The sequence below is a fragment of the Streptomyces sp. SPB162 genome (assembly GCF_029504575.1).
In the GTDB taxonomy this organism is placed as follows: domain Bacteria; phylum Actinomycetota; class Actinomycetes; order Streptomycetales; family Streptomycetaceae; genus Actinacidiphila.
On sequence record NZ_JAQFII010000001.1, the window covers coordinates 515,330 to 628,155 of the forward strand.

Below are 112,826 nucleotides of genomic sequence, written 5' to 3' on the forward strand. Positions count from 1 at the left end.
CAGTGCGCGGACACCCGCGGCTGGTACACCACGGTCGCCGCGCCGGTCATGACGCGACTGCGTCAGCCCGAGCGCCAGGTGCTCGACACCCTCATCGCCGGAGGCGTGGCCCGCAGCCGCAGCGACGCGCTGGCCTGGTGCGTACGGCTGGTCCAGCGCAACGCCGACGCCTGGCTCGGCGACCTGCGCGACTCCCTGGAGCACGTCGAGCAGGTGCGCGCCCAGGGGCCGGACACCGACTGACGGCCCACCGCGGACCGACACCCCTTCGTGCCGGCGCCGTCCCGCCCCGCGCGGGACCGCGCCGGCACGCGCACGTCTCCCAGGCGCCGTTGACACGACCCGCCCGGCTCCCTAGGTTCGGGGCCAACGAGTTAGTAAAGTTTCTTAACTAGAAGTTCGGCACCCCTGCCCTGGCGCGAACCCCCACGAGCCACTGGGAGATCCAGCGTGTTCCTCCGTCCGGCACCACACCGTCGACGGCAGGCCACCGCGGCGGCATTCGCCGTCCTCGGTCTCGCCCTCGCCCTCGTCCTCCCCGCCAACGCCGCTCCCCCGTCCCCCGGCGCCGTCCGCACAGCAGCACCGGTCACCGCGACCGCCTCGGGTCCGGGCACGGCGACCGCCCTCACCGGCTACGCCATCCAGTCGTCCGCCAAGGTCACCGACTCCCCCACGGCGATCTCCACCCCCGGCTACCCGGCCGCCGGTTGGTACCCGGCCGGTCCGCGCTCCACCGTCCTGGCGGCGTTGCTCGCCACCGGCCGCTACGCGGACCCGTTCTACTCGCAGAACCTCAAGAAGATCCCCACCGCGGACTTCGCCGTCCCGTGGTGGTATCGCTCCGACTTCACCGTCGACGACACGGCAGCGCGCACCCACCTGGACTTCAGCGGCGTCGTCTCGGCCGCCGACGTGTACGTCAACGGTGTCCGGGTTGCCACCAAGGACGCGGTGGCGGGCGCCTACACCCGGCATGAGCTGGATGTCACCGCCCAGGTGAAGACGGGTACCAACACCGTCGCCTTCCTCGTCCAGCCCAACGATCCGAAGAAGAACCTGACCATGGGGTGGATCGACTGGCTCCAGCCCCCGCCCGACGAGAACATGGGCCTGGTCCGGGACGTCCTGGTGCGCCGCGGCGGACCGGTGGCGCTGCGCGACGCGCATGTGGTCACCGCGCTCGCGCTGCCCTCCCTCGGCTCGGCCGACCTGACCGTGAAAGCGCAGGTCCGCAACGACTCGGCCGGCCCGGTCACCACGACCGTCTCCGGCACGATCGGCGAACTCGCCTTCAGCCAGGACGTCGACCTGGCGGCACACCAGACGAAGGCGGTCACCTTCGCACCGTCCGGCTACCCCCAACTGCGGCTGAGTCGTCCCGCGGTGTGGTGGCCGGCCGGCATGGGCGCACAGTCGATGTACGACCTGCGGCTGACCGCCACCGTCGCGGGCACCGCTTCGGACAGCGTGCGGGAGAGTTTCGGGATCCGGGACGTCAAGGCGCCGGTGAACGGCGACGGGGCGCGCCAGTACTCCGTCAACGGCCGCAAGCTGCTCATCAAGGGCGGCGGCTGGTCACCCGACGTGTTCCTGCGCTGGGACCGGACGTACACCGAGGACCGGCTGCGGTACGCACTGGACCTGGGTCTCAACACCATCCGGCTCGAAGGCCACATCGAACCGGACGAGTTCTTCGACCTGGCCGACCGGTACGGCATCCTGACGATGCCCGGCTGGGAGTGCTGCGACAAGTGGGAGGGCAACGTCAACGGCGGCGAGCCCGGCGACAAGTGGACCGCGGCCGACTACCCCGTCGCCAAGGCGTCCATGGCCGGCGAGGCGGCCCGGCTGCGCGACCACCCCAGCGTCGTCTCGTTTCTCATCGGCAGTGACTTCGCCCCCGACGCCACCATCGAGAAGGGGTACGTCGACGCTCTGAAGGCCGCCGACTGGCCGACCCCCGTGGTCGCCGCAGCCTCCGCCAACTCCGCACCGCTGTCGGGACCTTCCGGCATGAAGATGAGCGGACCCTATGACTGGGTACCGCCCAACTACTGGTACGCCAAACGCGAGGGCGGCGCCACCGGCTTCAACTCCGAGACCAGCGCGGGCCCCGACATCCCCACCCTGGACACGCTGCGCCGCACGCTGTCCCCCGCCGAACTCGAGACCCTCTGGAAGGACCCCACCGCCAAGCAGTACCACCGCTCGCCCTCGTCGACCTTCAGCGACCTCAAGCTCTTCGGCAACGCGCTGGCCGGCCGCTACGGCAAGCCGACCGGCCTGGACGACTACGTCCGCAAGGCCCAACTGGCCCAGTACGAGGCGGTCCGCGCCCAGTTCGAGTCCTACGGCCGCAACGCCTCCGACAGCTCGCAACCCGCCACCGGCGTCGTCTACTGGATGTTCAACAGCGGCTGGACCTCACTGCACTGGCAGCTCGTCGACCGCTACCTCGACCAGGGCGGCGCGTACTTCGGCGCCAAGAAGGCCAACGAGCCGCTGCACATCCAGTACTCCTACGACAACCGCTCCGTGGTCCTGGTCAACAACCGGCACGCGCCCGCGTCGGGACTGACCGCCCGGGTGAGCCTGTACAACACCGACGGGACCCTGAAGTACGACAGGACCGGCACCGGACTGACGGTCGGCGGCGACGGTGCCAAGACCACCGCACTGACCGTGCCGTCCACGGTGAGCGGGCTGTCCACCACCTACCTGGCCAAACTCGTGCTGACGGATTCCTCGGGCGCCGAGGTCAGCCGCAACGTGTATTGGCTCTCCACCAAGCAGGACGTCCTGGACTGGGGCAACACCGACTGGTACTACACGCCCACCACCGCCTACGCCGACCTCAAGGGGCTCGGCTCCCTGGCCCCGGCCACCGTCTCGGCGACGGCCAGGACCACGGCGGGGAGCGACGGCACGTCCACGACCTCGGTCACCCTGGGCAACACGGGCACGGGCCGGACACCCGCGCTGCTGACCGACGCCCATCTGGTGGACGGCGCCGGCGCCCCGGTACTGCCGGTGACCTGGTCCGACAACCAGGTGAGCCTGTGGCCGGGCGAGTCGGTGACGCTCACCGCCTCGTACCGCACGGCGGACCTGCACGGATCCGCGCCCCGCGTGCGGGTCTCGGGCTGGAACACCGCCACCGCCACCGTCCCCGCCGGCCGGTAGGAGGCGGTACGCGCGGAAGCCGCGCCCGGCCGCCGAGTACAGCGGCCGGGCGCGGCGTCGTGAGCGGGGTCGCTACGGGTGGCTGACGAGGTTGGCGACGTTACTGCCCGAGTTGAACGGGCCTCCGGTGGAATTGATGACGTGGTTGATGGTTCCGGTGCCGCCCAGCGAGACGGTCACCATGTCGTGGAACTTCACGCCCGGGGTGTTCGGGACCTCGAAGGTCGTGCGGTCACGGAGTTCTCCTGTCGTGGTGGAATGCGGCGGCCGTCAACTGGGGAGACCCCACTGCTGATTGGCCGAACCCGCGCAGTCCCACAGCTGGAGGCGGGTGCCGTTGGCGGAGCTCTGCCCGGTGGCGTCGAGGCAGCGGCCGGAGGCCGGGTTCACCAGCGTGTTGCCGGAGCGGGTCCATTTCTGGGCGCCGCCGCCGGAGCAGTCCCACAGCTGGATCTTCGTGCCGTTGGCCGTGCCCTGTCCGGTGGCGTCCATGCACTTGCCCAGGGCCTTGAGCGAGCCGTCGGCGCTGATGGTCCAGTTCTGGGCGCCGGTGCCGTTGCAGTCGTAGAGCTGTACGGCGGTGCCGTTGGCGGAGCTCGCCGCCGCCACGTCGACGCACTTGCCGGCGATACCGGTGATCCGTCCGACGGGCTCGGTCCCGCCGCCGTTGTTGCCGGTGAGCGCGTTGAAGGTGCGGGCGAACTGGTACGGGCTCTGCGGGGTGCCGCTGCAACTGTCGGACAACGTGCCGTTACTGGCGCACGCCGTGTCGCGGCCCAGTGCCCAGAAGGACAGTTCCTGGATGCCGTGGCTCGCGGCGAAGGTCTCCAGCGAGGTGGCGTTGGCGGTGGTGAAGACCTCGTTGGTCGAGTCGTTCACCCCGATCATGGGGGTGTTGCCCTCCATGGCCCACAGCTGGTCGGAGCTCTTGGCCGTCCAGATCTGACCGAGTTGGCCGTGCAGCGCGGTGGCGGCGTTGATGGCGGCCTGGCCCATGTCCATCGAGGGCCCGTAGTCCATCGTCATGATGTTGACGACGCTGACGTTGAGGCCGCGGCTCTTCGCGTTGTTCAGCAGGCTGAGCGAGTCGGACTCCAACCCGGTGGGGTTGACCGGGAGGATGTAGTCGACCGCGAGGGTGCGGCCGGCCGCCGCGTACTGCTGCTGCAGCGCGGCGAGCGCCTGGTTGCGGCGGTCGTTGGCGGCGGTGTCGCCCAGCGCACCGCCCTCGATGTCCAGGTCGATGCGGGTCAGGTTGAGGGTGTCGATCACCCTCTTGTACTGGGCCTGGAGGGTGGAGACCGACGTACACGCCTGACCGAGTTCGGTGCCGGAGGCGCCGCCGAAGGACGCGATGACATCGCCGCCGGAGGCGCGCAGGCTGTTGATCGCGTTGGTCCATCCGGCGTCGCCGATGTCGGTGGTGCCGTTGAACGTCGCGTTGCAGCCGTTGCCGGCGATGACGAAGGCGAGCGTGAAGTACTTCAGGCCGGTGGCGGCCTGCGCACTGGCCATCGCCGAGGGCGAGTTCCAGGTCTCGACGTAGGGGGCCGCGTAGTGCGCGGGGAATCCGGGTCCGGGGTTGGCGGCCGCGTTCGCGGCCGGGCTGCCGCCGAGCAGCAGACCGGCGGAGGTGATCGGGATCGCCGCGGCGACCAGACTCTTCTTCAGGCGTGACCAGGGCATGGCTGTCCTTCGGAACGTGCGCGGGAAAGCGCGTGGGGGGTGCCCGCCGCCGCAGGGGTGGCGGAGTCCTGACCGGGTGGTGCGCCGTGGTGGGACGAGCCGCCGGTGATCTGGTGGGGGGTCGGCGACGGCCGCCGAAGAAGGCCGCGTTGGAAGGTCCGAGAAGCGCGGCTTCTTTTATCACCACTTAGTTCAAGGGGTGATTGAACTCGCGTGATCATGGTCGCGTCAAGGGTCTGGACCAATCAAAGGGAACTCGTCCCACCGGCTTCTTTTCCGCTACCGCCGCGCCCGCACGGGGGGTGGTGGCCGTACCCGGACCGTTCGGCGAAGATGACTCCTGGACGCCCGCCCCCTGCAGACAGGCCCTGTCATGAGCCCTTCCCCCCAGTCATCCGAGACCACGGAGTACGACGTCATCGTGATCGGCGCGGGACCGGTGGGCGAGAATCTCGCGGACCGCACCCGCGCCGCCGGCCTCACCACCGTCGTCGTGGAGAGCGAGCTCATCGGCGGTGAATGCTCCTACTGGGCCTGCATGCCCAGCAAGGCGCTGCTGCGCCCGGTGGCCGCGCTGGCGGGCGCCCGCGGCGTCGCCGGCTCCCGCGAAGCGGTGGGCGGCGGGCTCGACGCCCCCGCGGTACTGGCCAGGCGCGACGACTTCGCCTCGCACTGGAAGGACGAAGGACAGGCCTCTTGGCTGGAATCCGTCGACGTCGACCTGGTGCGCGGCGAGGGGCGGCTCGACGGGCCGCGCAAGGTCGTGGTCCGCACACCCGGTGGAACGGAGCGGGCCCTGACCGCCCGTCACGCGGTCGCGGTCTGCACCGGCAGCCGCGCCGTCCTGCCGCAGCTGCCCGGCCTCGACGAGGCGCGCCCGTGGACGAGCCGGGAGGCCACGTCCTCGCCGGCCGTGCCCGGCCGGTTGGTCGTGGTGGGCGGCGGCGTGGTCGGCGTCGAGATGGCGACGGCCTGGCAGGCACTGGGATCCGAGGTCACCCTCCTGGTGCGCGGCGAGCGACTGCTGCCGAAGATGGAGCCGTTCGCCGGCGAGTCCGTCGCGGCGTCGCTGGCCGACGCGGGAGCCGTCGTCCGCACCGGTGTCGACGTGGCGGCCGTGCGCCGGGTGTCGCCGTCCGCACCGGTGACGGTGGTCCTCAAGGGCGGGGAGGAGATCGAGGCGGACGAGGTCCTGTTCGCCACCGGCCGTGCCCCGCGGACGGACGGCCTCGGTCTGGAGACCGTCGGGCTCACCGACGGATCGTGGCTGGAAGTCGACGACTCCTGCCGGGTCACCGCCGTCGACGGCGACTGGCTGTACGCGGTCGGCGACGTCAACCACCGCGCGCTGCTGACCCATCAGGGCAAGTACCAGGCCCGGATCGCGGGCGCCGCCATCGGCGACCTCGCGGCCGGCCGGCCGCTGGACAGCTCGCCGTGGGGCCCGCACACGGCGACCGCCGACGTGGCGGCCGTCCCGCAGGTGGTGTTCACCGAACCGGAGATCGCCTCCGTCGGCCTGACCGCCCGTGAGGCCGAACAGGCCGGGCGCCGGGTCCGCGTCATCGACCACGACCTCGGCCAGGTCGCCGGCGCCTCGCTCTACCAGGACGACTACCGCGGTCAGGCCCGCATCGTCATCGATCTGGACCGCGGCCACCTCATCGGCGCCACCTTCGCCGGCCCCGGCGTCAGCGAACTCCTGCAGTCGGCCACCATGGCCATCGCGGGCGAGATCCCCGTCAGCCGCCTCTGGCACGCCGTTCCCGCCTACCCGACGATCAGCGAGGTCTGGCTGCGACTGCTGGAGACCTACCGGGGCTGAAGGGGGTTGCGAAGGTAGCGCCGTTCGCCCGTGAGGGCGGGGTCCGCGGCGTCCGGTACGGGCGACCGCACGGCGGAGGGTCGTACTCGTACCCGACGTACCTGGACGAGCCCGGCAACGCGGCAGGCGTGCGGGTCAGGCGTCGGGGGCCAGGCGGGACCTTCGCCACACCCTTGAGGTCGCGTCTTCAAGGTGGGCCGCGGGCCGCCGCCGGGCGCTGTCGGCCGCGACATTCCGGGAATCCGGGTTTACCAGGTTTCCAGCAGGTCAGGCGGACAGTAGAGCCAGAGGCCAGGTCGACGACGCGCCCAGTAGAGAGGCGACCCATGTCCCTTCCCGAGAACAACGCCCGTATCGGTGAATCAGACGCTTCCGTGGGAGAACTCGTCAAACGGGCGTCGGAACAGCTGTCCGAGCTGGTCCGGGGGGAAATGCGGCTCGCACGGGCCGAGCTGACGGAGAAGGGCAAGCGGGCCGGGCTCGGCGGCGGGCTGCTGGGCGGTGCCGCCCTGATCGCGGTGATCGGGCTGCAGGCACTGGTGGCCACCGCGATCGCGCTCCTGGCTCTGGCCGTGTCGGTATGGGCGGCGGCCGCGATCGTCACGGGCGCCCTGTTCGTGATCGCGGCCGTGCTGGCGTTCCTGGGGAAGAAGCAGGTGGCGCGCGCCGTTCCGCCGGCCCCCGAGGCGGCCATCGACAGCGTGAAGGCAGATGTGGAAGAGATCAAGGGAAGGGCACACCGATGACGAGTATCCCCGAGGCCAACGAGCCCGGTGCCGCCGCGAGCAAGGACGAGCTCCGGGAGCAGATCGAGCAGACGCGGGAGGAACTCGGCGACACCGTCGAGGCCCTGGCCGCCAAGGCCGACATCAAGGGGCGGGCCCAGGACAAGGCCGCCCGGGTGAAGGAGCAGGTCGGCCGGAAGTCCGCCGAGGTGACGGCGGACGCACGGGTGAAGGCGGCCCAGGTGAAGACGGAGGCACGGGAGAAGGCCGCTCACGTGAAGACCGATGCACGGGAGAAGGCGGCCGAGGCACGGGAGAAAGCCGCTCACGTGAAGACCGAGGCGCTGGACAAGGCCGCTCAGGTGACCGCGGAGGCACGGGACAAGGCGGCTCAGGCCGCCCATGTCGTGCAGGACAGGACGCCCGAGCCGGTCAGGGCGGTCGCCGTGCGGGCCGCCGACACCGGACGACGCAACCCCGTCCCGGTGGCCGTCGCCGCGGCGGCGCTGGCCGTGCTCGCGGTGGTACTGCTCAGGCGCGGCGGCAAGCGCCGCTGAGGCAGGTACGGCCAAAACGCCGGTGGGACCCCGCGGTTCGCGGGGTCCCACCGGCGTTTCCGCTGACGCGTCAGGTCGACACAGCGGGTTAGGCGGTGTTGCGAAGGTTCCGTCTGGCCCGCGACGCCTGGCACGCGCGCGCTCCCCCAGCTACCGCTGGGAGGGGCCCCCAGTTGTCGGGCCCGCCCCGGTACGTCCAGTCCAGTACAGGGGCGACCCTCCGCCTTGCGATCGCACGCACCAGACGCCCCGGGCCCCGCCCTCCGGGCGGACGCCGGGATGTGTCAGACACGGCCTAGTGTCCTGCGCCGGAGATCCGTCGGCAGAAACGGGCGAGGGAGTCGAGGATCTCTTCCGCTGTCTTGGTCCAGATGAACGGCTGGGGGTCCTCGTTCCAGTTCTTCACCCAGGCGCGGATGTCGGCTTCGAGGTTCTGGACATTCTTGTGTGCGCCCCGGCGGATCATCTGGTCGGCCAGGAAGCCGAACCATCGCTCGACCTGGTTGATCCACGAGGACCCGGTCGGGGTGAAGTGCATCTGGAACCGCGGGTGTTTGCTGAGCCACGTCCTGATCGCCGGAGTTTTGTGCGTGCCGTAGTTGTCCACGATCAGGTGCACCTGCAAGTGCGCGGGCACCTCCTTGTCAATGCGGATCAGGAACTTCTTGAACTCCGCCGCCCGATGTCTGCGGTGCAGGGCGCTGATGACCTGCCCGGTGCTGACATCGAACGCGGCGAACAAGGTGGTCAAGCCGTTGCGGACGTAGTCGTGAGTACGGCGTTCGGGCATGCCGGGCATTATCGGCAACACCGGTTGGGACCGGTCCAGTGCCTGAATCTGGGACTTCTCGTCCACCGAGAGAACCACCGCGCCCTCGGGTGGGTTGAAGTACAGTCCGACGACGTCGTAGACCTTCTCCACGAACAACGGGTCCGTCGACAACTTGAACGTGTCCGTCAGGTGCGGCTTGAGTTGGAATCTCCGCCAGATCCTGCCGACGGTGGACTTCGACAGACCGCTGTGGTCCGCCATCGACTTCCGCGACCAGTGAGTGGCGTTCTTCGGGATCTCCTCCAACGTCGCGACCACGACCGCCTCAACCTGATCGACATCGATGGTGGGTGGCCGGCCCGGCCGGGGCTCGTCGACCAGGCCGTCCAGCCGGTCGATGAGGAACCGTCGCCGCCACTTGCGAACTGTGTCCGCGCTCACCCGCAGATCCCGCGCGACCGTAACGATCGGCGGCACCTCCGGCCCCGCGCACGCCAGCACGATCCGCGCGCGCAAGGCCAGGGCCTGGGCCGATGTCGCCCGACGCGTCCACCGCTCCAACACCGCCCGCTCATCCACACACAGCAGCAACGGCTCCAGTTTCGGCCCCCGACGAGGCACCGACGCACCAGCAGTAGAAGTCACACAGCATCTAACGATCAACTACTGGCGCAGGACACTAGTCGCCTGGCCAGGTACCGGTCACCCGGCGCCAGCCCACGGCTCCTCCACGCTGTACCGCCGCGCGGACGACCGAGAAGATCAGGCCCTCGATGGCCGCGGCCGCGAGCACCTCACCCCATGTGTGGTCGGCCTCGAGCGGTTCCGGGGCGTCGCCGGGCCCGACCCGGTCCCACACCTTCCGGAAGATCAGACCGGCCACCGCTCCGCCCGCCATCCCGACGACCAGACCGATCGGTTTGTACACCACTTTCGCTGTCTTCGGCACAGCGATGCCTCCTTCTCCTTCACCCACGGTCCACCGCTGGTGTCACTTCATCGCATCGGAGCATCCGGACGCCACACCCATCCCGGATCCACCCGTCGCGGCTGTGGTCCGACTGCCCCCTCCCCCTGCGGCTACGCCTTCACCGCGCGACCCGATCAAACGGGTGACGAGATGTTTTCCCTACCGGATCGCGGGTTAGCCGGGAACCATGAAGCCCGTTCACACCGTCCGCCCGGACGGTGACCGGGCTGGGGCCCGCACGACGTCGCGCCGAAGCGATCGTCACCGCGTCGCCGACCCGCGTAACGGACAACGGAGGCTGTGGACATGGACCGACCCCGGATCGTCGTAGTGGGAGGCGGGTTCGCGGGGCTGGAGTGCGCGCGCCGCCTGGAGCGCCTGCTGGGTCCCGACGAGGCGCAGATCTCGATCGTCACTCCCTTCGGCTACTCGCTCTACCTGCCCCTGCTGCCGCAGGTCGCCTCCGGTGTCCTGACGCCGCAGTCGGTGGCGGTCTCGCTGCGCCGGGTACTGCGGCGCACGTCCGTCATCCCCGGCGGGGCGATCGGCATCGACCCGCAGGCGAAGGTCTGCGTGGTGCGCAAGACGACCGACGAGACCGTCAACGTCCCGTACGACTACCTGGTCCTGGCACCCGGCAGCGTCACCCGCAGCTTCGACATCCCGGGGCTGGAGGAGAACGCCCGGGGGATGAAGACCCTGGCCGAGGCCGCATACCTGCGCGACCACGTCATCGCGCAGCTCGACCTCGCCGCGAACAGCACGGATCGCACGGAGCAGGCGTCGCGGCTGCAGTTCGTGGTGGTGGGCGGCGGCTACGCCGGTACGGAGACGGCCGCCTGCCTGCAGCGGCTCACCACCGGCGCCGTCAAGCGCTATCCACGTCTGGACCCCTCGCTGATCAAGTGGCACCTGGTCGACGTCGCCCCCAAGCTCATGCCGGAACTGGGCGACGAGTTGGGCGGCAAGGCCATGACCATGCTGCGCAATCGCGGCGTTGAGGTCTCGCTGGGCGTCTCGGTCGCCAAGGCCGCGCCGGAGAGTGTCACTCTCACCGACGGCCGGGAACTGCCCTGCCGCACGCTGGTCTGGACAGCGGGCGTCGCCGCCAGTCCCCTGATGGGGACGCTGGGCACGGAGACCGTCAAGGGACGCCTCGTGGTGGACCCGTCGATGGAGGTCCGCGGCCTGGACGGCGTCTTCGCCCTGGGCGACGCCGCCGCCGTTCCGGACCTCGCCCGCGGCGACGGCCAGATCTGCGCGCCCACGGCGCAACACGCCCAACGACAGGGCAAGGCCGTCGCGGACAACGTCGTCGCGGTGCTGCGCGGCCAGGAGACGAAGCCCTACATCCACAAGGACCTCGGCCTGGTCGTCGACCTCGGCGGGACCGACGCGGTCTCCCGGCCGCTGGGCATCAACCTCGCCGGACTCCCGGCGCAGGCCGTGGCACGCGGCTACCACCTGATGGCGCTGCGGACCAATGTCGCCAAGGTGCGCGTGGTGACCAACTGGATGCTCAACGCCACCGCGGGCGACGATTTCGTTCGTATCGGCTTCCTGGCCCGCCGCCCCGCCCGGCTGCGGGACTTCGAGTACACCGACGCCTATCTGACACCGGAGCAGATCCGCGAGCACACCGCCCCCCTGGCCACGCGTTCCTGATCGCCGAGGAGGCGTTTCCATGTCGTTGTCAGACACCCCGGACCGTTCGCCCGACACCGGCAGACCCGACGGGGACGGGTCGGAGACCGGGACGATCACCACCGCGGTGCCGGCCCGCCTGGACCGGCTCCCCTGGTCGCGCTGGCACTGGACCATCGTGATCGGCCTGGGAACGGTGTGGATCCTCGACGGACTCGAGGTCACGGTCGTCGGCAACATCGCCGGCCGGCTGTCCGAAGAGGGCAGTGGACTGTCCATCACGTCCGCGCAGGTGACCGGTCTCGCCGCCGCCCTGTACGTCGCCGGGGCCTGCGTCGGCGCGCTCTTCTTCGGCTGGCTCACCGACCGGCACGGCCGCAAGAAGCTGTTCCTGATCACACTGGCCGTCTACCTCGCGGCCACGGCGATGACCGCGCTGTCCTTCTCGTCCTGGTGGTTCTTCACGTTCCGCTTCCTGACCGGGCTGGGCATCGGCGGCGAGTACGCCGCGATCAACTCGGCCATCGACGAGCTGATCCCGTCCAAGTACCGCGGCCGGGTCGACCTGATCATCAACGGCAGTTTCTGGCTGGGCGCCATCGCCGGCTCCCTGCTCTCGGTCGTGATGCTCAACACCAACATCTTCGCCGCGAACGTGGGCTGGCGGCTCACCTTCGCCCTGGGGGTGGTGTTGGGTCTGATCATCCTGGTGGTGCGGCGCCATGTGCCGGAGTCCCCGCGGTGGCTGTTCATCCACGGCAAGGGCAAGGAGGCGGACCGGCTGGTGTCGTCCGCGGAGGAGCAGATCAAGGAGGAGATCGGTAAGGACCTGCCGGAGCCCGCCGGTGAGATCACCATCCACCAGCGCACCTCGATCGGCTTCGGCCTGATCGCGAAGACGGTGTTCCGCGACTACCCCAAGCGCGCCACGCTGGGTCTGGCGCTCTTTGTGGGCCAAGCGTTCCTGTACAACGCGATCACCTTCGGTTTCGGCGCGATCCTCACCACGTTCTACGACGTGCCCACCGGCCACACCGGTTACTACTTCGCGGTGATCGCCGCGGGCAACCTGATGGGTCCGCTGCTGCTGGGACGCCTCTTCGACACCTGGGGCCGGCGCCCCATGATCGCGGGCACCTACATCGGCAGTGGGCTGCTGCTGTTCGGTACCGCGTGGCTCTTCGGGAACGGCCATCTGTCGGCCACCACCCTGACGGCGTGCTGGTGCGTCGTGCTGTTCTTCGCCTCCACCGGGGCCAGCAGCGCCTACCTGACCGTCTCGGAGATCTTCCCCATGGAGACCCGGGCGATGGCCATCGCGTTCTTCTACGCGCTCGGGACGGCGGCGGGCGGCATCACCGGCCCGCTGGTGTTCGCCAAGCTCACCGAGTCCGGGGTGGTCGACGACACCGTCCTGGCGTTCTGCATCGGTGCGGCGCTGATGACGGTGGCCGGTGTCGTCGCGGCCTTCCTGGCGGTGCCGGCGGAGGGACGTTCCCTGGAGGACATCGCCACCCCGCTGTCCGCCGCGAAGCCGTCCGCGCCCCGGACGCCCACGCCCCCCACCGCCCCGGCCACCTGACGGCCCCCGGCGGTCAGGCGGGCGTGCCGAACCAGTCCAGACAGACGACCAGCGCGTCGTCGTCGCCCTGGGACGAGCCGCGGTGCTCGGCCAGCGCCGCCAGCACCGCCCGTGGCACATCGGCCGCGGGCAGGAGGCGGGTGGCCAGCACCGCACGGGCCAGCCCCCGCTCGCCGTACATCTCGCCCCCCGCGTTGGGAACCTCGTGCACTCCGTCACTGATGAACAACAGCCGGTCCCCCGGCAGCACCTGGAGCGCCTCGGGAACGTAGTCCGTGCCGTCGAACATGCCCAGCGGGAGCTGGGCGTCGAACGGCAGCGGCCGCACCGCTCCGTCCCGCAGCAGGAACGCCGTCGGCGATCCCGCCTCGATGATCTCCACCCGGCCGGTGGCCAGCTCGAACCGCAGCAGCAGGCACGCCAGGTGCTGACTGCCGCGGTGGTGGCCGTATACCGCCTGATCGGCGAGCGCGGCCTGGTCGGCCAGGCACAGACCGGCCCGGCGGGCGTTGCGCAGCGCGCCCACGCCCAGGCTGGTGAGCAGCGCCGCGTCGATGCCGTCGCCCATGCCGTTGGTGATCGACAAGGTGAGCGCCTCGGGCGAGGCGGACCAGTCGAAGTTGTCCCCGAAGGTGTCGTACGCGGGCTCCAGCTGCGCACCGAGCGCGAACTCGGGCCGGACGCAGGAGCGGGCGGGCAGCAGCTGCCACTGCATCTCGGCGGCGAGGGTGAGCCGCTCCAGCCGGCGCGCCTGGACGTACAGGTCGGTGTCGCGCTCGGCGACCACCACCTCGTGGGCGAGCAGCCCGGCGATCTCCAGCAGTTCCGCGGTGGCGTCCTTGCCCGGCGGCCGCGCGAAGGTGACGCTCAGCACGCCGAGCCGGTCGCCGCGGGCGGTGACCGGGAGGTGCAGGACGCTGCCGCCGTCCCGTCCCTCGGCGTACGGCTCCTGCGAGCCGAAGGCGCGGCCGGCACCCGATCCGTTCACCGGCAGGGCCGGGGCGGCGTGCGGCGGGACCGTCATCGGCTGGAGGTGTCCCAGGCCGTAGTCGGCCATCAGCAGTACGGCGTCGAGGGCGTCATGGCAGCGGGCCAGGATCGGGCGCAGGACGTCGAGCAGGTCGGGGGGTGTCGCGGCGCGCAGGGCGCGCTCGCAGTCCTGGAGAGCGTTCATGGATGGCCGGCCACGCCTTCGATCGGAGGGGCGGTGCTCACCGGCGGGAGCCGGAAAGCTGACAGTCGGGGTCGGAGAGTGCGAAGGTGAAGGCTATGCACTCCTCCCGACCCGCAACCCACCTCGATGAGGCGGCAGGCGCCGCATCGGAGATCACCGAACTGCTCGAGGTCTTGTGGAACCGCGGACGGAACGATTCCGCGGCTCCGGTCTCCGCCTCGCAGCTGCGGGTGCTGTTCATCCTCGCGGACCACGAGGGCATCAACCTCCGCAGCCTGTCCGAAGCGCTGGGCTCGGCCCCGCCGTCCGTCAGCAGGCTCTGTGACCGACTGCAGGCCGTCGGATTCCTGGAGCGCGACCCCAATCCGGAGAGTCGGCGCGAGGTCCGGCTGCGGTTGAGCGGGCGCGGGACGAAGTTCCTCGAGGAGTTGCGGGCCCGGCGCCGCGAGGAGCTGTCGCAGGTGCTGGTCACGATGCAGCCGGCCGCCCGGAGGGATCTGCTCAGCGGGCTGCGCGCCTTCCGGAACGCCGCCGCTTCCGAGGCGCCCCCACTCCCGGCGCGCACCGCTGCCGCGCACATCGCGTAGGCGCCGTCGGCGCGCGGAACGTTCACCTCGGCCGGAATCCGATGACGCAGGTGTCGTCGTCCGTGTCGGAGTTGCTGTGGGTGAGCAGCCGGTCGAGGTCCTCCTCCAGGTCGCCGGTGGGCGGCCCGGCGTCGCGCAGCAGCTGCTCCAGGGACTGGTTGACGGTCCGGTCCCGGCGCTCCAGCAGCCCGTCGGTGTAGAGCAGCAGGGTGTCGCCGGGCTCCAGGACGACCGTCTCCTCCGCGTACCGCGCCTGGGCGACGGCGCCGAGCAGGATGCCGGAGGGCAGCGGCAGCACCGTGGACCGCGCGCCGCGGACCAGTACCGGCGGCGGGTGCCCGGCACGGGCCCAGCGGACCACCCGGGTCGCCGGGTCGTACAGTCCGCAGATCACGGTGGCGGTGACGTGTTCGGTGAGCCGGTGGGCGACGGTGTTGAGCCAGCCCAGCAGCCGGCCGGGGCCGGCGCCGGTCACGGCCAGGCCGCGCAGGGCGTTGCGCAGCACGACCATGCCGGTGGCGGCGTCGATCCCGTGGCCCGCGATGTCACCGACCACCAGCAGCACCTGCTGGTCCGGCAGCACGACGGCGTCGTACCAGTCGCCGCCGACCAGGTGCCCCTTCTCCGCCGGCCGGTAGCGGACCGCGACCTGCAACCCCGACACGTCGATGGGGGCGGGGGCCGGCGGCATGATGGCGCGCTGCAGTTGCAGGGCGAGCAGGTCGCGTTCGTCGGCGCGCTGCTCGGAATCGGCGAGCCGGTCACGGGTGGCCGCCAGCGCCACCTCCGTCCAGTGCTGCGAGGACACGTCCTGGTAGGCACCCTGCACGGTCATCGGGCCGCCCTCCCAGCCGGGCGCCGGTTCGGCGACCGCCCGGATGTAGCGGACGACTCCGTCGGGCCGCAGCAGGCGGAAGGCGGTCGAGGCGGGGCGGCGCCGGTGCAGCACCTCCCGCAGGAACCTGCCGATGACGTCGGCGTCGTCGGGGTGCGCGTGGTGCCGCAGTCGCTCCAGCGGGATCGGCGCGGAGTCCGGCGGCAGCCCGTACAGGTCGAACAGCTGGCTGTTCCAGATGACCTCGCCGATGGCCGGGGTCTCCTCGAAGCCGCCGATCCGGCCCAGCCGCTGGGTGTGCTCGACCAGGGCCGCCAGCCGTGTCGCGTCGTTGTGGGTGCGCCAGCTCACCAGCAGGGCGTCGCCGTACCGCCCGATGCCCAGCGCGGCGGTCACCAGCGGCACCGTGCTCTCGGCGGCGGCCGGCAGGACCATCCGCTCGGTACGGAACGGCTCGCCGGTGGTGTGGACCCGCAGCGCCCGCTCGTACAGGCCGCCCTCCGCGGCCGCGAGCGGGTAGGCCTCCAGCAGCGACCGCCCGGTGATGTCGGCGCGCGGGCGGCCGGCGAAGTCCGTGCAGTGCTGGTTGATGTACGTGATCCGGAAGTCGCCGACGCGGCCCTGGTCGTCCAGCAGCGGCCGCAGGACCAGCGCGCAGTCCAGGAGGCCTTCCGCGAGGGCGTCGAGCGGGGCGGCGCCGTCCGCCCGGACCGGTTCGGCGGAGGCGGCGGAGCCGATCCCCTCCAGCGTGTGCGCGCACAGTTCGGCGAGACCGGTCAGCTGGCGGTGGACGGCGCGCGACAGCGGCGCGCCCGGTTCCGGCCAGCACACCTCCAGGACGCCGACCGCACGGCTGGTCCGTCGCGCGGGGATGAGCGCCCGGGCGCCGTCGCCGACGCCCGACAGGCCGATGGACACGGCCGACGAGGGCAGCGCGCCGTGCCACAGCGTCCGCCCCGAGATCAGCGTCTGCTGGGCCAGCGTCCCGACCCGGGGCGGCACGTAGCGCCAGCGGACGGCCTCGGCCGCGGGGAACCCCGCGCTGCCGGCGAGGGTGAGCGACCCGTCCTGGTCGGCCTGCCACACCGCGACGGCGGTGGCGCCCAGCGGCTCCAGGGCGTGCACCAGCAGTGACTGCGCGACCGCCTGTGCGTCGGTGCCGCTGAGCGCTCCGGCCTCCGCCATCCGCAGCCGGACGGACGTGGGGGGCTCGGTACGGCCGGCGCCTTCCTGCGGAGCCGGCACGGCTCGCGCCAAGGTGTCGTGCGCGGCTTCGTTGATGATGTCGGCAGCCAGCTCGGCGGCCGGCACCCCGGCGCGGGCGGCGAGTTCCTCCAGGTGCCGGGCGGCCCCGGCGGGTCCGTCCACACCGCGTTCGACCAGGATGCCCTTCGCCACGTCGAGCAGTCCCCGGGTGGCTGCCGCGTTCTCGTGCGCGTCGAGCTCGCGGCGCAGCCGTTCCACGACCGCCGCCAGCCGCTCCACACCGCGCCGACCCGTGCCGGTCTCCGCGAGCGGTCCGCGCAGCGGGGTCCGGTCCGCGTCCGGGGTGGTGGGGCCGGAATCGTTCACAGGCGGGGATCCTTCAGGTGGGGAGTACGGGCTCGGCCGGGCGGCTGCCGCCGGCCGGGTGACGCGTGGACGTCCGGGGGTGGCAGACGCGGGCGGACTACCGGAGCCGGCGCCGTATGCAGGACACCGGCGCGGCGGAGGCCGAACCCGCCGCGGGGACCTGCGGCCGGTCCGCGCGGCCGCGCGGGCCGCCGGGGCGGCCACGCCGCGGTCGCACCCGCGCTCCCGCATCCACGATGTCGCCCATGCCCGTCCTCATCCCGCCATCACGCCGTCACCGCATGTCGAGCGGGTCCCGAGGCACTTGTAACTTCATTGCCGCATGACAAATGTCGCCGTGCACTGCGCAGGCTAGCCCAGCATCCCGTCTTCCCGCGCCACACGCCAGGACTTCGCCGGCGGACACCGGCCGGAGGTAGGGGTCAGCGGGGTGCGATCCTCCGCCGCAACGCGGGCAGACTCCTCATCAAGCACAATGGGGGTCTGAGGGCGGAAACCGCGGTGTGGTCGCGGACAGGGCCGCTGTCGATGGAGGCGTAGTGAAGATGAGCCGGATACCGCAGGAGAGGACGCGCCGCGGCGGCTTCGCCCATCCCGCGCTCCTCTACCGCGATAGCGACGCCTACCTCGCCGGGACCGTGCCGTTCATCACCGAAGGCCTCGACCGGGGCGAGCCGGTCGCCGTCGCCGTTCCCGGTCCGAACCTGGCCCTGCTGGAGAAGGCGCTCGCCGACCGCGCCGGCGAGGTACGGCTGCTCGACATGACGCTGGCCGGCCGCAATCCGGGCCGGATCATCCCCGGCGTGCTGCGCGCCTTCGCCGACGCGCACCCCGGCCGTCGGGTGCGCATCATCGGCGAGCCGATCTGGCACGGGCGCTCGGCCACCGAGTACCCGGCCTGCGTCCAGCACGAGGCACTGATCAACCTCGCCTTCGCCGGCCGCGACGTGACGATCCTGTGCCCCTACGACGCCGAGCGGCTCGCCCCGGACGTCCTGGCCGACGCCGCCGCCACCCATCCCGTCCTGATCGACGAGGCCGGCAGCCTCCCCAGCCCGGAGTACGACCCCGCGCACACGGTCGCGAAGTGGAACCTGCCGCTGCCCGAGGCCCCGGAGGGCGCGCTGACGCTCGCCTTCGACGACGCGACCCTGACCGCGCCCCGGCTCGCCGCGTCCCGGTACGCCGTCGGCGCCGGCCTGGAGCGGGGGCGGATCCCGGACGTGGAGCTGGCCGTCAACGAACTGGCCACCAACACCATCCTGCACGGCGGCGGCTCCGGCACCCTGCGGCTGTGGACCGAGGACGGTCACTTCGTGTGCGAGCTGCGCGACAGCGGACACCTCACGGACCCGCTCGTCGGCCGCGTCCCCGTCGTGCGCGCCACCCCCGGTGGCCGCGGCATGCTGCTCGTCAACCACCTCGCCGACCTGGTGCGGATGCACACGACGACGGCCGGCACGACGCTGCGCGTGTACTTCGCCCTCGCCGCGTAGCGACCGTCCGCCCGTCCCGTGACGGACAACGCCGGTGGGGCCGCTCGCGAGCGGCCCCACCGGCGTTGTCCACGCGTGCCTCCGCGCCGCTACGCGTGCGCGGCGCCCGGGATCACTCCTGGACCAGCAGCTGCGCGCGCAGCCGCGTCAGGGTTCGGTTGAGCAGTCTCGACACGTGCATCTGGGAGATGCCCAGCTCCGCGCCGATCTCCGCCTGGGTCATCTCGGCGCCGAACCGCATGTTCAGGATGCGGCGGTCGCGGGGAGCGAGCTGGGCCATCAGCGGCTTGAGGGTCTGCAGGTTCTCCACGGACTCCAGCGCGGGGTCGAGGTCCCCGAGCCGGTCGGCCAGCACGCCTTCGCCGCCGCCCTCGTCCTCACCCGCGGGGATGTCGATGGACCCGGCGACGTAGCCGTTGCTGGCCAGCTGGCCCTCGATGACCTCGGCGGGAGTGAGGTCGAGCAGCGCGGCCAGCTCGTCGGTGGTGGGCGCGCGGTCCAGCCGGGTAGCCAGCTCCTCGGTGGCCTTGGCGAGCTCCAGGCGCAGTTCCTGCAGCCGCCGCGGCACGTGCACGGCCCAGCTGGTGTCGCGGAAGAAGCGCTTGATCTCGCCGGTGATGTACGGAATGGCGAACGTGGTGAACTCGACCTCGCGCGAGAGGTCGAACCGGTCGATCGCCTTGATCAGACCGATCGTCCCGACCTGCACGATGTCCTCGCGCGGCTCGGACCGGTTGCGGAACCGTCCGGCGGCGAAGTTCACCAGCGAGATGTTCAGCTCGATGAGGGTGTTGCGGGCGTACTGGTACTCGCGGGTGCCCTCCTCAAGCGTCCGCAGCCGGTCGAAGAACAGCTTCGACAGCTCCCGGGCGTCCTTGGGCGCGAGCTTGCCCGGGCACTCGACGCGCGGCAGCTCCGCGGCGTCCGCGTCCGTCTCCGGGAACCGCACCGCGGTCGGGGAAGTCCTCGTCGCTACCGAGCCCGCCATGTCGCCCTCCTCAGGATGTCCACCTCGTCGAGGCGACGTATACCCGTGCCTCCGGGGCACACACGTGGCAGTTTTCCACGAATTCTCAGGCGTTCAGGACACCGGTGCCGAGCAGCGAGAACAGCAGGATCGCGACGATGATGCGGTAGACCACGAAGACGTTGAACGAGTGCTTGGCGACGAATTTCAGCAGCCAGGCGATCGAGGCGTAGGCGACCACGAACGACACCAGTGTGCCGACGGCGAGGGAGATCACGTCGACGCCGCCGCCGGTGGCGTCCTTGAGCTCGTAGAGTCCGGCCCCGGTCAGTGCGGGGATGGACAGGAAGAAGGAGAGCCGCGTCGCGGCCAGCCGGTCCAGGTCACGGATCAGGCCGGTGGAGATCGTGGCGCCGGAACGGGAGAAGCCGGGGAAGAGCAGCGCGAGGATCTGGGAGGAGCCGACGATCATGGCGTCCTTGAGGGTGATCTCGTCCTCACCGCGCTTGAACCTGGCCATCTGCTCGGCCACCCACATCACGACGCTGCCGCCGATGAGCGAGCCGGCCACCACCCACAGCGAGGCGAGCGGGCCGTCGATGAGCGGCTTGGCGAGGAGGCCGACGACGACGATCGGGATGGTGGCGTAGATGACCCACCAGGCGAACTTGTAGTCGTGGCTGTCGCGTTCGGCCTTGTTGGCGATACCGCGTCCCCAGGCGCTCGCGAACCGCACGATGTCGCGGAAGAAGTAGACCAGGACGGCGGCGATGGCCCCGACCTGGATCACCGCGGTGAAGCCGACCACCGCTTTGTCGTCCACCGGGATGCCCATCAGTCCCTCGGTGATCTTGAGGTGGCCGGTGGAGGACACCGGGAGGAATTCGGTGAGCCCTTCCACCACTCCGAGAATGGCGGCTTGGCCGACGCCGATGGCGCTCATTGGTCCCGTCCCTGGAAATCGCGTCGAATGACCGGCTTGGCGGCGCCGTCGTCAAAGGGGTCCCTCGCGGGCGCACCCGACGTCTACAGAATTGTAGACGTCGGGTGCGACTGTAGAGGACGGCCTGCCGACCGCGCAGGCCGGGACCAGGGTAGCGAGGGCGCTCTGTGATCGAAAAGTCGTCCTCACCCGCCCACCGGTGGGCCCGCGTTCGCGTCCGCGCCCGTGAGACCCGCATGCCCCCTACCCCGCGGCCCGATACGGGAGCAGCATCGACAGTGTGGTGGTGTCAGTGGACCTGGCAGCCTGTGACGAGTGCGGCCGTACCGATCGGACGGTCCGCGACCTCGGCCTGCGCGCACCCCTGGCCCTGTGCGACGCCTGCTTCCGCACGTTGCTGGAAGTGCGGGTGAACCGCCAGCCGCTGCCGCTCTCCCGGGTCCTGGACGATGTGCGACGGTCCACCTCTGGGCACGGGTGATCGGGGCCTTCGGACGGGGCCACGGGGCGGAGGCCCGCCGTACGGTCCACCTCTGGGCACGGGTGATCGGGGCCGTCGGCCGGAGCCACGGGGCGGAGGCCCGCCGTCGGGCCGTCACAATGAGGGCGTGACACGGAACAGCGCACGCTCATCGGTGACGGCCCGGCCCACCGCGCCCTGCCCCTGCGGGCTGGACGCGTCCTACCGCGACTGCTGCGGCAGGCTCCACAGCGGCGAGGCCGCCGCGCCCACCGCGGAACGGCTGATGCGCTCGCGCTTCAGCGCGTTCGCCGTCCGCGACGCCGCGTACCTGCTCAGGACGTGGCACTCCACCACCCGGCCGCCCGGCATCGAGTTCGAGCCGGAGCAGCGGTGGACCGGGCTGGAGATCGTCGGGACGACGGGCGGCAGCGCCTTCCACACCGAGGGCACGGTGGAGTTCCGGGCCCACTACTCCCTGCACGGCCGCACGGACTCGCAGCACGAGCTGAGCCGCTTCGTCCGCGAGGACGCGCTCTGGGTCTACCTGGGCGAGGCGGGGGCGTAGCTTCAGGACGGTATGAGGTCGCCGAGCAGCTCGGCGAACTCCTCCGGGGTGATCACCCGGATCCCGAGCTCCTCCGCCTTCGCCCTCTTGGAACCCGCCTTCTCCCCCGCGACCAGCAGGCTGGTCCTCTTCGACACACTCGACGACGCCCTGCCGCCCGCACTCTCGATCAGCTCGTTCATCGCCGTTCGGGACAGCTCCGCCAGCGCGCCGGTCATGCTGCCGGTGACCACGACCGCCAGGTCCGCCAGCGGTCCGGCCGGACCATCCGCCGGTGACTCCGCCGCACCGTCGTCGTCGCCCGGCATCCGCGCGGGCACCCCCGGCTCGGTCATGTTCACCCCGGCGGCCGTCAACTTGTCGATGAGGGGAGCCAGTTCCGCGATCTGGGCGACCACGACCCGCGCCTTCTCGGCGCCGATACCGGCGACGCCCTCCAGGGCGGCGGCGTCCGCCGCGCGGATGGCCTCCATCGTGCCGAAGTGCCGGGCGATCCGCCGGGAGATGCTGCGGCCGGTGCCCAGGACGCCCAGCGCGCAGAACACCCGGTTCAACGGCCGGTCCTTGGCGGCGGCGATCGTCGCCAGCAGTTTGTCCGCGCTCACCTCTCCCATGCGGTCCAGCGCCAGCAACTGCCCGCGGTCGAGGGTGAAGACATCGGCGAAGTCGGCGACCTGGCCGGACGCCACCAATTGGGTGACGAGTTGCTGCCCCATCCCGTCGATGTCCAGGCAGTCACGCGCCACCGCGTAGCGGATCGAGGCGAGCTGCCCGCACTCCCGGCCGCGCACACAGCGCCAGCGCTCCTGGCCCATGTCGATGTCGGACGCGCAGCGGGGGCACTCGATGGGGAAGTCGATCGCGGTCTCCTGCCCGGTGCGGAGCTGGACCACCGGCGCCTCGATGCGCGGGATGATGTCGCCGGCCTTGTAGACGGTGACCCGGTCACCGATGCGCAGGTCCCGGCGGGTGATGTCGGCCGGGTTGTGCAGCGTCGCGTAGGTGACGGTGCTGCCGTCGATCTCGACGGGTTCGAGCACGGCGCGGGGCGCTATCACGCCGGTCCTGCCGACGTTCCACTCCACGGCGAGCAGCCGGGTGACGCGCTCCACGGCGGGCAGCTTGTAGGCGATCGCCCACCGCGGGGCCCGGGAGCTGAATCCGGCCTTCTCCTGGTCGGCCGGATCGTCCGCCTTGATCACCACTCCGTCGATGCCGAACGGCAGCGCGGCCCGCAGCGCCGCGATCTCCTCGACGCGGTTGTGGACCTCGTCGATCGAGGTGAAGGTGCGCAGCCCCACCGGTGTGGCCGAAGTGGTCCGCACGCCCGCCGCGGCGACGACCTCCATGACGCGGCTGTGGGGCAGCGCCGCGAGTTCGGCCGAGCCGCCTTCCAACGGAAGCCCCGAGTAGGCCCAGAACGTCATCTCGATGACGTACGGCCGCTCCTTCGCCCGCAGGGTGCCGGCCGCCCCGTTGCGGGGGTTGGCGAACGGGGTGGCGCCGAACTCGGCGCGGGTGCGGTTGGCCTGCTCGAACTGCTCGGTGGTGAGCAGCACTTCGCCGCGGACCTCGAACGTCACCGGAGTGTCGAGCGCCTTCGGCAGTCCGACGATCGTCCCGATGGCGTGGGACACGTCCTCCCCGTGACTGCCGTCGCCGCGGGTGACCAACTGCTCCAGCCGGCCATCCCGGTAGCGCGCGGCCACGGCGACCCCGTCCAGCTTCGGTTCGACGGCGTAGCCGCTCGTCACCGGTCCGCCCAGTCGTTTGGCCAGCGAATCCGCCCAGGCCGACAGCTCGACACCGTCGAAGACGTTGTCCAGCGACATCATCCGCGCCGAATGCTCCACCTCACCGGCCGGCACCGCGCCGCCCGCGACCTTCCCGGTCGGCGACGCCGGTGCGACCTCGGCCGGGTGCTCGGCCTCGTAGGCCGCGATGCCCCGTGTCAACCGGTCGTACGTGGCGTCGTCGAGGCGGGAGTCCCCGCCGCTGTAGTAGGCGGCGGACGCTTCGGTGGCCGCGGTGACGGCCCGCGCGTACGACTCGGCGTCGGCCGGCTCGGCCGTGATGATCTCGGTCATGAGTACATCGTGCCGCCCGCCACTGACAACGCGCCGTGCGGGCGTGGCAGAGTGGTCGACATGAGCTCCACGCACCCCGCGGAAGGCGCGGCACCGGCGGTTCGGGACGGCTCCGCCCCACCCGCCGGCGCCGTGACCGGTCCTGAGGGCGGCGAGTCCGCCTGCTGGCTCGACCGCGTCTGCCCGCAGTGCGACGCGGTGGCCGACGGCCCCCCGCCGGCCCGCTGCCCACGGTGCGGCGCCGAGCTGCGCGGCTGAGCCCTACAGCGCGTCGCCCACCGGGCAGACGGTGATGACGGCCGCCCTGCCCTCGGACCGCAGGGTCACGGCGTCGGTGCCGGTGCCGGACACGAGCACCGCGTCGAAGCGGGCGAGCCGGCCCTTCTCGCAGCCCGGGTCGAGGACGAACCCGACGTCGTCGGCCAGGGCGACGAGGAGTACGGACCGGTTCCCGGGGACCGCTGCCGTGTGCGTCCCGTTCACGATCCCGACCATGGCCGCCGCCCGTCCGCGCCGGGTCATCACATTGAGATTGACGAGGGGACCGCCGGTCAGCCGGCAGTCGGTGGCGGCGTCACCGGGGAACGCGAACGGGCGCAGCGGGAGGATCGGCGGGCGGACCTCACCGTCGATCGTCAGCACCATGCCCGCGCCGTCGACCACGGTGATGATCCTTTCGACCCCCGGGAGGGCGGAGTACGGCCCGTCCCCCACGACATCGGCGAGGCTCACCCGCCAGCCGAAGTCGGCCAGACCCGCACCCGGCGGATCCGCGGTGATCTCACGCGTCACGCCGCCGCCGTTGCTCCACGGCGTCGGAATCCGGTCGCCGGCCCGCAGCATGCGCGTTTCCATGGCGTCGATGGTCGCGGCGCGCGCCCGCGGCGTCAAATGGTCCGCCCCCGTGCGCGGACCATCCCCGCATCCCACAGAGCGACGCGGCACCGCCCCCACGCCACCCCGCCCCGCCTCGGTTTCGGGGCGGGGTGGGACGTCGTGACGGCATCACGGCGTCTGACGGCGCCCGGGAGGCGGATGGCGCGAACGCCCCGCTGAAGCGCCGCTTCTCGAGTCCGTGCACCACCGGGCCGGGCGTACACGGACGGTGCCTTCACCGCGCTCCTTTCGCCTGCTGTAGGGGAGTATCAGGACTGCTTCGAGCTTCCCGCTTCCCGGCCCGCGCGTCACCGTGCGAACAGCGGGCGCCGGAGCGCGGCGTTCGCACGGGGCGTGAACCCGACGTCCACCGAACGGTGCCTGCAGCACAATGGGCCGACGCACCCCCGACGAAGGGATTCCCGTGGCCCGTCCTTCGGCTGCCGACACCGCCGGCGCGCTCGCCCCCGCGCTGGATTCGATGACCCTGCTCGCGGCCGCCGTGATCGTCCACGATCCCGGGAACCAGCGGGTCGTGCTGCTGCGGCGCGGGCCCGGGGCGAAGTACTGCCAGGGAAAGTGGGACCTTCCCATCGGCAAGAGCGAGCCGGGAGAACCCGTCACGGAGACGGCCGCGCGCGAACTGCGGGAGGAGACGGGCCTCGTGGTCGACCCGTCGGCGCTCCGTGTCGCCCATGTCATCCACGGCGCCTGGGGCGTCGAATCACCCAACGGCTTCCTCACCGTCGTCTTCACCGCTCACCAGTGGTCGGGAGAGCCCGTCAACAGCGAGCCGGAGAAGCACTCCGCGGTCCGCTGGTTCGACACCGGCGCGCTCCCCGAGATGGTGCCCAGTACGGGCCACGCGCTGCGCTGCGCCCTCGACGACGGCCCACGGATCTCGCTGCACGGCTGGCAGCACGCCGCTCCCGCCCAGTAGTCGATTCGCTCCCGCGCACACCCCGTCCGACCTGGTCCGGCACGGACGCCCACGTGAACACGGCACCCACGTACGGCAGCCCGCAGGTGGCCGGTTCAAGATCCGCGGGAGTGAATTCGTTGCACCACGCGCAACGCGCGTTGCGACAGTCGACGGACTCTGCTCCCCTGGAGCACCGCACAGCAGCGGACAGGATCGGCAACGCAGTATCGGGAGGTGTGTCGCGTGGAGGACAACGCAGGCATGGGCAGGCGGGGCCTGCTCAGCGCCGCGGCGGCGGCGGCAGCCGCCACGGTGGGCCTGGGGTGCGCCCCCGGGGCCACCGCGCGGGCGGAACTGCCCGCGGGGACCACGCGCAAGCCGTCCGCCACCGGGCCCAAACCGCTCTACCTCGGCACGTACACCTCCGTGAGCGGCGGCGGCAAGGGCGTCGCGCTGGCGACGTACGAGCCCACGACCGGCGCGATCACGTCCACCGGGGTGGTGACGGGCGTCGCGGATCCGTCCTTCGTGGCCCTCGGCCCGTCCGCCGCCGGCACGCTGTACACCGTCAACGAGCGCTCGCCGGGCTCCGTGACGGCCATCGCCCTGCACGGCGGCAGCGGTGGCGCGCCGAAGGTCCTGGGGTCGCGGCCCACCGGCGGTGACGGACCCTGCCATCTGTCCGTGCACCCGAGCGGCCGCTACCTCCTGAGCGCGAATTACGACTCGGGCAGCGTCGCCGTGCACCCGATCGGCCAGGACGGGAAGCTCGGCGCGCGCACCGCTCTCGTACGGCACAGCAGCCCGCCGCCGGGACCCGGCCAGGACGGGGCGCACGCCCACGAGATCCTCACGAGCCCGGACGGCCGGTTCGTCCTCGCCGTCGATCTCGGCAACGACACCGTGTACACGTACAAGCTCGACGAGACGGTGGGCACCCTGCGGCAGGTCTCCTTCGCCGCCCTGCGGCCGGGCGCGGGCCCGCGATCGCTGACGTTCCACCCCGGCGGGAAGTTCGCCTACGTGGCCAACGAGTTGGACAACACCGTCGTGGTCTGCGGCTACAACGCCACGACGGGGAAGCTGACCCCCGGCGCACCCCAGTCCACCGGGACCGGGAGCGTCAAGAGCTATCCGGCGCAGCTGCTGGTCTCCGCCGACGGAGCCTTCGCGTACCTCGCCAACCGCGGTCACAACAGCATCACCCGCTACGCCGTCGAGTCCGCCGGCGCGACGCTGCGCCTGTTGGACACGGTGCCGGTGGGCGGCGACTTCCCCCGGCACATCGCCTTCGATCCGACGGGCCGGCTGCTCTTCGCCGCCAACCAGAAGTCGAACACGGTCAGCGTCCTGAACGTCGACACCAAGACCGGGAAACTGACGCCGGCCGGCCGGCCGTTCGCCGCCCCCGGCGCGGTGTGCGTACTGCCCTCGCCGTAACCGAATCCGATCCGGCCGGTGGGGCCTCGACCCGGAAGCGCCTCGCGCTTCCGGGTCGTACTTCTTGACATGTCCTGTCAGTACCGCTGTGATGTGGTTGCTTTCGTTCGACCCCGTTGAATTGTGCGCCATTTACCCCCATGGAGCCGCACATGCAGCCCGAACGTCACACCATCAGACAGCGTTTGGCGGCCCTGTCCGCTTCCCTGGCACTCGTCATCGGAGGCGGGGCGCTGGCCGCCACGGCCGCGGTGACCGTGCAGGTCGCCACGGCGGCGCCCGCCGCGGCCGTCGACAACGGCCTTGCCCTGACCCCGCAGATGGGGTTCAACAACTGGAACTCCACGCACTGCCGGGCGGAGTTCAACGAGGCGATGGTCAAGGGGATCGCCGACATCTTCGTCTCGCAGGGCCTCAAGAGCGCCGGCTACACCTACGTCAACATCGACGACTGCTGGGCACTGCCCAACCGTGACGCCGCGGGCAACCTCGTGCCGGATCCGGCGCGCTTCCCCAACGGAATCAAGGCCGTCGCGGACTACGTGCACTCCAAAGGCCTCAAGTTCGGCCTCTACTCCAGCGCCGGCACCAAGACCTGCGACACCCTCGGCTTCCCCGGCGGCCTCGGCCATGAGCAGCAGGACGCCAACCTGTGGGCGTCCTGGGGTGTCGACTACCTCAAGTACGACAACTGCAACAACACCGGTGCGGACGCCCAGACCCGGTACAAGGCCATGGGCAACGCCCTCAAGGCCACCGGCCGCCCGATCCTCTACAGCATCTGCGAATGGGGCTCCAACCAGCCCTGGAACTGGGCCGGAGGAGTCGGCAACTCCTGGCGCACCACCGGCGACATCAGCGACAACTGGTCCAGCATGATCGGCATAGCCCACCAGAACCAGTCGCTCGCCCCATACGCCAAGCCCGGCGCCTGGAACGACCCGGACATGCTCGAGGTCGGCAACGGCGGGATGACGGACACCGAGTACCGCACCCACTTCAGCCTCTGGTCGCAGATGGCCGCGCCCCTGCTGATCGGCAGCGATCTACGCAGCGCGAGCGCCGCGACGCTCGCCGTCCTGAAGAACACCGACGTCATCGCCGTCGACCAGGACAGCCTCGGCAAACAGGGCACCGTGGTGTCCAACTCCGGCGGGAGGGTCGTGATGACCAAGGCGCTGGCGGGCGGCGACCGGTCGGTGACCCTGACCAACGAGAGCGGCTCCGCGCAGACGATCTCGACGACCGCGGAGGCGGCCGGCATCGGCGGCGCCTCCTCGTACACCCTCAAGGACCTGTGGTCCAAGCAGACCAGCTCCACCACCGGCACCATCAGCGCCTCAGTCCCCGCGCACGGCACCGTGATGTTCCGGGTGACACCCGGCAGCCCCGTCCCGCCGCCGAGCGGAATCAACCAGCTCAGCGATCTGCCGATGACCTCGGCGACCAACGGCTGGGGCCCGGTCGAGCGCGACCGCAGCAACGGCGAGCAGGCCGCCGGTGACGGGCGCACCCTCACCATCAACGGCACCACGTACGCCAAGGGCCTCGGCACCCACGCCCCCAGCGACATCAGCTACTACCTGGGCGGCAGCTGCAGTACGGTCAACGTCGACGTGGGCGTGGACGACGAGGTGTCCAGTCCGGGCACGGTGGTCTTCCAGCTCTACCGCGACAGCACCAAGGTCGCCGACAGCGGGGTGCGGACGGCGAGCGACGGCCCGAAGCACCTGACCGCCGATCTGACCGGCGGGAGCCGACTCCGGCTGGTCGTCACCGACGGCGGCGACGGCATCAACTACGACCACGCCGACTGGGCCGACGCCCGACTGGCCTGCGGCAACGGCCCGGCGGCGGGAACCAGCGCGCTCAGCGACCTCAACTGGACGTCGGCGGCCAACGGCTGGGGTCCGGTCGAGCGCGACCGCAGCAACGGCGAACAGCCCGCCGGTGACGGACGCACCCTCACCATCAACGGCACCACCTACACCAAGGGCCTCGGCACCCACGCCGCTTCCACCGTCAACTACTACCTCGGCGGCACCTGCACCTCCCTGACCACGGACGTGGGCGTCGACGACGAGAAGACGGCGGACGGTTCGGTGGTCTTCCAGATCTTCCGGGACGGCACCAAGGTCGCCGACAGCGGGCTGGTCACGGTCAGCGACGCCGCGAAGCACCTGACGGCCGACCTCACGGGCGGCCTGGAGCTGAAGCTCGTCGTCACCGACGGCGGCAACGGCAACACCTCCGACCACGCCGACTGGGCACTGCCCCGCCTCACCTGCGGATGATCCCGGCACCCACCTGAACGATCAGGGCCTGCCCGGCCGTCGGCGTGCGATCGGGCAGGCCCTACCATTCGCGCAACACGGTGATCGCGCTCCGCCGCCGGGCGGCGCCGGCGCCGAGGCCAAGGGAGCGCTCATGTCCAAGCAGCCCGCCGTGGGTACGCCGGCCCCCGACTTCACCCTGCCGGGGCTCGTCCTCGGCAGCCCCGACGCGGTCGCGGGCGAACGTGGCGACTACGCGCTCGCGGAGCAGCGCGGCAATCCGTTGCTGCTGGTCTTCTACCCCGGCGACGAAACGGCCGTGTGCACGAAGCAGCTGTGCTCCTACACCTCGGACCTGGACCGGTTCACCGGCCTGGGCGCCACCGTGTGGGGCATCAGCCCGCAGGACCTGGACAGCCACGAGTCCTTCGCCCGCAAGCACCGGCTCGGCTTCCCGCTGCTGGCCGACACCGAGCGCACCGTGGCCAAGGCCTACGGCATCGCCGTCCCCGGCCTCGGTCTGCGCCGCTCGGTCTTCCTGCTCGACGGCGAGGGCACCGTGCGCTGGAAGCACGTCGCGCTGGCCGGGCTCACTTTCGTGACCACCGACGTCCTGACCGAACAGCTGGCCGCGCTGCAGGCCGGCTGAACGCCGACGGACCCGTCGGCCGAACGCCGGACAGGGCGCCCGACCGTACTCCATAATCGAACGCGCTCCCGTGCAACCACCGGATGAGTACAGACGTCCACCCATCAACCGGTAGTTCGGCGGAATTCCCGCGCCGGAGCCCATCCGATGCGACGAGGTGCGCCCGACGATGACCGACCCACAGGACTCCAGACGGTCAGAACCCGAGTGGTCCCTTCCCGGCTATCGCGCGCTGCGCGTCCTGGGAACGGGCGGTTGCGGCACGGTGGTGCACGCGGTCGATGAGCGCAGCGGCGCCGAGGTCGCGGTCAAGTACCTGAACGAGGAGAGCCGCGCACGGACCGGCCTCCTCAGCAGCTTCCGCTACGAGGCCCAGCTCCTGCAACAGCTGGACTCCCCACACGTGGTGCGCGTCTACGACTACGTCGAGGCCCCCGCGGGCGCGGCGATCGTCATGGAGCTCATCGAGGGCGTGTCACTGGGGGCGATGCTGCGGGCGAACGGCGCGGCCGTCCCCGAAGCGGCGCTGTCGGTCCTGAAGGGGTCGCTGCTCGGTCTGGCCGCCGCCCACGCGGCCGGGGTGGTGCACCGCGACTACAAGCCCGGCAACGTGATGGTCTCCACCAACGGCGTCTCCACGCTGGTGGACTTCGGCATCGCGGTGCGGCAGGGCGCCGACGCCCCCAGCGCCGGCACGCCGCCCTACATGGCACCGGAGCAGTGGCGCGGCGAGCCGGCGTCACCCGCGACCGACGTCTACGCGGCGACCGCGACGTTCTTCGAGTGCCTCACCGGCGAGCGCCCGTACAGCGGGGCGACCATGGCCGAGCTGGCGGTCCAGCACATCACCGCGCCGATTCCGGATCACCGTGCCCCCGAAGAGCTCCGGGCGCTGATCGGGCACGGGCTCGCCAAGAACGCCGACGAACGTCCCGTGAGCGCCACCGCCTTCCTCGCCGAACTCGAAGCGGCCGCCGGCATCGCATACGGCCCGGACTGGGAGCGCCGCGGCCGCCGGGCGCTCATCGCCGTGGTCGCGCTGCTCGCCGCACTGCTCCCGAGCGCCCTCGGCGACGCCACCGCGCCACCACCACCCGCTCAGGGCGGCGGCGCGGGCCTGCCCTTGGGCCACGGCAAGCCCCGGCGGCTGCCGCGCGGGCGCGCAGCGGCTTTAGTGGCCGGATCGGTCGCCCTGCTGGGCCTGGCAGCGGCCGGCACGGTCGTCGCCCTCGGCGGCCACGGCAACACGCCGCACCGCACCGGCGGCCTCTCGGCCCCGCCTTCGGCCTCGTCGCCGTCTCTGGGCACCGTCGCCCCGCCCGGCACGACGCCGCCGGGCGGCGCGACGGTGGGCCCGAGCCTCAGCCCGAGCACATCAGCGTCCACATCCACCACACCAACGCCGACGGACACCACGACCACAGTCCTGACCACCCCACCCACGACGCCCGCGACGACCACTCCACCGGCCACCCCGCCGACTACGGTTCCCACGACGGCGCCCACTACGACGAAGCCGCCTCCGCCCAAGGCGCCAGTGGTCACGTCCGCCTCGGTCGACACGTTCACGGCAAACGGGGGGTTGGCGGCGACAGCCACTTTCTCTGTCGGCAAGGGCAGCACCGGAGCCTTCACCATCACGTTGACGTGGTACGACGCGGATGCCAAAGGCAATCCCCTGACGACGGACGGAAATCCCGAAACGTACACGTTTGACGGGGAGTACACCTTTAACAGACCCCACACCTTCGACGGCTGCGACCGAATGTGGGGTGTCCGCATCACGACGAAGCCGGCCGCCGCCGATCAGAGCACCGCGTACCGGTCCGTCGTGGCTGGTGGCTGCGGCACCGCACGCTAACCGCCCAGCGCGAGCGTCACGCCACCGGCTCCCGTGAGTCGTACCGGGCGAACCGCGGCTGCAGAGCCGCCAGCGTGGCGACGACCGCGATGCACGCCAGTCCCCCGCCCACGATCGCGGTGGCCGGGGAGAAGAGGTCCGCGGCCGAGCCGGCCAGGAAGTCGCCCAGGCGGGGGCCGCCCGCGACGACGACGATGAAGACGCCCTGCAGGCGGCCGCGCATGTCGTCGGGGGCGGCGGCCTGGAGCATGGTGTTGCGGAAGACCATGGAGACGGTGTCGGCGCAGCCGGCCAGTGCCAGGAAGAACAGGCCGAGCCACAGGTCGCGGGTGAGGCCGAAGACCGCGACGGCCGCGCCCCAGCAGGCCACCGAGATCAGTACGGCGAGCCCTTGGCGGTGGATGCGGCCGAGCCAGCCGGAGAAGAGGCCGCCGAGCAGGGCGCCGACGGCCGGGGCCGCGGTGAGCAGGCCAACGGTCTTGGCGTCACCCGCGAACCACATGACGGCGATGGCGGGGAAGAGCACGCGCGGCTGGGCGAGCACCATCGCGGCCATGTCGGTGAAGAACGTCATCCGCAGATTGGGCCGGCCGCCGAGGAACCGCAGTCCGTCCAGGACGGAGGCCCATCCACGGCGGGTGTTCGCGGCGTTCGAGGCGTCGCGTTCCGGCTTCATCGAGGGCAGGCGCCACATCGCGTAGAGGGAGGCCGAGAAAGTGACCACGTCGATCAGGTACGCGGCCTGATAACCCCACAGGCCGACGAAGACGCCGCCGAGCATGGGCCCCGCCATCGTGCCCACGCCGCCGGCGAGCGAGGCCAGGGCGTTGGCGGCGGGCAGCTGTTCGGGCGGGAGCAGGCGCGGGATCATCGAGGAGCGGGCCGGGGAGTTCAGGGCGAAGCAGACGGACTGCAGGGCGACGGTCGCGTACAGCAGCCACACCTGCCGCAGATCGAGCAGCGCGCTCGTTGCCAGGACCCCGGACAGGACGGTCGCGCCGCAGGCGCTCGCCAGCCCGAGTTTGCGGCGGTCCACGGCGTCGGCGATGGCGCCGCCGTAGAGCCCGAATATGACCAGCGGGATCAGGGAGCACAGGCCCACCAGTCCGACCGAGAAGCTGGAGCCGGTGATCGCGTAGACCTGCAGGGAGACCGCCATGGCGGTCATCTGCTGGCCGATCCAGGAGACCAGGTTGCCGAACCACAGCCGGCGGAAGTGCGGGGACTCGCGCAGCGGGGTCAGGTCCGCGAGCACGCGACCGGCGGTACGGGGAATCCGGGCGGGTGGCGGGGTGGTGGCCGTGCCGGGTGCGGTTTCCAGGGGTTTCCGGGGTTCCGCCGAGTCTTCGGATCGCTTGCTTCGGAGCACCCGGCACGGTAACAACCGCTTCCCGGGCTTCCGCTCGGCGGGGTCGGATTATCCGATCGTGCACCCCGGGGCCTCGCAACCCTTGAGGTGCCCTTGAGTGGCGCGCATGTGTACTGGGGTTCTCTTAGGGGTGACCCAGGGAGGAAATCGGCTGGTGACAACCGGTCGGCGGGCTTACTCTGAGCGGAACGAACAGGATCACCGGGCAGCCAACCAGCGCCCCAGACCCTGTCCGGGGAAGCGTCCACCCACCATGGCCGCTCTTCCGGCTCCGCACCAGGCGCCACCGCGTCCGCACTTGCTCGATACACATGCCCCACCGGGTGTCCGACGCCCGGTCGTAGGCCGCGTCGGCGCATCCGGTTCACTCGAAGGAAATGGAGTGCGCGGTGACACCCGAGAAGACCAAGCAGCGCAATCAGGCCACACCCGGACTAGGTGAATGGCCGCCGCCGCTGAAGGAAGTGCGCAACCTCGACGTCTGGGCCCGGTCCGCGCCGATCAAGCTGGCGGGCTACGAGGACGACGTGGCCGAGTCGCACATCCTGCGGAGCATCGACTAGATCGAACCTGTACAGGGGCCTTGAAGGTGGCGTGGGAGCGTATCCCGCGCCACCTTCGGCCGTTGTGGCGCCGAACATCGTGGTGCGGAACAGTGCGGGACAAAAGGATGCCCCGGCCAGGACGGGGGGACCGGGCCGGGGCAACTCGGGGGAAAGGTGTGGTTTCCCGCCACCCTTCCTACATAGTTTAACACTCAAGGAGTGATGTTCGACCGCCTCGGTTTACCCCGATTCCGCGGGGTGCGGTTTCTCAAGGGGTTTGCGAAAGTCCCGCCTGGCCCGCGACGCCTGGCACGCACGCCTGCTGCGTTGTCGGGCTCGTCCAGGTACGTCCGGTACGCGGACGACCCTCCGCCTTCCAGTCGCACGCACCGGACGCCGCGGACCCCGCCCTCACGGGCGAACGGCGCTCCTTTCACAACACCCTTCAGGCTCCGACGCCCGGCCAGAACGCCCGGGCGACCGGGGCGTAGTCGAACGGCTCGGGAGCGGGCACGCCCGGCTCGGGCGGCCGCACGGCCTCCAGCGCACGCGGCCGCAGGTGCAGGCCGCCGAGGGCCTCGCTCAGCTTGCGGGCGTCGACCGGCAGGTCCCGGCGCCAGGCCATGGCCACGACCGGCGAGAACAGCGCCATCCCGGCCGCCAGCGAGCTGTGCACCGAGAGCCGGACCAGCGTGCCGCCGCCGTGCGGTATCAGGTCGAAGCCGTACTCGGGGATCTGCGTGCCCAGCGGATTCCACATGCGCTCGCCCCGGAACACGATGTGCCGGCAGGGCTCGTAGCCCGCGCACACCAGCCGGTGGTCACGGTGGCGTCCCGGGTAGCGGTAGCGGTACTCGGCGTTGGCCCCCGGCGGCACGGATTCCGAGTCGACCCCGGCGACGCCGGAACTCCACAGCGAGAGGTTGCGGGCGTCTGCAAGGAAGTCGAAGACCTCGGAGGCCGGCCTCGACACGATCACGCTGGTGGTCACCCTCGGCATCGCAGACCTCCCCGTTGCCGGCCGCGAGGCCGGCTTGGCTGTTGGCTCAGAGATGCGGGCGGCACGTCGGCGGCCCCGGAAGCCACAGAACTGCAAGTTCTCTCTGGCTCCTCACCGAAATCCTGCATCCCAAAAGCCCGCGTGTCGTGGCAATGCGGCCATTCGAGTGATCAACGAGGCGGGGGGCACCCCGGTGGGAAGAAACCGGGGGGTTAGCCTCAAGGGGTGGTGGACAAGGAGCCCGCGCCGTTCGAGCGCGGAACGGACGGACCCAAGGTCATCGTCGTCGGAGCGGACGGTTCCGAATCCTCCTGGCGGGCGGTTTCCTACGCCGCCGGCCTGGCGCGGCGACAGAACGCGCTGCTCGCCGTCGTCTACGTACAGCCCGTCATCGTCACCGGCGCACTCCTCGGCGCCCCGGTGGGTGAGGTCACCACCGAGGTCGCCGATGAGCTGGAGGCCGAGATCCGCCGGTCGGCGGAGCGGCTCCGGGGGATATACGCCATGCGTTGGGAGTTCCACACCTTCCGCGGCGACCCCTACAACGGGCTGGTCACCGCGGCGGAGTCGCTCACGGCCGACGCTGTGGTGGTCGGCGCCTCGGAGCAGGCCGGACACCGCATCGTCGGTTCGGTCGCCATCCGGCTGGTGAAGGCCGGACGCTGGCCGGTCACCGTAGTGCCGTAGCCGCCACCGGTGCGTACTTGTAGCCCACCCGGCGGACGGTCACGATGCTGCCGCGGTGCTCGGCGCCGAGCTTGCGGCGCAGCCGCGCCACGTGCACGTCGACGGTACGGCCGTCGCCCACGTGCCCGTAGCCCCAGACCGTGGTGACGAGCTGGTCGCGGGAGTGCACGCGGTGCGGGTGCGCGACGAGATGGGCGAGCAGTTCGAACTCCAGGTAGGTCAGGTCGAGCGGACGGCCGTCGACCGCCGCCGTGCGCCGCTCGGTGTCGATCCGTACCCGGGCGCCGAGATCGGGAACGAGTTCGGGCACCGCCTCCACCGGGACCGGTCCCGCCTCGGCGGGAACGAGCACCAGGTAGCCGACCATCCGCTGCTGGCCGGGAACGGACGGCAGGACATGACCGGGCGCCGGCAGCCATGTGGCGCCGGGCGGCAGGAAGTCGGGGGCGGGCGGGACCTCGTCGGGCCGTACGGCACGCAGCCGCGACCGGAGCGGGGTGGTGGTCCCCACGGCGGACGGCTGGGCGAGGCTGACGGCAGGGTGGTTCAGGGACTGGGTGTTCGACATGGGTTCGGCTCTTTCGCGCGAAGGGTCGTTGGACGACGTATTGCGCGGTACCGGAATCCGTACTGCTGACGGCGACGGCCGAAGGCCGTTGTCCGCAGGTCAGCGGGGAGTGCGGGTCCGCGCGGCGATCGCGCGGCAACACTCTCGGTCGAAGTGGTGTCCCTGCCGGGACGGCCAGAAGGGCTCAAGGTCGGTACGACCTGTCGCGATGTCACTGGGGCCGGCCATAGGCCCTATTGAACCAGAAGCCACGCCCCGCGCGGCAGGGGGATGCCGGCGGAACGTGTATTCCGGTCCTTCGTATGCGTCACATGGGGAGGGGTGCCGGATCGGGCACCGGCTCGGGACCGGGCGCCGGCCCGGGTCCCGGCAGCGGCGGGCCGGGCGGCATGGGGCTCGGGCCGGGTTGCGGCACCGGACGCGGGACGGGGTCCGGCTGCACGGGGTCCGGCCCCGGGGGCGTCGGTTGCGGGTCGGGCACGGGAGGAACGCTCGCCCGGATGACTGTCAGGTCGGGATGGGTCATCGACTTCTCCTTCGCGTCGTGTCGCTGTGTGGCTGTGTCGTTCTGTCGGTTTGTCGTCTTCGTTGTCGCTGACGCGGCCACTGCCCGCGCCTACCCATCGGCCCGGCGGCTACGCACGCGCACGCACGCCGGACGCACGCCGTGCACGTCATACGCGCGCTGACGTGGGCCTCCCGGGGGGAGGAGCCGGTCGCACGGCGTTTCCCCCTATCCTCTGGATCATGACCTGGTTGCGCGCGCTGAAGGAGACCGGCCGCTCCGGGTTGAAGGTCGAGCGGACCCGCCTCGAACCGCTGGTCGCGGTCCGCGGCGCGGCCGGCGTCGCGATCGTGATCGGCCTGGCGCTGTGGCTGTCCTCCCCCGCCGTGGCCGCGTCGTCCGCGTTCGGCGCCTTCGCCGCGGGCACCGCCACCTTCCAGCGCAGCTGGCGCTCCCGCCCGGTACTGGCCCTCGCCGCGGGCGCCGGCCTGGCCGTCAGCACCTTCCTGGGGTACCTGGCCGCCTCCCACCTGCTGGTCTTCGTCCTGCTGCTGGCCGTGTGGACCTTCCTGGCCGGGATGGCGTGGTCGCTCGGGCCGACGTCCGGGATCGTCGCCGCCCTGACCGTCGCCGTGATGCTGGTCGTCGTCACCCTGCCCACATCCGTCCTGAACGCTCTGGGGCACGCCGGGGTGATCGCCTTCGGCGGGCTGGTGCAGGCGGCGCTCATCGTGCTCTTCCCCATCCGCCGCTGGGGAGCGCAACGCGACGCGCTCGCGGACGCGTTCGCCGCCGAGGCGGACTACGCCCGGCGGCTGCGCCAGGACCCGCACGCCCCGTTCGATCCCGAGCCGCTGATGACGGCGCGCAGCGCGGCCGCGGTGACGCCCTGGGAGGCCCGCCGCCGTCCGGAGGAACTGCACGGCAAGCGGGCGTTGGCGGAGCGCATCCGCCCGGTGCTGGCGTCGCTGGCCGATCCCACGGTCGGCGCCGCCGCGGAGGGCCCGGAACGCGACCGGGCCCGCGAACTGCTGGCGGCGGCCGCCACGGTGCTGGACGCGGTCGCCCGCGCGATCCGGCACGCGAAGCCGGTGAAACTGCCGAAGGAGGTCGACTCCTTCCTCGCGGTGCCGGAGCCGGAGGCGGAGCTGACGGGCTCGGCCCGCCGGGTGGCCGCCCGCCTGATCAGCCTGCTCTCCGCCGCCGTGGAGAGCGCCAACGGCTCAGGTCCCTCGGACGCCACCGAGGCCGCCCATCTGCTGCGCCCCACCCTGCCGCGGCTGGTACCGCTGGCCGCGCGGGCGATGCGCCGGCAGATGCGCTGGCAGTCACCGGTGTTCCGGCACGCGGTGCGGATGTCCGCGGTCGCCACGGCGGGATACCTGCTCGCCACGGCGCTGCCGCTGGGCCACGGCTACTGGGCGCCGATGGCCTCGGTCATGGTGATGCGCCCGGACTTCTCCCAGACGTACGCGCGTGGCGTGGCCCGCTTCGCCGGGACGCTGGTGGGTGTGACCGTCGCCACCGGCGTGATGCAGGCGGCGTCGCCCGGTGTCTATCTCTGCGCGGCTCTCGCCGTCCTGTGCATCGGCCTGATGTACCTGCTGATGCGCACCGGCTATGCCGTCTCGCAGGCCTGCGTCTCCGCGTACGCGGTCCTCCTGCTGGGCATGGCCGGCAGCCAGTGGACCCAGGCGGTCTTCGAACGCGTGCTGCTGACGCTGCTCGGCGGGGTCCTGGCGATGACGGCCTACGCCGTGTTCCCCGCCTGGGAGACCCCGCTGCTGCGCGACCGGCTCGCGGAGCGGCTGGAGAGCAACGCCGGATACGCGGCCGCCGTGCTGGAGGGCTTCGCCGATCCGGCCCACCGGCGCTCCTCGACGGTGCGGGAGGCCCTGCTCGAAGCCCGCGCCGCCGGCGCCGCCTGGGACCAGGCCGTCGCACGGGCCGATTCCGAACCGGTGCGCCATCGCGGGCTGTCCCGCAGGGCCGCCCAGGACGCCGACACGGCGCTCTCCGCGATGGGGCGGGTGGGCATGCTGATGGAGGCCCACCTCCCCGGCCGGGACGCCGACCCCATACCGGCCGCCGCGGACTTCGCCCGCGTGTTGCGGGAGGCCGCCGCCGCATCGGCGCAGCAGGTGCGCGACGGGGCGCCGCCGCGCTGGGACGCCGCCCGGGCCGCCCTGGACGGCTGGCCAGGCGACTCCAGCCAGGAACGTATGGTGCGCCGCGGCGCGGAACTGCTGGTGGAGACGCTCGACGAGTTCGAGGAAGCGCTGCGCTCCCGCTCCGGTGGCCGGACCCCGTCCCTGTGACGGGATCCGGTGTGACGGGATCCCGCTCCCCCACGCCGGGTTCGTCCGTAAGGTGGGCGGATGGCCGTCCAGAGCTGGAAACCCGTCCTCGCGGCGGTGTCCGCGCTGCTCTCGCTCCTCGCCGTCGGGCTCGTCCTCCCCGCGCTGACCGGCACCGTCGGCTGGACCGCCGTGATCGGCGCGGGCCTCCTGGCCGCCGTGGCGGGAACGGTGGCGCTCCTGTCCGACCTCGGCGAACGTCGCCACTGACGGCCCGCCGAGGGCTGGTTGCGCTTGATCGTCCGGCCGGTATGTGATGGGGCCATGGACTCTCGCACCCTGTACCTGTTCGGCTCGGCCGCCCCGCCCGTCTTCGACATCGCCCGGGTGATCGACGATGCGCAGGTCGACGGCTGGGACGTGTGCCTGGGCCTCACCCCCACCGCGGCCCACTGGCTCGGCCACCACCTCGACGGCCTCGCCGCGTTGACCGGCCACCCCGTGCGCTCGCAGTACAAGCTGCCGGGCGAACCGGACGTCTGGCCCCCGGCCGACGTGATCCTCTTCGCCCCGGCCACGTTCAACACCCTCAACCAGTGGGCGCTCGGGATAACCGACCACTTCGTGGTGGGCGTCGCCGCCGAGGCCATCGGCAAGGGCATTCCGATGGTGACCATGCCCTGCCTGAACTCCGCCTTCGTCCAGCACCCGCGGTTCGAGCGCTCCCTGGCCGAGCTGCGGCTGGCCGGCGTGACGGTCCTGCACGGTGAGGGCGGCTTCGTCCCGAACCGCCCGGACGAGGACCAGCCCGCCGAATACCCCTGGCACCTGGCACTGGCGGCCACGAGGAACGCGGCCACCGCCGTCAGATGACCGGACGGCCGCGTCCCCTGCGCCGCGTGCGGGCGAAGGGGACGCGGCCGTGCGGACGATGCGTTCTCAGCGGATCGGAAGGCCCGACAGGGTGCGGGCGATGACCAGGCGCTGGATCTCGCTCGTGCCCTCGAAGATGGTGTAGATCGCGGCGTCGCGGTGCATGCGCTCGACCGGGTACTCGCGGGTGTAGCCGTTGCCGCCGAGGATCTGCATGGCCTGGGCGGTGACGGTCTTGGCGGTCTCACCGGCGTAGAGCTTGGACATGGAGCCCTCGGCCGAGGTGAAGGGCCGGCCGGCCGCGGCCATCCAGGAAGCGCGCCAGACCAGGAGCCGGGCGGCGTCGATCTGGGTGCGCATGTCGGCGAGCTGGAAGGCGATGCCCTGGTTGTCGATGATCGGACGGCCGAACTGCACGCGGGTCTTCGCGTAGTCGAGGGCGACCTCGTAGGCGGCGCGGGCGATGCCCACCGCCTGGGCGCCGACGGCCGGGCGGGAGGCCTCGAAGGTGGCCATCGCGGCGTTCTTCACGCGCTCACCCCCGGTCTTGGCGCGCTCGCGGGCGCGGGCCAGCCGTTCGTCGAGCTTCTCCTTGCCGCCCAGCAGGCACTCGCCGGGGATGCGGCAGTCCTCAAGCACGACCTCGGCGGTGTGCGAGGCGCGGATGCCGTGCTTCTTGAACTTCTGGCCCTGGGACAGGCCGGGGGTGTTCGGCGGGACGATGAACGAGGCGTGGCCCTTGGAGCCGAGCTCGGGGTCGACGACCGCGACGACGACGTGGACGGCCGCGATACCGCCGTTGGTCGCCCAGGTCTTGGTGCCGTTGAGCACCCATTCGTCCTTGGCCTCGTCGTAGACCGCGCGCGTGCGCATCGCGGAGACGTCGGATCCGGCGTCCGGCTCGGAGGAGCAGAAGGCGGCGACCTTCACGTCGTTGACGTCGCCGTACATCTGCGGGACCCAGGTGCCGATCTGCTCCTCGGTACCGTTGGCCAGGACGCCGACGGCGGCCAGGCCGGTGCCGACGATGGACAGGCCGATGCCCGCGTCGCCCCAGAACAACTCCTCCATGGCCATGGGGATGCCCAGGCCGGTGGGGTCGAAGAACTGCTGGGCGTAGAAGTCCAGGGAGTAGAGGCCGATCTTGGCGGCCTCCTGAATGACCGGCCAGGGCGTCTCTTCGCGCTCGTCCCACTCCGCGGCCGCCGGGCGCATCACGTCGGCCGCGAAGCCGTGGATCCAGTCGCGCACGGACTTCTGGTCGTCGTTGAGCTCGAGCGTGAAGTCGCCCATGTCCCCTCCACCTGGTTGTTACTTGCGGTAACATCAGTCTGTTACCCACGAGTAGGGGATGTCAACTCCCTTCCGCGAACCCGGTCGCCACGACCGGGGTGTTACGTTGCGCAGAGTGCACGAAATCGAACAGACAGGGAGTACCGGGTGGACACCGGCCAGCGGCAGGACCAGCGGACGGCGACGGAGCGACGGCGTAAAGAGCTGCTCGAGGCCGCCGACCGCGTCGTACTGCGGGACGGACCCGAAGCCTCCATGAACGCCATCGCCGCGGAGGCGGGAATCACCAAGCCGATTCTCTATCGTCACTTCGGCGACAAGAGCGGCCTGTACCGGGCGCTGGCCCAGCGGCACACCGACGCGCTGCTCGGCGCGCTGCGCGCCGCCCTGGACTCCGGCAACGACCGCCGCGACCGGGTGGAGGCCACGCTGCACGCCTACCTCGCCGCGATCGAGAGCCGCCCCCAGGTGTACCGCTTCCTGATGCATCCGGCCGAGGCGCCGGGCGACGGGGACAAGGGCTTCGACGGTGGCCGACACTCCTCCTCGCTGCTGCGCCGGATGGGCGAGGACCTGGCCGAGGTGATAGCCGAGCGGCTGGACCTGGGCCCGCAGAGCCAGCAGCTGGCGCGGGTGTGGGGGCACGGCATCGTCGGCATGATGCACGCGGCGGGCGACTGGTGGCTCAGTGAACGCCCCGTCCCGCGCGACCAGTTGGTCAGCCACCTCGCCGACCTGCTGTGGGGACGGCTGGCCGCGGCCGGCGACCGGGCGGGCAGCCCCGGACTCTAACCCCGCCGCGCCCAGGGCGCCCGGCGGGCGGCCCGCAGGGCGCGGCGGCGGCGCAGCCCGCCGAGGCGGTCGGTGAACAAGCCACCGTCCAGGTGGTCGCACTCGTGCTGCAGGCAGCGGGCGAAGAAGCCGGTGCCGGCGATCCGCACCGGCTCGCCGCGCACGTCGAAGCCCTCCACCACCGTGTGGTCGTAACGGGTGGTGCCCGCGTTGATGCCCGGCAGCGACAGGCACCCCTCGGAACCGGTGACGGTGACGCCGTCCACCTCCACCAACCGCGGGTTGACGACGTGTCCCAGGTGCCGCACGTCCTCGTCGTCGGGGCAGTCGTAGACGAACACCCGCAGGGCCGTGCCGATCTGGTTGGCGGCCAGCCCGACGCCGTCGGCGGAGTACATGGTGGCGAACATGTCCTCGACGAGACGGGCCAGTTCGGCGTCGAAGGCGGTGACCTCGGCGCACGCCGCGTGGAGCACCGGGTCGCCGATCAGACGCATCGGACGGATGGTGCCGCTACTGCCGGGGATGGTGCCGTGTCGCATGCCGGCAAGCGTAGAGCCTGTATCCGGCGGGCCTACGGTGCGGGGGCCGCACGGGAATGTGGATAGGCTGATGCGAGACCGAGGCCTCCCGGGTGTTGGATCGGCCGTGGAGGGGCGGAGAGTCGGCCACCGCGAGGCTTGTGCAGGTGGGGGCCGGACGCGAGGAGGATGTTAGACGATGGCAGGCAACTCGGAGCCGCTGACTCCGCGGGCCAAGCTGGCCGTGACGGCGGGCAAGGCGGCTGCGGCGGTGTCCCGTGCGGCGGGCCGCGGCAGCGGATCGGTGATCGGCGGACGGGTGGCCCTTCGGGTCGACCCCGATCTGCTGGCCCGGCTGGCAGGGCACCTCGATGTCGTGCTGGTGTCCGCCACCAACGGTAAGACGACGACGACCCGGCTGCTCGCGGAGGCGCTGCGAGCCAACGGCCCGGTGGTCTCCAACGCCCTGGGCGCGAACATGCCGGCCGGCATCACCTCGGCGCTGGCCGGCGGCGCGGACGCCCGCTACGGCGTGATCGAGGTCGACGAGAAGTACCTGGCAGGCGTCGCCCGCGATGTCGCGCCCAAGGCCATCGCCCTCCTCAACCTCTCCCGCGACCAGCTCGACCGCGCGGCCGAGACCCGCATGCTCGCGGAGCACTGGCGCGAGGGCCTGTCCGGCACGGACGCCATCGTCATCGCCAACGCCGACGACCCGCTGATCACCTGGGCCGCTTCCTCCTGCCCCACCGTGGTGTGGGTCGCCGCGGGTCAGGAGTGGAAGGACGACGCCTGGTCGTGCCCCTCGTGCGGCGGCGTCCTGCAGCGGCCCTCCGAGGACTGGTTCTGCGGTGACTGCGGCTTCCGCCGTCCCGCGCCGACCTGGGCGCTCTCCGGCGACCACGTCATCGACCCGTACGGCGTGGCCTGGCCCATCCGCCTGCAACTGCCGGGGCGGGCCAACAAGTCCAACGCGGCCGTCTCCGCCGCCGCCGCGGCCGCCTTCGGGGTGGAGCCGAAGGTCGCGCTGGAGCGGATGTACGCGGTACAGGCGGTGGCCGGGCGCTACGACGTCGTCACCTACCTGGAGCGCGAGCTGCGGCTGCTGCTGGCGAAGAACCCGGCCGGCTGGCTGGAGACGTTCTCCCTCATCGACGGCCCGCCCACCCCGGTGATCCTGTCCGTCAACGCCCGCGGCGCCGACGGCACCGACACCTCCTGGCTGTGGGACGTGGACTACACCCGGCTCGCCGGGCACCCGATCTACGTCATCGGCGACCGCAAGCTGGACCTCGCGGTCCGCCTGGAGGTCGCGGGCCTGGACTTCCGTGTCTGCGCCGACGTCGACGAGGCGGTGCGCTCGGCGCCCCCCGGCCGGATCGAGACCATCGCCAACTACACCGCCTTCCAGGACCTGCGCCGCCGCGTCGGCAACTGAGCCGGACCCCGGAAAAGGAGAAGCAGCAAGCATGAGCGATTCCAGCCTTCGCCTGGTGTGGGTCTACCCGGACCTGCTCAGCACCTATGGCGACCAGGGCAACGCCCTGGTCGTGGAGCGGCGCGCCCGCCAGCGCCGCCTCAATGTCAGCCGGATCGACGTCCGGTCCGACCAGCCGATCCCCACCTCCGGCGACATCTACCTGATCGGCGGCGGCGAGGACCGCCCGCAGCGGCTGGCCGCGGAGCGGCTGCGCCGCGACGGCGGCCTGAACCGCGCGGTCGCCAATGGCGCGATCGTCTTCTCGGTGTGCGCCGGGTACCAGATCCTGGGCCACGAGTTCGTGAACGACCTGGGCCGCCCCGAGGCGGGCCTCGGGCTGCTCGACGTCGTCAGCGTGCGCGGCGAGGGCGAGCGCTGCGTCGGCGACGTGCTGGCCGACATCGACCCGCGGCTCGGCCTGCCGCCCCTGACGGGTTTCGAGAACCACCAGGGCGTCACCCACATCGGTCCGAGCGCGCGCCCGCTGGCGACGCTGCGGATCGGCAAGGGCAACGGGACCGGCGACGGCACCGAGGGCGCGTACAACGACACCGTCTTCGGCACGTACATGCACGGTCCGGTCATGGCCCGCAATCCGCAGATCGCGGACCTGCTGCTCAAGCTGGCACTGGACGTGAACGCGCTGCCGCCGGTCGACGACCAGTGGTACGAGGCGCTGCGCACCGAGCGGATCACGGCGGCGGGCCAACCCGCCTGAGACGGCGCGCGGTGTCCGCAGTGCGGGCGGCTGTGCGCCGTCCGCACGTGGCTGGCTAAGGTAACGGGGGTTCCACCCGGACGACGGGGTCCGGCCGTCCGTTTGAATCGCGGGAGTGCGAGAGCAATGCGTATTGGTGTGCTGACGAGCGGCGGAGACTGCCCCGGACTCAATGCCGTCATCAGGTCGGTGGTGCACCGCGCCGTCGTCGACCACGGCGATGAGGTCATCGGCTTCCACGACGGCTGGAAGGGCCTCCTGGAGTGCGACTACCGCAAGCTGGACCTGGACGCCGTCAGCGGCATCCTGGCCCGTGGCGGAACGATCCTGGGCTCGTCCCGGGTGCAGCCCGCGCATCTGCGCGGAGGCGTGGAGCAGGCCAAGGGCCACGTACGGGACCTGGGCCTGGACGCGATCATCCCGATCGGCGGTGAGGGCACCCTCAAGGCGGCCAAGCTGCTGTCGGACGCCGGCCTGCCGATCGTGGGCGTGCCCAAGACGATCGACAACGACATCGCCTCGACGGACGTCACCTTCGGGTTCGACACGGCCGTCATGGTCGCCACCGAGGCCCTCGACCGCCTCAAGACCACCGCCGAATCGCACCAGCGGGTACTGATCGTCGAGGTCATGGGCCGGCACACCGGCTGGATCGCCCTGCACTCGGGCATGGCGGCCGGCGCGCACGCCATCGTGGTGCCCGAGCGGCCCTTCGACATCGGCGAGCTGACCGACCTCGTCGGCAAGCGCTTCGCGGCCGGCAAGAAGTTCGCGATCGTCGTGGTGTCGGAAGGTGCCAAGCCGCGCGAAGGCTCGATGGAGTTCTCGTCCGGCGCCAAGGACATCTACGGCCACGAGCGCTTCACCGGCGTCGCCACCCAGCTGTCGGTGGAGCTGGAGCAGCGCCTCGGCAAGGAGGCGCGGCCGGTGATCCTGGGCCACGTGCAGCGCGGCGGCACGCCCACCGCCTACGACCGGGTGCTCGCGACCCGGTTCGGCTGGCACGCGGTGGAGGCCGTCCACAACGGCGACTTCGGCATGATGACGGCGCTGCGCGGTACCGACATCAAGCTCGTGCCGCTGGCCAAGGCCGTGGAGCACCTCAAGACCGTTCCGGCCGAGCGCTACATCGAGGCCGAGTGCGTCCTGTAGCCGGGCCGCCCGCCGCTCCGCGGGCGCTGTGACGGGCTGACGCCCGCTTCCGACGTACGGGGCCGCCCCCGGCCGCACCAGCGGCCGGGGGCGGCTCTAGTCTGGTGCGGGCGCACGGGTCGAATCGGCACATTGCCGGACGGCGCGGGCGGATCAGTCGGCACGGACAGGAGAGAGTGACCCATGGACCACGGCGGACACGGCATGCCCATGGACTTGCCGCCGTTCACCCTTGGGCGGGCGCTGGAGTTCAGCGGGGACCCGGTGTTCCTGGCGGGCTGCCTGCTGGTGCTCGGGCTGTACGGCTGGGGCGTGGTGCGGCTGTGGCGGCGCGGCGACCGCTGGCCGGCCGGCAGGATCGCCGCCTTCGTCCTGGGTGTGCTGACCGTGGCCTCGGTGATGTGCACCGCGATGAACGACTACGGCATGGTCATGTTCAGCGTGCACATGGTGCAGCACATGGTCATCAGCATGCTCTCCCCCATTCTGCTGCTGCTGGGCGCTCCGGTGACGCTGGCGCTGCGGGCGCTGCCCGCGACGGCGCACGGACGCGGCCGCAAGGGGCCGCGGGAGCTGCTGGTGGTCTTCCTGCACAGCCGCTACATGCGGGTCGTCACCCATCCCGCGTTCACCATTCCGCTCTTCATCGCCAGCCTGTACGCGGTGTACTTCTCGCCGATCTTCGACTTCCTGATGGGCAGCAGGCTGGGCCACATCGCGATGATGACCCACTTCCTCGCCGTCGGCCTGGTCTTCTTCTGGCCGATCATGGGCGTGGATCCGGGGCCGCACCGCCCCAGTCACATCATGCGGATGCTGGAGCTGTTCGCGGGGATGCCGTTCCACGCGTTCTTCGGCATCGCCCTGATGATGGGCACCGAGCCGATGGTGACCACGTTCCTGCATCCCCCGGCGTCGCTCGGGGTGGATCCGCTGCAGGACCAGAGCGCGGCGGGCGGCATCGCGTGGGCGTTCAGCGAGATCCCCTCGGTCATCGTGCTGGTGGCACTGCTGTTCCAGTGGTACACCTCCGATCAGCGGCAGGCACGGCGGTCGGATCGGGCGGCCGACCGTGACGGGGACGCGGAACTGGTGGCGTACAACGCCTATTTGGCATCCTTGGAGACTCGCGGTCGCGGCTGACAGCTGCCACAGCTGATGAAGGGGAGGCGCGAGATGGGGGATCGGGTGCGGATATCGGGCGGAGCGCTGGAACTGCCGGGCGGGGTGACGGTGCGCTTCATGCGCACGCTGCGCCTGCCGGAGACGGGAACGCATCCACTGCCGCCGGGGATCGGCACGTTCCCGCTGCGCCGGGTGGCGGACTACCCGGAGCGGGCGCCCGCCGACTGGCTGACCCGGGGCGGGGTGATGCTGCCGGTCTACCAGCGCGAGGCGATGTGGCTGAGCTTCTCCTCGCCGGTGCCGGCCGCGCTCCAGGTGGGCGTGGGCAAGGTGTGCGCGATCTCCGGGCGGCCGTGGAGCGACCGGCTGTCACAGGATCCGCAGAACTATGTCGTCCTCCCCCGGCAACCTTGGCTGGACGGTATCAACTCGGGATCCGGCACGATCCGGCAGTTCGTCGCGGTGCCGCTGGGCCTGGGCGCGACCGTGGAGGGCCAGGTCTCCGGCGAGGAGGTCTGGGGCGGGGTGCAGCTGCAGGTCTTCGAGCTGCGGGACGAGCCGCTCGCGGCCTGGCGCGCCGAGCAGGAGCGACGTGCGGTCGCCACCCGCGGGCCCTGGGGCGTCGCGGCCGAGGACGGTATGGCGCCCACGGCCGCGGGGTACGGAGCGGCGATGCCGATGGCGGCCAGGGCGGCACCGGCCCCGGGGGCGGTGCCGGCCGCGCCGTCGATGGGACTGGGCGCGGGCGGCCGGATGCGGCAGGAGGTCTACCGCGACGAGCGGCTGCCGGGCGACTGGCGGACGGCACCGTCCGGCCGGGTCTTCGTCCATCTGGCCACCGCCCCGCATTGGCGGCAGATCACCGGTGAGGCCGCTCCGCCGTCGCCGGTGGACCGCGCCGCCTACAACGCCGCGGGCCTGCCCTGGTTCGACTACTACGACGCGGACGCCGCCGACCTCGACGCCGCGGGTCCGCTGGCGGACGTGAAGCCGGTGGGCGACTGGCTCGGCGACGACCAGCAGCCGTGGGTGCCGGTCCAGCCCGGCCAGGTGAAGAAGCTCAAGGACGAAGGGCAGGTGGCCGACGGCGACTGGTAGCGCCGGAGGCGGCGACCGGTCACCATGGAGACCGGGCCGCCGACAGGTGGGCCGTCCTGGGATGCTCGGGAGGGGGTGCCATGCCGACACCCGCGAAAGCGATGGCGGTGTGCACCGTGGCATCACTGGTGGCCGTCTCCGCGTACACGGTGGCGCTGGGCGCGAACGGCTGGCTGTGGTTCGCCTGGGTGTTGCTGGGCCTGTGCACCGCCGGCGTGCTCGCCATCCGGTCGCCCCGCTGACGACGGACCCGCGCGCGACGGAACAGCCGGTGCGGTCCTCTCGCGCCCCGCCCGCATCGGCACTACTGTGCCTGGTCACCGGGGTGCGGGCGCGCCCCGGCGTGGAGGGGGAAACAGGCGACGTGTTCTACCACGTGCTCAAATTCGTGATCCTGGGGCCGCTGCTGCGGCTGTTGTTCCGGCCGCGGATCGAGGGTCTTGAACACATTCCGGACGAGGGCGCCGCGATCGTGGCCGGCAACCACCTGTCGTTCTCCGACCACTTCCTGATGCCGGCGATCCTGCCGCGCCGGATCACCTTCCTGGCCAAGGCCGAGTACTTCACCGGTGCCGGGATCAAGGGCCGGCTGACGGCCGCGTTCTTCCGCGGGGTGGGCCAGATCCCGGTGGACCGGTCGGGCGGGAAGGCCTCCCAGGCGGCGCTGAAGTCCGGGCTGGGGGTGCTGCGCCGCGGCCACCTGCTGGGCATCTACCCGGAGGGCACCCGGTCGCACGACGGCCGGCTGTACAAGGGGCGTACCGGGGTCGCGGCAATGGCGATCACGGCTCAGGTGCCGGTCATCCCGTGCGCGATGGTGGGCACGTTCGAACTGCAGCCGCCGGGCCGCAAGCTGCCCCGGCTGGGCCGGGTCACGATCCGGTTCGGAACCCCGATGGAGTTCAGCCGGTTCGAGGGCATGGAGGGGGAGCGCTTCGTGGTGCGGTCGGCGACCGACGAGATCATGTACGCGATCCTGGCGATGTCCGGGCAGGAGTACGTCGACCGGTACGCCAACGAGGTCAAGGCCGAGCAGGCCCGGGGCGTGACGGTACGGCTGCGACGGCCGTCGTGACGGGGTGCGGCGCGGCCGGGGCGGCCCGCTGGGACGTAAACCGGTGGCTCCGCCTCGATCGGTCACCATAGGGTCCGGGGTTGTGCCTACGAACAGAACACGGTGCGGGACATGAGCGCCCGCTTGCGCGACATCGCGCGCCACACCCAGGGGATCGTCACGGCCGGTTGGTACCAGGCGCCCAGCGGGCGGGAGGTCCCGATCGCCGCAGCCGTCGCCCGCGCGGTCGCCGGGACCCGGCTGTTCGGGCCGGAACCGGTGGAGGTGCCGGCGCCGTCCGGCCCGCCCGCGGCCACCGCCTTCGGCGTCAGCGGCGAGAGCAGCCTCCAGGCCGCGCGCCGGCTCAAGGAGGCCTCGGACGAGCCCGTCGCCGTCCTCAACTTCTCCTCCGCCCGCAACCCGGGCGGCGGCTACCTCAACGGCGCCCAGGCGCAGGAGGAATCGCTGTGCCGCGCGTCGGCCCTCTACACCTGCGTGGTGAGCGCACCGGACTTCTACGCCGCCCACCGTGCCGACCGTGATCCCTTCTACACGGACCGGGTCATCCACTCCCCCGCCGTACCGGTCTTCCGCGACGACCGCGGCGCACTGCTGGAACGGCCGTACGGGGTGGGTTTCCTGACCTCTCCCGCGCCGAACGCGGGCGTGATCACGCGCACCCTCCCCGAGCGGGTGGACCGCATCCCGTCGGCCCTGCTGAGCCGTGCCGAACGCGTGCTGGAGGTGGCCGCCGCCGAAGGCTACCGGCGGCTGGTGCTGGGTGCTTGGGGCTGCGGGGTCTTCCAGTGCGATCCCGCGCAGGTCGCGGACGCCTTCCACCGCCTGCTGACCGGCGCCGGGCGCTTCGCGGGCCGGTTCGACGAGGTCGCCTTCCCGGTGCTGGACCGGCGTGCGGACTCCCCCACCCGCGCCGCCTTCGCCGCGCGGTTTAATGAGGCATGACCGACACCGCGGACGCGACGCAGACGAACGAGCACGAGACGTATGACAAGTTGATCGCCCTGCTCGACGAGCACGGTGCGGTCTACCGCACCATCGACCACGCGCCGCAGGGCGCCACCGAGCTGGTGAGTCAGCTGCGGGGCAACGTGCTCGCGCAGGCGGCGAAATGCATCATCGTCATGGTCAAGCTCGGCAAGAAGACCACCAAGTACGTCCTCGCCGTCGTGCCGGGCGACCGGCGGCTGGACCTCGGCGCGGTGAAGGCGCTGCTGGGCGGGACCTACATCTCGTTCGCGCCGAAGGAGACGGCCGAGCGGCTGGCGCGCAGCGTCAGCGGTACCGTCCTGCCGTTCTCGTTCGACGAGAAGCTGGAACTCGTCGTCGACCCCGCGCTGCTGGAGCACGACGAGATCTTCTTCAACGCGGCCCGGCTGGACCGCTCCCTGGCACTCTCCGCCAAGGACTACGCGGAGATCGCCGCCCCGCGCGTCGAGAGCATCACGGAGGCTCCCGGGACGATCGTTCCCTGAGCGCCCGTCGTCATCCGGTGTGCGCGGTGGCGTCGCCCCGCCCGTGCAGGAACAGCGCACGGCCGAGGCAGCCCACGGCCACCGTGCACACCGTCGTGCGCACGATGTTGAGTGCGATCCAGGTGTTCTCGAACCTGTCGAGCACCGCGGTCGGATCACCGATGTGCGCGGGGTCGCCGGCCTTCGCGAGCTCGTCGTTGAGCGGGATGTTCCCGCCCATCGTCACGAGGAGCGCCACGACGTACAGCGCGACGGAGGCCAGCACCCAGCCGAAGACGGCGCGCCGCCCCAGCCGGCGCTGCTGGAAGGCCGCGACGCCCGTCAGCACCAGGGCGCCGAAGAACGCGAGGAAGAACACCGGGTTCTCGATGGCCACGTTGATGTTCTGCATCGCGCCGATGAACGTCCGGTCGTCACCGCGGCTCAGGCCCGGTATCACCGCGACGTCGAAGCTGAAGAAGACACCCGCCATGAGCGCCGTGGCGACGGTGGCGGCGCCCAGAACGGGGCCGGCGGCGCGCTTGCCGTTGGTCGGGTGGGCAGCACTCATCGCTTCGCCTCTTCCTGCCGGGTGTCGGACGGTCGTGTTCGGCTGATCGCTCATGACCTCAGTCAAGTCGCCGACGGGGCCGCGGACCATCGCTCAGACGCGCACCCGCATAAGCAGCCGTCCACGCGCGGACGCGTGGACGGCTGCCGTCACCCCGGGACCGGTCAGGAACCGGTCGTGCCGTACACCTGCATCTCGTAGAGGGAGTAGCCGTACGCGGTGCCCCGCGCGGTGCCGTTCACCCGGACGTAGCGGCCGGTGCCGGTGAGGCCCGTCAGGTCGTCGGTGGCACCGTTGCCGGTGGTGGTCGAGTAGATCGTCGTCCAGACCGTGCCGTCGGGGGACGTCTGGATCGTGTACGCCTTGCCGTACGCGGCCTCCCAGGAGAGCTTGACGCGGCTGACGTTCGCGGTGGCGCCCAGGTCGACGCGCAGCCACTGCGGGTCGGCGCCCTCCTTGCTGGCCCACCGGGTGGTGGTGAGGTTGCCGTCGAAGGCGGCCGACGCCGTGAAGGAGGACGACTCGACCGAGGAGGCCGTCGCCGTCCGGCCCTGGGACAGCAGCACCGGTCCGCCGCCGGGGGCGGTGACGGTCAGGGCGTAACCGGTCGAGTGGGTGGCCGAGGCGGACGTTCCGGTGACGGTGAGCGCCGCGGAGCCGGCGGTGGCCGCCGAAGTGGCGGACACCGTCATCACCGAGGTGCCGCCCGGGGTCACTGTCGCCGGCGCGAAGCTCACGCTCACCCCCGACGGTGCGCCGGTGGCGGAGAGCGTCACCGGCTCCGCCGTGCCGGAGGACGCCGCCACCGAGACCGTGGAGGTCGTGGACGCCCCCGCGCTCACCGAACCGGCGGCCGGGTTCAGCGCCAGCGAGAAGTCATGGGAGGCCGAGGCGGGTGTGAACGCCCACTGGCTCGCGCTGCCGGAGCAGCTCCCGGCGACCACGTTGGAACCCGAGGCCCGGAAGCACTTCTGCCCGGTCTGCATGTCGGAGATGGTGCCGTTGGGATTGATCGACCACTGCTGGGTGGGGCCGCCGGTGCAGGAGTTGAGGACGATGCTGCTGCCGGACGTCGCCGCACAGAGATTGTTGATCACCATGAAGGCGCCGTGGAAGGTGAAGCGCTGGGCCGCCGAGCCGTTGCAGGCGGCGGTCTTGAGGGCGGTGCCGGACGAGGAGCTGTTGCCCGGATCCTCCATGCACTGCGCCGTCGAGCCGTTCTTGTACTGGCCGACCGTGGTGTTGGGCTGGGCGCCGCCGTAGCACTTCCCGGTGCTGGTGTTGAAGATCGGCGTGGCGTCGTAGGGCTCGTTGGCGCCGGGGTTGACGACGACCGGTTCCATCGTCGGCGTGTTGTCCGCGTTGTAGTGCGTCAACGCGTCCTCGCAGTCGATCGCGTTCATCGCGTTGCCGCCCTTGCCGCCCAGCCACAGGTCGATGTGGTGCAGACCGGGACCGCCGTTGGGTCCCTGCTCGCTCCAGTCCGCCTCGCACTCCTGGCAGCTGTCCTCCATGATGAAGTACTTCCTGACCCGCTCGACCCACACCTTCGTGCCGGCCGGGAGTTCCGCCTTGGAGGTCGCGAAGGTGATGGGATCCGCGAAGGTACCGGTGCCGCCGGCCGTGTCGTGGATCTGCGGGTAGGAGATGTCGCCACCGGGCGGCGTGTTGTCGTACCAGCCGTAGAACGTCAAGAACGTCTGCTGCGTCGTCGCCGCGGGGGCCGCAGAACTCGGCGCGGCGTTCACCAATCCGGCGAACGCCGAGATCAGGACGAGACAGGCGGTCGAGAAGAACGCGACAAGAGCGCGCCGACTCATGGTGCGGCTCATGGGGCCTCCGTTGCCAGGGGGATCCAGCGGGGTCACCGCAGGGTCGTTCCGGGCGAGGGCGCGCGTCAATAGTCTGTTAGGAAAGTTTTCTAACAATCTCTGGCGGTGATTCGCGAGGCGGTGGGGAATCAACTGGCCCGGTGCCGCCGCGTGATGACATCCTGACCGCGTGAACGGACCGGAGATCGACATTCTTTTCGCCCCTGAGCTGCACCTGTTCGTCCCAGCGGAGCGGCGTCAGGGCCCCAGCACGGTCGTCACCGACGGCACCTCGACGCTCGGCCACGTCGTCGAGTCGCTCGGCGTCCCGCTCACCGAAGCGGGCGTGCTGCTCGTCGACGGCCGTGCCGTGCACGTCTCGCACATCCCCGCCGAGGGCGAGACCGTCCACGTCCAGGCCGTCGAGCGACCTCAGCGCGTGCCGGGAGCCCCCCTGCGGTTCCTGCTCGACGTCCATCTCGGCACCCTCGCGCGGCGGTTGCGCCTGCTGGGCGTCGACGCCGCCTACGAGAACGAGGACATCGGCGACCCCGCGCTGGCCGCCCTGTCCGCGAAGGAGCGGCGCGTCATGCTTTCCCGCGACCGCGGCCTGCTCCGCCGCCGGGAGATCTGGGCCGGGGCGTACATCTACAGCGACCGTCCGGAGGAACAACTCCGCGACGTGCTGCGGCGTTTCGCGCCCGCGCTCACCCCTTGGTCCCGGTGCGTGGCGTGCAACGGCCCACTCGCGGACGCCGACAAGGAGTCGGTCCAGGACCAGTTGCGGCAGGGCACGCAGCGCTCGTACGACGTCTTCGCGCAGTGCGCGGCCTGCGAGCGCGTGTACTGGCGCGGCGCGCACCACGCCCGCCTGGAAGCGATCGTCGAGGAGGCCCTGCGCGAGTTCGGCGGCGCGGCGGCCTGACCGCTCGCGGGTCGGCGCCCGGCCGCAGGCCCGGTCCTGGTCAACCCGGTCCTCAAGGGTGTCGCGAAAGTCCCGCCTGGCCCGCGACGCCTGGCACGCACGCCTGCCGCGTTGTCGGGCTCGTCCACGTACGTCCGGTACGAGGACGACCCTCCGCCGTGCGGTCGCCAGCACCAGACGCCGCCCTCACGGGCCAACGGCGCTACCTTCGCAACATCCTTCAGTCGGCCAAATCCTTGATCGCGATCACCTTGTCGATGTGCACACGCACCAGGAGTTCACCCGGCACGCCGTTGCGTGCGCCGAACGCGTCGGCCTGCTCGGCGCCCATGTAGCGGTGGGCGATCCGGGTCGCCCAGTCCCGGACCTGCGGCAGGTCCTCGCTGATCCGGGCCTTGCCCTCGATCACGACGAACGAGAACGGCGGACGATCGTCGTCCACACAGAGGCTCACCCGGCCGTCGCGGGCCAGATTGCGGCCCTTGACGGTCTCCTTGCCGGTGTTGAAGACCACGTCGTCCCCGTCGAGGAGGAACCAGACGGGGGCGAGGTGCGGGCGTCCGTCGGCACGGACGGTGGCGAGTTTGCCGGTGCGGGTTCCGGCGCTGATGAATGCACGCCATTCGGCGTCGATCATGGTCGTCATGTCCCCATGGTGCCCGAAGGGCCCGGCAACCGGCACGAGACGCACCGACGCGCCGCAAGCGGCCGACCCAGCCGCTGGAGAGCGCTCTCCAACGCCGGCACCGGACCCGGCGGGCCTCAGCCCGAGTGCCGGATGACGAGGGTGGGCTCGAAGATGGTCGACGTGATGCGCTGCTGGGGTGTGGTGATGCGGTCGAGGAGGAGGCGGGCCATTTCGGCGGCCATCTCCTCGACGGGCTGGCGGACGGTGGTCAGGGCGGGGCGCGACGCGGTGGCCGCGCTGCTGTCGTCGAAGCCGATGACCTTGACCTCGTCGGGGACGTGCCGCCCGTGGTCGCGCAGGACGAGCAGCGCGCCCTGGGCCATCAGGTCGTTGGCGGCGAAGACGCCGTCGAGGCGGGGATGCTCCGCGAGCAGGCGTTCCATCGCCGCTTCGCCACTGTGCTGGGTGAAGTTGCCCTCCGCACACGGCACGTACGGCACGCCGTGGCGGGCCATCGCCTCCCGGAATCCGGCCAGCCGGTCCTGGCTGGCCGGCACGTCCAGCGGCCCGGAGATCGTGACCACCTCCCGGCAGCCCCGCTCCACCAGCCGGTCGGCCGCCAGCCGCGCCCCGTCCTGGTGCGCGACGTCCACATAGCTGATCGGGATCGGCCGGGCCGGCCGGGCGAACAGCACCGCCGGCACCCCCGCCTCGGTGATCTGTCCCGGCAGCGGATCGCCCGCGTGCGTGGAGACCACCATCGCCCCGTCCGCGTTGCCCTGGCGCAGGTAGGACACCACCTGGTCGCGCGCCTCGCCGGTCTCGGCCAGCATCAGCACCGGGTGCATCCCCAGCGGCCGCAGGAACCCCACCACGCCGCTGACCACACGCCCGAAGAACGGGTCCACGAAGACCTCGCTGCGCACCGCGTCGTCCGGCCCGGGCCCGCCCGCGCCCGACACCACCAGCGCGATCGCGCCGGTCCGCCGGGTCACCAGCGACCGGGCGGCGGTGTTGGGCACGTACCCGGTCGCCGCGATGGCGCGGCGGACCGTCTCCTGGATGACGGGGTCGACATTGCGGGTCCCGTTGATGACCCGGGAGACCGTCGCACGCGAGACACCCGCCACGCGGGCCACATCCTCCAGCGTGGGAGGTCCCGAAGGTGCCGGTCGGAGGACTTCGCTCATGTCGGTCTTTATAGCATGGACCGGAGAGCGCTCTCCAGGAGTCACTCCCCGGGCTTGGCAGCCTATCGAACGCCGCGCCGCGCCACTCCCGCACCGGAGCGGAAAACACGTTTCCGGATCGGGAATGCCGGGGCGGGGGGTCGCGTTGAGATGACCAGATACCGAACGACAATGACAATCATTACGTTCGATGTATCGGAGACCACCGCATCTGGAGGGATTCCCATGGCACGTAACGACGCCCGTCCGGTCATCACCCTGCGCTCGACGGCAGGTACCGGACAGAGCTACGTCACGCGCAAGAGCCGTCGCAACAACCCCGACCGCCTGGTGCTGCGCAAGTACGACCCGGCCGCCGGACAGCACGTCCTCTTCCGCGAGGAGCGCTGACCCCACGCATCACGCGCCGGCAGCACCGCGTAGCGACTCCGCCACCCGCTCCGACCACCGGAAGGTATCTCCCATGAAGTACGGCATCCACCCCGTCTCCCGTCCGGTCGTCTTCCGCGACCGCTCAGCGGACGTCGCGTTCCTGACGCGTTCGACCGTGGGCAGCGCCAAGACCGTGGAGTGGGAGGACGGCAACACCTACCCCGTCGTCGACGTCGAGACATCCTCGGCGAGCCACCCGTTCTACACGGGCACGGCCCGCGTGCTGGACACCGCCGGCCGCGTCGAGCGCTTCCAGCGCCGGTACGGCTCGTCCGCGTCCAACTGAGTTCGACGCGCGCCCGAGGGGGCGGTACCGCGGGGAGTCCCCGCGGTACCGCCCCCTCCCCCGTACCCGCCCCTACGCGCGCGGGGTCGTCCTGGCTGTCTTCTTGGCGGCTGTTCCGCCGCCCGACTTGCTCGCCGGCTTCTTCTTGGCGGCGCTGTGCGTCGCGGTCGTCTTTTTCGCGGCGGTCTTCTTGGCGGGAGCCTTCCCGGCCGGGGCCTTCTTCGCGGCGGTCTTCTTCGCGGCGGTCTTCTTCGCCGCGGTCTTCTTCGCCGCGGTCTTCTTCGCCGTGGTCTTCTTCCCGGTCGACCCCTCGCTGTCGTCGCCCTCCGGCGTCGCGGTCCGCGCCGACTTCTTGATCGGCGTGACCGTCGCGTCGGTGGCGTTGTCGGAGCGGCCGCTCCTGGCCTGGGCGACGCTCGCCTCCAGCGCGGCCATGAGGTCGACGACCTTGCCGCCACCCCCGGATCCGTCCGGCGCGGACGGTGCTTCGACACCTTCGACTTTCGCGCTGACGAGAGCCTGGACGGCTTCGGCGTAGTCATCTGTGTAATCGTCCAGGTCGGCTTCGCCGAGCGCGTTGATGAGGGTGTCGGCGAGGGTGAGTTCGGCATCGGTGATCTTCACCTTGCCGCTCGGCGCGGCCTCGGACGTCGGCTTCACCTCGTCGGGCCAGCGCAGCGTCTGCAGGATCAGCACGTCGTCCTGGGCGCGCACCAGCGCGAGGTGCTCGCTGTTGTGCATCGCGAGCTTGCCGACGGCCGCCTTGCCCGACCGCTGGAGGGCCTCGCGCATCAGGACATACGCCTTGTTGGCGGTGGCATCCGCCGGGGCGACGAAGTAGGGCGTGTCGAGCTGCAGGAAGTCGATCTTGTCGGCCTCGAGGAACCCGCTCACCTCGATGGTCTTGGCCGTGGGGAGCGGCAGCGCCTTCAGTTCGCCGTCGGAGATCTCGACCAACGTGTCGTCGGCCGTCGCGTAGGCCCTGGCGATCTCGGCCTGGGTGAGGACCTGCTCGTCGAGCGCACAGACCTTTTGCAGGCGCACCCGGCCGTGGTCGGCTGTGTGGATCTGCCGGAAGCCGAGCTTGTGGCTGCTGACGGCCGAGCCGAGTTTGACGGGTACGGCGACGAGGCCGAATGACAGGGTGCCGGTCCAGATCGATCTCATCATTTCGTCCCTAAATGTGAGAGGTTTCATACTATGCCGATCACGGAAATCGAGGGCCGCAAGCTGACCCTCTCCCACCTGGAGCGGGTCCTGTATCCGCGGACCGGCACGACCAAGGGCGAGCTGGTGCACTACTACGCCACCATCGCCCCCGTCCTGCTGCCCCATCTGCACGGTCGGCCCCTGTCGTTCCTGCGTGCTCCCGGTGGGGTGGACGACAAGTCGTTCTTCGCCAAAAGACCGCCGTCCGGTACCCCCAGCTGGGTGACGACGTCGGTCACCGAGCGCAGCAGCGGCGAGGAGATGGAGCAGGTGCAGATCAACGACCTCGCCACCCTCGTCTGGGCCGCGAACCTGTCGTGCATCGAGCTGCACGTCCCGCAGTGGCGGGCCGCCACCCCGGAGACGGCGGACCGGCTCGTGCTCGACCTGGACCCGGGTGAGGACCGCAGCGTGGTCGACTGCTGCGCCGTCGCCCTCCTGCTGCGTGCGCGGATGCGGGCCGACGGCATCGAGTCATGGGTGAAGACGTCGGGCTCCAAGGGCCTGCACCTGTACGCGCCACTGAAGGGCGCCTCCCCCGACCAGGCCGCGGCCTACGCCAAAGCGCTCGCGCAGGAGCTGGAGGCGGACCACCCCGACCAGGTGGTGTCCCGGATGACCAAGAACCTGCGGACCGAGAAGATCTTCATCGACTGGTCGCAGAACTCGGCGAAGAAGACGACGGCAGCCCCGTACACCGTCCGCGCCCGCGCCACTCCTACGGTGTCGACGCCCGTGTCGTGGGACGAGATCGAGCAGTGCGACGACCCCGCGCAGCTCTCGTTCACCCTCGCCGACGTCCCCGATCGCGTGGTCGAGCACGGAGACCTGCTGGCCCCGCTGCTGGAGCGCAAGCAGGCCGGGAAGCTGCCCTCCTGAGGGCGACACGCCGCAAGAGATGCGCCGGGCCGCTCGAACACGCAGCCTAGGGGGATGGATTCAGAAGCGCAGCAGGTCGTCGTCCACCCGCTGGAGAACGGCACACGGCGGGTGACGATAGGCGGCACCCCGGTCGGCCGCGCGTACTCGCTCGCGGACGTCGTGGAGTTCCTGCGCCGGGCCGGCCTGGACGAGGTGGAGATCGAGGACCATCCGCTCATCGACTGGCGCGGCGGCGGCCCCGAGGTGCAGGCCCGGCCCGAGTGAACCGACGCGCCGGGTGCTGAGCGGCCGGATCGCCTGGCAATCCGCGACCAACGACCGATCCGCGCGTCCCGGCCGTACGCGGTGGCTCTACCCTGATCCGGTGCGCCACTTGACCGATTCACCCGCCCCCGCCCCCGACCGTGCGACGGCCCCCGCCAGGCCGCGGACCACGGCGCGCGTGGTCACCGACGTCCTGCAGCCGCGGAACGTCCTGCTCGCCGGTCTGACCGGGGTCGGGGCCGCCGCGTCGGGTGATGTGAGCGGTGCGGCGTGGGGACTGTTCGCGGCGCTGTGCGCCGGGATCGTCCCGGCCGCGTACATCGAGTGGGAGCGCAAGCGCGGCACCTGGGGCGACCGGCATGTCGTGGACCGCACGCAGCGCGCGCCGATCTTCGCCGTCATCCTCGGCTCCATCGGGGTCGGCGCGGCGGTGATGCTCCTGGGCCACGCGCCGACCGACATCCTCATCGCGATGGTCTCGCTGTGGGCGATCACCGTCGTCCTGCTGGCCGTGAACACGGTCTGGAAGATCAGCGTGGACGCGGCCGTGGCCTCCGGCGTCGTCGCACTGCTCTGCGTGGTGGCCTCGCCCTGGTGGCTCCTCGCCTACACCCTGGTCGCCGCCGTCTGCTGGTCACGCGTCGCGCTGACCTACCACTCCGTCGCACAGACCGTGGCCGGCGCCTCGGTCGGCGCGGCGTCCGCCACGGTGTTCGTGCTGCTGTAGGAGGGCCGCCGGGAGGGGGCGCCGGTCAGAGGACCTTCACGTTCAACGCGTGCGGGCCCTTGGGGCCGTCGCCGAGCTCGTACTCCACCGCTTTGTCGTCGGCGACGGTGCCCTCGATGTTCTTGCCGTGCACGAACAGGTCATCCCCGCCGTCCGCCGGGGTGATGAAACCGAAGCCCTTGCCCGGGTTGAACCACTTGATCTTGCCGTTGAGCTTCGCCATCGCCGTACCTTCGCCTCGCTCGGATGATCCAGCCAAGTTACCCGCTCCGCCGGGGTCCCCCGCGACACGCCGACGGCGCTACGCCTGCCGGGTCCCCGATGCGTCGTATCGCTCCCGTGCGGACCGGCACCGTGGAAGGATTCCGGTCCATCGGCGCTCAGGGGGCGACATGGATGCCAACGGCAGGAACGCGCACGTCGGTTTCGACGGGGAGCAGGTGACGATCCGGCGGCCCGGACTGCTGAGCAGGCGGGTGGAGAATTTCCCGGTCGCCCAGATCGCCGGCGTCCGCTGGCGGGCCCCCAACTGGGGCGCCTACGGGAGTATCCGGTTCGTCCTGCTCCGCGGGGGCACCGGACTCGGAGGCGGCAGCTCGCGGGCCGATCCCTCGGTGACCTTCGGCAAGGAGCAGCAGGCGGAGTGCGAGGCCCTGTACAGAGCCGTCGAAGCCGCGGTCGGCCAGCGCAAGCGCACGCCCAGGACGCCCGCCGCCCCGCCGCCGGTCTCCTTGGCGGACGAGTTGGAGCGGTTGGCGGGGCTGATGAAGCGCGGCCTGCTGACGCGTCCGGAGTTCGAGAAGGCGAAGCGGAAACTGCTCCGCTGACCCGCCCCGGGAACAGCCTCGCCCCGGTCCGCGAGGGACCGGGGCGAGGCGTTCTGCGTCGTCCCTGAGATCAGGAGGCGGCGGGCACCGGTACGGCGTGCGGAGTGCACACGACGTCGTGTCCGTCGAGCTTGCCGTTGATCAGGTAGTCGTCCACCCGCTGGTTGATGCACGGGTTGACCAGGCCGGTGACGCCGTGCGAGCCGGCGCCGTTCTCCGTGATGAGCTGCGAGCCCTGCAGACGCCGGTGCATCTCGAGCGCCCCGGTGTACGGCGTGGCCGCGTCACGGGTGCTCTGCACGATGAGGACACCGGGCAGCCCGCGGTGCGACCGCACGTCGACCGGGGTCTGCTGCTTGACGCCCCAGGTGGCGCAAGGCAAGTTCATCCAGGCATTGGACCAGGTCAGGAAGGGGTACTTCTTGTGGAGCTCCGTGTTGTCACGGTCCCACTTCTTCCAGCTGGTCGGCCACTTGGTGTCGGTGCACTCCACCGCGGTGTACACCGCGGTGCCGTTCTCCGAGGTGATGTTGCCCTTGATGTCGGTCATGTCCGGCCCCGCGGCGTCGACGAGCGCCTGGGTGTCGCCCGCGCGGTACTTGCTCCACACACCGGCCACGGTCGCCCACGACGAGTCGTAGTACGCCGCACCCTGGAAGAAGCCGAGCAGCTCGGCCGGGCCGACGACCCCACCGACCGGGTTCACCTTGGCGGCGGCGCGCAGCGCCTCCCACTGCGTCTGGACCTTCGCCGGGGTGTCACCGATGTGGTAGACGGAGTCGTACTTCGCGACCCACGCCTTCCAGTCGTCCCAGCGGCCCTGGAAGGCCACGTCCTGGTCCAGGTTGTTCTGGTACCAGACCTGGTCGTCGTCCGGGTTGACCACACTGTCGATGATCATGCGGCGCACATGGGTCGGGAAGAGCGTCGCGTACACGCCACCGAGGTAGGTGCCGTAGGAGACGCCGAGGTAGTTCAGCTTCTTCTCGTGCAGGGCGGCGCGCACCACGTCGATGTCACGGGCCGTGTTGGCCGTCGTCATCTGCGAGAGCATCTGCGCGCCGGTGCGCTCCAGGCAGCCCTTGGCGTAGTCGGCGGCGAGCTTGCGCTGCGCGTCCTTGTCCGCCTTGCTGTCGGGCACCGGGTCGGCCTTGGGGGCCTTCACGTACTCCTGCGGGTCCTGGCAGGAGATCGGCGCCGAGTGGCCGACGCCGCGCGGGTCGAAGCCCACGAAGTCGTACGCCTTGGCGGTGTTCACCCACAGCGCCGACTTGTTGACCGACCTGAGCGGGAAGCGCATGCCCGAACCGCCGGGGCCGCCGGGGTTGTAGAGCAGTGCGCCCTGGCGCTCGGCCGGGGTGCCGGTGCTGGCGGCCCGGTCGACCGCGATCTTGATGGTCTTGCCGAACGGCTTGGCGTAGTCCACCGGAACGGTGACGTAGCCGCATTGAACGGGGGCCGGGAAGCCCCAGTCGGCCGGACACGCGGCCCAGTCGACGCTTTTTTCGGCCGCACGGGCGGCCGCTATCTGCACGCCGAAGGACTCGGCGAGTCCGCTCGGCTGATGCCGGCCGGTGGGCCGCTTGTCCCCGGCGGTGGCCGCCGGAGCGGCGGCTATGGCGCCGGCGATGAGAGCGCCGGTGGAGACGAGCACGACAGTGCGTCTCATTCAGTTCCTCCCCCTACTGACCCGCGACTTGTGGCCACGGTGATCACAGAGATTCGAATGGATCCTTCCTGCTGTGAGGTAGCCATGAACAGGTCACACCGGCGATTCTTTACCAATACGTGACACGGCGTGCGACGCGGCGGCCTCAGCGAGCCCGCGGATGTACAGGTGTGGCACGGTGCCGTCGCCGGCCAGCTCCGGTTGGAAGAGCGTGGCCAGGAAGAAGGGATGGTCCGGCAGTTCGGCGATGTTCGGCCGGCCCTCGGCGTCCATTCCGGTGAACCGCATCCCGTGCTCCTGCAGGAGCGGCAGCAGTTCGGCCACCGGGCCGTAGTCGCAGTGGAACCGCTCCTGGGTCTCCCGGCTGCCGAGCAGCCGCTCGGCGAGCGAGCCGGGCGTGGTGTGGATCGTCCCCTCATGGCCCACCAGAGAGCACGCGAGCGGTGCGATGAGCAGGTCGCCGTCCCCTTCGGGGCTGTTCTCGGCGTGCCGGGCGTCGCCGAGGCCGCACACGGTGCGGGCGAACTCCAGCAGCGCGTGCTGGAAACCACCGCAGGTGCCGAGGAACGGGATGCCGTTCTCGCGGGCGGTCCGGACGGCCGCCAGCGCGCCCGCCTCGCTGCGGTACGGACTGCCCGGCAGCAGCCAGACGGCGTCGAAGGCCGCCACCGCGCCGGGCCGGGCGGCCTCCTCCGTCGGGATCCAGTACGCGTCGGCCAGCAGCCCGTGGCGCTCCCGCAACGCCTCCAGCAGGATTGGGATCCGCTGATGGGACCGGACGGACGGGGAGCGGTCGCCGACGAGGGCGATCCGGGGGGCGGGGTGCGGCGCGCGGACGGTGGCGGCCGCCGATTCGGTGGTCATGGCGTTCATCCTGCGACCGACCCCTGCATCACGTCCAACGATGAAGAGTTGTCGCCGCATCAGCAATACTGATGTGCATGGATCCGCATCTGCTGCGCACGTTCACGGCGGTCGTCCGGCTCGCGTCGTTCTCCGCCGCGGCACGCGAACTGGGCTACACCCAGTCCGCCGTCTCGCAGCACATCGCCGCCCTGGAGAGCGACCTCGGGGTGGAACTGCTGGGCCGCCGGCCGGTGGCACCCACCGAGGCGGGCAGCCGGCTGCTGGAACACGCCGGACCGCTGCTGCTGCGGATCGGCGCGGCCCGCGCCGAGGTGGTGCGGGCCGCGCGCTCCCCCGCCACGCGTCTGGTGCTCGGCGCCTCACCGCTGGCGTTCGGCGACCGAACGGCCGTGGCGCTCGCCGAGATCCGGGCGGCGGCGCCGCGCACCGACGTGACCGTACGGCTGCTGGAGCGCGCAGCGGTCGTCGCCGCGGTGGCCTGCGGCGACCTCGACCTCGGTCTGGTGGACGGCGCGGCGGCGCCCAGCGACCCGCTGCGGCTGCCCGACGCCGGGCCGCTGCACACGGCCGGCGTCGGCGAGGAGCCGCTGGCCGTCGTCCTGCCGGCCGGCCATCCGCTGGCCGGCCGGGACGGCCTGCGGCTGACCGACCTGATCGACGCGCTCTGGCTGGACGCCCCGGGCGCGGCGATCCCGCTCGCTGAACTGCGCGCGGCATGCGGCAACGGCTTCCGCACGGGGCCGCGTTACGACGGCACGGACGTACGGGCCGTGCTCGCCCTGGCGCGGGCCGGGCACGGGCTGGCGCTGCTGCCTGCCTCGGCCGCCGGGGCCGGCGCGGTACCGCTGTCCGCTCCGCGGCTGGTGCACCGTACGGAGGCGCTGCACCGCGGCGACCCGGGCCGGACGGCCGTGCTGCTGACGGAGCTGCTCAGCGCGTCCCGGTGACGGAGCGAGCGCGCCGCACGGCGGTCAGCTCCACCCGTAGCGTTCCGTCAGCCGTCCCACCACGCGGTCGAAGCGCGGGCGGTCCAGTGCGCAGGCCTCCCGGCGCATCCCGTCGGGGTGCACACGCAGCACGCGATCGAGGTCGACCCAGGACTCGCGGCCGGCGGCATCCCACGGACCGGTGCCGATCGGTACCCATTCGCGGTCCTCGTCGTGGCGCTTGCTGGACAGCTGGACCGCCAGCAGCGTGCCGGCCACCTCGCGGGCCACGACCAGCACTGGTCGGTCCTTGCCGCGGCCGTCGTTCTCCTCGAACGGCACCCAGGTCCAGACGATCTCGCCGGGGTCCGGGTCGCCGTCGCGGTCGGGCGCGTATGTCGTGCGGACCGGCCCGACCTCGTGGGGCTGCGCCTCGCGCGTCGCGGTCGGTCCTGCGCGGCCGGGGGACGGGGCCGATGCGGCTGCGTCGTTGATCGAAGTGCTCATCGGGCCACGCTAGCGCCGGCTTGTGATCGCGGCGCTCGCCGGGTGGTGGGCACCGCCGGCGTCGCGCGCGCCGTCGACGGGCGGCGTCATCGCGTCGAGCAGCCGGCGCAGGCGCAGCGCATCAGGTGCCACGGCCGTGACCAGGACAGCGGGACCGGCGAGCGGGGTGCGGACGGCCTGGCCGCCGTCGGGGTCGCCGGCGAGGACCACGGCCGACGGATCCTGGATGAAATCCGGCGAGACGACGAGGAGTTGGCCGACGGCGCGGTACCGGTCCAGGACCGCGGGACCGTCCCAGCCCGGGACGCCGGGCCCGAACGACAGCTCCTGGTCCAGCAGGCACTCTCCGGCACACCGCACGGTCAGACGGGCGCTGAGCCGGCCCGGCCGCTCCCCCGCGCGGCCGAGGACCTGCTCGTCGCGGTAGACGAACCGGGCCCCTGCGGCGAGTTCGACCCGCGTCGTCATCCGCAGGTCGCTGCCCGCCGCCACGATGAGCTGTTCGGGCAGCCAGCGCAGTACCGCGTCCTGCCCGACGCCCAGCCGCACGTCGTACGTGGCGGGTTCGCCGGACGCGCCCGGCAGCGAGATGGTCGCGGCGGCGCTGATCACCGTCAGGTGGGCGCCCGCGCCCACCTCGGCGGACAGCTCCAGCCGGTCGCCGCCCAGCGGGGCGCTCATCGCGCCGATGACCGTGACCTGCGCGCCCCGACCGGTGGCGCGGGTACGGCGCAGCGCGAACGGACCCTGGCCGGCGAGCACCGGCAGCGCCGTCCCGCCGCGCCCGTCGGCGGCGGCCACGATGCGGGCGGCGGCGCGCACTCCGGCGGCGACGGCGGGGGTCATGCCGGGACCGCGGTCCAGGCGGCGAGCCGCTCGCGGATCCAGCCGGCGACCGGGGCGATGCCGTTCTCGGCGGTCAGCGCGGTGAAGACCACCGGTAGCTCGCCGCGCTGGGTCCTGGCGTCACGGGCCATGACGGCGAGGTCCGCGCCCACCAGTGGGGCGAGGTCCGTCTTGTTGATGACCAACAGGTCGGAGGTGGTCACGCCGGGTCCGCCCTTGCGCGGGATCTTGTCGCCGCCCGCGACGTCGATGACGAAGATCTGCGCGTCGACCAGTCCCTTGGAGAACGTGGCCGTGAGGTTGTCGCCACCCGACTCGACCAGGATCAGGTCCAGGGGCCCGACCGCGTCCTCCAGGTCCTCGACGGCTTCGAGGTTGGCGGAGATGTCGTCGCGGATCGCGGTGTGCGGGCAGGCGCCGGTCTCCACCGCGCTGATGCGTTCGGGCGGCAGGACGGCGTTGCGCAGCAGGAACTCCGCGTCCTCGCGGGTGTAGATGTCGTTGGTGACCACCGCGATCGACAGCTCGTCGCGCAGCAGGCGGCAGAGCGCGGCCACGGTGGCGGTCTTGCCGGAGCCGACCGGTCCGCCGAGGCCCACCCGCAGGGCCCGGCGGCTGCCGTCGGGACGCTGGGCGGGGATGCCGTAGGCGTAGCGCTCGGGGTAGGTGTCCGGGTGGTCGAGGTGCATGGTCGGCTCCGGGGTCGGATCGGGCGGTGGCAGGGGGGTTGCGCCTGTGCCTCGGCGTCAGGAGGCGAAGAGGCGGACGGGCCAGGCCGCGTGTTGCTCCGCGTGCAGGTCGAGCAGCGGGGCGGACGCGGCGGGCAGGGTGGGGATCCCCTCCGTCGCGGCGCGGGCGGCGGCCAGCGCGGCCCGCTCGGCGACGGCGTCGAGCTCGGGGGCGAGGCGGGCCAGGACGGCGCCCACGGCGAAGGGGTCGAGGCCGAGCAGCCGGACGGCCGCGGTGGTCGGGCCCGTGACGCATTCGTAGACGGCCGCGTGCGCCGCGTCGAGCGGCGCGAGGCCGGCGGCGCGGGCGGTGACGCCGAGCACGATGGGGTGGTGGGCGCCGCGCGGGCGGGCGGCGGCGAGCAGGTCGAGTTCCGCGGCGGGCCAGGCGGCCCGTGCGGCACGCATCAGTTGCCGGCCGAGTTTGCGGGCGGTGGCGCGCAGCGCCGGTGACGGGGTGCGGGCGTCGGCCGCGGCGTCGAGCAGCAGCGGATCGAGGCCGGTAGCGGCCGCCGCGGCGAGAGCGGCGGCCACGAGCCCGGTGGTGTGCAGCCGGCCCCGGCAGAAGGCGGCGAGGGTGGCGGGGTCACGGATGAGGCCGCCGGTGACGGCGGCCTCGCCGCCTCCGGAGTGGGCGTGGCCGCCGGCCGGGAACCGTCCGTCGGCGAGCATCAGCAGCGCGGCCCTCGTGCTTCCTGTGGCGCTCGGCGTCATCAGAAGAGGAAGTAGCGTTGGGCCATGGGCAGTTCGGCCGCCGGGGCCGGTTCGACGACCTCGCCGTCGATGCGCACGGTGAAGGTGTCGGGATCGACCTCGACGCGCGGCAGGGCGTCGTTCTCCCGCATGTCGGCCTTGGTCAGCGCCCGGGTGCTGTGGATCGGCAGGAAGCGTTTGCCCAGGCCGAGCCGGTCCGGGAGGCCGTCGTCGAGCGCGGTCCGCGTGGCGAAGTTGAAGGAGTTGGCGGCCGGTGCGCTTCCGACGGCGCCGAACATCGGCCGGGGCAGCACCGGTTGCGGGGTGGGGATGGAGGCGTTGGCGTCGCCCATCTGCGCGTAGGCGATCTGGCCGCCCTTGATGACGAGCAGCGGTTTGACGCCGAAGAACGCCGGCTCCCACAGGACGAGGTCGGCGAGCTTTCCCGTCTCGACCGAGCCGATCTCCCGGTCCAGGCCCTGCGCGACCGCCGGGTTGATGGTGTATTTGGCGACATAGCGACGTGCCCGGTGGTTGTCCGCGCGCCCGTCCCCGGGCAGCGATCCACGGCGCTTCTTCATCACGTGCGCGGTCTGCCAGGTCCGCAGCACGACCTCGCCGATCCGTCCCATGGCCTGGGAGTCGGAGCTGATGATGCTGATAGCGCCGAGGTCGTGCAGGAAGTCCTCGGCGGCGATGGTCGAGGGCCGGATGCGCGACTCGGCGAAGGCGAGGTCCTCGGGGACGGCCGGGTTGAGGTGGTGGCAGACCATCAGCATGTCGAGGTGCTCGTCGACGGTGTTGACGGTGTGCGGGCGGGTGGGATTGGTCGAGGACGGCAGGACATGGGGCTGGGAGACCACGGTGATGATGTCGGGTGCGTGCCCGCCGCCCGCGCCTTCGGTGTGGTAGGTGTGGATGCCACGGCCGGCGATGGCGGCGAGGGTGTCCTCGACGAAGCCGGCCTCGTTCAGGGTGTCGGTGTGGATGGCGAGTTGGGCGCCGGTGGCGTCGCAGACCGTCAGGCAGGCGTCGATGGCGGCCGGGGTCGCCCCCCAGTCCTCGTGGATCTTGAATCCGACCGCTCCACCGCGCAGTTGGCTGTACATCGCCTCGGACGACACGGTGTTGCCCTTGCCGAGCAGCCCGATGTTGACCGGGTACGCCTCCAGCGCCGCGAACATCCGGGCCAGGTGCCAGGGCCCGGGGGTGATGGTGGTGGCCTTGGTGCCCTCGGCGGGGCCGGTGCCGCCGCCGACGAGGGTCGTCACACCCGAGGACAGGGCCTGGTCGACGAGAGTCGGCGAGATGAAGTGGACGTGCGCGTCGACGGCTCCGGCGGTGAGGATCCTGCCGTTGCCCGCGATGATCTCGGTCTCGGGTCCGATGACGAGGTCCGGGTGCACGCCGTCCATCGTCTCGGGGTTCCCGGCCTTGCCGATCGCGGCGATCCGGCCGTCCCTGATCCCGATGTCCGCCTTGACGACGCCCCAGTGGTCCAGGACGACCGCGCCGGTGATGACGGTGTCGGGAGCGCCTTCCGCGCGGGTGGTCCGGGACTGGCCCATGGACTCGCGGATCACCTTGCCGCCGCCGAAGACCGCCTCGTCACCGGATCCGGCAGGGCCGCCGGACAGGTCGCGCTCGATCTCGATCAGCAGGTCCGTGTCAGCGAGCCGGATCCGGTCGCCGGCCGTCGGGCCGAACAGGTCGGCGTATACGGCGCGGGTGAGTTCAGTCATCGAGGGCTCCCGCGATCTCGCCGCGCAGTCCGGCGACCACCCGCGCACCGCCGAGGGGGACCAGTTCCACGGCGACCGGGATACCGGGCTCGAAGCGCACGGCGGTGCCGGCGGCGATCGACAGCCGCAGGCCGCGGGCTGCCGCGCGGTCGAAGTCGAGGCCGGGGTTGGCCTCGGCGAAGTGGTAGTGGGAGCCGACCTGGACCGGGCGGTCTGCGGTGTTGAGCACCGCCAGCCGGGTGACGGGCCGTCCCGCGTTGAGCGGCACGGGCTCGTCCGCGAGGAGGATCTCTCCGGGGATCATCGGGGGCGCCTCCTGCTCAGACGATCGGGTCGTGCACGGTGACGAGCTTGGTCCCGTCCGGGAAGGTGGCCTCCACCTGCACGTCCGGGATCATCTCCGGGATGCCGTCCATGACGTCGGCCCGACTCAGCACGGTGCGGCCCGAGTCCATCAGCTGTGCGACGGTGCGGCCGTCGCGGGCGCCTTCGAGGACGTGCGCGGTGATCAGCGCGACGGCCTCGGGGTGGTTGAGCCGCAGACCGCGCGCGCGGCGCCGGTCCGCCACGTCGGCGGCGACGTGGACGAGCAGGCGTTCCTGCTCATGGGGGGTCAGTTGCACGGCCAACACCTCACAGACGATCGGGTGCGGAAGGCTAGTTCGACGGCGTTACGCCCGCGTTAACGCACGTTACGCGCGGTGACTCCGGTCGTGGCGGCCGACGCGTCGCGGGAGAACCGCGAGGACCACGGCCCTGCGCCGTCTTTGCGGGTCCTTTGCATCGGCTTTGCCTGGCTTCGTCCGTTCACCGGAACTTCCTGTCCGGTTATCGCCCTTGACGCCCCGTCCGGGACGGCCGGATCATCATGTCCGCATCAAAGAGACTTCTGGCCAGAAGACGCTCCCGCGCGCCGTGGTCGACGCCACGGCGTGCCTCGTTTGTTCCGCGCCCCCACCACGGAAAACGGAGCACCACGTGTCCACAAGACTGACGCTGCGCCATGCCCTGACCGCCATCGGCGCGGCCACCGCGCTCTCCGCGGCCCTCGTCGGCGCGTCGCCCGCGGCCACAGCCGCGGCCCCGGCCGCCCCTGCGCCGACCGTCGCCGCCGCACCGGACATCCCGGTCGCCAACGTCAAGGCGCACCTGTCCCAACTGCAGTCCATCGCCACCGCCAACAGCGGTAACCGCGCCCACGGGCGTCCCGGCTACAAGGCCTCCGTCGACTACGTCAAGGGCAAGCTGGACGCGGCCGGATACACCACCACGCTCCAGCAGTTCACCAGCAGCGGCGCCACCGGCTGGAACCTGATAGCCGACTGGCCGGGCGGCGACGCCAACCACGTGGTGATGAGCGGCGCGCACCTGGACTCCGTCACCGCCGGCCCCGGCATCAACGACGACGGGTCCGGAACCGCCGGCACCCTGGAGGTCGCCCTCGCCGTCTCGCGCGCCGGCCTGCAGCCCACCAAGCACCTGCGCTTCGGCTGGTTCGGCGCGGAGGAGCTGGGGATGATCGGCTCCAAGTACTACGTCAACAACCTGCCGTCCGCCGAGCGGTCGAAGATCGACGCCTACCTCAACTTCGACATGATCGGCTCGCCCAACCCCGGGTACTTCGTCTACGACGACAACGCCCCGCTCGAGACGGTCTTCAAGGACTTCTTCGCCACCAAGGGCATCCCGACCGAGATCGAGACCGAGGGCGACGGCCGGTCCGACCACGCCCCCTTCAAGAGCGCCGGTGTGCCGGTCGGCGGGCTCTTCAGCGGCGCGGACTACATCAAGACCGCCGCACAGGCGCAGAAGTGGGGCGGCACCTCGGGCCAGGCGTTCGACGCCTGCTACCACCGCTCCTGCGACACCTACGCCAACCTCAACGACAGCGCGCTGGACAACAACAGTGACGCGATCGCGTACGCCGTCTGGAACCTGAGCACCGGGACCACGACACCGCCGAGCGGCACGGTCTTCGAGAACACCGCGGACGTCACCATCCCGGACGCGGGCGCGGCGGTCACCTCGTCGGTCACCGTCAGCGGCGTCGCGGGCAACGCGCCCAGCGCCCTGCAGGTGGGTGTCAACATCGTCCACACCTACCGCGGCGACCTCGTCATCGACCTGGTCGCCCCCGACGGGAGCACCTACCGCCTGAAGAACTCCAGCGGCTCGGACTCGGCCGACAACGTGAACACCACGTACACGGTCAACGCGTCCAGCGAGGTCGCCAACGGCGTCTGGAAGCTCAAGGTGCAGGACGTCGCCAGTGCCGACACCGGCTACCTCAACAGCTGGAAGCTGACGTTCTGACACCCTGAGCGCTCCGAACGCATCGAACGTCCCCAACGCATCGAACGCCCCGAACGCTCCGAACGCTCCGAACGCACGACATCCGACCGTCTCACTCGCGGCCCGGACGCCGATCCCCGGCGTCCGGGCCGCGGTGTTCGGCGGCGATGCCGAAGCGGCGGCGTTCGCCCGTGGCGGACGCCCCGGAGCGGAACGAGGAGACCGTGCTGATCACCGACTCCTCGGTCGCCGCATCAAGATCGCGCAGTCGCTGCAGGTCAGCGGCGGACACCAGCGCGACGAGCGGCTTGCCGTGGCGCGTCAGCACCACCTGTTCACCGCCGTAGACAACGCGGTTGATGAGTTCCGCGAGCTCCGCACGTGCTTGTGTCACCGGGACTTCATGGGCCATGCTCCCCATCATATCGAGATGTACGTCCTGTACATTTTTTACGTGGAGGTGCCGCCATGTTCCGACCCACCGCCCGCTACGTCCTGCCCGAGTTCACCGAGCGCACCAGCACCGGGACCCGCTCCATGGACCCGTACTCCAAACTGCTGCAGGAACGCGTCGTCATCCTCGGGACGCAGATCGACGACACGTCCGCCAACGACGTCATGGCGCAGTTCATCCATCTGGAGAGTTCGGCGCCCGGTCAGGACATCTCGCTGTACATCAACTCGCCGGGCGGCTCGTTCACCGCCATGACCGCGATCTACGACACGATGCAGTTCGTCACCTGCGACGTGTCCACCGTCTGCATCGGCCAGGCGGCCTCGGCCGCCGCCGTGTTGCTCGCCGCCGGCGCACCCGGCAAGCGCATGATCACGCCGGGGGCGCGCGTCCTCATCCACCAGCCGTCCTTCGGGCAGGCCACCCAGGGCACCATCGCGGACCTGGAGATCCAGGCCAGGGAACTGCTGCGCACACGGGAGAAGTTGGAGGAACTGCTGGTGCGGCACACCGGCCAGGAGGCGGCACGCATCAGCGCCGACATCGAGCGCGACAAGATCCTCGACGCCTCCCAGGCAGTGGAGTACGGGATCGTGGACCGGGTGACCCTCAGCCGCAAGACCGGTTCCACCCCGCACGGCATCCGGTGACACCGGTGGTGCCGGAACTGCCGGCGCTGCCGGCCCTGACCCGCTCCGAAGGTGAACTGGTCGACCGCTATCTGGAGATCGTGGACCTGTTGGGACGGATCAATCCGTCCCGTTCCCGCGACACCTACGGTGCGCTGCGCGCCGCCCAGGCGCTCGTCGGCAGGGCCACGGCGTTGCGCGAGACGCTGGCGGTGATGCACGCCCGCGGCGAGACCGAGGTCCACACGGGCACGTTGGGAAGGGCGCTGCGTGTCCTCGACGGCGAACGGCGGGCCTCCCTGGTGGCCGTTCCGCCTCCGCCGGAGCGCTGACGGCGCCCCAAGGCGACATACGGCCGCACGTTCGGAGTAGTCACCCTTGCGCGTGACGGGTGGTTGTCGCGACGCCGACTTGCGCGGCCCGTTCACCGCGGCCGCTGTTCCCGCCCAGGTCAACCGGCGTGCGCCGGAACGAATACCGTGGCGGCCGGCGCTCCGGACACCCGAATAGGTGATTGGTGAGGAAGATCACACAAAGCAGTTTCTGCCGTGTTTCGGGCGCTTTCGTGGGTCATGCTCCCTTGGACGACAAGACCCCGCCGCCGTGGTGGGGCGGTCCGAGCGGACGCCCAATCCTGCCGCCGCCCGGATGCCCGGTCGACACTGCACCGGCAGGAACGGAGGACCCAGGCACGACGGGGCCGGCCAGCGGTATCCAGGCCGTCCCCTTGGGGTGAAGCCGCGTCAGCGGCCGGGATTCTTCGCCTGCCCGAACCCGACAGGTCATCCTTCGCAAGCGGACGACGAAGGGTTTTGCATGGCCACCATCGGCATGTCCACGCGTCTGTCCCGCATGGGGGCCGCCTCGGTCCTCACCGCCGCGGCCGTCGCGGTTCCCGCCCTGCTACCGGCCACCGCCACGCACGCCGACGCGGCCACCGCCTCCGCCCAGGCGCTGCGCGTCGCGGCGTCGAAGAAGGGCTCGCCGTACCAGTGGGGCGCCGCCGGGCCGTACCGCTTCGACTGCTCCGGACTGACCCTGTATTCATTCGACAAGGCCGGCAAGAAACTGCCGAGAACCACCGGCGCGCAGTACAACAGCACCACGCATATCGGGGCTTCCAGCCGCCAGGCCGGTGACCTGGTCTTCTTCCACGCGGGCAGCAGCGTCTACCACGTCGGCATCTACGCCGGCAGCGGCAAGATATGGCACGCCCCCAAGACCGGCACCCGGGTCCGGCTGGAGAAGATCTGGGACGGCAGCGTCTGGTACGGCCGGGTCCGCTGACGCGGCGCGGGGCCCGAACCACCGGGCCCCGCGGCCGTGTGGGGGCAGCGAACGGAGCGGGCGGGGCGGGCGGATGCGACCAGCGCAGGCCCGATGGCACGGGGTGGGTGGACATGGCCGATCCGGAGGGCAACGAGTTCTGCGTCGAGCGCAGTGCCCCCGAGCGCGCCGAGGCGGATCGAGCGGCCCGAGCGGCCCGGGCATGAGCCTGGCGGGGCCGCCGGGTACGTCCCGGTGGGCGCGGAGGCGATCCTGGTCGCGGACCTGGGCTGACGTTTCCGGTCAGGTGCCCAGCGCGCGGGTCACTGCACCGGCGCGGCCCAGGGGAGCATGATCCAGACGGTCTTGCCGCCGTCGGACGTGGGGGTCACCGACAGCCGTCCGCCGGACTCCGCGGCGAGATGGCGGATGATGACCATGCCGCGCCCGTTGTCCTGCTGGACGGCGGCCGGTAGCCGCTGAGGCCAGCGCGGATGGCTGTCGGTGACCCCGATGCGCAGGTATTCGGCCCGTTCCAGCTGGACGTCCACGGTGAACGTCGGTGACTGACCGAGCGTGTGCAGCACGGCGTTGGTGGTCAGTTCGGAGACGATCAGCCGCACCACGTCGGCGGTCGGCGTGTGCTCGGGCATTCCCCACTCCGCCAGCAGCGCGCACACGTAACGGCGCGCGGTGGTGACCGAGGCGGGGTCGCTCGGCAGGGTGACGGATGCTTCCTGGAGGTCTGCCATGGCGACGCTGTCCCTTTCCCGCCGTGCCCCGAGACTCCGTCGTGCGGTCCACCCGCAGGGAGCCGCGGACGGCTACTTCGCGCCAGAGTGCCACCCATGGTGCCGCTATTGCGGCCGATCCACGGCGATATGCATATATCTGTCGCTCAAAGCGGTGAACTCTGCTACGCGAGAGCCTATTCAGGCGCAGACTGTCGCACTGGTGACGGTCTGAAAATTTCTTTCAGGAGGAGCGGCGCGCGATGCAACAGATCCCCGCGGTACGACGTCGAAAGCTCGGGGCAGAACTCCGGCGGCAACGCGATCTGGCCGGGATGACAAGCGGCGACGCGGCCAGCAGGGCCGGCTGGCACCAGTCGAAGGTGAGCCGTATCGAGACCGGTCGCAGCGGCGCCCGACCGGAGGACGTGGCGTGCCTGCTGGACATCTACGGCGTACGTGACCGTGAACTGCGTGACTTGTTGGCCACTTTGGCCGGTAAGGGTACCCAGCGCGGCTGGTGGCACGAGTTCCGCGACGTACTGCCCCCGGAGTACCGCGACTTCATCAGTCTGGAAACCAGCGCCTGCCGTGCGCGCACGATGGAGAACAGCGTGGTGCCCGGCCTGCTGCAGACCCCGGGCGTACGCCCGCGCACTCACCCGGTCGGTCCTCCCGGGGGTCGACGCACGGCAGGTGGACGCCCTGGTCGAGGTGCGGATGGCGCGGCAGGCGGTGCTGGAGCAGGATTCCCCGCTGGAACTGCACGCTCTTCTCGACGAGGCGGTCCTACGGCGCGAAGTCGGCGGAGAAGAAGTCATGGGGGCGCAGTTACGGCACCTCGCGGAAGCCGCCGTGCTGCCCCGGATACGGCTGCAGGTTCTTCCCTTCACGGCGGGCGGACACATAGGAGTTACCGGATCTTTCGTAATTTTCTCGTTTCCGCTCATTGCCGATCTGGACGTTGTTGTTATCGACCATTTGACGAGTAGTCTCTATGTGGATCGGCAAGATGATCTCAGGGCCTACAGCGCCGCGTTCGACCGATTGCGCTCCCATGCCCTGACGTACGACGACTCATTGGCGTTCATTTCCGGCATCAGCTCCGGGAACAACTCCGGGATCGGATCCGGGAACAGCTGAGGCGCGTAAGGAGGCACCATATGTCGGTACTGCCTCGGTACGTTTCTTCCAGTACAGCTCTTTCCGCGACCCGGTGGCAGCGCAGCAGTTACAGCACCGCCGCCAACAATTGTGTGGAAACGGCTACGTTGTCCTGCGGACTTCTGGCCGTGCGCGACTCCAAGAACCCCCGGGGGCCGGCGCTGCTGTTCGCGCCGACCGCCTGGGACACCTTCGTACGAGCGCTACGCGCGGGTGAGTTCGCCGGACCGGTCTGAGTCCTGCGGCGCCGTGCGCACGATCACCTCGACCGCCGCGGCGATCTGCGGATCCGTGAGATCGCCGCGGGCGGTCAACCGCAGCCGGGAGATCCCGTCCGGCACCGACGGCGGCCGGAAGCACCCCACCGCCAGACCCGCGGTCCTGCAGTCCGCCGCCCACCGCAGCGCCTCCGCGGCCGACGGGGCACGCACCGAGACCACACAGGCGTCGGGCCGGGCCGAGCGCAGCCCGGCCGTGGTCAGCCGGTCGTACAGCTGCAGCGCCACCGCCCTTGCCCGCTCAGCGCGCTCCGGCTCCGCGCGCAGCAGGCGCAGCGCGCCGAGCGCAGCGCCCGCGGCGGCGGGCGCGAGCCCGGTGTCGAAGATGAAGGTGCGGGCGGCGTTGACCAGGTGCTCGATGACCCGGGCCGGGCCGAGCACCACTCCGCCCTGGCTGCCGAGCGACTTCGACAAGGTGGCCGTCACGACCACGTCGGGCGCGCCGGCCAGGCCCGCGGCCCAGGCCGCGCCCCGCCCTCCCTCGCCCAGGACGCCCAGGCCGTGGGCGTCGTCCACCAGCAGCGCCGCGCCGTGCTCGCGGCAGGCGGCGGCCAGTGCGGGCAGCGGCGCCGCGTCGCCGTCGACGGAGAAGACCGAGTCGGACACGACGACGGCGGCCCCCGCGTGCGCGGCCAGCGCCTTGCGCACGGCTTCGGTGTCGCGGTGCGCCACGACCTCGGTGTCGGCGCGCGAGAGCCGGCAGCCGTCGATGAGCGAGGCGTGGTTGGAGCTGTCGGAGGCGATGAGGGTGCCGGGGCCGGTCAGCGCGGTGACGGCCGCCAGGTTCGCGGCGTAGCCGGAGGCGAAGACCAGGGCGGCCTCGAACCCGCAGAACGCGGCGAGTTCCGCCTCCAGTTCCGTGTGCAGCTCGGTGGTGCCGGTGACCAGCCGGGAGCCGGTGGAGCCCGCGCCCCACAGCAGGCAGGCGTCGGCCCCGGCCCGGGTCACTTCCGGGTGCCGGGCCAGCCCGAGGTAGTCGTTGCCCGCCAGGTCCAGCAGCGCCGACTCCGCCTGCCGCGGTCGCAGGGTGCGGACGAGACCGCCCTCGCGGCGCCGTGCTGCGTGGGCGTCGATCCAGTCGAACGGGTCGCGGCTCATCGGGGTCCCTGGGGTCGGCGGGGCGGGCTGGGGCGGCTCCGCCGGGGTGTCCGGCAGGGCGGGTGGGGCGGTGCGGTCGGGCCTGTCAGCAACGTACTGTCCGGGCCGCCCGGACAGGGTGTGGCGATACACACACCTACTGCCACCCCTGTTGTGCGGTCCATCATTGGCTCCCGGCCCCTCGGTGGGCCAGGATCGCCCCTATGGATCTGCTGAACACGCTGGTGGAAAAGGGGCTGCGCCGAGAGCCGCCCACCCGGGATGAGGCGCTTGCCGTTCTGGCGACCTCCGACGAAGACCTGCTCGATGTGGTGGCCGCGGCCGGCAAGGTGCGGCGCCAGTGGTTCGGGCGCCGCGTGAAGCTCAACTACCTGGTCAACCTCAAGTCCGGGCTGTGCCCCGAGGACTGCTCGTACTGCTCGCAGCGACTCGGCTCGACAGCCGGGATCCTGAAGTACACCTGGCTCAAGCCGCACGAGGCGGCGGCCGCCGCGACGGCCGGTGTCGCCGGCGGGGCCAAGCGGGTGTGCCTGGTGGCCAGCGGGCGCGGTCCCACGGACCGCGACGTGGACCGGGTCTCGCAGACGATCGAGGCGATCAAGGAGCAGAACGAGGGCGTCGAGGTCTGCGCGTGCCTGGGTCTGCTGTCGGCCGGGCAGGCGGACCGGCTGCGCGAGGCCGGCGCGGACGCGTACAACCACAACCTGAACACCTCCGAGGCGACGTACGGCGGCATCACCACCACGCACACCTACGCCGACCGCGTGGACACCGTGCAGCAGGCGCAGGCGGCCGGACTGTCGGCGTGCTCCGGTCTGATCGCGGGCATGGGCGAGTCCGACGCCGACCTCGTGGACGTCGTGTTCGCGCTGCGCGAGCTGGACCCCGACTCCGTTCCGGTCAACTTCCTCATCCCGTTCGAGGGCACCCCGCTGGCCGAGGAGTGGAACCTCACGCCGCAGCGCGCGCTGCGGATCCTGGCGATGGTGCGCTTCGTCTGCCCGGACGTGGAGGTCCGCCTCGCCGGCGGCCGCGAGGTGCACCTGCGCACCCTGCAGCCGCTCGCGCTGCACCTGGTGAACTCGATCTTCCTGGGCGACTACCTGACCAGCGAGGGCCAGGCCGGCCAGGCCGACCTCGACATGATCGCCGACGCGGGCTTCGAGGTGGAGGGCGCGGGCACCGTCACGCTCCCCCAGCACCGCGCGGACCTGGCACACGCGGGCGGCGGCTGCGGCTCCCACGACGACGCGGCCGCCGGCTGCGGTTCCGGCCAGGGCCAGGACGCCGGGTGCGGCTCGCACGCCGACGGCGGCGGCTGCGGTCCCTGCGGCGGCGCGGCGCGGACCGCGCCCGAGTCGGTGGCGGAGTCCGCCGGGTCGCCTGGGCAGGAGCCCGCCGGCTTGCCGGAGCAGGAGCCCGTCCCGGCGGGCGCCGCCCGCACCGGGCTGGTCGCCGTCCGCCGGCGCGGAGCGGGAACGGACCTGCCGCCCAATGCCTGAGCCGCTCGCCGCGTCACCGGTACCCGACGCGCTGACGCCCGACGCGCTGCTGGCCCTGGACCGGCAGCACGTCTGGCATCCGTACGGGCCGATGCCCGGCCGCCAGGAGCCGCTGATCGTCGAGTCGGCGGCCGGCGTCCGGCTGCGGCTGGCCGCCCCGGCGGAGGGCAGGACCGAGCTGATCGACGGGATGTCGTCCTGGTGGGCGGCGATCCACGGCTACAACCACCCGGTCCTCAACGAGGCCGCGCGCGGCCAGCTCGACCGCGTCAGCCATGTGATGTTCGGCGGGCTCACCCATGAGCCCGCCGTCCGGCTGGCGGCGAAGTTGGTGGAGATCACCCCGGAACCGCTGCGCCATGTCTTCCTCGCCGACTCCGGTTCGGTGTCGGTCGAGGTCGCCCTCAAGATGTGCCTGCAGTACTGGCGTTCGCTCGGCCGGCCGGCCAAGCGGCGGCTGCTGACCTGGCGCGGCGGCTACCACGGGGACACCTGGCAGCCGATGTCGGTGTGCGACCCCGACGGCGGGATGCACGACCTGTGGTCCGGGGCGCTCCCTCGCCAGGTCTTCGCCGACGTGCCGCCGCCCGGGTTCGGCGCCGAGCCCGACCCGCGGTACGCCGCGCACCTGCGCGAGCTGATCGGTCGTCACGCCGACGAGCTCGCGGCGGTGATCGTCGAACCGGTGGTGCAGGGCGCCGGCGGGATGGCCTTCCACTCCCCCGGCTATCTGCGGGTGCTGCGCGAGGCGTGCGACGAACACGGCGTGCTGCTGGTCTTCGACGAGATCGCCACCGGCTTCGGCCGTACCGGCACCCTCTTCGCCGCTGAGCACGCCGGTGTCTCGCCGGACGTGATGTGTCTGGGCAAGGCGCTGACCGGCGGTTATCTGACGATGGCGGCGACGCTGTGCACCAGCGCGGTCGCCGAGGGCATCTCCCGGGGCGAGGTGCCGGTGCTCGCCCACGGTCCGACGTTCATGGGCAACCCCCTCGCCGCCGCCGTCGCCTGCGCCTCGATCGACCTGCTGCTGACACAGGACTGGGCCGGTGAGGTCAAGCGCGTCGAGGCCGGGCTGCTCGAGGGGCTGGCGCCGGCCGCCGCGCTGCCGGGCGTGCGGGACGTGCGGGTGCTGGGCGCGATCGGTGTCGTCCAGCTCGACCACCAGGTCGACATGGCCGCGGCCACCCGGGCCGCGGTGGGGGCGGGTGTGTGGCTGCGGCCGTTCCGTGATCTGGTGTACACCATGCCGCCCTACGTCACCGGGGACGAGGACGTGGCGCGGATCTGCGCGGCGGTCGTGGCGGCCGCGGCCGCGGGCTGACACCGGGGGCCGGGCAACCGGGGGCGGACGGCGCGGAGCGGTCGGCGTGCCGCCCGGCATCGATACGAGGAGGAAGCGGTCACATGGCGGTACTGGCGGTCACGGGGACGGGCACGGAGATCGGGAAGACCATGGTGACCGCGGCGGTCGCCGCGGCCGCACTGGCGCAGGGTCTGAGCGTCGCGGTGCTCAAACCCGCCCAGACGGGCGTGGCGGAGGGTGAGCCCGGCGACGCGGCCGAGGTGGCGCGGCTGGCCGGTGGGGTCACGGCGGTCGAACTCGCTCGCTACCCCGAGCCCTTGGCCCCGGCGACCGCGGCCCGGCGCGCGGGCCTGCACCCGGTGCGCCCGGCCGAGATCGCCGAGGCGGCCGCGAAGCTGTCGGCCGTGCACGACGTGGTGCTGATCGAGGGCGCGGGCGGCCTGCTGGTGCGCTTCGACGACGACGGCTCGACGCTGGCCGACGCGGTGAAGCTGCTCGGCGCCGCCGTGCTGGTGGTGGTGCCCGCGGGCCTCGGCACGCTCAACACGGCCGCGCTGACGACGGAGGCGCTGGCCGCGCGCGACCTACGGTGCGCGGGCATCATCATCGGCAGCTGGCCGGTCGAACCGGACCTGGCGGCCCGCTGCAACCTCACCGACCTCCCGCAGTCCGCGGGGGTGCCGCTGCTCGGAGCGCTCCCGGCCGGCGCCGGCGCGCTCTCCCCGGAACAGTTCCGCGGTGCCGCGCCGGGCTGGCTGGCCCCGCAGCTCGGCGGCGTCTGGGACGCCGAGGAGTTCACCCGCACCGCGGGCGGTGACCAGCCGCCGCCCGCGGGGCTTCACGACCCGGTCTAGGCCGTGTTGTGAAAGTCCCGCCTGGCCCGCGACGCCTGGCACGCACGCCTGCTGCGTTGTCGGGCTCGTCCACGTACGTCCGGTACGAGGACGACCCTCCGCCTCGCGACGCACCGCGCCGGACGCCGCGCACCAGGCAAACCCTTCCGGCCAGAGCACTCGGCCGTGTCTGACACATCCCGCCTGGCCCGGGGCGTCTGGCACGCGCGCTCTCCCCCAGCTACCGCTGGGAGGGGCCCCCTGTTGTCGGGCCCGCCCCAGTACGTCCAGTACAGGGGCGACCCTCCGCCTTGCGATCGCACGCACCAGACGCCCCGGGCCCCGCCCTCCGGGCGGACACCGGTATGTGTCAGACACGGCCTAGATGTATTGATCACGAGCGTTGTTGACAGTCGTGGGTCTTGAACATGGCGAAGACCTCCGGTGTGGTGGAGCTGTCTAGGACTGCACCACACGGAGGTCTTCTTGTCCCACCGTAATGCCCGGCTGACTGTCTTCGGGAGACGTCTGCTGATCGAACGTGTCTGCTCCGGTCGTCCGGTCGCTCATGTCGCGGCCGAGATGGGAATCTCGCGGGCCACGGCCCACAAGTGGGTGCGCCGCTGGCGCACGGAAGGCGATCAGGGGTTGTTCGACCGCTCGAGCCGACCGCACACGACCCCGCACCGCACGATCCCCGAGAAGGAAGCCGCGGTCTGTGATCTGCGGCAGGCCCGCAAGCTCGGCCCGGCCCGCATCGGCCCGATCCTCGGACTTCCCGCCTCCACGGTGCACCGAATCCTGACCCGTCACGGCCTGAACCGGCTCGCCTGGCTGGACCGCCCGACCGGCGAGCCGATCCGCCGCTACGAACGCGACCGGCCCGGCGAGCTGGTGCACGTCGACATCAAGAAACTCGGCAACATCCCCGACGGCGGCGGATGGCGCACCGTCGGCAGAACAGCCGGCAACCACAACCGTCAAGCCACCACCGACCAGCGCAAGAGCTGCAAACCGGTGATCGGATACAGCTACATCCACTCCGCCGTCGACGACCACACCCGCCTGGCCTACAGCGAGGTCCTCACCGACGAACGCCAGCACACCGCCATCGGGTTCTGGCAGCGCGCCCAAGCATTCTTCGCCCGCTACGGGATCACCGTCGAGCGGGTCCTGACCGACAACGGCTCCTGCTACAAATCCACACTCTTCACCCAAACACTGACCGCGGCCGGCATCGCCCACAAACGCACCCGCCCCTACCGACCTCAGACCAATGGCAAGGTCGAACGCTTCAACCGCACCCTCGCCGACGAGTGGGCCTACCAGCGGCCCTACACCACCAACGACGAGCGCACCGCGGCCCTGGCAGACTTCCTCCACACCTACAACCACCACCGCGGCCACACCGCACTCGGCGGCAACCCACCCATCACCCGCGCAAACAACCCTGCGGGTCAATACACCTAGACGCCGGTCCGCCCGTCGACCAGCTCGCGCACGATGTCGAGGTGGCCGTTGTGGCGGGAGGTCTCCTCGATGAGGTGGAGGAGCACCCAGCGGAGGTCCACGTGGCGGCCGTCGCTGATGGGGCGCTTGGCGGTCGCGTCCAGGTCGTGGTCGGACACCAGGCGACGGTAGCGGGCGCTCTGCTCCTCGTACTCGGCGAGGAGCCGGGGCAGCGGGATGTCGACCGCGGTGCGCATCTCGGGGTCGGGGTCGTCGTCGGTCGCCTCCGTGAGCGGCCCCTCCTGTTCGTTCCCCAGGAACATCACGTCGATCCAGTAGTTCTCGACCCACCGCAGATGGCTGATCAGCCCGCACATCGTCAGCAGCGGGGAACTCGGGAGCGGTGCCTTGCGGGCGTCCTCGGCGGACACGCCCTCGCACTTGTCCCGCGCCGTGTGGCGGGCGTAGTCCAGGTAGGTGGCCAGCTGCGTGCGCTCGTCCCAGGTGGGAGGCGTGTCGGTTCGTTGAGTCATCGCGGGAAGTCTGCCGTACCGCGGACGGGGTGTCGACGCGTCTTCGATCAACGCCGCCGAACGCCGTTCGGCGGTGTGCGACGACGCCTCGGCAGGATCCGCCGGCAAGCCCCTACCCGCCCCAGCCGCGCAGCTCCTGCGCTATCCGGCCGACGCCCGCGGAGCCGTCCTTGACCAGCCGGGCCAGATCGCGGACCTGTTCCGGCGAGGTGGTGACCTTGAGTCCGCTGGCGACGAGGTAGGCGTAGGCGACCGCCGACGCGAACATCGCGTTGGACCGCTCCAGGGCGGGGACGTGCACGAGGATCTGCAGCAGGGCCGCGGCGCGGTCGTGCGGGTCCGGGTAGACGGGGGTGCCGAAAATCTCCGCCTGGTGCCGGCTCACCGCCGCGAGCAGCGCGCCCCAGTCGGTGACCTGAGGGTCGCCGGGGGTGTTGTGCTCGGCGACCATGAGCAGCCAGGCCAAGTCGATGCGCAGGCTCAACGGCTGCCTTCGTGCTCCGAGCCGAACTCCTCCGCGAACACCGACTCATAGCTCTTCATGAAGTCGGCTGCGGCTTCGACGAAGGTGCGGCCGCGTTCACCCGCGTCCTGCTGGACCAGCTCTTCGATGTACCGGTTCACGCTGATGCCCCGGCGCGAAGCCCGGTCCCGGGCCGTCTCGGCGGTGGACTCTTCCACCCGCACGTTCAACTGGGTCTTGGCCATACCTACAAGCTAGCGCCGATCCGCTAGTATCGGCAAGTGGGCGCGAACGGATCGCGCCGGTGGCCCGCTACCGCAGGGGCTTGGTCCAGTGCCGCTACCGCAGGGGCTTGGTCCAGCGCCGCCACTGCTCCTCCGCGCCGTAGCCGGCCGCCTTCCAGGCGTGGTGCGCCACTTCGTTGCGCTGCAGGACCATCGCGTCCGACCGTCGCCCGCCCAGCGCCGCGAACCGCTCCTCGGTCGCGCGCAACAGCGCCGCGGCGATCCCCTGGCGTCGCGCGCCGGGGTGCACGGCCAACCGGTAGACGTGGCACCGCCAGCCGTCGAACCCGGCGATCACCGACCCCACGAGCGCGCCGCCGCGCTCCGCGAGGAGCAGCGCTTCCGGGTCCCGGGCGATCAGCCGGGCCACGCCCTGCTCGTCGTCGCTGATGCTGGCGCCCTCGGCCGCCACCTGCCAGAACCCGAGTACGGCCGTGATGTCCGAGGGGCCCGCCGCGCGGATGTGGAGATCGTCCATGCGGCGCAGTCAAACATCCGCGCCGTGCCGCGGCCACTGGTTTCGCCCCGTCGCGGCCGGAGCGACGGGGCGGAAACCAGCGTCGGTCAGGCCACGCCCAGCCAGCTCTCGGCGCCGAAGGAGCCCTTGATGTCGGAGGCGATGGTCTCGTGGTTCACCAGGAAGCCCAGCTCGAAGACGGTGGTCTTCTCCGGCCCGCGGACCCGCATGCGCACCGGGCTGTCGCCCGGGTGGGCGCGCAGGATCCGCTTGAGCTCGTTGATCGTGGGCTGGTTGAGCTTGTGGGCCCGCATGAACAGCTGGACGGGGGGCTTGCCGCCGTACTCGGCGGACGAGATGTCCAGCTCCATCAGTTCCTGGCCGGCGATGTTGATCGTTCCGTCGCGGTCGTTGATCCGTCCCGTCACGGCGACCACGGTGTCCGGGACCAGCGCGTGCTGCACGAGCTGGTAGGAGGCGGGGAAGAAGCAGATCTCCATGTTGGCGTCACGGTCGGCGAGGTGCACGATCGCCCACGCGTTGCCCTGCTTCGTCATCCGCCGCTCGACGGTGGTGATCAGCCCGGCGAGTTTCACCACGCCCTGGGTCTGCCCGGAGGCGATCAGATCGGCGATGGAGGTGTCGCGGTTGCGGGCGAGGATGTGCTCGGCCCCGTCCAGCGGGTGCGCCGAGACGTACAGCCCCAGCATCTCGCGCTCGGTCGACAGCAGCTGCTTGCGCGGCCACTCGTCGTCGCCGATCTTGAAGTCCAGACCGAAGCCGCCGCCGCCCTCGTCACCGCTGTCGAGGGCGCCGAAGAGGTCGTCCTGCCCGTACGCCTCGGCCTTCTTGACCGGGATGATGGCGTCGATGGCGTCCTCGTGGACCGCGGACAGCCCCTTGCGGGTGTGTCCGAGCGAGTCGAAGGCGCCGGCCTTGATGAGGGACTCCACGGCACGCTTGTTGAGCGTGGCGATCTCCGCCTTATCCAGGAAGTCGCTGAACGCGACGTACTTCCCCTTGGACTTGCGGGAGGCGACCAGCGACTCGATGACGTTCGTGCCCACGTTGCGCACGGACTTCAGGCCGAACCGGACGTCGTCGCCGACGGCGGTGAAGTCGGCGGTGGACTCGTTCACGTCCGGGGGCAGCACCCGGACGCCCATCTTGCGGGCGTCGGCCAGGTAGATGGCGGCCTTGTCCTTGTCGTCGTCCACCGAGGTGAGCAGCGCGGCCATGTACTCGGCGGGATAGTTCGCCTTGAGGTAGGCGGTCCAGTACGAGACCAGCCCGTAGCCGGCGGTGTGCGACTTGTTGAAGGCGTAGCCGGAGAACGGGAGCATGACGTCCCACAGCGCCTTGATGGACTCCTCGCTGTAGCCGTTGGTCTGCATGCCGCCGTGGAACTTCTCCCACTCGGCCGCCAGCACCTCGGGCTTCTTCTTGCCCATCGCGCGGCGCAGCAGGTCGGCGCCGCCGAGGCTGTAGCCGGCCAGTTCCCGGGCGATGGCCATGATCTGCTCCTGGTACACGAGCAGGTGGAACGTGGTACCCAGGATCGGGTCGAGCGCCTCGCGCAGCTCGGGGTGGATCGGCTCGATCTCCTGGCGGCCGTTCTTGCGGTGCGCGTAGTTGGTGTGCGCGTTGGCGGCCATCGGGCCCGGCCGGTAGAGCGCGAGGACGGCGGCGATGTCCTCGAACCGGGTCGGCTCCATCAGTTTGAGCAGGGCGCGCATGGCGCCGCCGTCGAGCTGGAAGACGCCCAGGGTGTCGCCGCGCGCCAGCAGTTCGTACGTGGTCTTGTCGTCCAGGGGGATGGTCTCGGACTTGATGTCCACCCCCCGGTTCTCCTTCACGATCTTCAGGGCGTGATGGATGATGCCCAGGTTCCGAAGACCCAGGAAGTCCATCTTGACCAGCCCCATGTTCTCGCAACTGGGGTAGTCGAAGCCGGTGATGATCACGCCGTCCTTGTCCCGGCGGTGCATCGGGATCAGGTCCAGCAGGGGTGTCTTCGAGAGGATCACCGCGGCCGCGTGCACACCGGTGCCGCGGACCAGGCCCTCGATGCCCTTCGCGGTGTCGATGACGCGCTTGACGTCCGGCTCGTTGTCGTACATCTGCCGGATCTCGCCCGCCTCGCCGTAGCGGGGGTGCGAGGGGTCGAACATGCCGGAGAGCGGGACGCCCTTGCCCATCACGTCGGCGGGCATCGCCTTGGTGATGCGGTCGCCCATCGCGAAGGGGTAGCCCAGGACCCGGGAGGAGTCCTTGACCGCGGCCTTGGCCTTGATGGTGCCGAACGTGTTGACCTGGGCGGTGTACTCCTCCCCGTACTTCTCGGTGACGTACCGCACCATCCGGTCGCGCTGGCGGTCGTCGAAGTCGAGGTCGACGTCGGGCGGGTTGATGCGCTCGGGGTTCAGGAACCGCTCGAACAGCAGGCCGTGCTCCAGGGGGCACAGCTCGGTGATGCGGGTGGCGTACGCGACGATGGAGCCGGTCGCGGAACCACGGCCGGGGCCGACGGGCACGTCGTTGTCACGGGCGTACTTGCAGATGTCGGCGACGACGAGGAAGTAGCTGGAGAACCCCATCGGACCGATGATCTTCATCTCGGTCTCGAAGCGGTCCATGACGGCGTCCGGGATGGGGTCGCCGTACCGCATCGCCAGGCCGCGCATGCACTCCTTGCGCAGCCAGGACTCCTGGTCCTCGCCCTCGGGCACCACAAACTGCGGCATCTGGTTGACCTCGGCGAAGACCTCGTCGTAGTCCTGGATGCGCTCGGCGATCAGCAATGTGTTGTCGCACGCCTCGGGGAGCTCGGAGAAGAGCTCCCGCATCTCGGCCGCGGTCTTGATGTAGTAGCCGGTGCCGTTGAACCGGAAGCGGCCCGGGTCGTCCTTGTTCTTGCCGACGCCGACGCACAGCAGCGTGTCGTGCGAGTCGGCCTCGCTCTCGTGCACGTAGTGCGAGTCGTTGGTCGCCAGCAGCGGGATGTTCAGCTGCTTGGCGATCTTGAGCAGGTCCTCGCGGACGTTGCGCTCGAGGTCCAGGCCGTGGTCCATCAGCTCCAGGAAGTAGTTCTCCTTGCCGAACATGTCCTGGAAGTCGGAGGCCGCCTGCAGGGCCGCGTCGAACTGGCCGAGCCGGATCCGGGTCTGGATCTCGCCCGAGGGGCAGCCCGTCGTCGCGATGATCCCCGAGGCGTGCTGGGAGATCAGTTCGCGGTCCATGCGGGGCTTGCCGTAGAAGCCCTCGAAGCTCGCGAGGGAGGAGAGCCGGAAGAGGTTCCGCAGCCCCTGCGCGTGCTCGGCCCACATCGTCATATGGGTGAAGCGGCCGCCGCCGCTGACGTCCTTGCTGCCCTCGCCGTCGTCCGAGACGGCCCGCTGCCCGCCGGGACCCCAGAACTCCGGCTTCCGGTTGCGCCGCGAGGACGGCGCCACATAGGCCTCGATGCCGATGATCGGCTTGACCGGGCCCTTCTTCGCCACCTGGAAGAACTCGTACGCGCCGAACATGTTGCCGTGGTCCGACATCGCCACGGCCGGCATCCCCTCCTCCTCGATCTTCTTGAAGAGGATGGGCAGTTTCTGCGCGCCGTCGAGAAGCGAGAACTGGGTGTGATTGTGCAGGTGGACAAAGCTGTCGGACACCGGGCAGGCACCTCCGGGGCGGGTCGCGGGAAGCCTCCACCCTATCCCTCGGCACCCGCCCCGGAAGCCTCTCCACAGCCCTTCGTCCATGATCGAAAACGGGGCCGAACAGTGACCTGGGGCGATCACGGAGCGAGTTCGTACGACACCGCCGGGTGGCCCGCGCGTGGCGTCGCCCGCGACCCGCCGAGCGCTTCGGCGCCCCCGCGCCACGCCGCTCCTTTGCCTTTCCTTTACTATGAGTCAGATCAAGTTCTCCGACGGAACGACCCGGAGAACCGACCCCGAAAACCCAGGAAAGGTGTGAGCGTCCCTCCATGGACGAACCCCCCAGTAGCCGGTGCCGTGCGGACCGACCGCCCCTGTCCGATCATGGGACGGAGGTGACCCGATGACCGAAGTACTGCTGCTGGTGGTCGCACTGCTGCTCACCCTCGCCTGCGGAGTCTTCGTCGCGGCCGAGTTCTCGCTGACCACGATCGAACGCGGCGAGCTGGAACGTGCGGAGCAGGCCGGTGAGCGCGGCGCGTCCGCGGCCCTGCAGGCCGTCCGCACCCTGACGCTGCAGCTGTCCGGCGCGCAGTTGGGGATCACGGTCACCGGACTCGTGATCGGCATGCTCGCCAAGAGCTCGATCTCCCAGCTGCTCAGCGGCCCGCTGCGGGCCGCCGGGCTGTCGGACTCCGTGGCCTCCTCCGCCGCGCTGGTGCTGGGCACCGCGCTGTCGACCGTGATGCTCATGGTCGTGGGCGAGCTCGTGCCGAAGAACTGGGCGATCTCCCGGCCGCTGCCGGTGGCCAAGGCGGTCGCCGCACCGCAGCGCGCCTTCACCACCGCGTTCGGCCCGTTCATCCGGCACCTGAACAACACCGCCAACCGGATACTGCACCGCATGGGCCTGGAGCCCGCGGAGGAGCTGGCCTCCGCGCGCGGTCCGCAGGAGCTGGTGGCGCTGGCCCGGCACTCGGCCAAGGCCGGCACGCTGGAGGCCGACACCGCCGAACTGTTCGTCCGCACCCTGAACCTGGCGGAACTCACCGCGCAGCACGTGATGACGCCGCGCGTGCAGGTCACCGCGCTCGACTCGCGCGCCACCGCCGAGGACGTCGTCGAGGCGACCCGCGCCACCGGCCTGTCCCGCTTCCCCGTCTACCGCGGTTCCCTCGACTCCGTCATCGGCACCGCCCACATCAAGGACGTGCTGGCCGTCCCCGCCGGGCGGCGCCCGCGCTTCCCGATCACCTCGCTGCTGCGCGAACCGCTGCTGGTGCCCGAGTCGCTGACCGTCGACCGACTGCTGGACCGGCTCGGCGGCAAGCAGTCGATGGCGGTCGTCATCGACGAGTACGGCGGCACTGCCGGCGTGGTCACCCTGGAGGACATCGTCGAGGAGGTCGTCGGCGAGGTACGCGACGAGCACGACCCGCACGAACTGTCCGACCTGACCTTCACCGGCGAGGACGCCGACGGCCGGCGGACCTACGACGCGGACGGCGCGACCCGCACCGACGACCAGCTGGAGGAGATCGGCCTGCACGCCCCCGAAGGCCCCTACGAGACGCTCGCCGGACTCGTCGCCCAGCGCCTGGGCCGGATCCCGGCCGCCGGGGACACCGTCGAGCTGGGCGGCTGGCGGCTCGAGGTCACCGAAGCGGCAGGCCGCCGCGCGTCGCGCGTCCGCATCACCGCACCGCCCGTTTCCCACCTCAGCCCGGCACCCGACGGGGAGCGCGCCCGATGACCGTCCTCCAACTGCTCATCGGCGCCCTGACACTCGTCGTCAACGCCTTCTTCGTCGGCGCCGAGTTCGCCATGATCTCGGTGCGCCGCAGCCAGATCGAAGGACGCGCCGACGACGGCGACCGACGCGCCCGCAGCGTCATCTGGGGCCTGGAGCACCTGTCACCACTGCTCGCCGCGGCCCAGCTCGGCATCACCGTCTGCACGCTGGTGCTCGGCATCGTCGCGGAACCGGCCATCGCGCATCTGCTCGAACCGGTCTTCCACGCCGTCGACGTGCCGGACGCGCTCATCCACCCGATCGCGTTCGTGATCGCCCTGGCCGTCGCCACCTACCTCCACATGCTCATCGGCGAGATGGTCCCCAAGAACGTCGCGCTGGCCGCGCCCGCGCGCAGCGCGCTGGCGCTCGGCCCGCCGCTGGTCGCCTTCACGCGGGCGCTGCGGCCGGTGATCTTCGCCATCAACGCCTTCGCCAACGCCCTCCTGCGACTGCTGCGGGTGGAGACGAAGGACGAGGTCGCGGCCGTCTTTTCCGACGCCCAGCTCTCCCGCATGGTGACCGACGCCGGCCAGGCGGGGCTGCTGGACTCGCGCGCCACCGAACGTCTGCAGGACGCCCTGGAACTGGGCCGCCGGCCCGTCGGCGAGGTGGCGCTGCCGACCGACCGCGTCGTGCGCGCCCCGCTCGGCATCACCCCGGAGGGCCTGGAGCAGCTGTCCGCGCGCTCCGGCTTCTCGCGCTTTCCGGTCGCGGAGTCCGACGGCGGCACAGTACTGGGCTATCTGCATGTGAAGGACGCCCTGTTCGCCGAAGGGCAGGACCGGCCCTTCCCCCGTTCCGCGCTGCGCCCCATCACCACGGTCAGCGCCGCCGGCCCGCTGGACGACGTCCTCACCGCGATGCGGGCAGGCCGGGCCCACCTGGCCTCCGTCGTCGACGAGCAGGGCCGGAGCATCGGCTTCGTCACCATGGCCGACGTCCTGAAGGAACTGGTCGGTCCGGCCGCGACCGGCAGGGACGCCAACGCGGAATCCGCATAAAGAAATACCCCGGACGCATTGACGTCCGGGGTATTTCTCTGCGTATATTAAGTGTTTCATGTCTTCGCGCGAAGAATAGCGCGGAAAAGTCTTATGCGAACACTGTACCGCGACAGGAGCTGAATTGTCAACCGAGGAATTGCAGAACGAACAGCAATTCGTCTCGCGTCTCTATGAGCGCCTCGACGCGCTCCGGGAGCAGGCCGAGAGCGCGGTGCAAGCGTCCTTCGCCCAAGTGGGCAAGGGCCTTCAAGCCCGCCTCGAGCGTGATGTGGCGGTCTCCGAGCGGACCGACCGGCTCTCCGCGCTCAATTCCGTGGAGTCCGGGCTCTGCTTCGGGCGCATCGACTTCGCCGACGGGATACGCCATCACATCGGCCGCATCGGAATCCGTCAGGACGACGAGGACAGGACTCCGCTCCTGGTGGACTGGCGGGCACCCGTCGCACGTCCTTTCTATCTCGCCACCGGGCATTCCCCGATGGGCCTGCGCCGCCGCCGGCACCTCACCACCCTCGGCCGTACCGTCACCGCGCTGCACGACGAGGTCCTGGACCTCGCCGACACGGTCCGCACCGGGCACGAGGACCCGCGCGGGGACGCCGTGCTCCTCGCCGCCCTCGGCGCTGCCCGCACCGGCCGGATGGCCGACATCGTGCAGACCATCCAGGCCGAGCAGGACGAGATCATCCGCGCCCCGCACCGTGGCGTGCTCGTCGTCGAGGGCGGCCCCGGCACCGGCAAGACCGCCGTCGCGCTGCACCGCGCGGCGTACCTGCTCTACGCGTACCGCGAGCAGCTCGCCCGCCGCGCCGTGCTGATCGTCGGTCCCAACCCGGCCTTCCTCGGTTACATCGGCGAGGTGCTGCCCTCGCTCGGCGAGACCGGTGTGCTGCTGTCGACCGTGGGAGAGCTCTTCCCTGGCGTCAGCGCCAGCGGAACGGACACCCCCGAAGCAGCCGCCCTCAAGGGGCGGGCCGAGATGGCCGACGTCCTCGCCCGCGCGCTGCGTGACCGCCAGACCGTCCCCCACCCGGCCCTTCCCATCCAGCACGAGCGCGAGACGCTGCTGCTGGAGCGGGCCGTCGCGGAGGACGCCCGGCACTGCGCACGTCAGACCCGGCTCCCGCACAACCTGGCCCGCGCCCACTTCGGCCGCTTCGTCCTCGACGCGCTCACCGCGCAGCTCGCCGACCGGCTGGGCACGGACCCCTACGACGGGGAGAACTTCCTCGACCCGGAGGAGGTCGAGCAGCTGGGCCGCGAACTGAACGACAACCCCGCGGTGCACGCCGCCATCGACGCGCACTGGCCCTACCTCACCCCGCGGCAACTGGTCGGCGACTTCCTCGCCGACCCCGTCCAGCTGCCGGAGGCGGAAGCCGCGTCGATCCGCCGTAGCGGCGGCGACTGGACCGTCGGCGACATCCCGCTCCTCGACGAGGCCGCCGAGCTGCTGGGCGAGGACGACCGGGCCGCGCGGGCCGCGGCGGCGCGTGAGCGCGGCGAACAGGTCGCCTACGCCCAGGGGGTGCTGGAGCTCTCCTACGGCTCGCGCACCTTCGAGTTCGAGGGCGAGGAGTCCGAGGTGCTGTCCGCCCACGACCTCATCGACGCCGAGCGCTTCGCCGACCGGCACGAGGAGGCCGACCACCGCAGCGCCGCGGAACGCGCCGCCGCCGATCGCACCTGGGCCTTCGGCCACATCATCGTGGACGAGGCGCAGGAGCTGTCCGCGATGGCGTGGCGGCTGCTGATGCGCCGCTGCCCGACGCGCTCGCTGACCCTGGTCGGCGACCCCGCCCAGACCGGCGATCCGGCGGGCTGCGACTCATGGCAGCAGATCCTGGGCCCGTACGTCGGCGACCGCTGGAGCCATGCGCGGCTCGGCGTCAACTACCGCACCCCGGCCGAGATCATGGAGCTGGCCGCCGGGGTGGCGCGGGCCGCCGACCCGTCGTACGAGCCGCCGCGCTCGGTACGCTCGACGGGCGTGCGGCCCCAGGTGTGCGTCACGGACGACATCGTCCGCTCGGTCGCGGAGGCCGCGTCCCTCGAGACCCCGGACGACGGCCGGCTCGCGGTGATCGCGCCGCGGGCGCTGCACGAGGAGCTGGCCGGGAAGCTGCCGGGGGTGACGGCCGGCGAGGAGCCCGACCTGACGCGGTCGCCGGTGCTGCTCGACCCCCGGCAGGCCAAGGGGCTGGAGTTCGACTCGGTGATCGTCGTCGAGCCGGCGCTCATCGTCTCCGGTTCCGCGCGCGGAGCCAGCGATCTCTACGTCGCCCTGACCCGCGCCACCCGGTCGCTCGCGGTGGTGCACACCGGCCGGCTTCCGGCGGGCCTGCGGGAGTGACCGCGGGAGCCGGAGCCGGCCGTCGGCCGCGTGCGGTCAGCCCAGCGCCTTGAGGAGTTCGGCGGCGAGCGGCGCGGACGAGGCCGGGTTCTGCCCGGTGATCAGGTTGCGGTCCACGACCACGTACGGGGCCCAGGCCGCGCCCTCCTGGAAGTCCGCGCCGAGCTCGACGAGCCGGTCCTGGAGCAGCCACTTCGCCTTGTCGGCGAAGCCCGCCTGGGTCTCCTCGGCGTTGGTGAAACCGGTCAGCCGGTAGCCCGCGAACGGTGAGGTGCCGTCGGGGCGGGTGGTGGCGAGCAGCGCCGCGGGGGCGTGGCAGACCACGCCGAGCGGCTTGCCGGAGTCCAGGGCGGCGGTGAGCAGCCGGCCGGAGTCGGCGTTGACGGCCAGGTCCTCCATCGGGCCGTGGCCGCCGGGGTAGAAGACCGCGTCGTAGTCGGCCAGTTCGACGTCCTCGAGCTTGATCGGCTTCTTCAGCTCGGTCATCGCGGACAGTTCGGCGACAATCGCGTCGGCGGCCTCCTTACCGCCGTTCACCTCCGGTGCGAGGCTCCCGCGGTCGACCGTGGGGACGACGCCGCCGGGGGTGGCGACCACGATCGTGTGGCCGGCGCCGGTGAAGGCGCGGTAGGGGGCCACGGCCTCCTCGGCCCAGAAACCGGTGGGGTGCTGGGTGCCGTCGGCCAGGGTCCAGTGGTCGGCGCCGGTCATCACGAAAAGGATCTCTGCCATGTCACGTCTTTCGGTGGGCGCGTCGGTCCGGCCTTCCATCGGGGGAAGCGCCGGATCGCTGTGGAGTTCGAACGTAGGGCGCCTTCCCATCGAAATCCAATAGAATCACCACCATGACCCATAGGAATCCCGATGGATCGGAGCTGCCGGGGCCGGAGCCCGCGCCGATGGACCTCACCCTGCTGCGGACCTTCCTGGCCGTGCACCGCGCCGGCTCGTTCACCGCGGCCGCACGACTGCTCGGCCTGTCGCAGCCCACCGTGACCGCCCAGGTCCGCGCCCTGGAGGAGCGGCTGGGGCGGCAGCTTTTCGACCGGCTGCCGCGCGGCGTCGCACCCACCGCGGTCGCCGACCAACTGGCGGCCGACGTCGCGCAGCCACTGGACGCCCTCGCGGCGGTCACCGGCCGGGACCACGCCGACCACCGGATAGCCGCGGAACCGGTGCACCTGGCCGGCCCCGCCGAGCTGCTGTGCCTGCGGGCGCTGCCCGCCCTGGCCCCGCTGACCGGCGAGGGGGTGCGGCTGCGGATCGCCACCGGCCTCACGGACGACCTGCTCGAAGGGCTCCGCGCGGGCCGCTACGACCTCGTGATCTCGACGGTCCGGCCGCGCGGGCGCAGCGTCAGCGCCGTCCCGCTCATGGACGAGGAGTTCGTCCTCGTCGCCGCGCCCTCCTGGGCCGACCGGATCGGCCCGGGGCGGGTCGCGGTCGACGGGCCGGCCGCGCTGCGGGACGCCCCGTTGATCACCTACGCGGAGGACCTGCCCATCGCGCGCCGCTACTGGCGCCACGTCTTCGGCACCCGGCTGTCCGCCCAGGCCGCCATCACCGTCCCGGACCTGCGCGGCGTCCTCGCCGCGGTCGTCGCCGGAGCCGGGGTCACCGTCCTGCCGCGCTACCTGTGCGCCGCCGAGATCGCCTCGGGCGCTCTCGTGCCGCTCCTCGAACCCGAGGACCCGCCCATCAACACCGCCTACCTCGCCCAGCGCCCCGGCGCCGCGGAACTCCCGCACGTCGCCCTGGTCCACGACCAGCTGCTGCGGGCGGGGCGTACTTGGTAGCCGTCCCGCAAAGATTGGATGCCTGCGTCCGTCGCAAGTGAACCGGGACGGGACGTTGCCGTGCGGCGGGCCCTTTTCCAGCAACTTCCCTTGACGGACGACGGCATCGCCCAGCGCTGAACATCGGATGAAGACACACCGGCGAGGCGGCCACGAAGCTGCTCTGGTACGCGCCCGATGAGGCCCAGCGCGTCGTGCCGGCGGGTCAGCTCCACCCGTCCTGACCGCGGGGCCGGGTGCGGCCGCTCCGGCGGTGGCCGCCCCGCCCGGTCCGGTCCTGCCCGGTCCGGTCCGGTCCGGTCCTGCTCAGTCCTTCCTGGGGACGAACGGAGTGCCGGTGCGCGAGGAGACGGCCAGGGTGTGGACCTTGCCGTCAGGGCCGATCTCGATGACCGGCACGGCCTTGTTCTCGGCGGAGCCGTCGTTGGCGAAGGAGATGTACCCGCTCGCCCCCTTCACCGCGTCGACCCCGTGCAGCGTCTGCCAGATCTGGATCATCTGGGAGCCGGTCACCCGGCCGTTGGATTCGGGGAAGGCGCCGACCATGCGGGCGCCGTCGACCGCCGCGCTGACCGCGTCATGCCCCATGATCGCCTGGCCGTCGTCGAGCGCCTCCATCGGGAACTTCGCCTGGAAGTAGCCGTGCCTGCCGAGGATGCCGGAGTCCGTCGTCACCCCCGGCCGGGTACGCGTCCGACCGCTTCTGCCAGGCCTCGGGGTGGGCGAGGCCGGTGTACAGCAGCCGGACGGTGCCGCTGCGCAGGGTCTCCTTGATCTCGTCGAAACCGGCGGCCTGGGCGACCTGCGAGGCGTCGTCGCCGGACAACACGATGAGCTTGCGGTCGGAGCACGGACGGTTCTTGAGCGGTGCCAGGAAGCTGGGCAGGTTCACACCGCGCCCGGCGAAGTAGATGACATCGGGCCTGACCGCGCACAGGTTGGCCATCCGGGTCGCGAACGCGGTGGCGACGCCCTCCTGCGAGGAGTCATACTGCTCGACCTGCCCGGCCAGCCGTTCCTTCGGAAAGGCCGACAGGAACGCCTTGCCGAGCGTGTGGCTGTACTGGTCGTCGGGCCGGGCGTCCTGTATCACCATCACCTTCAGAGCGGCGAAGGGCGGCTGCTTCAGGAAGGCGGCGGCGGCGACCGCTTCGTCGGTGTTGGTCGGGGCGGTGCGCACCAGCCCCGGAATCCTGGCGAGCGTGTCGGCGGTCAGGACGGAGCCGACCGCCGCGAGATGCAGGCCGCCGGACTCCGTGTTGCCCGTGACCTTCCCTATCATCCGCGCGGTCGCGTCCGTACTGGTGCCCAGGCCCGCGACGGCCACGATGTGCTCCGGGCCCACCCGGGCGCGGATCTCCTCCAGCGTGGCGTCCCGCTGCTCGTCGGTGCTGCCGCAGTTGGCCAGGAGCAGCCGGATGCGCGGGACGTCGCCCGCGCCGAGCGTGTTGTTCTTCTCGTACTGTGCCGCGTACGCGCCCTGGATCTCGTGCCGCACCGAGTCCGGAGTGTTGGTGTCCCCGGGGCCGGGGACCAGCGGCATGAGGTAGACGATGCTGACGAAAGAGCGGTTGTCCCGGTCGACCGCCGCGTTCTGCGTGTGGATCAGGTCGGAGACCGCCGCCAGGTCGACGGAGAAGTGGAACGAGCCGTCCGTCACGCCGACACAACCGCGGTCCGCCCCGACGCGCCTGACCCCGTCGGCGCACGAGGTGTCCTCCGGCCACAGCGCCCAGGTGAGCGTGCCACCGACGAGCGCGAGCACCAGCACGCCCAGCACCACGTTCCACGGCCACCGCATCCACAGATGGCGGCTGGTCACCCAATGGCCCCTGGTCGACATCACGCGCTCCTTCGGGAAGGGATCGAACAGGATCGGGAAGTGATCGGACAGGGCCCGCTGCCGACGTCAGTCGGTGAAACGGGCGGCTTCGTCCAGCAGCGTGTCGGTGTCGGCGTCCGCCGCCAGCGCCAGCTGCCGGAACATGGCACTGATCTTGTAGTTGAGTTCAGGGCGGCCCGGCGGCAGCCGGTTGCGGGGATCGCCCGCGAGCCAGAGCGCGGCCGCGAGCTCGGCCAGCGGCCGCCCGGTGACCGGGTCGGCGTACGCGGCCGGCGCGTGCTCGCGGGCCAGCCAGCCGGCGTTGTGCGACGGCTGCGCGTCCGTGAGCTGCGCGCGGCGCATCGGGGCCGCGGTGACGTGGTAGAGCTCGCGCAGCCACGGCACCGCGTCGGGAGCACCGAATCCGCGCGCGAAGTACGCGACCACCGCGTCGAGTTCGTCGAGCGCCAACCGGTGGTAGAGCGCGTCCAGCGGGCGGCCGAAGCGCTCGTGCCAGGCACCCACGGTCCGATGCGCCTGCTGCCACGCGGTCGGGCCGCCGGGCGGGCCCGGCTGCCCGGCGAGTTCCTCCAGCAGAAGCAGTCGCAGCCAGGGATGCAGCACCGGCCGCTGCTCGGAGCCGCCGGCCGCCGGCAGATAGCCCGAAGGCCCGCGCCCGCCACGGGTGTTGGCGTCCTCCGGGACGGGCGCGAACAGCCACAGCTGGTTGCGCAGTTCGAGCATCACGGTGTCCCGGGCGTGCTCTGACAGGTCGTTGAGCAACCCGGAGTTGACGGCCGCCGCCGGGGTCCTGGCCGCGGCGACCGGTACGGCCGCGGCGCGCTGGTCGGTGGTCAGCCCGTCGAGCAGGTAGTCGCGGGCGACGGCGCCGAGCGGCGGCCGGCGCGCCGGGTCGCCGTCGCCGCCCGGCACCGGGGTGTCCAGCAGGCCGTACAGATCACGGTCGGACACGCCCGCCGCGAGCAGCCCGCCGATGGCGGTGTGGACCTGCTGGACGCTCCACGGGTGGCCGTAGGTGAGCCGGTGCACCAGCGGGGTGGCGCGGGCCAGCCGCGTGGCGTGCACGGGGTGGCGTCCCGCCTCGAGCGACACCTCGACCTCGTACAGGTCGCGCAGCCGCACCGGGTACCACCAGTCGGCGGGCGGAGCGTCGGTGCGTGGCCGCCAGTCGGCGTACGAGGCGCGGTCGGCCGGGTGGATGTACGGGTCGCCGGGGCGGCCGTCCGCGGGTCCCGGCACCGCGCGGGTGGTGGCACTCGTCGCCACGATCAGCAGCGGGTCGTATCGGCCCGGCTGCGACACCGCGTGCTCGGCACGCAGCCGTACCAGCAGGTCCAGGAAGCGGGTGCCGCGGCTGTGGTCGATGTTGTCGAGCAGCACCAGGCAGTTGTGGTCCCGGCGCCCGTGCGCGTACGCGGCGCGCAGATCGGCCAGGAACGCCTCGCACAGCCGGCGGTCCACCGCCTCCCGGTGCTCCTCCGCCGTGCTGCGGCTGCGCAGGTTCAGCTCGACCAGCTCGTCCATCGCCGTCGGCGGTCCGAGCGAGCCGTACCAGTGGTAGGTCTGGTTGAGGAAGGTGCGGGTCGGCATGTACTCGAACCCGCGCAGCAGCACGCCGATGATCAGGTCGGTGCCGGGGATCGGTGACAGGCCCAGCGAGTCGACGATCGTCGTGATCCCCTCGCCCGCGTCGACCGCGGCGCCGCGGCTGCGGGCCTGGCGCAACGCGCTGCGCAGTTCACGGGTGGCCTGCTCCCGATCGGTGAGCGAAAGCTCGGGCTGCACCGCCAGCAGACCGAGCAGCAGTCGCGGGAAGCGCAGCGGCCTGATCCCGGTGTGCTTGCGCGCCAGCAGGAACGCGAGGTGCACGGCGACCTCGTACGGCCGCTGCGCGTCAGCCGCCGCGAAGTCGATCCGGGCGGCGGGTGCCCCGCGCGTCACGGTCTCGAAGTGGTCGAGCGCGAACGTCTTGCCGCTGCCGGGACGTCCCAGCAGCGCGATCAGCGGCAGCGCCCGGTCCTGCGCGCGGGACGGTCGTGACCAGCACTCATGCACCAGAGCGTCGATCTCGCCCAGCCCAGCAGGCGGCGCTTGCACCATGCCCGTCCCCCTCGCGGCGCGTGATCGCAGGGACAGCATGGTGCCATGGCGGGCCCCGCGAGGAAGGGTCTTTGGCCGTTCCCGGACACGCCTGGTGTCCGGGTGCACACGGCGCGTGCGGCTTCGGCTGCCATTCGCCCGGTTCCGGGTGAATCCGCTCCCGCAGCGAAACCGGGGGCATACGACACGCATGGAGTGAGTAATCGTGGGCAGACGACGTTTCGCGGGGACCGCGAACGCCGACCACAGGGAGATGCGACCTCATGGGCGCAGCAGCCACGGAACAGGCTCGATCGCACACCGCGATCGCCCCGGGGACCGAACCGGTGACGGTGGCCGCGATCGAGCTGCCCTGGGTGGAGGACGCGGGCAAGGTCGCCCCGACCGACGCGCGAGCGTTGTCGAAGATATTCTTCGAGCGGCTGCAGACCCTCGACGAGGGCACGCACGAGCACCAGTACGCGCGGAACACCCTGATCGAGCTGAACATGGCGCTGGTGAAGTTCGCCGCCCGGCGCTTCCGCAACCGCTCCGAGCCGTTCGAGGACATCGTCCAGGTCGGCACCATCGGGTTGATCAAGGCCATCGACCGTTTCGACCTGTCGCGCGAGGTGGAGTTCCCCACCTTCGCCGTGCCGTACATCGTGGGCGAGATCAAGCGCTTCTTCCGTGACACCAGCTGGGCCGTCCACGTTCCGCGGCGGCTGCAGGAGCTGCGCCTGTCGCTGGCCAAGGCCATCGACGATCTCTCCGCCCAGCTGGACCGCTCCCCCACCACCGCCGAGCTGGCCGCCCATCTGGACCTGACGACCGAGGAGGTCGTCGACGGCCTGGTGGCCAGTAACGGCTACACCGCCGGCTCGCTGGACATGCCCGCCACCGAGGACGACGAGCGGGGCGGCGGCGGTCTCGCCGACCGGATCGGCGACCTCGACCCCGCCATGGCGGGTGTCGAGAACCTGCAGACGCTCAAGCCCCTGATGGCGCAGCTCAACGCACGCGACCGGAGCATCCTGCAGATGCGCTTCGGCGAAGAGCTGACGCAGGCCCAGATCGGCGAGGTCCTCGGCGTATCGCAGATGCACGTCTCGCGGCTGCTCAGTTCCGTGCTGGCCCGGCTGCGCCGGGGGATGCTCGCCGGCACCTGCTGAGCCGGGCGCCCCTCGCCGCCACGGGCGGCCGCATTCGCGGCGCCGTCCGGCGCATGCCGGAAGGGTTCACCGGTTCGCGACGCACGGCACTTCGCTGCGTTGTCGGAGTCGTCCGGGTACGCCCGGTACGAGGACGATCCTCCGCCGTGCGACGCACCGCGCCGGACGCCGCGAACCCGGCAAACCTTTCCGGCCAGAGCCCTAGAGTGGCCGGATGGGACCCACACGCCTTGGCAGGACCCGTCTCGGACGACGCGTCATATCCCGCGCGCTCCGAGCGCGACGGACCACCGCGGCCGTCGCGATCGCGGTGTCGGCCGTCGCCGGCACGCTGGCCGGTTCCGCGCCGGCCCACGCCGGCGCCGCGCCCCCGCCCCGTTTCCCGGTGCCCGTGTCGGTCGGCCAGGCCCGGCAGGTGATCAGTGTTCAGGCCCACGGTACGTACGCGACCGTCATCGCCTGGCAGAAGACCGGCAGCATCTGGATCAGGCGGTACGTGACGACCGCCGCGCGGGTGGGCTCGCACGGCGTCACCAACGGCGCCACCCGCAAGCAGGGTACGTACACGACGCCCACCGGCACCTACACCCTCACCCAGGGCTTCGGCGTCGCCGCCGATCCCGGTACCCGGATGCCGTACCACCGCGTCACGACCGCGGACTGGTGGGTGGAGGATCCGTCCTCCCGCTACTACAACCGCATGCGCCGGGCCGCCCAGGGCGGCTTCCCGCTGACGGAGGCGGGCGTCCACGGCAGCGAGCACCTGGCCGACTACCCGGTGCAGTACCGCAACGCGCTCGTCGTCGACTTCAACATGAGCCCGGCGGTCCCCGGCCGGGGGGCCGGGATCTTCCTGCACGCGCTCGGCCCCAAGGCAGGGCCCACCGCGGGCTGCGTCGCGATCCCGCAGAACGTCCTCACCGACGTGCTGCGGTGGATCGACCCGGCGCAGCACCCGGTGATCGGGATCGGCTGATCGGTGGCCACGGCCGACCGACAGCTTGCTACCGGCAGGTATAGGTCGGCCTGCCCGGGGTAAGACATGCCTCAGTGCCAGGGCCCGGGGGGCCATCGCGGGGGGCGGGAGCGACATGATCGGGATCAAGCGCCGTACGCCGGCAATGCCGCCGCCGGTTCAGGCTGCCGCCCATCACCGGGGGCGGCACACTACGACGGCGCGATCGGCAGTATCGGAGCCGCCCGCCAACTGACGGCGGACTTCCTGCACCAGCTCGCGGCCGAGTGGTACGCCCCGGTCAGCGCGGAGCGGATGCAGGACGTCCTGCTGGTGGTGAGCGAGCTGGCCACCAACGCGGAGCGGCACTCCGGCGGCCCCTATCTGGTGGAGCTGGAGGGTGACGCGGAGTCCGTCCGCGTCACCGTGTGGGACAGCGGCAGCACCCTGCCGCGCGTCTTCGCCCCCGACCCGCTGCGGATCGGCGGTCACGGCATGGAGATAGTGCTGCGGCTGTGCGACGGACTGACGATGGAGCTCGTCCCGGTGGGCAAGCGTGTCCGCGCCCACTTCGACCTCACCCGGCCCACGGTCGCGTAGGTCCCGTGCCGGATCCCGTCTTCCGCTGACCAGCCCGTCTCCTGCCGACTCCTCATGGGCCCCCGTGGGCTGGGTCCGGAGCCTGCCAGGCAGCGGTGCAGAGGGAGTTCTCCGCTGCTTCCGCGTACAGGGCGGCGCCCAGCCAGGCGCGGGCGAAGTGGGTCGTATCGGCCGGCAGCAGTCGCCCGAAGGGGTCCCTGGCGCGTTGGGTGGCCGCCTGCTGCAGCGCGGCCAGGAGGTCGGCGGCGGTGGGGAAGGCGGACCGGCGCAGGCGCTGGGCGTCGGATGCCATCGATCCGGGGACGGCGAGGAAGCGGCGCCCGGCCGCGACGGCCTGTTCGAGACGCCGGTGCAGAAGGTGGAGCGGGGCCTGGTCCAGCGGTGCGCCGTTGTCGGGGCCGGGGCCGGTCGGTGGTGCGGCAGCGGATGGGGTGGGGAGATCGGCGCGCTGGAGGCGGTCCAGACCCATGTCGATGCGGCGTTCCGGCTCGGTGGGGTGCGCGACCGCCAGCAGGTGCAGCCGGGGCTGCGGCGCGGGGACGAGTCGGCCGACGATCCGCAGCCGCGCGCCGGGGAGTCCGGCCAGCATCCGGAGGTTGTCCCGGTGCGCCAGCGCGGGGTGGTCGTGGGCCGCGGTGAGGCGGAGCACCAGCTCGTCGCAGACCGCCAGCAGGCAGTCCCCGCCGGTCTCGCGGGCGGCGCCGAGGATCGTGACGTCGAGGAAGAGCAGATCGGCGCCCGCGTGTGAGGTCGCCGCGCCGGGGGCGCGGGAGCGGAGGGCGCGCGCGACCTGTTCCGCGGCCGGGACGGCCCACAGAGCCCCGAGGGGTTCCTCCGTCCAGGCGGCTCCCGCCGCGCGCACCGCCTTGACCGCGGCGCCCGCGCCGAGCCGGCCCGTCGGCGAGACGGTGGCCCCGGACAGGGCGAGTCCGGCGTGGGACAGCTCCCGGTGGGTGAGAGCGGTGTCACCGAGCCGCACGGTGCGGTCGGCCGCGGCGGCGGCCCGGCCCGGGCCGCCCGGCGCGATGTCCGAGACGGTGTAGAGCCGGCCGTCGGCGGCCGCGGTCCAGGTCGTGGCGCCCGCATAGCCGCCCGCGGTGATCAGCGGTTCGGTGAACAGTCCGTACAGACGCAGCGACCCGTCCGGCACGTAGGCCTGGCGGGCGGTGCCGCGCAGGGCGGCGAGTTCGGACCCGACGGCGTCGGGCAACCGGTGGGCGGTGGCCAGCAGTTCGCGTACCGCCGTGGCCAGGTCCCCCAGCCGGTGTGCCGAGTCGGCGGAGCGCGCGGCGCGCAGCCCGTTGACGACCGAGACGGCCGCCGCGGCCGGGCGGGGCAGCCCGCCGAGCTTCGCCGCGTGGGCCGCCCGCAGCAGCTCGGCCTGCAGGACGGCCCCGGCGCCCTCGATCCCCGCGTCGAGCACGGCGGCTCCGGCGGCCCACAGGGCTTCTGCGGCGGCCCGCTGCTCGGGGGGCGGGACGTCCTCGGCACTCGCGATGGCCTCGACACCCGGCACGGCCTCGTCGTCGGCGGTGCCCTGGAGAGCAGGTGCCGGTTCGTCGTCCGCCACGGGCGCGGCGGACGCGACGGCCGCGCGGTGCAGACAGCCCGGCGCGAGCAGACAGCCGCAGCGGATCGCGGCCGCCGAGGTCACCACGCCGCCCGGGGCGTGGAGTTCCAGAGCGATCTCGTCGTCGACCGCGATCCGTACGGTGTCGCCGTCGCGGATGGCGGCCCTGGCGGCGATCTTGGTCGCGGCGGCGTCCAGGCGTTTGCGCAGCCGGGGCGAGAGGGCGCCGACGATCTCGGCGGTCACGGCGGGCGCGACTGCGGGCAGGTGGTCCTGGCTCATGCGATCTTCTCCCCTACCCAGCGGGCGAGTTCGAGCGGGCTGAGGGCGGCGACCGGCATACCGGCGGCGACGAGCTGACCGGCGACGCCGGTCGAGTACCGGGGACGTCCGGCGTCGTCCAGGCTCGCGCAACCGAGGACGTGGCAGCCGGCCCCGACGAGGGCACGGACCTCGGAGAGCAGTCCGCCCAGCGGGTAGCCCTCCTCGAAGTCGCTGATCACGACGACGAGGGTGCGCGACGGCACGGTCACCAGAGTGCGCGCTTGACGCAGTCCTGCGGCGATGTGGGTGCCGCCGCCGACGCGGACCTCGAGGAGCAGCGAGAGGGGGTCGTGCACCTGGTCGGTGAGGTCGATGACCTCGGTGGAGAAGGCCAGGAAGTGCGTGGACAGGGTGGGTACTCCGGCCAGCACCGCGGCGGTGAGGGCCGACCAGATGGTGGAGGACTCCATCGAGCCCGACACGTCGGTGACCAGGACGAGCCGCCAGTCGGCGGCGCGGCGCGCGCGGGAGCGGAAGACGGGCCGCTCGGGGATCACCTGGACGCTGCCGTCGGCTGCCCGGCGCGCGGTCGCGAGGTTGGCGTGCAGGGTGCGCGCCAGGTCCAGCCGTCCCCCGGGGCGCCGGCTGGGGCGGGGCAGTGTCATACCGGTCATGGCGGGCCGCAGCCGGGTGGCCAGCTGTCGGGTGAGCTCCTCGACGAGCCGGCGCACCAGCGGGCGCAGCGCGCCGAGCCGGGCCTCGGGCAGGCCGCCCGCGTGCTGCAGGACCATCTTGAGCAGATCCACGGAGGGCCGGACGCTGCCGGGATCGAGTTCGGTCAGTACGTCGCGGCGCCCCGAGGCGGCCGCCGCGGCGAGCACCTCCTCGCGGATGCCGGGGCCGAACAGCGCGGCCAGTTCCTCGGACCATTCCCGGACCCCCGGGTACGGGGCCTGACGGCCGCCACGGTTCCCGCCCGCGCTCCCGGTGAGATCACCGCGTGAGCCCTCGCCGCGTCCGCTGCCGTACAACTCGTCCAGGGCCGTCGCCAAAGGCGCCGCCGACGGCGGGAGTCGGTCGGTACGGCGGCCCAGTACCAGCCGCCACCGGTCGGCGGGGGCCAGGACGCGATCCCCGGCGGCCGGTAGCGACAGCGGGACGGTCGAATCCGCTGGGGCGGCGGGTTCAGTCTCGCCGTCGCTTCCGACCGCGGTGAGGAGCGCGGGCAGCAGGCCCAGCCGGGCCAGCTGCTCGCGGGCGGACAGATCGGCCCGGGTCCACCGGGCCAGCGCGGCCGGGTCGACGCCGTCCGTGTCGGTGATGTGTCCGGCGTCGTCGCCGAGTCGAGCCTCCACCGTCGTCAGCAACCGGTCGCGGGCGGCCGGACTGAGGGTGTCGAAGCCCCCGCGCAGCGCGGGCAGGCGGTCCAGAAAGGCGCTGTCGCCCAGCTCCGTGATCCGTTCCAGCAGCGGATCCAGGACGGGTGCCATGGTCTCCAGGAGCGGCCCCGCCGCGGTGAGCAGGCCGGTCAGGCGGGCGGTCAGGGCCGCCCGGGAGCCGGCGTCGGCGGCCGCGTCCACCCAGGACGCGGTGCGGGTGCCGAAGGCATGCGCGTTCTCCTGCCCGAGCAGGACCCGCACGGCGCCCGCCGCGGCGGACATCAGCGGTGAGCCGTCGGCGGCCAGTCGGGCGAGGGAGTCGGTCAGCCGGATGCCGCCGAACGCGTCCGCGCGGTGCGCGAGTTCGAGCAGCGCACGGGCGTCCGCCGGGTCCTCGGAACCGGTCAGCCCGTCGACCTGGCGGACGGCGGCGGCGGTCAGCAGTTCGTTGACCGCCGTGGCCCGCTCGCCGCGGGCCTCCTCCCCGCGGAGTCCGGCGACATGGCCGGCCCTGATGCGGTCCAGCAGCGCGAGGGCGGCGAGCAGTTGGGGCAGGGTGCCGGTGGCGGGCACGCCCTGGCCCAGCTCCTCGAGCCGCTCGTCCGCCAGCGCGGGCAGGCCGCACGAGGCCGCCTCGGCCAGACCGTCGATGGTCTGGGCGGCCGTGGGGCCGCCCGCGTCGTGCTCGCCGCGGCGGCGTTCGCGCAGCAGCCCTTCCGCGGCCTGGCCGGGCGTGACGCCTCGGATACCGGCGGCGGCCAGCATGGCGGCGGTGGCCGGGGTCCAGCGCACCTCCCAGCGGGTGGTGACGGCGTCGCCGCCGCCCGCGCCCGTCACGGCCGTCGCCGCGGCGTAGGGGATGCCGCACACCGTCAGCCGGCGCAGCAGCAGCTCACGGCGGCGGTCGAGGTCCGAACGCAACGGGTCCAGCCGCAGGTCGCGCGCGGCGGCCGTGCCCGCGTCGCCGGGGCCCGGCAGACCCAGGCGGGCGACCTCCTCCTCCACGGCCGGCGCCAGACCGCTGCGCGGCGCTTCCGGCGCGGGCCGGCCGGAGCGGGTACCCACCAGGACCCGCTCCAGGGCCCGGGCGACGGCGCGCCCCCGCCCGAGGGGCTCGCCCTGGGTGAGCACCGTCTGCACGGACTCGATGAGCTCCCCGCGGCCGGGCGCGGGCAGACCGCGCAACCGGGCGAGATCGCCCGCCAGCCGCACGATCTCGCGGGCGTCCGCGGGGCCCGACGGGTGGTCCTGCGCGCGCAGTTCGGCGCAGATCCGCACGGCGGTCCCGAGCAGTGCCTCGTCGATCGCGGCCGGACTGCCCGCCGCCCGCAGGACCAGGTGCTGCCATTCGGGGTCGCGGATGCCGGCCGGGTAGCCGGACCGCTCGTCCAGCAGCGGGTAGGTGTACGGAATGAGGGACACCGTCCACACCGGAGCGGTGGCGTCGACGGCGACGGACGGGGCCGGTCCGGCGTCCGGGCTCAGCAGTGCCGGGGTGTGGAAGGCGCCCACGACGACCGCCGCCCGGCGGCCGGAGCTTCGGACCTCGTCGAGCCGCGCGCGCATCCACCGCTCCCGGGCGAGGTCCGACGCCGCCACGCCCCCACAGCGCTCGGCGTCGTGCCGCAGCGCCCAGCCGGTGAGCAGGGCGGCGCGGCGCAGCGCCTCGGGGGTGGAGCCGGGGGCCGCGGTCTCCACGAGGCGGTCCCAGAGATCCTCTCCGGGACGCCCGGTGAGCCGGGCGTTCAGCGCGTCGCGCAGACCGGGCCCTTCGCCGCCGAAGCCGCCCCGGCCGGACGGCGGGCGGCCTTCGTGCCAGGCCGGGTCGGACAGCGGCAGGTCGCACGCGATGACCGGGACGCCGTGCTCGGCGGCCCAGCGCAGGGCCGCGAGTTCGGGAGAGAAGTCGGCGAACGGATAGAAGGCGGGCCCACGCCCGTCCCCGCCGGCGGCGGGGACGGCGGCCAGTGCGACCGGGGCGCGGGTGTCGGCGTGGGCGAGCCAGGGCAGCCACTCCTGCATCTCGGCGGGCAGCTCGACGAGCAGCACCTCCGGCGCGGCGGCGGCCAGCAGTTCCGGCATGACGGCGGCGAGCGACGGCGCGTGGTGACGGACGCCGATGAGGTACGGGACGGCGGGGCCGGTGAGGGCCTCCACCGCCTCGTCCGGCGTCATCGGCGGCGCGGACGGTGTCACGGCGTCGGCCGTGGACGGAACGGTCATGGCGTCAGCTCTCCAGGACCGAGCGCAGGTCCCACAGGGTGCGCCAGGTCGCGGATCCCTGCTCGGCCCGGCGGCGCACCGCGCCGTCCCAGTACCCCAGCAACCGGGCGGCGTCCGCCGGGTCGTCCTTGCGGACGACGCCGAGCAGATGGCCCGGGAGCAGGGACAGCACGTCCCGGTCGCCGGGGAAGTACGCGGCGGCCAGGGCCAGCGAGCCGGCCACCGACACGGCCTCCGCGGTGCTCATCACCGTGGAGGGCCGTTCGACCTCCCAGCCCTCGGCCGACCGCCCGTCCCGCAGATCGCGGAAGGCCGTCACGAGGGCTTCGAGGATCGCGTCGTCCACCTGGAAGGGTGCTCCCGCCCGTGTGACGGCCGCGTGGGCCTGGCGGCGCACCAGGGCCGTCTCGGCGTCCAGGTCGCCGATGGGGCCGACCGTCTCGAAGTTGAAGCGACGCTTGAGGGCTGCGGACATCTCGGAGACGCCCTTGTCGCGGAGGTTGGCGGTCGCGATGAGCGTGAAGCCGGGCGCGGCGTGCGCGAGGGCGTCCTCCCCGCCGGCCAGCTCCGGGACGGCGATGCGCCGTTCGGACAGCAGCGAGACCAGGGCGTCCTGGACCTCCGGCAGGCAGCGGGTGATCTCCTCGACGCGGGCCACCGCGCCGCGGGTCATGGCGGTGAGGACCGGGGACGGCACCAGGGCCTGGCGGGTGGGGCCCTGGGCCAGCAGCAGCGCGTAGTTCCAGCCGTACTTGAGCTGGTCCTCGGTGGTGCCCGCGGTGCCCTGTACCACCAGGCCGCTGGTGCCGCACACGGCGGCCGACAGCAGCTCGGAGAGCATCGACTTGGCGGTGCCCGGCTCGCCGACGAGCAGCAGTCCGCGCTCCCCGGCCAGAGTGACCACGCAGCGTTCCACCAGAGCGCGGTCGCCGACGAACTTCTGCTCGACCACCAGCCGGCGCGGAACCCCCTCGGGTGCCGTGGCGCCGTCCGGCAGTTGCAGGGTCTCCCCGCTGCCCATCACGAAGGTGACGACGGCGCGCGGGGTCAGCCGCCAGGAGGGCGGGCGGGGGCCGCCGTCATAGGCGGCGAGGAAGGCCAGCTCGGTGGCGTGGCGGTCCTCGGGCGGCGTGACCTGGCGGTCCGGCGCCGCGGGGGAGGCGGTCTCGGTGCGGATGTCGGTGGTCATCGACGGCGGCCCTTCCGGGTGGCACGGGTGGTGAGTTCTTCGAAGGCGGGGGCGTCGCCGTCCTGCACGCGCCCCCAGGCGAGGGCGAACAGGGCGGGAACGGGGAGGTGCGGCCGGGCCCTGGCGTAGTCGCTCAGCGGGTAGAGCCCTTCCTTCCAGGTCTCCACCGGCAGGGCGGGGGACTTGAAGTCGTGCCAGCCGCAGGGCAGGAACAGGCTCCGGCCCGCGCGGGACCGCTTGGCCTCCAGGACCAGGTCCGTGGCGGCCAGTTCCGTCCGCGCCTTCTTCAGCCGCGCGGGCTTCCACCCGGTCCACCGGGCGCAGTCGCGGTCCGTCGGGTCGGGCAGGGCCAGCAGCTGCAGATAGAGCGCGGCCGCGTCCTCGCTCAGCGCGTGGGCGGCGGCCACCTCGGTGACCAGCCCCGGCACCGATCGGGTGGGGTCCTGCGCGTACCCGGTGACGTCGTCGGGTCCGGTGCCCGCGTTGACGGCCTGCTCCAGGTCGCTGCCGAGCAGCACCCGTATCGAGGCGATGGTGCCGGTCCGCGAGGGGCCGAGCAGTCCTTCGAGCAGTCCGAAGACGGGGTCGTCGGCGCCGGTGAGGCCCGCCGTGCGGACCAGGGTCGTCTCGATGTCGGCGTACCAGGGTCGCAGGAGGAGGCTGTCCCCGACACGGGTGAGGCCGTCGGGCCCCGCTCCGCCGCTTGCGGGCAGGCTGTACGCCGTGCGCAGCGCGGCGGCGGTCGGGGTGCCCTTGTCGGTCCACTGCACGTCGAGGTCGAGGACAAGGCCGGGGTCGGCCAGGCGCCGGCGGACGGCGGCGAGTCCCGCGGGCAGGTGGGCCCGCAGCGGGTGTCCGTACGGCAGTCCGTAGGCCAGCCCGCTGAGCGCGGCGACGGCGCCGGTCAGGGCGCCCCGGCCGGGCAGGGCGGAGGGGTCGTCGGGGACGAGGTCGCCGTCCTTGTCGCGACGCATGGTGGTGGTGCGGCTCAGCCACGCGGTACGGGCGGGGTTGAGGACGGCCTCCGCGGCGTCCGTGCCGACGCCGTGCAGCACGTCCGCCAGATCCTCCGGCAGCCGGACCAGCGAGCCCAGGCGCTCGGCCCATACGTGGACCGCCGCGTCGATGTCCGGTCCCATCGCCCACAGCTCTGCCGGGTCGGCCGGCAGCAGGGCGTCCAGCAGAGCCAGCCGGTTGTCGCGGCCGAGCGCGTTGAGGCGGTGGTCGGCCCGTTCCGCCTGGCGGGTCTTGAGGCCGAGCGGGGACAGCCCGGCCGCCTCCGTCTCGCCGGTGGCCGCCGCGATCAGCAGAGTCGCCTGGGCGGGCCCGATGCCGGTGGCGGTGTCGAGAGCGACGGCCGCTTCGGGCCGCCACGCGGTGGCGCCCTGTTCCCGGATGAGGCGGATCAGTGGCAGCAGGCGCTCGTGCGGGAACGCCGGGTCGTGCCGCCGCTCATCGTGCAGGGTGAAGTCGGCGATCTTGCCGAACGCGCCCTCCGGGTCGTGGTCGAGGGCGAGCCAGTGGATGCGTTCGGTCCCCCGGGCGGTGTTCTGCCGACCGAGGATCACCACGGTGCGGCCACCGCGGCGCAGCACCTGCCCGACACGCTCCCGCTTGGGGTCCTCCTCGCACAGGATGACCTCGCGCAGGGCGCCCGGGGGGTCCGCGAGCGGGCCGGCGGCCACCGCTTCGAGCAGCGTCAGCAGCGCCTCCCGGTGCTCGGCGGAGGTGCTGGGTGAGGCGGCGCGGTAGGCGAGGGGGCGCAGCGTGTTCAGGAAGGGCAGCCAGACCATTCCGACGCCGGGGACCGTGTGGGCCTCGCCGTTCCAGCCGTCGCCCAGGGCGGGCAGCGGGACGGGCTCGGGCAGCGGCTTGCCGTCGGCGGGCTTGCCCGACAGGACCTGGTTGACCGCCAGGATCTGCTGGAGGGCGGTCCACACCTCGCCCTGCCCCCACCGCATGTAGCCGCCCGGCACGGCGATACCGGTGGTGGCGGCGCGCAGCGTCGCGTCGTCGCCGTGGGCGGGCCGGTGCTGGGCGAACATGCCCTCGGTCCGCGGTGTCGCGGGCTGTTGGGGCTGCACGGGTGTGACGAACCTGGTGGTGGCGAGCACGTGGTTGACGGCGGCCCGCACGATCGCGGTCACGCCGGTGAGCAGCCGCGGGTCGGACAGCACGGGGAGCGCCGCGGCGACGGCCGTCCGGACCACCGCTTCCTCGGACGGTCCGGTGTACGTCTCCCGCGCGGCGGCGGCCGCGGCGCGCCGCTCTTCCAGGGCGGTGATCGCCGTGCTGAGCAGGGCTTCGACGTCCGTGTCGGTGACCGCCCGCAGGGCTGCCGAGCCCTGCTCGTCGCGCGGGCGCAGGGCGTGCCAGAACGCCGGTGGCGGCACGTGTGCGGTGCCCGCGGCGTACTCCCCGCCCTGTTCGCCGATGGAGACGGAGCCCAGTACGCCGGCGGCGTCGGACGTGCCGTGCGCCGGGTGTAGCTGGATGGTGTTGCCGACCTGGGCGGCGACGGGGCCCGCTCCCCCGGGCAGCCGCAGGACGCCCAGCGGTACCGGGTGGTGGCCGGGGCCGGCGGCCACGGGGAGGGTGACGGTGCGCCCGTCGGGTGTGCCGGCGGTGACCCGTCGCTCGTGGTCGCGGCCCTCGGTCCGTACCCAGCGGCCGAGGACGGTGCCGTCGGTGCCGAACGGGGTGTTCTCCAGGCCGGGCATCAGCGGCAGCACCTCGCAGTCCTGCTGCACGAGCCGGGCGTCCTCCCGGATCCCGGACTGCAGGAACGCGGGCAGCGAAGCCCGGCCGTGCGTGCCGCCGGCCGGGTCGTACTCGACCCAGATGGGCTCGCGGCCCTGCTTGCCCTGGCGCCAGTACCCGGTCCCGTCGCCCAGCACGGGCCGGGAGGACGGCAGGGTCGTGTCACCGGCGTGCAGGGTGCGCCCGCCGGTGGCACGGCCGCCGCCGGGCAGCGGCAGCGACGGGGTGCCCGCCGTCTGCGCGCTCCACCAGTACGGCAGCTGCTCGCCGCCGAGCGTGAACACCTCGGAGGGGCGGCCCGACCAGTAGGCGCGCTGCTTGCTGTCCTCGTACCAGATGACGAGCAGTTCGCCGTCCGTGTAGCGGAAGTGCGGGCGCCGCCACTGGTCGTGGTCGACCGGCAGGCGCAGGTCGTGCTCCAGCAGGACCCCTTCGGGGCCGACGACGACGGCTCTGTTCCGGTTCGCGACGATGAGCGCGGGCCACGCCTCGGCGACCATGACCCAGTGGTTCCGGTCGGCCCGTTCGGAGTCGAGCTGCTGGTAGACCTCCTCCAGGGCGGGCCAGCCCAGTTCGTCCACGATGCCCGCGCGCAGGGTGGCGGCGAGGACGGGGGCCAGGTCGTGTCCGCCGACCCGGGCGACGGCCGCGGCGTTGACCCGCGCGGCCACCGGGCGGAACCGTGCGATCCGGCTGAGCGCCGCGCGCGAGCCGGGCAGACCGGTCGCACCGGTGAACTCCTCGGCGCGATCGCGCAGCCAGTCGTGCAGCACCTCGCTCAGGACCGGGTGGGCGGCGATCGCGTCGAGTACGGAGTTCGCCGCCCGGTGGTCGTTGAGGCCGCTCAGGGCGTGGTGGAGCAGCCCGCGGAAGCGGGGGCGACCCGCGACGGCCGTGAGGTCGCGGCGGCCGGGGGCGTCGTCGGTGAGCCAGCCCTCCAGCGGGAGATGGACCGGGGCGCCGGGGGCCGGTTCGGTGAGGGGGATGCCCCAGGCCAGGCAGGCGTCGAGCAGGTCCAGGTCGGCGCCGGCGTGCCAGCGCCCCTGGAACAGGTCGACCGGACGACCGTCGGAGCGGAGCCGGGGGGTCATCCGCTCGACGAGCGCGAGCGTCACGGCGCAGCGCTGGGAGCTGGACGAGCCGTGCTTGCGGTGCAGCGCCCAGCGGCTGAGCCAGTCCGCCGGATCGGTGCCCGCCGTGCCGGTCTCCTCGGTGAGCAGGGTGTCGGCGCCGGTCTCGGCGAGGAGCCCGAGCCAGGACTCGTCGGCGGACCTGCCGTTTCCGAGTCCGGTGGGCAGGATCTCCAGCAGCCGGGCGCGGACGGCCGGTTCGCCCGCGGCGAGCGTCACCAGGGTGGCGCGGTAGGCGGTCCAGAACGAGGCGGGTGCGCGGACGATGCTGGGTGAGGCGAGCAGGTCGGCGACGAAGGCCGATTCGGCGGTCAGCCGGTCGAGACCCGCGGCTTTGATGAGGCCGCGGGCGTCCTGCGGAAGGGCGGCGTACGGCGGCATCCCGGCGGCGCAGCGTTCGACGGCCAGCCGGCGGAACTGCGCCCACGCCTCCGCCGGGTCGAGCCGCCGGGAGAGGTCCTGTGCGTGGTCCTTGAGCGCCTTGACGGTCAGCGCGCCGGCGAAGGCGAACTCCAGGAAGACCGCCCGCTGGCGGTCCTCGTCGACCGCCAGGCCGTGCACGCGCTCGGCGGCGCGTGCCTTGCCGAAGAGCGTCGCGGCGTAGGTGCTGTTGTCGTGTTGCAGGAAGACCCGGGCGGCCTGCTCGTAGAACGTCGGCAGGAAGTGCGGTACGGCCCGGCCGAGCCGGGTGGCGAGTGCTTCGAAGCCGTCCTTCGCGGCGCCCGCGCGGGACTTGGCCTGGCGGGCGAGCCGCTCCATGTCCTTGACGAGGGCGAGGGCGTGGTGGCCGTTGGCCGGGTCGTTGACCAGGGCCCAGGCGGGGAAGCCCAGCGTCTCCCGGCGGACCTGGCCGACCTCGGGGGTCTCGGGTTCGCGGACCAGCCCGAGGAAGTCCAGCGCCAGGTCCTCGGCATCCCCGAGGGTCCCGGCCACCAGGCGCACCACGCGCCGGTCGTCGAGCGCCGGGTGCGTGTACGTGCGGGCGGTGAGCGCGTCGGCGTCGTCACGGGTGACGGTGCCGGGGCGCAGGATCGCGCCGGCGTCGAGCAGGGCCGCGGCCCGGGTGGTGTCGTCGGTCTTCATGCCGCCTGCTCCTCGTCCTCGATGTCGCGTCCTGCGTACAGGGCCGCGGCCATGCGCATGCCCTCCGACCACGCCACCGGTCCGACCTGGCCGGCGGTCAACGCCCGTCCCGCGCCGTCGGTCCAGGTCAGCGAGCCGGTCTCGGCCTGCTCGTAGCTCTCGTAGTCGCCGATCCAGATCCGCGCCTCGACCGTTCTGCCGTCCTCGACCACCGGGCAGACCGCCTGGCCGCCACGCGCCCGGTAGCCGAACTGGGTGGCACGGCCGTGCAGGAACCGCAGTTCCTTGAAGGTCCCGCCCGCGTAGTCGTCGACCGAGGCGGTCTCCGCGTCCAGGCCCGCCGGGCGGTGCCATACCTCACGGAAGAGCTGCTGCACCTTCTGGTCGACGGTGAGCTCGACCGCGAACTCCCGCAGCTCCTCCAGGTCGTCCAGCAGCACAGGGTGCGGTATGCGGACCAGCTCGGGGCTGATGCGCACGGTGTCACCGTCCAGGTCCACCAGGCCCAGGCCCCGGACGGGGTCGGCGTCCCGCAGGAACCCGGCGACGTCGCCGTTCTCGCCGATGACGACGAGGTCGCGCAGGGCGGACTGCCAGGCGGTGTCCTGCCACACCTGGGCGATGGCCGCGACCGGGACGGGCAGCGAGCGCACCATCCACCGCTCCACGTCGGCGGCGCACTGCCGTTCGTGCCGGTCCAGCCACTCCACCAGCTGGCGCAGTCCGACCACGGCCGGATCGTCGGCCAGCTTCGGCGGTACCGTCTTCAGCCGGCGCCCCGCCGCGTTGCGGCAGACCACTTTCCCGTCGTCGAGCGCGACTTGGTAGTCGCCGGCCGGAACCCACCCCATGTGCTGTCTCCTTGGTCAGACGGCTGTTCCGGGGCATGGCGCAGCGCATGGCACAGCCCATGGCATTCCCCCGGTCGCAGCACCGCCGCGATCACGATGGTGCGACTCTAGGGGGACCCTCGGACAATGCCTCCGGCAGCGTCGGCGGCCCTGTGGACAACCTCGTCGCGCGGGGTTCAGACGGTGCTTCCGGTGACCTTCGCGGCGGTGAAGTCCCAGCTGAGCAGCAGGATGGCGAGATCGTCCAGATGACGTCCCGCGTCCATCTTGCGCGTGACGGTGGTCAGATGGTCCACCAGCGCCTGTCCCGTCGTCCGCGGCGCGCTGTCGATGATCGACAGCAGTCCCTCGGTCCCCAGCCGATCGCGCCCGGGGCCGGTGTGCCCCTCCACCAGACCGTCGGTGTGCAGCAACAACGAGGCCGCGGGCGGCAGTTCGGTCCGCGTGGTGTGCCG

101 protein-coding genes, 6 pseudogenes and 1 riboswitch (2 of these 108 running past the window's edge) are annotated in these 112,826 nt (G+C 71.9%); of the genes and pseudogenes, 58 read left to right on the forward strand and 49 right to left on the reverse strand.

Features of this window, described 5'->3' with window-relative positions:
- A pseudogene (locus M2266_RS02410) lies at window positions 1-243 on the forward strand (hypothetical protein); it begins 283 nt to the left of the window's first position.
- A gap of 207 nt (window positions 244-450) precedes the next feature.
- Window positions 451-3,186, forward strand: a complete 2,736-nt coding sequence (locus M2266_RS02415) for a sugar-binding domain-containing protein (protein WP_277436581.1) — start codon at window positions 451-453, stop codon at window positions 3,184-3,186.
- A gap of 72 nt (window positions 3,187-3,258) precedes the next feature.
- Here the strand turns inward: M2266_RS02415 and M2266_RS02420 are convergent, their stop codons facing one another.
- Window positions 3,259-3,384, reverse strand: a complete 126-nt coding sequence (locus M2266_RS02420) for a hypothetical protein (RefSeq protein WP_277436582.1) — start codon at window positions 3,382-3,384, stop codon at window positions 3,259-3,261.
- A 72-nt stretch (window positions 3,385-3,456) separates the two neighbouring features.
- A complete protein-coding gene (locus M2266_RS02425; protein ID WP_277436583.1) occupies window positions 3,457-4,872 on the reverse strand; it encodes a ricin-type beta-trefoil lectin domain protein in 1,416 nt (471 codons plus the stop codon).
- 373 nt (window positions 4,873-5,245) lie between these two features.
- On the opposite strand from M2266_RS02425, the gene M2266_RS02430 reads away from it, so the two are divergent.
- From M2266_RS02430 to M2266_RS02440, 3 genes are all read left to right on the forward strand, one after another.
- Window positions 5,246-6,697 (forward strand): NAD(P)/FAD-dependent oxidoreductase, encoded by a 1,452-nt coding sequence (locus M2266_RS02430; protein WP_277436584.1) that lies wholly within the window; start codon window positions 5,246-5,248, stop codon window positions 6,695-6,697.
- 326 nt (window positions 6,698-7,023) lie between these two features.
- The gene (locus M2266_RS02435) at window positions 7,024-7,443 is read left to right on the forward strand and encodes a phage holin family protein (RefSeq protein WP_277436585.1); all 420 of its coding nucleotides are present in this window, start codon (window positions 7,024-7,026) and stop codon (window positions 7,441-7,443) included.
- Window positions 7,440-7,979, forward strand: a complete 540-nt coding sequence (locus M2266_RS02440) for a DUF3618 domain-containing protein (protein ID WP_277436586.1) — start codon at window positions 7,440-7,442, stop codon at window positions 7,977-7,979. The genes M2266_RS02435 and M2266_RS02440 overlap by 4 nt, the downstream gene beginning before the upstream one ends.
- Before the next feature lie 295 nt (window positions 7,980-8,274).
- Here M2266_RS02440 and M2266_RS02445 read toward each other — a convergent pair whose 3' ends face one another.
- Together M2266_RS02445 and M2266_RS02450 are read right to left on the reverse strand one after the other, a co-directional pair.
- The gene (locus tag M2266_RS02445) at window positions 8,275-9,372 is read right to left on the reverse strand and encodes an IS630 family transposase (RefSeq protein ID WP_277436587.1); all 1,098 of its coding nucleotides are present in this window, start codon (window positions 9,370-9,372) and stop codon (window positions 8,275-8,277) included.
- 58 nt (window positions 9,373-9,430) lie between these two features.
- Window positions 9,431-9,700 carry a DUF4235 domain-containing protein gene (locus M2266_RS02450; protein ID WP_277436588.1) on the reverse strand — a complete coding sequence of 90 codons (270 nt, stop codon included), beginning with the start codon at window positions 9,698-9,700 and terminating at the stop codon, window positions 9,431-9,433.
- 327 nt (window positions 9,701-10,027) lie between these two features.
- Here M2266_RS02450 and M2266_RS02455 point away from each other — a divergent pair, with 327 nt between their 5' ends.
- Together M2266_RS02455 and M2266_RS02460 are read left to right on the forward strand one after the other, a co-directional pair.
- The gene (locus tag M2266_RS02455) at window positions 10,028-11,386 is read left to right on the forward strand and encodes an NAD(P)/FAD-dependent oxidoreductase (protein WP_277436589.1); all 1,359 of its coding nucleotides are present in this window, start codon (window positions 10,028-10,030) and stop codon (window positions 11,384-11,386) included.
- 19 nt (window positions 11,387-11,405) lie between these two features.
- On the forward strand, window positions 11,406-12,947 hold the full coding sequence (locus M2266_RS02460) for an MFS transporter (RefSeq protein ID WP_277436590.1): 1,542 nt from the start codon (window positions 11,406-11,408) through the stop codon (window positions 12,945-12,947).
- Window positions 12,948-12,960: 13 nt separating this feature from the next.
- Here M2266_RS02460 and M2266_RS02465 read toward each other — a convergent pair whose 3' ends face one another.
- The gene (locus tag M2266_RS02465) at window positions 12,961-14,121 is read right to left on the reverse strand and encodes a PP2C family protein-serine/threonine phosphatase (RefSeq protein ID WP_277436591.1); all 1,161 of its coding nucleotides are present in this window, start codon (window positions 14,119-14,121) and stop codon (window positions 12,961-12,963) included.
- A 95-nt stretch (window positions 14,122-14,216) separates the two neighbouring features.
- On the opposite strand from M2266_RS02465, the gene M2266_RS02470 reads away from it, so the two are divergent.
- Entirely contained in the window at window positions 14,217-14,708 is a 492-nt protein-coding gene (locus tag M2266_RS02470; RefSeq protein WP_277436592.1) for a MarR family transcriptional regulator, read from the forward strand.
- A 22-nt stretch (window positions 14,709-14,730) separates the two neighbouring features.
- On the opposite strand, the gene M2266_RS02475 is transcribed toward M2266_RS02470, so the two are convergent.
- On the reverse strand, window positions 14,731-17,115 hold the full coding sequence (locus M2266_RS02475) for a SpoIIE family protein phosphatase (RefSeq protein ID WP_277436593.1): 2,385 nt from the start codon (window positions 17,113-17,115) through the stop codon (window positions 14,731-14,733).
- A gap of 545 nt (window positions 17,116-17,660) precedes the next feature.
- On the opposite strand from M2266_RS02475, the gene M2266_RS02480 reads away from it, so the two are divergent.
- Window positions 17,661-18,611 (forward strand): anti-sigma factor RsbA family regulatory protein, encoded by a 951-nt coding sequence (locus M2266_RS02480; protein WP_277436594.1) that lies wholly within the window; start codon window positions 17,661-17,663, stop codon window positions 18,609-18,611.
- A gap of 112 nt (window positions 18,612-18,723) precedes the next feature.
- Here the strand turns inward: M2266_RS02480 and M2266_RS02485 are convergent, their stop codons facing one another.
- Window positions 18,724-19,599 (reverse strand): RNA polymerase sigma factor SigF, encoded by an 876-nt coding sequence (locus M2266_RS02485; protein ID WP_277436595.1) that lies wholly within the window; start codon window positions 19,597-19,599, stop codon window positions 18,724-18,726.
- An 85-nt stretch (window positions 19,600-19,684) separates the two neighbouring features.
- Window positions 19,685-20,521 (reverse strand): undecaprenyl-diphosphate phosphatase, encoded by an 837-nt coding sequence (locus tag M2266_RS02490; protein ID WP_277436596.1) that lies wholly within the window; start codon window positions 20,519-20,521, stop codon window positions 19,685-19,687.
- Window positions 20,522-20,807: 286 nt separating this feature from the next.
- On the opposite strand from M2266_RS02490, the gene M2266_RS02495 reads away from it, so the two are divergent.
- Window positions 20,808-21,002 (forward strand): hypothetical protein, encoded by a 195-nt coding sequence (locus tag M2266_RS02495; protein ID WP_277436597.1) that lies wholly within the window; start codon window positions 20,808-20,810, stop codon window positions 21,000-21,002.
- Between the two features lie 127 nt (window positions 21,003-21,129).
- Window positions 21,130-21,549, forward strand: a complete 420-nt coding sequence (locus tag M2266_RS02500) for a YchJ family metal-binding protein (protein WP_277436598.1) — start codon at window positions 21,130-21,132, stop codon at window positions 21,547-21,549.
- Between the two features lie 2 nt (window positions 21,550-21,551).
- On the opposite strand, the gene ligA is transcribed toward M2266_RS02500, so the two are convergent.
- Window positions 21,552-23,636, reverse strand: a complete 2,085-nt coding sequence (ligA, locus tag M2266_RS02505) for an NAD-dependent DNA ligase LigA (RefSeq protein ID WP_277436599.1) — start codon at window positions 23,634-23,636, stop codon at window positions 21,552-21,554.
- Between the two features lie 60 nt (window positions 23,637-23,696).
- Between ligA and M2266_RS02510 the strand changes: the two genes are divergently transcribed.
- Entirely contained in the window at window positions 23,697-23,894 is a 198-nt protein-coding gene (locus M2266_RS02510; protein WP_277436600.1) for a hypothetical protein, read from the forward strand.
- Window positions 23,895-23,897: 3 nt separating this feature from the next.
- Here M2266_RS02510 and M2266_RS02515 read toward each other — a convergent pair whose 3' ends face one another.
- Window positions 23,898-24,491, reverse strand: a complete 594-nt coding sequence (locus M2266_RS02515; RefSeq protein WP_277436601.1) for a HutD family protein — start codon at window positions 24,489-24,491, stop codon at window positions 23,898-23,900.
- 412 nt (window positions 24,492-24,903) lie between these two features.
- Between M2266_RS02515 and M2266_RS02520 the strand changes: the two genes are divergently transcribed.
- From M2266_RS02520 to M2266_RS02545, 6 genes and pseudogenes are all read left to right on the forward strand, one after another.
- Window positions 24,904-25,452, forward strand: a complete 549-nt coding sequence (locus M2266_RS02520) for an NUDIX domain-containing protein (protein WP_277436602.1) — start codon at window positions 24,904-24,906, stop codon at window positions 25,450-25,452.
- A 225-nt stretch (window positions 25,453-25,677) separates the two neighbouring features.
- Window positions 25,678-26,874 carry a lactonase family protein gene (locus M2266_RS02525; RefSeq protein WP_277436603.1) on the forward strand — a complete coding sequence of 399 codons (1,197 nt, stop codon included), beginning with the start codon at window positions 25,678-25,680 and terminating at the stop codon, window positions 26,872-26,874.
- A 152-nt stretch (window positions 26,875-27,026) separates the two neighbouring features.
- Window positions 27,027-28,712 (forward strand): annotated as a pseudogene (locus M2266_RS02530) (NPCBM/NEW2 domain-containing protein); the annotation flags it as partial.
- Between the two features lie 33 nt (window positions 28,713-28,745).
- Window positions 28,746-29,168, forward strand: a pseudogene (locus M2266_RS02535) (NPCBM/NEW2 domain-containing protein); the annotation flags it as partial.
- A gap of 133 nt (window positions 29,169-29,301) precedes the next feature.
- On the forward strand, window positions 29,302-29,796 hold the full coding sequence (locus tag M2266_RS02540; protein ID WP_277436604.1) for a peroxiredoxin: 495 nt from the start codon (window positions 29,302-29,304) through the stop codon (window positions 29,794-29,796).
- Window positions 29,797-29,965: 169 nt separating this feature from the next.
- Entirely contained in the window at window positions 29,966-31,657 is a 1,692-nt protein-coding gene (locus tag M2266_RS02545; protein WP_277436605.1) for a serine/threonine-protein kinase, read from the forward strand.
- 16 nt (window positions 31,658-31,673) lie between these two features.
- Here M2266_RS02545 and M2266_RS02550 read toward each other — a convergent pair whose 3' ends face one another.
- Window positions 31,674-32,933, reverse strand: a complete 1,260-nt coding sequence (locus M2266_RS02550) for an MFS transporter (RefSeq protein ID WP_277441043.1) — start codon at window positions 32,931-32,933, stop codon at window positions 31,674-31,676.
- Window positions 32,934-33,415: 482 nt separating this feature from the next.
- On the opposite strand from M2266_RS02550, the gene M2266_RS02555 reads away from it, so the two are divergent.
- Window positions 33,416-33,589: a hypothetical protein gene (locus M2266_RS02555; protein WP_244808988.1), complete on the forward strand. Its 174-nt coding sequence runs from the start codon at window positions 33,416-33,418 to the stop codon at window positions 33,587-33,589.
- A 427-nt stretch (window positions 33,590-34,016) separates the two neighbouring features.
- On the opposite strand, the gene M2266_RS02560 is transcribed toward M2266_RS02555, so the two are convergent.
- A complete protein-coding gene (locus tag M2266_RS02560) occupies window positions 34,017-34,562 on the reverse strand; it encodes an SRPBCC family protein (protein WP_277436606.1) in 546 nt (181 codons plus the stop codon).
- Between the two features lie 234 nt (window positions 34,563-34,796).
- Between M2266_RS02560 and M2266_RS02565 the strand changes: the two genes are divergently transcribed.
- Window positions 34,797-35,258, forward strand: coding sequence for a universal stress protein (locus M2266_RS02565; RefSeq protein ID WP_277436607.1), 462 nt, complete (start codon window positions 34,797-34,799; stop codon window positions 35,256-35,258).
- On the opposite strand, the gene M2266_RS02570 is transcribed toward M2266_RS02565, so the two are convergent.
- On the reverse strand, window positions 35,242-35,826 hold the full coding sequence (locus M2266_RS02570; protein WP_277436608.1) for a winged helix-turn-helix domain-containing protein: 585 nt from the start codon (window positions 35,824-35,826) through the stop codon (window positions 35,242-35,244). The genes M2266_RS02565 and M2266_RS02570 overlap by 17 nt on opposite strands.
- A gap of 747 nt (window positions 35,827-36,573) precedes the next feature.
- Here M2266_RS02570 and M2266_RS02575 point away from each other — a divergent pair.
- The 3 genes from M2266_RS02575 to M2266_RS02585 are packed head-to-tail and all read left to right on the forward strand — an operon-like array spanning window position 36,574 to window position 39,501.
- Entirely contained in the window at window positions 36,574-38,649 is a 2,076-nt protein-coding gene (locus tag M2266_RS02575; protein WP_277436609.1) for an FUSC family protein, read from the forward strand.
- Between the two features lie 60 nt (window positions 38,650-38,709).
- On the forward strand, window positions 38,710-38,898 hold the full coding sequence (locus M2266_RS02580; protein ID WP_277436610.1) for a hypothetical protein: 189 nt from the start codon (window positions 38,710-38,712) through the stop codon (window positions 38,896-38,898).
- A 54-nt stretch (window positions 38,899-38,952) separates the two neighbouring features.
- Window positions 38,953-39,501, forward strand: a complete 549-nt coding sequence (locus tag M2266_RS02585) for a flavoprotein (RefSeq protein WP_277436611.1) — start codon at window positions 38,953-38,955, stop codon at window positions 39,499-39,501.
- 66 nt (window positions 39,502-39,567) lie between these two features.
- On the opposite strand, the gene M2266_RS02590 is transcribed toward M2266_RS02585, so the two are convergent.
- Entirely contained in the window at window positions 39,568-40,794 is a 1,227-nt protein-coding gene (locus tag M2266_RS02590; protein WP_277436612.1) for an acyl-CoA dehydrogenase family protein, read from the reverse strand.
- 147 nt (window positions 40,795-40,941) lie between these two features.
- On the opposite strand from M2266_RS02590, the gene M2266_RS02595 reads away from it, so the two are divergent.
- Entirely contained in the window at window positions 40,942-41,586 is a 645-nt protein-coding gene (locus tag M2266_RS02595; protein ID WP_277436613.1) for a TetR family transcriptional regulator, read from the forward strand.
- Here the strand turns inward: M2266_RS02595 and def are convergent.
- Window positions 41,583-42,128: a peptide deformylase gene (def, locus tag M2266_RS02600; protein ID WP_277436614.1), complete on the reverse strand. Its 546-nt coding sequence runs from the start codon at window positions 42,126-42,128 to the stop codon at window positions 41,583-41,585. The genes M2266_RS02595 and def overlap by 4 nt on opposite strands.
- A gap of 178 nt (window positions 42,129-42,306) precedes the next feature.
- Here def and M2266_RS02605 point away from each other — a divergent pair, with 178 nt between their 5' ends.
- From M2266_RS02605 to M2266_RS02645, 9 genes are all read left to right on the forward strand, one after another.
- Window positions 42,307-43,545 carry a MurT ligase domain-containing protein gene (locus M2266_RS02605; RefSeq protein WP_277436615.1) on the forward strand — a complete coding sequence of 413 codons (1,239 nt, stop codon included), beginning with the start codon at window positions 42,307-42,309 and terminating at the stop codon, window positions 43,543-43,545.
- 31 nt (window positions 43,546-43,576) lie between these two features.
- Window positions 43,577-44,305 carry a glutamine amidotransferase gene (locus M2266_RS02610; protein ID WP_269276445.1) on the forward strand — a complete coding sequence of 243 codons (729 nt, stop codon included), beginning with the start codon at window positions 43,577-43,579 and terminating at the stop codon, window positions 44,303-44,305.
- A 126-nt stretch (window positions 44,306-44,431) separates the two neighbouring features.
- On the forward strand, window positions 44,432-45,457 hold the full coding sequence (locus M2266_RS02615) for a 6-phosphofructokinase (RefSeq protein ID WP_277436616.1): 1,026 nt from the start codon (window positions 44,432-44,434) through the stop codon (window positions 45,455-45,457).
- 183 nt (window positions 45,458-45,640) lie between these two features.
- Window positions 45,641-46,600 carry a cytochrome c oxidase assembly protein gene (locus M2266_RS02620; protein WP_277436617.1) on the forward strand — a complete coding sequence of 320 codons (960 nt, stop codon included), beginning with the start codon at window positions 45,641-45,643 and terminating at the stop codon, window positions 46,598-46,600.
- 33 nt (window positions 46,601-46,633) lie between these two features.
- Complete coding sequence (locus tag M2266_RS02625) at window positions 46,634-47,680, forward strand: hypothetical protein (RefSeq protein WP_277436618.1); 1,047 nt, start codon at window positions 46,634-46,636, stop codon at window positions 47,678-47,680.
- Window positions 47,681-47,760: 80 nt separating this feature from the next.
- Entirely contained in the window at window positions 47,761-47,922 is a 162-nt protein-coding gene (locus M2266_RS02630; protein ID WP_277436619.1) for a hypothetical protein, read from the forward strand.
- Window positions 47,923-48,044: 122 nt separating this feature from the next.
- Window positions 48,045-48,755: a lysophospholipid acyltransferase family protein gene (locus M2266_RS02635; protein WP_277436620.1), complete on the forward strand. Its 711-nt coding sequence runs from the start codon at window positions 48,045-48,047 to the stop codon at window positions 48,753-48,755.
- A 111-nt stretch (window positions 48,756-48,866) separates the two neighbouring features.
- Window positions 48,867-49,697, forward strand: a complete 831-nt coding sequence (locus M2266_RS02640) for a TIGR02452 family protein (RefSeq protein ID WP_277436621.1) — start codon at window positions 48,867-48,869, stop codon at window positions 49,695-49,697.
- Window positions 49,694-50,227: a YbaK/EbsC family protein gene (locus M2266_RS02645; protein WP_277436622.1), complete on the forward strand. Its 534-nt coding sequence runs from the start codon at window positions 49,694-49,696 to the stop codon at window positions 50,225-50,227. Before M2266_RS02640 ends, M2266_RS02645 begins: the two co-directional genes overlap by 4 nt.
- A 10-nt stretch (window positions 50,228-50,237) precedes the next feature.
- Here the strand turns inward: M2266_RS02645 and M2266_RS02650 are convergent, their stop codons facing one another.
- The 3 genes and pseudogenes from M2266_RS02650 to M2266_RS32270 form a co-directional block, all read right to left on the reverse strand.
- Window positions 50,238-50,777: an anthrone oxygenase family protein gene (locus M2266_RS02650; protein WP_277436623.1), complete on the reverse strand. Its 540-nt coding sequence runs from the start codon at window positions 50,775-50,777 to the stop codon at window positions 50,238-50,240.
- Window positions 50,778-50,947: 170 nt separating this feature from the next.
- Window positions 50,948-51,340 (reverse strand): annotated as a pseudogene (locus tag M2266_RS02655) (discoidin domain-containing protein); the annotation flags it as partial.
- A 357-nt stretch (window positions 51,341-51,697) separates the two neighbouring features.
- Window positions 51,698-52,801 (reverse strand): annotated as a pseudogene (locus tag M2266_RS32270) (ricin-type beta-trefoil lectin domain protein); the annotation flags it as partial.
- Between M2266_RS32270 and M2266_RS02665 the strand changes: the two are divergent.
- Window positions 52,779-53,513, forward strand: a complete 735-nt coding sequence (locus M2266_RS02665) for a Mut7-C RNAse domain-containing protein (protein ID WP_277436624.1) — start codon at window positions 52,779-52,781, stop codon at window positions 53,511-53,513. The pseudogene M2266_RS32270 and the gene M2266_RS02665 overlap by 23 nt on opposite strands.
- A 220-nt stretch (window positions 53,514-53,733) precedes the next feature.
- Here M2266_RS02665 and M2266_RS02670 read toward each other — a convergent pair whose 3' ends face one another.
- Both M2266_RS02670 and M2266_RS02675 read right to left on the reverse strand, forming a co-directional pair.
- Window positions 53,734-54,150, reverse strand: a complete 417-nt coding sequence (locus M2266_RS02670) for a PPOX class F420-dependent oxidoreductase (protein ID WP_277441044.1) — start codon at window positions 54,148-54,150, stop codon at window positions 53,734-53,736.
- Window positions 54,151-54,275: 125 nt separating this feature from the next.
- Window positions 54,276-55,331: a LacI family DNA-binding transcriptional regulator gene (locus M2266_RS02675; protein WP_277436625.1), complete on the reverse strand. Its 1,056-nt coding sequence runs from the start codon at window positions 55,329-55,331 to the stop codon at window positions 54,276-54,278.
- 225 nt (window positions 55,332-55,556) lie between these two features.
- Here M2266_RS02675 and rpmG point away from each other — a divergent pair, with 225 nt between their 5' ends.
- On the forward strand, window positions 55,557-55,721 hold the full coding sequence (rpmG, locus tag M2266_RS02680; protein ID WP_277436626.1) for a 50S ribosomal protein L33: 165 nt from the start codon (window positions 55,557-55,559) through the stop codon (window positions 55,719-55,721).
- A 73-nt stretch (window positions 55,722-55,794) separates the two neighbouring features.
- Window positions 55,795-56,049: a type B 50S ribosomal protein L31 gene (locus M2266_RS02685; RefSeq protein ID WP_277436627.1), complete on the forward strand. Its 255-nt coding sequence runs from the start codon at window positions 55,795-55,797 to the stop codon at window positions 56,047-56,049.
- Between the two features lie 72 nt (window positions 56,050-56,121).
- Here M2266_RS02685 and M2266_RS02690 read toward each other — a convergent pair whose 3' ends face one another.
- A complete protein-coding gene (locus tag M2266_RS02690; protein WP_277436628.1) occupies window positions 56,122-57,216 on the reverse strand; it encodes a Ku protein in 1,095 nt (364 codons plus the stop codon).
- Window positions 57,217-57,249: 33 nt separating this feature from the next.
- Here M2266_RS02690 and ligD point away from each other — a divergent pair, with 33 nt between their 5' ends.
- The 3 genes from ligD (at window position 57,250) to M2266_RS02705 (ending at window position 59,131) form a co-directional block, all read left to right on the forward strand.
- Window positions 57,250-58,137 (forward strand): non-homologous end-joining DNA ligase, encoded by an 888-nt coding sequence (gene ligD / locus M2266_RS02695; RefSeq protein ID WP_277436629.1) that lies wholly within the window; start codon window positions 57,250-57,252, stop codon window positions 58,135-58,137.
- 54 nt (window positions 58,138-58,191) lie between these two features.
- Window positions 58,192-58,404: a hypothetical protein gene (locus tag M2266_RS02700; protein ID WP_277436630.1), complete on the forward strand. Its 213-nt coding sequence runs from the start codon at window positions 58,192-58,194 to the stop codon at window positions 58,402-58,404.
- 109 nt (window positions 58,405-58,513) lie between these two features.
- A complete protein-coding gene (locus M2266_RS02705) occupies window positions 58,514-59,131 on the forward strand; it encodes a hypothetical protein (protein ID WP_277441045.1) in 618 nt (205 codons plus the stop codon).
- 25 nt (window positions 59,132-59,156) lie between these two features.
- Here M2266_RS02705 and M2266_RS02710 read toward each other — a convergent pair whose 3' ends face one another.
- Window positions 59,157-59,354 carry a cold shock domain-containing protein gene (locus M2266_RS02710; protein ID WP_269276426.1) on the reverse strand — a complete coding sequence of 66 codons (198 nt, stop codon included), beginning with the start codon at window positions 59,352-59,354 and terminating at the stop codon, window positions 59,157-59,159.
- Between the two features lie 169 nt (window positions 59,355-59,523).
- On the opposite strand from M2266_RS02710, the gene M2266_RS02715 reads away from it, so the two are divergent.
- The gene (locus M2266_RS02715) at window positions 59,524-59,958 is read left to right on the forward strand and encodes a DUF4429 domain-containing protein (RefSeq protein ID WP_277436631.1); all 435 of its coding nucleotides are present in this window, start codon (window positions 59,524-59,526) and stop codon (window positions 59,956-59,958) included.
- A gap of 70 nt (window positions 59,959-60,028) precedes the next feature.
- Here the strand turns inward: M2266_RS02715 and M2266_RS02720 are convergent, their stop codons facing one another.
- Together M2266_RS02720 and M2266_RS02725 are read right to left on the reverse strand one after the other, a co-directional pair.
- Complete coding sequence (locus M2266_RS02720) at window positions 60,029-61,627, reverse strand: alpha/beta hydrolase (RefSeq protein WP_277436632.1); 1,599 nt, start codon at window positions 61,625-61,627, stop codon at window positions 60,029-60,031.
- Window positions 61,628-61,720: 93 nt separating this feature from the next.
- A complete protein-coding gene (locus M2266_RS02725; protein WP_277436633.1) occupies window positions 61,721-62,491 on the reverse strand; it encodes a hypothetical protein in 771 nt (256 codons plus the stop codon).
- 77 nt (window positions 62,492-62,568) lie between these two features.
- Between M2266_RS02725 and M2266_RS02730 the strand changes: the two genes are divergently transcribed.
- Window positions 62,569-63,441 (forward strand): LysR family transcriptional regulator, encoded by an 873-nt coding sequence (locus M2266_RS02730; protein WP_277436634.1) that lies wholly within the window; start codon window positions 62,569-62,571, stop codon window positions 63,439-63,441.
- Between the two features lie 24 nt (window positions 63,442-63,465).
- Here the strand turns inward: M2266_RS02730 and M2266_RS02735 are convergent, their stop codons facing one another.
- The 7 genes from M2266_RS02735 to M2266_RS02765 are packed head-to-tail and all read right to left on the reverse strand — an operon-like array spanning window position 63,466 to window position 68,559.
- Window positions 63,466-63,927: a type II toxin-antitoxin system PemK/MazF family toxin gene (locus M2266_RS02735; RefSeq protein ID WP_277436635.1), complete on the reverse strand. Its 462-nt coding sequence runs from the start codon at window positions 63,925-63,927 to the stop codon at window positions 63,466-63,468.
- A 9-nt stretch (window positions 63,928-63,936) separates the two neighbouring features.
- Window positions 63,937-64,773 carry an urease accessory protein UreD gene (locus M2266_RS02740; protein WP_277436636.1) on the reverse strand — a complete coding sequence of 279 codons (837 nt, stop codon included), beginning with the start codon at window positions 64,771-64,773 and terminating at the stop codon, window positions 63,937-63,939.
- A complete protein-coding gene (gene ureG, locus M2266_RS02745) occupies window positions 64,770-65,462 on the reverse strand; it encodes an urease accessory protein UreG (protein ID WP_277436637.1) in 693 nt (230 codons plus the stop codon). Before ureG ends, M2266_RS02740 begins: the two co-directional genes overlap by 4 nt.
- Window positions 65,463-65,519: 57 nt before the next feature.
- Window positions 65,520-66,215, reverse strand: a complete 696-nt coding sequence (locus M2266_RS02750) for an urease accessory UreF family protein (protein ID WP_277436638.1) — start codon at window positions 66,213-66,215, stop codon at window positions 65,520-65,522.
- Window positions 66,215-67,936, reverse strand: a complete 1,722-nt coding sequence (locus M2266_RS02755; RefSeq protein ID WP_277436639.1) for an urease subunit alpha — start codon at window positions 67,934-67,936, stop codon at window positions 66,215-66,217. The genes M2266_RS02750 and M2266_RS02755 overlap by 1 nt, the downstream gene beginning before the upstream one ends.
- Window positions 67,929-68,240: an urease subunit beta gene (locus M2266_RS02760; RefSeq protein ID WP_277436640.1), complete on the reverse strand. Its 312-nt coding sequence runs from the start codon at window positions 68,238-68,240 to the stop codon at window positions 67,929-67,931. Before M2266_RS02760 ends, M2266_RS02755 begins: the two co-directional genes overlap by 8 nt.
- 16 nt (window positions 68,241-68,256) lie before the next feature.
- Window positions 68,257-68,559 (reverse strand): urease subunit gamma, encoded by a 303-nt coding sequence (locus tag M2266_RS02765; protein ID WP_277436641.1) that lies wholly within the window; start codon window positions 68,557-68,559, stop codon window positions 68,257-68,259.
- A gap of 385 nt (window positions 68,560-68,944) precedes the next feature.
- Between M2266_RS02765 and M2266_RS02770 the strand changes: the two genes are divergently transcribed.
- Window positions 68,945-70,249, forward strand: coding sequence for a M28 family metallopeptidase (locus tag M2266_RS02770; protein ID WP_277441046.1), 1,305 nt, complete (start codon window positions 68,945-68,947; stop codon window positions 70,247-70,249).
- Between the two features lie 91 nt (window positions 70,250-70,340).
- Here the strand turns inward: M2266_RS02770 and M2266_RS02775 are convergent, their stop codons facing one another.
- A complete protein-coding gene (locus tag M2266_RS02775) occupies window positions 70,341-70,640 on the reverse strand; it encodes a type II toxin-antitoxin system Phd/YefM family antitoxin (RefSeq protein WP_277436642.1) in 300 nt (99 codons plus the stop codon).
- A gap of 56 nt (window positions 70,641-70,696) precedes the next feature.
- Between M2266_RS02775 and M2266_RS02780 the strand changes: the two genes are divergently transcribed.
- The 3 genes from M2266_RS02780 to M2266_RS02790 all read left to right on the forward strand — a co-directional run bounded on the left by M2266_RS02780 (window position 70,697) and on the right by M2266_RS02790 (window position 72,598).
- On the forward strand, window positions 70,697-71,332 hold the full coding sequence (locus tag M2266_RS02780; protein ID WP_277436643.1) for an ATP-dependent Clp protease proteolytic subunit: 636 nt from the start codon (window positions 70,697-70,699) through the stop codon (window positions 71,330-71,332).
- A gap of 5 nt (window positions 71,333-71,337) precedes the next feature.
- Entirely contained in the window at window positions 71,338-71,643 is a 306-nt protein-coding gene (locus tag M2266_RS02785; RefSeq protein ID WP_277436644.1) for a hypothetical protein, read from the forward strand.
- A 318-nt stretch (window positions 71,644-71,961) separates the two neighbouring features.
- A riboswitch (cyclic di-AMP (ydaO/yuaA leader) is annotated at window positions 71,962-72,125 on the forward strand.
- A gap of 2 nt (window positions 72,126-72,127) precedes the next feature.
- Window positions 72,128-72,598: an NlpC/P60 family protein gene (locus tag M2266_RS02790; RefSeq protein WP_277436645.1), complete on the forward strand. Its 471-nt coding sequence runs from the start codon at window positions 72,128-72,130 to the stop codon at window positions 72,596-72,598.
- A gap of 302 nt (window positions 72,599-72,900) precedes the next feature.
- Here the strand turns inward: M2266_RS02790 and M2266_RS02795 are convergent, their stop codons facing one another.
- A complete protein-coding gene (locus tag M2266_RS02795; RefSeq protein WP_277436646.1) occupies window positions 72,901-73,329 on the reverse strand; it encodes an ATP-binding protein in 429 nt (142 codons plus the stop codon).
- 242 nt (window positions 73,330-73,571) lie between these two features.
- Between M2266_RS02795 and M2266_RS02800 the strand changes: the two are divergent.
- Together M2266_RS02800 and M2266_RS02805 are read left to right on the forward strand one after the other, a co-directional pair.
- A pseudogene (locus tag M2266_RS02800) lies at window positions 73,572-74,451 on the forward strand (helix-turn-helix transcriptional regulator).
- Between the two features lie 20 nt (window positions 74,452-74,471).
- Window positions 74,472-74,708 (forward strand): DUF397 domain-containing protein, encoded by a 237-nt coding sequence (locus M2266_RS02805; RefSeq protein WP_277436647.1) that lies wholly within the window; start codon window positions 74,472-74,474, stop codon window positions 74,706-74,708.
- Here M2266_RS02805 and M2266_RS02810 read toward each other — a convergent pair.
- Window positions 74,676-75,848 carry an 8-amino-7-oxononanoate synthase gene (locus tag M2266_RS02810; protein WP_277436648.1) on the reverse strand — a complete coding sequence of 391 codons (1,173 nt, stop codon included), beginning with the start codon at window positions 75,846-75,848 and terminating at the stop codon, window positions 74,676-74,678. The two genes, M2266_RS02805 and M2266_RS02810, sit on opposite strands and share 33 nt — an antisense overlap.
- 203 nt (window positions 75,849-76,051) lie before the next feature.
- Here M2266_RS02810 and bioB point away from each other — a divergent pair, with 203 nt between their 5' ends.
- The 4 genes from bioB (at window position 76,052) to M2266_RS02830 (ending at window position 80,959) form a co-directional block, all read left to right on the forward strand.
- Window positions 76,052-77,350 carry a biotin synthase BioB gene (gene bioB / locus M2266_RS02815; protein WP_277436649.1) on the forward strand — a complete coding sequence of 433 codons (1,299 nt, stop codon included), beginning with the start codon at window positions 76,052-76,054 and terminating at the stop codon, window positions 77,348-77,350.
- Window positions 77,343-78,674 carry an adenosylmethionine--8-amino-7-oxononanoate transaminase gene (locus M2266_RS02820; RefSeq protein WP_277436650.1) on the forward strand — a complete coding sequence of 444 codons (1,332 nt, stop codon included), beginning with the start codon at window positions 77,343-77,345 and terminating at the stop codon, window positions 78,672-78,674. The genes bioB and M2266_RS02820 overlap by 8 nt, the downstream gene beginning before the upstream one ends.
- An 83-nt stretch (window positions 78,675-78,757) precedes the next feature.
- Window positions 78,758-79,510 carry a dethiobiotin synthase gene (gene bioD, locus M2266_RS02825; protein ID WP_277436651.1) on the forward strand — a complete coding sequence of 251 codons (753 nt, stop codon included), beginning with the start codon at window positions 78,758-78,760 and terminating at the stop codon, window positions 79,508-79,510.
- A 465-nt stretch (window positions 79,511-79,975) separates the two neighbouring features.
- Window positions 79,976-80,959: an IS481 family transposase gene (locus tag M2266_RS02830; protein WP_277436652.1), complete on the forward strand. Its 984-nt coding sequence runs from the start codon at window positions 79,976-79,978 to the stop codon at window positions 80,957-80,959.
- Here the strand turns inward: M2266_RS02830 and M2266_RS02835 are convergent.
- The 5 genes from M2266_RS02835 to dnaE form a co-directional block, all read right to left on the reverse strand.
- The gene (locus M2266_RS02835) at window positions 80,956-81,471 is read right to left on the reverse strand and encodes a DinB family protein (protein ID WP_277436653.1); all 516 of its coding nucleotides are present in this window, start codon (window positions 81,469-81,471) and stop codon (window positions 80,956-80,958) included. The genes M2266_RS02830 and M2266_RS02835 overlap by 4 nt on opposite strands.
- 112 nt (window positions 81,472-81,583) lie before the next feature.
- The gene (locus M2266_RS02840) at window positions 81,584-81,955 is read right to left on the reverse strand and encodes a fic family toxin-antitoxin system, toxin component (protein ID WP_277436654.1); all 372 of its coding nucleotides are present in this window, start codon (window positions 81,953-81,955) and stop codon (window positions 81,584-81,586) included.
- Complete coding sequence (locus M2266_RS02845) at window positions 81,952-82,179, reverse strand: antitoxin (protein ID WP_277436655.1); 228 nt, start codon at window positions 82,177-82,179, stop codon at window positions 81,952-81,954. Before M2266_RS02845 ends, M2266_RS02840 begins: the two co-directional genes overlap by 4 nt.
- 94 nt (window positions 82,180-82,273) lie before the next feature.
- Complete coding sequence (locus tag M2266_RS02850) at window positions 82,274-82,696, reverse strand: GNAT family N-acetyltransferase (RefSeq protein ID WP_277436656.1); 423 nt, start codon at window positions 82,694-82,696, stop codon at window positions 82,274-82,276.
- A gap of 86 nt (window positions 82,697-82,782) precedes the next feature.
- Window positions 82,783-86,337 carry a DNA polymerase III subunit alpha gene (dnaE, locus tag M2266_RS02855; protein ID WP_277436657.1) on the reverse strand — a complete coding sequence of 1,185 codons (3,555 nt, stop codon included), beginning with the start codon at window positions 86,335-86,337 and terminating at the stop codon, window positions 82,783-82,785.
- A 391-nt stretch (window positions 86,338-86,728) separates the two neighbouring features.
- On the opposite strand from dnaE, the gene M2266_RS02860 reads away from it, so the two are divergent.
- The 3 genes from M2266_RS02860 to M2266_RS02870 all read left to right on the forward strand — a co-directional run bounded on the left by M2266_RS02860 (window position 86,729) and on the right by M2266_RS02870 (window position 91,477).
- Window positions 86,729-88,078 carry a hemolysin family protein gene (locus M2266_RS02860; RefSeq protein ID WP_277436658.1) on the forward strand — a complete coding sequence of 450 codons (1,350 nt, stop codon included), beginning with the start codon at window positions 86,729-86,731 and terminating at the stop codon, window positions 88,076-88,078.
- Complete coding sequence (locus M2266_RS02865) at window positions 88,075-89,121, forward strand: hemolysin family protein (protein WP_277436659.1); 1,047 nt, start codon at window positions 88,075-88,077, stop codon at window positions 89,119-89,121. The genes M2266_RS02860 and M2266_RS02865 overlap by 4 nt, the downstream gene beginning before the upstream one ends.
- 124 nt (window positions 89,122-89,245) lie before the next feature.
- Window positions 89,246-91,477, forward strand: a complete 2,232-nt coding sequence (locus tag M2266_RS02870) for an AAA family ATPase (RefSeq protein WP_277436660.1) — start codon at window positions 89,246-89,248, stop codon at window positions 91,475-91,477.
- Between the two features lie 36 nt (window positions 91,478-91,513).
- On the opposite strand, the gene M2266_RS02875 is transcribed toward M2266_RS02870, so the two are convergent.
- A complete protein-coding gene (locus M2266_RS02875) occupies window positions 91,514-92,209 on the reverse strand; it encodes a type 1 glutamine amidotransferase domain-containing protein (protein ID WP_277436661.1) in 696 nt (231 codons plus the stop codon).
- Between the two features lie 113 nt (window positions 92,210-92,322).
- On the opposite strand from M2266_RS02875, the gene M2266_RS02880 reads away from it, so the two are divergent.
- A complete protein-coding gene (locus tag M2266_RS02880; RefSeq protein WP_277436662.1) occupies window positions 92,323-93,273 on the forward strand; it encodes a LysR family transcriptional regulator in 951 nt (316 codons plus the stop codon).
- Between the two features lie 306 nt (window positions 93,274-93,579).
- Here M2266_RS02880 and M2266_RS02885 read toward each other — a convergent pair whose 3' ends face one another.
- From M2266_RS02885 to M2266_RS02895, 3 genes are all read right to left on the reverse strand, one after another.
- Entirely contained in the window at window positions 93,580-93,891 is a 312-nt protein-coding gene (locus M2266_RS02885; RefSeq protein WP_277436663.1) for a hypothetical protein, read from the reverse strand.
- Window positions 93,851-95,116, reverse strand: a complete 1,266-nt coding sequence (locus M2266_RS02890; protein WP_277436664.1) for an ABC transporter substrate-binding protein — start codon at window positions 95,114-95,116, stop codon at window positions 93,851-93,853. Before M2266_RS02890 ends, M2266_RS02885 begins: the two co-directional genes overlap by 41 nt.
- A gap of 66 nt (window positions 95,117-95,182) precedes the next feature.
- A complete protein-coding gene (locus tag M2266_RS02895; RefSeq protein ID WP_277436665.1) occupies window positions 95,183-97,216 on the reverse strand; it encodes a hypothetical protein in 2,034 nt (677 codons plus the stop codon).
- Between the two features lie 263 nt (window positions 97,217-97,479).
- Here M2266_RS02895 and M2266_RS02900 point away from each other — a divergent pair, with 263 nt between their 5' ends.
- The 3 genes from M2266_RS02900 (at window position 97,480) to M2266_RS02910 (ending at window position 99,922) form a co-directional block, all read left to right on the forward strand.
- Window positions 97,480-98,367, forward strand: a complete 888-nt coding sequence (locus M2266_RS02900; protein ID WP_277436666.1) for an RNA polymerase sigma factor SigF — start codon at window positions 97,480-97,482, stop codon at window positions 98,365-98,367.
- 214 nt (window positions 98,368-98,581) lie between these two features.
- Window positions 98,582-99,343: a L,D-transpeptidase family protein gene (locus M2266_RS02905; protein WP_277436667.1), complete on the forward strand. Its 762-nt coding sequence runs from the start codon at window positions 98,582-98,584 to the stop codon at window positions 99,341-99,343.
- Window positions 99,344-99,547: 204 nt separating this feature from the next.
- Window positions 99,548-99,922: an ATP-binding protein gene (locus M2266_RS02910; protein ID WP_277441047.1), complete on the forward strand. Its 375-nt coding sequence runs from the start codon at window positions 99,548-99,550 to the stop codon at window positions 99,920-99,922.
- Window positions 99,923-99,974: 52 nt separating this feature from the next.
- Here the strand turns inward: M2266_RS02910 and M2266_RS02915 are convergent, their stop codons facing one another.
- The 6 genes from M2266_RS02915 to M2266_RS02940 form a co-directional block, all read right to left on the reverse strand.
- Complete coding sequence (locus M2266_RS02915; RefSeq protein ID WP_277436668.1) at window positions 99,975-101,774, reverse strand: hypothetical protein; 1,800 nt, start codon at window positions 101,772-101,774, stop codon at window positions 99,975-99,977.
- Window positions 101,771-105,358, reverse strand: a complete 3,588-nt coding sequence (locus M2266_RS02920) for a DUF5682 family protein (protein WP_277436669.1) — start codon at window positions 105,356-105,358, stop codon at window positions 101,771-101,773. The genes M2266_RS02915 and M2266_RS02920 overlap by 4 nt, the downstream gene beginning before the upstream one ends.
- Before the next feature lie 4 nt (window positions 105,359-105,362).
- Window positions 105,363-106,547, reverse strand: a complete 1,185-nt coding sequence (locus M2266_RS02925) for an AAA family ATPase (protein WP_277436670.1) — start codon at window positions 106,545-106,547, stop codon at window positions 105,363-105,365.
- Entirely contained in the window at window positions 106,544-111,520 is a 4,977-nt protein-coding gene (locus tag M2266_RS02930) for a hypothetical protein (RefSeq protein WP_277436671.1), read from the reverse strand. The genes M2266_RS02925 and M2266_RS02930 overlap by 4 nt, the downstream gene beginning before the upstream one ends.
- The gene (locus tag M2266_RS02935; protein WP_277436672.1) at window positions 111,517-112,371 is read right to left on the reverse strand and encodes a DUF4132 domain-containing protein; all 855 of its coding nucleotides are present in this window, start codon (window positions 112,369-112,371) and stop codon (window positions 111,517-111,519) included. The genes M2266_RS02930 and M2266_RS02935 overlap by 4 nt, the downstream gene beginning before the upstream one ends.
- A gap of 176 nt (window positions 112,372-112,547) precedes the next feature.
- Window positions 112,548-112,826: the end of a SpoIIE family protein phosphatase gene (locus tag M2266_RS02940; protein ID WP_277436673.1), read on the reverse strand. 945 nt of this gene lie beyond the right edge of the window; only the last 279 of its 1,224 coding nucleotides appear in the window; its start codon lies beyond the right edge, outside the window; the stop codon is at window positions 112,548-112,550.

Excerpts from the sequence above, each read along its gene's own strand:
- M2266_RS02485 (WP_277436595.1), bottom strand. The coding sequence starts at position 19,599 with ATGGCGGGCTCGGTAGCGACGAGGACTTCCCCGACCGCGGTGCGGTTC.
- M2266_RS02440 (WP_277436586.1), top strand. The coding sequence starts at position 7,440 with ATGACGAGTATCCCCGAGGCCAACGAGCCCGGTGCCGCCGCGAGCAAG.
- ligA (WP_277436599.1), bottom strand. The coding sequence starts at position 23,636 with ATGACCGAGATCATCACGGCCGAGCCGGCCGACGCCGAGTCGTACGCG.
- M2266_RS02795 (WP_277436646.1), bottom strand. The coding sequence starts at position 73,329 with ATGGCAGACCTCCAGGAAGCATCCGTCACCCTGCCGAGCGACCCCGCC.
- M2266_RS02480 (WP_277436594.1), top strand. The coding sequence starts at position 17,661 with ATGAGCCGGATACCGCAGGAGAGGACGCGCCGCGGCGGCTTCGCCCAT.
- M2266_RS02890 (WP_277436664.1), bottom strand. The coding sequence starts at position 95,116 with ATGTCGACCAGGGGCCATTGGGTGACCAGCCGCCATCTGTGGATGCGG.
- M2266_RS02700 (WP_277436630.1), top strand. The coding sequence starts at position 58,192 with ATGGATTCAGAAGCGCAGCAGGTCGTCGTCCACCCGCTGGAGAACGGC.
- M2266_RS02930 (WP_277436671.1), bottom strand. The coding sequence starts at position 111,520 with ATGAAGACCGACGACACCACCCGGGCCGCGGCCCTGCTCGACGCCGGC.
- M2266_RS02620 (WP_277436617.1), top strand. The coding sequence starts at position 45,641 with ATGGACCACGGCGGACACGGCATGCCCATGGACTTGCCGCCGTTCACC.
- def (WP_277436614.1), bottom strand. The coding sequence starts at position 42,128 with ATGCGACACGGCACCATCCCCGGCAGTAGCGGCACCATCCGTCCGATG.
- ligD (WP_277436629.1), top strand. The coding sequence starts at position 57,250 with ATGCCGATCACGGAAATCGAGGGCCGCAAGCTGACCCTCTCCCACCTG.
- M2266_RS02430 (WP_277436584.1), top strand. The coding sequence starts at position 5,246 with ATGAGCCCTTCCCCCCAGTCATCCGAGACCACGGAGTACGACGTCATC.
- M2266_RS02750 (WP_277436638.1), bottom strand. The coding sequence starts at position 66,215 with ATGACGCCGAGCGCCACAGGAAGCACGAGGGCCGCGCTGCTGATGCTC.
- M2266_RS02615 (WP_277436616.1), top strand. The coding sequence starts at position 44,432 with ATGCGTATTGGTGTGCTGACGAGCGGCGGAGACTGCCCCGGACTCAAT.
- M2266_RS02885 (WP_277436663.1), bottom strand. The coding sequence starts at position 93,891 with ATGGAGGCGCTCGACGACGGCCAGGCGATCATGGGGCATGACGCGGTC.
- M2266_RS02670 (WP_277441044.1), bottom strand. The coding sequence starts at position 54,150 with ATGATCGACGCCGAATGGCGTGCATTCATCAGCGCCGGAACCCGCACC.
- M2266_RS02590 (WP_277436612.1), bottom strand. The coding sequence starts at position 40,794 with ATGGGCGACTTCACGCTCGAGCTCAACGACGACCAGAAGTCCGTGCGC.
- M2266_RS02710 (WP_269276426.1), bottom strand. The coding sequence starts at position 59,354 with ATGGCGAAGCTCAACGGCAAGATCAAGTGGTTCAACCCGGGCAAGGGC.
- M2266_RS02860 (WP_277436658.1), top strand. The coding sequence starts at position 86,729 with ATGACCGAAGTACTGCTGCTGGTGGTCGCACTGCTGCTCACCCTCGCC.
- M2266_RS02865 (WP_277436659.1), top strand. The coding sequence starts at position 88,075 with ATGACCGTCCTCCAACTGCTCATCGGCGCCCTGACACTCGTCGTCAAC.
- M2266_RS02625 (WP_277436618.1), top strand. The coding sequence starts at position 46,634 with ATGGGGGATCGGGTGCGGATATCGGGCGGAGCGCTGGAACTGCCGGGC.
- M2266_RS02920 (WP_277436669.1), bottom strand. The coding sequence starts at position 105,358 with ATGACCGTTCCGTCCACGGCCGACGCCGTGACACCGTCCGCGCCGCCG.
- rpmG (WP_277436626.1), top strand. The coding sequence starts at position 55,557 with ATGGCACGTAACGACGCCCGTCCGGTCATCACCCTGCGCTCGACGGCA.
- M2266_RS02515 (WP_277436601.1), bottom strand. The coding sequence starts at position 24,491 with ATGGAAACGCGCATGCTGCGGGCCGGCGACCGGATTCCGACGCCGTGG.
- M2266_RS02760 (WP_277436640.1), bottom strand. The coding sequence starts at position 68,240 with ATGATCCCCGGAGAGATCCTCCTCGCGGACGAGCCCGTGCCGCTCAAC.
- M2266_RS02850 (WP_277436656.1), bottom strand. The coding sequence starts at position 82,696 with ATGGACGATCTCCACATCCGCGCGGCGGGCCCCTCGGACATCACGGCC.
- M2266_RS02540 (WP_277436604.1), top strand. The coding sequence starts at position 29,302 with ATGTCCAAGCAGCCCGCCGTGGGTACGCCGGCCCCCGACTTCACCCTG.
- M2266_RS02790 (WP_277436645.1), top strand. The coding sequence starts at position 72,128 with ATGGCCACCATCGGCATGTCCACGCGTCTGTCCCGCATGGGGGCCGCC.
- M2266_RS02835 (WP_277436653.1), bottom strand. The coding sequence starts at position 81,471 with ATGACTCAACGAACCGACACGCCTCCCACCTGGGACGAGCGCACGCAG.
- M2266_RS02605 (WP_277436615.1), top strand. The coding sequence starts at position 42,307 with ATGGCAGGCAACTCGGAGCCGCTGACTCCGCGGGCCAAGCTGGCCGTG.
- M2266_RS02775 (WP_277436642.1), bottom strand. The coding sequence starts at position 70,640 with ATGGCCCATGAAGTCCCGGTGACACAAGCACGTGCGGAGCTCGCGGAA.
- M2266_RS02735 (WP_277436635.1), bottom strand. The coding sequence starts at position 63,927 with ATGAGCACTTCGATCAACGACGCAGCCGCATCGGCCCCGTCCCCCGGC.
- M2266_RS02780 (WP_277436643.1), top strand. The coding sequence starts at position 70,697 with ATGTTCCGACCCACCGCCCGCTACGTCCTGCCCGAGTTCACCGAGCGC.
- M2266_RS02730 (WP_277436634.1), top strand. The coding sequence starts at position 62,569 with ATGGATCCGCATCTGCTGCGCACGTTCACGGCGGTCGTCCGGCTCGCG.
- M2266_RS02805 (WP_277436647.1), top strand. The coding sequence starts at position 74,472 with ATGTCGGTACTGCCTCGGTACGTTTCTTCCAGTACAGCTCTTTCCGCG.
- M2266_RS02675 (WP_277436625.1), bottom strand. The coding sequence starts at position 55,331 with ATGAGCGAAGTCCTCCGACCGGCACCTTCGGGACCTCCCACGCTGGAG.
- M2266_RS02630 (WP_277436619.1), top strand. The coding sequence starts at position 47,761 with ATGCCGACACCCGCGAAAGCGATGGCGGTGTGCACCGTGGCATCACTG.
- M2266_RS02640 (WP_277436621.1), top strand. The coding sequence starts at position 48,867 with ATGAGCGCCCGCTTGCGCGACATCGCGCGCCACACCCAGGGGATCGTC.
- M2266_RS02455 (WP_277436589.1), top strand. The coding sequence starts at position 10,028 with ATGGACCGACCCCGGATCGTCGTAGTGGGAGGCGGGTTCGCGGGGCTG.
- M2266_RS02880 (WP_277436662.1), top strand. The coding sequence starts at position 92,323 with ATGACCCATAGGAATCCCGATGGATCGGAGCTGCCGGGGCCGGAGCCC.
- M2266_RS02645 (WP_277436622.1), top strand. The coding sequence starts at position 49,694 with ATGACCGACACCGCGGACGCGACGCAGACGAACGAGCACGAGACGTAT.
- M2266_RS02690 (WP_277436628.1), bottom strand. The coding sequence starts at position 57,216 with ATGAGATCGATCTGGACCGGCACCCTGTCATTCGGCCTCGTCGCCGTA.
- M2266_RS02580 (WP_277436610.1), top strand. The coding sequence starts at position 38,710 with ATGGCCGTCCAGAGCTGGAAACCCGTCCTCGCGGCGGTGTCCGCGCTG.
- M2266_RS02905 (WP_277436667.1), top strand. The coding sequence starts at position 98,582 with ATGGGACCCACACGCCTTGGCAGGACCCGTCTCGGACGACGCGTCATA.
- M2266_RS02845 (WP_277436655.1), bottom strand. The coding sequence starts at position 82,179 with ATGGCCAAGACCCAGTTGAACGTGCGGGTGGAAGAGTCCACCGCCGAG.
- M2266_RS02435 (WP_277436585.1), top strand. The coding sequence starts at position 7,024 with ATGTCCCTTCCCGAGAACAACGCCCGTATCGGTGAATCAGACGCTTCC.
- M2266_RS02875 (WP_277436661.1), bottom strand. The coding sequence starts at position 92,209 with ATGGCAGAGATCCTTTTCGTGATGACCGGCGCCGACCACTGGACCCTG.
- M2266_RS02610 (WP_269276445.1), top strand. The coding sequence starts at position 43,577 with ATGAGCGATTCCAGCCTTCGCCTGGTGTGGGTCTACCCGGACCTGCTC.
- M2266_RS02685 (WP_277436627.1), top strand. The coding sequence starts at position 55,795 with ATGAAGTACGGCATCCACCCCGTCTCCCGTCCGGTCGTCTTCCGCGAC.
- M2266_RS02570 (WP_277436608.1), bottom strand. The coding sequence starts at position 35,826 with ATGTCGAACACCCAGTCCCTGAACCACCCTGCCGTCAGCCTCGCCCAG.
- M2266_RS02490 (WP_277436596.1), bottom strand. The coding sequence starts at position 20,521 with ATGAGCGCCATCGGCGTCGGCCAAGCCGCCATTCTCGGAGTGGTGGAA.
- M2266_RS02935 (WP_277436672.1), bottom strand. The coding sequence starts at position 112,371 with ATGGGGTGGGTTCCGGCCGGCGACTACCAAGTCGCGCTCGACGACGGG.
- M2266_RS02895 (WP_277436665.1), bottom strand. The coding sequence starts at position 97,216 with ATGGTGCAAGCGCCGCCTGCTGGGCTGGGCGAGATCGACGCTCTGGTG.
- M2266_RS02575 (WP_277436609.1), top strand. The coding sequence starts at position 36,574 with ATGACCTGGTTGCGCGCGCTGAAGGAGACCGGCCGCTCCGGGTTGAAG.
- M2266_RS02740 (WP_277436636.1), bottom strand. The coding sequence starts at position 64,773 with ATGACCCCCGCCGTCGCCGCCGGAGTGCGCGCCGCCGCCCGCATCGTG.
- M2266_RS02715 (WP_277436631.1), top strand. The coding sequence starts at position 59,524 with ATGGATGCCAACGGCAGGAACGCGCACGTCGGTTTCGACGGGGAGCAG.
- M2266_RS02755 (WP_277436639.1), bottom strand. The coding sequence starts at position 67,936 with ATGACTGAACTCACCCGCGCCGTATACGCCGACCTGTTCGGCCCGACG.
- M2266_RS02650 (WP_277436623.1), bottom strand. The coding sequence starts at position 50,777 with ATGAGTGCTGCCCACCCGACCAACGGCAAGCGCGCCGCCGGCCCCGTT.
- M2266_RS02720 (WP_277436632.1), bottom strand. The coding sequence starts at position 61,627 with ATGAGACGCACTGTCGTGCTCGTCTCCACCGGCGCTCTCATCGCCGGC.
- M2266_RS02425 (WP_277436583.1), bottom strand. The coding sequence starts at position 4,872 with ATGCCCTGGTCACGCCTGAAGAAGAGTCTGGTCGCCGCGGCGATCCCG.
- M2266_RS02520 (WP_277436602.1), top strand. The coding sequence starts at position 24,904 with ATGGGCCGACGCACCCCCGACGAAGGGATTCCCGTGGCCCGTCCTTCG.
- M2266_RS02925 (WP_277436670.1), bottom strand. The coding sequence starts at position 106,547 with ATGACCACCGACATCCGCACCGAGACCGCCTCCCCCGCGGCGCCGGAC.
- M2266_RS02725 (WP_277436633.1), bottom strand. The coding sequence starts at position 62,491 with ATGACCACCGAATCGGCGGCCGCCACCGTCCGCGCGCCGCACCCCGCC.
- M2266_RS02460 (WP_277436590.1), top strand. The coding sequence starts at position 11,406 with ATGTCGTTGTCAGACACCCCGGACCGTTCGCCCGACACCGGCAGACCC.
- bioB (WP_277436649.1), top strand. The coding sequence starts at position 76,052 with ATGGATCTGCTGAACACGCTGGTGGAAAAGGGGCTGCGCCGAGAGCCG.
- M2266_RS02470 (WP_277436592.1), top strand. The coding sequence starts at position 14,217 with ATGCACTCCTCCCGACCCGCAACCCACCTCGATGAGGCGGCAGGCGCC.
- M2266_RS02915 (WP_277436668.1), bottom strand. The coding sequence starts at position 101,774 with ATGAGCCAGGACCACCTGCCCGCAGTCGCGCCCGCCGTGACCGCCGAG.
- M2266_RS02900 (WP_277436666.1), top strand. The coding sequence starts at position 97,480 with ATGGGCGCAGCAGCCACGGAACAGGCTCGATCGCACACCGCGATCGCC.
- M2266_RS02820 (WP_277436650.1), top strand. The coding sequence starts at position 77,343 with ATGCCTGAGCCGCTCGCCGCGTCACCGGTACCCGACGCGCTGACGCCC.
- M2266_RS02585 (WP_277436611.1), top strand. The coding sequence starts at position 38,953 with ATGGACTCTCGCACCCTGTACCTGTTCGGCTCGGCCGCCCCGCCCGTC.
- M2266_RS02545 (WP_277436605.1), top strand. The coding sequence starts at position 29,966 with ATGACCGACCCACAGGACTCCAGACGGTCAGAACCCGAGTGGTCCCTT.
- M2266_RS02465 (WP_277436591.1), bottom strand. The coding sequence starts at position 14,121 with ATGAACGCTCTCCAGGACTGCGAGCGCGCCCTGCGCGCCGCGACACCC.
- bioD (WP_277436651.1), top strand. The coding sequence starts at position 78,758 with ATGGCGGTACTGGCGGTCACGGGGACGGGCACGGAGATCGGGAAGACC.
- M2266_RS02510 (WP_277436600.1), top strand. The coding sequence starts at position 23,697 with ATGAGCTCCACGCACCCCGCGGAAGGCGCGGCACCGGCGGTTCGGGAC.
- ureG (WP_277436637.1), bottom strand. The coding sequence starts at position 65,462 with ATGCACCTCGACCACCCGGACACCTACCCCGAGCGCTACGCCTACGGC.
- M2266_RS02810 (WP_277436648.1), bottom strand. The coding sequence starts at position 75,848 with ATGAGCCGCGACCCGTTCGACTGGATCGACGCCCACGCAGCACGGCGC.